Source organism: Phenylobacterium sp., from assembly GCF_030698145.1.
Classification (GTDB): domain Bacteria; phylum Pseudomonadota; class Alphaproteobacteria; order Caulobacterales; family Caulobacteraceae; genus Phenylobacterium.
This window is the reverse complement of record NZ_JAUYNW010000080.1, coordinates 54415-149553: the sequence shown is the minus strand read 5'-3', so window position 1 is coordinate 149553 and position 95139 is coordinate 54415. Positions and strand designations below refer to the sequence as shown.

Sequence of the window (95139 nt, the reverse complement as noted above, 5' to 3'; positions counted from 1 at the left end):
AAAGCTCGCCCTCACCGCCTGCATGCGACGGCTCCTCGTCACCCTCAACGCCATGATCCGCGACAACACAGACTGGAGACATGCGCCAGCCTAACTACGGTTGCTCCCCCAAATCGCGCTGCGCGCTGGGGGAGGATCTGAACCCCTCGTTCCCTCATCGGAACGCCAACCCCTCGAAATCCCCCGAGCTGCGCCAGGCGTCGATGTACTTGAAGAAGGCCGTCGCCCCGGCCGGATAGCCGACGTTCAGCCGCGCCGCCGGGCCCGGGTCCTGGCCCTCGTTGTTGTAATAGCCAGGCGTGCAGTCGGGCGCGCCCAGCATGCGGCCCATGCTGGTCAGCAGTAGCTCGACCCACTTCTCCTGGGCCTGCGGCGTGACCTCGACCTGGCGGTGGCCATGGTCCAGGGCATGCTTGACGGCCAAGGCGATGGTCTTGCCGGACTCGGTGAGGTTATGCGGCACGTTGGAGATCAGGTTCGCGCCCTGGGTCGGCTGCACGAAGAAGGCGTTTGGGAAGCCGTGCACGTGGATGCCGTGCTTGGAGCGCATGCCCTCCCCCCAGGCCTCCGACAGCTTCAGGCCGTCGCGGCCGGTCAGGTCGAAGCCGGCGCGGCGCCTGTACTCGGTGCCCACCTCGAAGCCGGAGGCGTAGATGATGCAGTCGACCTCGTATTCGACGCCGCCGACCACCAGGCCCTTCTCGGTGATCGCCTCGACGCCCTTGCCGTCGGTGTCGATCAGGCGCGTGCCCGGCGTGTTGAAGGCTTGCAGGTAGGCGTCGTGGAAGCAGGGTCGCTTGCAGAGCTGGCGATACCAGGCCTTGAGGTTCTGGGCGGTCTCGCGGTCGGCGACGATGGAATCCACCCGGGCGCGGATCTCCTCCATCTTCTCGAAGTCGCTGTCCTCGTAGGCGGCGAGCATCTTCATCGGCGCCCGGTCTTCCGGCGGAAGTTGCATGATCTTGCTTCGGATCCGCCGCGACAGGTCGGTCCAGCCGTCCATCACCAGGTCGACCTCGGCGTTGCCGCCGGCCTGGTTGGCGGTGAAGTTCTCCAGCCAGCGGGTCTGCCAGCCCGGGGTGGCGATGCCGGCGAACCATTCCGGATCGATCGGCTGGTTGGCGCGCACGTCGATGGACGAGGGCGTGCGCTGGATCACCAGCAGCTCCTTGCAGGCCCGGGCCAGGTGCGGCACGGCCTGGACCGAGGTGGCGCCGGTGCCGATGATGGCCACCCGCTTGTCGGCCAGCTTGGTCATCAAGCCGCCCTTGGGGTCGCCGCCGGTATAGTCGTAGTCCCAGCGGCTGGTGTGGAACGAGTGACCCTTGAAGCTCTCGATGCCGGGGATGCCCGGCAGCTTGGGCACGTGCAGCGGCCCAGTGCCCAGGCCGATGAAGTCGGCGGTGAAGCGGTCGCCGCGGTTGGTGGAGATCACCCAGCGGGACTTGGCCTCGTCCCAGGCCAGGTCCTCGACCTCGGTGTGGAACAGCGCGTTCTCATAGAGGTCGTACTGCTTGCCGATGCGCTGGCACTGCTCGAGGATCTCGGGCGCGTGGGCGTACTTCTCGGTGGGCATGTGCCCGGTCTCTTCGAGCAGCGGCATGTAGATCATCGAGGCCGTGTCGCACTGGGCGCCCGGATAGCGGTTCCAGTACCAGGTGCCGCCGAAGTCCCCGCCCTTCTCGACGATGCGCACGTCCTTGACGCCGGCCTCCACCAGCCGCGCCCCGGTCACCAGCCCCGCGAACCCGCCGCCGACGAAGGCGAAGGTGACGTGGTCGGTCTTGGGCTCGCGCTCGACCCGCGGCGTGTAGGGGTCTTCCAGATAGTGGGCGAGCCGGCCCTTGACCTCCAGGTACTGGGCGTTGCCGTCGGCGCGCAGCCGCTTGTCGCGTTCGGCGATGTACTTGGCGAGCAGCGCCTGCTTGTCGATCGGCGGCTTGGCGCCGTCCTGCGTCGTCGTCATGAAGTAGACCTCGATCGAAAATCGTAGACTTGGAATGCCTGTCCCGTGGTGCGTCCCAGGGGTGATCTATCTTCGAAGATAGAGTACGGAATGAGGGTGCGCCACTGCTCTCTGGACCCCGTCTCATCGGAGGCCAGCCATGACCCGGACAGACCTGCCGAAGCTCGCCAAGCCGGCCCAGCGCGCCCTGGCCGGCGCCGGTGTCGTCCATCTCGAAGACCTCACCGAACGGACCGAGGCGCAGATCGCGGCCCTGCACGGCATGGGCCCCAACGCCCTGGGCGCGCTCAGGAACGCGCTGGCCTCCAAGGGTTTGGCCTTCAAGCCCTGAGCTCACTTTTCCTCACCCGTTTACGGGGGCGGGGGACCGCCGAAGGTGGTGGTGGGGGCGGCCTCAAGCTCAGCACCCAGTTTCGCCCCCTCCACCATCCTTGCGGATGGTCCCCCTCCCCCATTCGCTTCGCGATGTGGGAGGAAGAGATGAACTTGACACGCGCTCCTCGAACCCCGACGTGTGAGCATATGCTCACAGACACTCTCAGCACCAAGGATCGCCTTCTGCGCGCGGCGCTGAAGATCGTGGCCCGGGACGGCATGGGCGCGGCCACCACCGCGGCGATCGCCGCGGAGACCGGGGTCGCCGAGGGCACGCTCTACCGTCACTTCCCCAGCAAGGACGACCTGCTGATCGAGGCCTATCGCCGGCTGAAGGGCGAGGTGTTCACCGCCATCTCCGAGGCCGGGGACGGCGACGGGCCGCCCACCGAGCGCCTGAAGCGGCTGTGGCTGACCCTGCTCAACGCCTATCGCTCCGACACCGAGGCCTTCACCTTCGGCCAGCGCTTCGCCGAGTCCGCCCTGTCGGAACGCGAAGGCGGAGCGGCCCACGAACGCATCGGCGCGGCCCTCACCCGCCTGCGCGACGCCGGCGTGGCGGCGGGCGTGTTCAAGAGCCTGCCGACCGACATCCTGTCGAACCTGTTCTTCGGCCCGGTCGGCTACATGGTCAAAAGCGAGATCAAGGGCCGGGCCTGGAGCGACGCCGAGCTGGACATGGCCGCCGACGCCGTCGTGGACGCCTGGCGCGCCTGAACATCGGTATTCCAGCTTGACGCCGGCCCGGGGCGGGGCCTATAAGACGATGTGAGTGAACGCTCACACACCTCCCCCATACCCCATCTCGACAGAACGGAGCTCCCCATGATCCGTCGTGAAATCGGCCGTACCGGCCGTCAAGTGAACGCCATCGGTCTCGGCTGCATGGGCATGTCCGTCGCCTATGGCGAGCCCATGGACAAGACCGAAGCCGTCAAGCTGCTGCACGCCGCCCTCGAGCGCGGCGTCGACCATTTCGACACCGCCGAGCTCTACGGCTTCGGCGCCAACGAGGAACTGCTGGGCGAGGCGTTCCACGACCGCCGCGACCAGGCCTTCATCGCCACCAAGTTCGGCCCGGTGGGCAACCTCGCCACCCGCACCGTGACCGGAGTTGACGGCTCGGAGGCCAATATGCGCCGGGCCATCGAGCAGTCCCTGCGCCTGCTGAAGACCGACCACGTCGACCTCTACTACCTGCACCGCAAGGACCCGGCCCTGCCGATCGAGGAGACCGTCGGGGCCATGGCCAAGCTGGTGGCCGAGGGCAAGATCGGCGCGATCGGCCTCTCCGAGGTCAACGCCGAGACCCTGCGCCGCGCCCAGGCGGTCCATCCCATCGCCGCGGTCCAGTGGGAGTATTCGATCTTCACCCGCGACATCGAGCGCGAGGTCCTGCCCCACTGCTGGGAGACCGGGGTGAGCGTGGTGGCCTATTCGCCGCTCGGCCGGGGCATGCTGACCGGCGCCTTCAGCCGTGAGGTGCGTCCGCAGGGCCAGGACTACCGCGCCGTGGTCTCACCGCGCTTCCAGGGCGACGCCTATGGCGCCAACATCGCCCTCGTCGACGAGATCGAGCGCCTGGCCAAGGCGCGGGGCGCCACCCCCTCGCAGATCGCGCTCGCCTGGGTGCTGGCCACCAAGCCCAACGTGGTGGTGATCCCCGGCACGACCAAGCTCGCCAACCTCGAGGGCAACCTCAAGGCCGCCGAGCTGCAGCTCACCCCCGCCGAGACCGCCAGCCTCGACGGCCTGGCCGACAAGGTCCAGGGAACCCGCTACGACGAACGCGGCATGACCCTGGTCGACGCGTAGCCATGACGCAGCGCCCCTTCTCCCCTCGCGGGAGGAGGAGGCCCTGCGCCCGGGCTGACCTATGACGCGACATCCGTCAGGGCGGCCAGCCGAACTTGTTGCGCCGGCCGTATCGATGTTCAGTATCCCCAGGTGCAACCTGGAGGCGCGGCGCACGTGGCGGCGCGGGAAGTGCGATGCGCGTTATCGCGATGCTGTTCGTGAGCTTGGTTGCAGGCTGCGCCACGCCGGGCGCGCCGGAGCCTGCGCTACGCCCGCAGGCTGATGGTTTGGCGCGGCAGGCGCCGAGTCACCTCGATGATCTCAAACGCCAACGCGCAGAGGTGGAGGATGCGCTCCGCCCCCTCGAAGCGGCGCATACGGCAAGCCTTTTTGCGATTGACCAAGAGCCCCCCAAGTCCGGGGCCGAAGATGCCGACGCTCACCTGGAGGACCTTCTGCGCGCCCATCGTGAGGGTCGCCGGCTGGTGCTTGAACCCCTGGCGGCTCGCGGCAGCAGCGAGGCCATGATGCGCCTGGCCTCCGATCTGCGCGACGGCTCGTCGCCTGACGACTGGGCGCGGTGGCTGAGCCTTGTGACCCGCGCGTCCCAGCTCGGCGATCCGCTCGCTCACGACGAACTTGTCCGATGGTATTGGCACCAGAGGGGCGATGGCTCGATCGAGCAGGTTCAGGCGAACCGGGCGATTGCGCTGGCGTTCGCCGGCAGGGCGGCCGAGGGGGGCAACATGTGGGGCATCATCAGCGTCGCGACCTACATCGCCGGCGACGTGCATCAGTACCCGGCCAACCTTCCCCTGGCGCGACGGCTGATGGAGCTCTGCGCGCGAACCGACTCCAGCTTCTGCCAGGAGGTGTTGGCGGGCGGGTCCTCATACGACTACGGCCAGAGCCCGACCGAGGTTCATCTGTGGCTCTCGCGCCTGGCGGCTCGGGCCCCTGTGAGGTTCGCGCCGCGGCGCGACCTCGCCTGGAGCAGGCTGACCGTCGAAGAGCGTGTAGCTGCGGAGCGCATTGAGGAAGCGTGGCGGCCTGCTCCATGGTCTGAGCTGAGACCGGAGTGGCGCGACATACAGAGGGATATCGCACGCCATGGAGAGACCTCCGCCGGAGTCCTTGACGACTGCACGACATCGAAGCCCTGGTGCCGTGGCCGGTCTACGCTCCCGCAATGACGGCTGCGCCGGTCTAGCGCAGCGCCAAACTCCATCGGCCTGATCACCGCCCATTTCCTGCGCAACCCCGCCGATTTATTGCGCTCGCCAACTGAACGGCGACAACCTAGCCTGCGGCCACAAGGGGGCGCGTCAGACGCCGCCGGGAGGACGCCATGAGATCGCTCGCCATCACGCTCGCCGCCGTGCTGGCGGCCGGCTCCGCCCAGGCCAAGACCCTCGCGGTCGGACCGGGGCCGAACGCCCAGGAGCGCGTCCAGACCGCCCTGCTCGACGCCAAGCCGGGCGACGTCGTCGACCTGGCCGCCGGGCGCTACGACTTCACCGACGGCCTCTCGCTGGACATCGACGGCGTCACCGTGAAGGGCGCGGGGCCGGGCGAGACGGTCCTCTCCTTCGCCGGCCAGAAGGGCGCGGGCGAAGGCCTGCTGATCACGTCCGACCGGGTCACGGTGCGCGACTTCTCCCTGCAGGACACCAAGGGCGACGGCATCAAGTCCAAGGGCTCCGACCAGATCAGTTTCCTCAATGTCGTGGTCGAATGGACCGGCGGGCCGAAGGAGACCAACGGCGCCTATGGGGTCTATCCGGTCTCCTCGACCAATGTGCTGATCGACAGGGTGACGGTGCGCGGCGCCTCCGACGCCGGCATCTATGTTGGCCAGTCGAAGAACATCATCGTCAAGAACTCGACCGCGGAGTTCAACGTCGCCGGGATCGAGATCGAGAACTCGATGAACGCCGACGTCTTCGACAATGTCGCGACCCACAACACCGGGGGCATCCTGGTGTTCGACCTGCCGAACCTGCCGCAGATGGGCGGTCATTCCACTCGCATCTTCCGCAACAAGGTGATCGACAACGACACGCCGAACTTCGCGCCCAAGGGCAATATCGTCGCCAATGTGCCGATGGGCACCGGTGTCATGCTGATGGCCAACAAGAACGTCCACGTCTTCGACAACGAGATCGACGGCAACGGCAGCGCCGCGGTGATCCTCATCGCCTATAGCCAGACGTTCGACGACAAGACCTACAACCCCCTGCCCCGCGACATCGTGGTGCGGAACAACCGGCTCGGCCGCAACGCCTGGGCGCCAGCCTTCCCTGGCGGGGCGATCCTGGCCAAGGCGCTGGGCGGGACCGTGCCGCCGGTGATCTGGGACGGGGTGGTGACCTGGCCCGGCAGCGAGGCGGTCCGGGTGCGGTTGACCGACGGCCCGGTGGTCAATCTCAATCTTCCGAAGCCGGGCGCCCTCATGGAGGCCAATCCCAAGATCTCGCCGACCCTTGGCGACGCGGTGATCGAGGAGCCCAAGGCCGTGGTCCTGCCCGCCGAGCAGGCCAAGCTGGTCCCTTGAGACCCCTGGCCGCCATCGCGGCGGCGGCCCTGTTGCTGGGGGCGGCGCCCCAGGCCCCGCCCGTCGCCCTGGACGCCCTGCTGGCCGAGGCGCCGGCCCAGACCCTCGACGCCTACCGGCTGTTCGTCGATGAGGGCGCGCGCGCGCCCAACGGTCGGGTGACGCCCTACGCCCTCAACACCCCGCTGTTCAGCGACTATGCCGAGAAGTTCCGCTTCGTGTTCCTGCCGCCGGGCAAGGCCGCGACCTACACGGCCGCCGGGGCGTTCGAGTTCCCGGTGGGCGCGACCCTGGTCAAGACCTTCGCCTACCCCGCCGACCTGCGCCGGCCGAAGGAAAAGATCCGCTTCCTCGAGACCCGGCTGCTGATCCGCAAGGCCGACGGCTGGGCGGCGCTGGCCTATGTCTGGAACGACGAACAGACCCTGGCCACGCTCAAGCGGGCCGGGGCCCGGCTGGACGTGGGCTTCATCGACACGGCAGGCCGGACCAGGCGGGTCGACTACGCCGTGCCCAATGTGAACCAGTGCAAGGAATGCCACGCGGTGGCCGGCGAGATCTCGCCGCTGGGCCCCAAGGCGCGCAACCTCAACGGCGCCTTCGCCTACGCCGCCGGGCGCGAGAACCAGCTGGCCCACTGGAGCCGGACCGGCATGCTGACCGGCGCCCCGGCCCCGGCCAAGGCGCCGCGCACCGCGGTCTGGGACGATGTGGCCGCGCCGCTGGCGGCGCGCGCCGAGGCCTATCTCGACGCCAACTGCGCCCACTGCCACAACGCCCGGGGCATGGCCTCCAATTCGGGCCTGTTCCTCGACGTCGAGGAGACCCGCCCCGCCGCCCGCGGCGTCGGCAAGCGGCCGGTGGCCGCCGGTCGCGGTTCGGGCGGGCTGGAGGTCTCCATCGCGCCGGGCGATCCGGCCGCCTCGATCCTGCTGCACCGGATGAAGTCGACCGAGCCCGGCGTCATGATGCCCGAGCTCAGCCGCTCCCTGGTCCATGACGAGGGCGTGGCCCTGATCGCGGCCTATATCGCCAGCCTGGAGCCCGCGCGCTGAACGCGTCTCGGGTTGTGGTAACCTATTGTCTATGTTGGCGATTTTTTTTGAAACCGCATGAAAGTCATACAGATTCCAAGCGTCAATACCGTAGCGGTCACTGTATGCTGCTAAGGCCTAGGCGGGGCTCTCGACCGCCGGCCGGAACGCCCTGGTCAGCCTGACCCGGAGCATCCAGAAGACCAGCAGGACCAGGGTCGCCAGGGGTGGCCCGAACAGGATCGGCGATTGCCGGATGGCCTCGGGAAAGACCTGCGGCTGTCCGAGGAACAGCGAACCCGCGGCGATGAACAGGGCGAAGCACATGCGCCAGAGATGCCGCGCGATACGCTGGGGTCCGGATACCCCGCCCCGCAGGATCACGCTGAGATCCGAGATTGCGGCGATCCCTCCGACGAAGGCGAAGATGTAGTTGGCCTGAGGCGGCTGGCCGTCGATCATGCCCGTCGGGCTGGCCGCCGCCTCGAAGATGAAGGCGACGCCGGCCACCGTGACGCCGATGACGGCGAGCAGCGCGCCGATCTCGAACAGGCCCGTCTCGCCTTCCTTGCGCCGGACCGCCATCCAGGCCGTCAGCACCAGGTAGAAGGTGAGCACGGCGGCGACGATGTTGACCCGGTCGCCCATCATGACGGACACCGGCCCGGCGATCCCGGACATGGTCAGCATGGAGACGAAGAACACGGTCCCCGCCGCCCGGTGCAGGCGCTCGCCCTTGCGGACGGTCACGGCCACCGCGCCGGAGACCAGGCCCAGGCCGCCGCCGCCGATGTGGAGGACCAGGGCCGAGGCGGCGGCCGCACGGGCGATCCAGGGCGCGTCGGCGGCTAGCTCAAGAACAGCCATGCGGCCCTGCCTCTCGGCGTTTCCCCAAGGGCGGTCGCCTCGGGCTTGAACGCGTTGGTGAACTTGACCCGCAGCATCCAGAAGGTGAACAGGCCGAGCGAGGCCACGATCGGGACGAACAGGATCGGTGAGCCCTGAAGGACCTCGGGCATGACCTTCTGCTGTCCGAGGAAGAACGACGTCGTGGCGATCAGCAGGGCGACGCACATGCGCCAGAGGTGCCGGGCGATGCGCGGCGCGCCGGTAACCCCGCCGCGCCGGATCATCCGCAGATCCGTGGCCGCGGCGATTGTGGCCACCGTCGCGAAGACGAAGATCACCTGATTGGGAATCTGATCCATTCGCCCCTTGGGGCTCTGGGTCGCCACCCATCCGGCGATGAACAGCGCCGCGGCCACGCCGATCACGGCCAGCGCCGCGCCGACCTCGAAGCGGCCGATGCGCCCCTCCTCGCGCCGGACCGTCGCCCAGGCCGTGGCCACCAGGTAGAAGGTGAGCAGGCCGATGAGGACGGTGGGCCGGTTGGGCAGGAAGACGGCCAGGATCGCGCCCAGCCCCGACATGAACAGCATGGCGCCGAAGAACAGGGTCCCGACCGCCCGGTGCAGGGGCTCGCCCTTGCGGAAGGCGAGTGCGCCGAAGCCCGACAGCAGGCCCAGGCCGCCGGCGGTGATATGGATCATCATCAGTGGCGACATGGTGCGCTTACCCCGGAAGCCCGACCGGCGCGCCCGACAGGATGCGCTGCGAGAAGATTGTGAAGCCCACCATTCCGACGCCCATGAGCGCGGTGAGCACGAAGAGGCCGCCGGCCATGGCGAAGCGCCCGCTCGGCCCGGCGCCGTCCTTGGCGCGCAGGTAGAGCTCCAGGACCGCGAGCGGCACGAGGTAGCAGCCGAAGGACCAGGCGATGAAGAAGGCGCCGTCCAGGCCCTTCACCGCCAGCGGACGGCTGACCATGAACCAGGCGAAGAAGCCGACCCGCATGAACCATTGGGCGTTCGACACCAGGTAGAGGCGCATCGCCCAGCGGCGATGGACGGCGAAGGCCCGCGCCCGTGCCGCGCGCCAGGCCAGGGCCGCGAAGCCCAGAATGAGCAGGCCGTTGATGCTGATGGCGATCGAGCTGACCAGGCCGCTGCCCGTGCCGCGGACCCAGACCAGGTAGAACCCCGCCAGGCTGAGGCCGCTGGCGGTCAGCAGGAACACCCGGCCGTTCCAGCGGTGGAATGCGGGCGCGCGGGCCCGGACCTGAGGCACGAGCTGCAGGGCCCCGCCGAAGGCGATGATCCCCGCCAGCAGGGCGTGGGCGGCGAAGGTCAGGTTGCCCACCGTGTCGCCGGGCCTGTAGCCCCCGGAGAGCAGGGTGTTCTTTCCCCAGGCCTGGAAATCACCGGAGAATGTCGAGGGTCCGTAGAAGGCGGCGATATAGTAGAGGAACGCCCACTGGCCGATCACGGCCGTCACGAACCAGAACGCCGCCGAAGCCTGCAAGGCCTTGTCCGCGGCGGAACTCGCCCCCAACCCGCCCGTCGCAACAACCGCCGTCATGCATCACCCACCAAACGCTGAACCGAGCCTAGCCATGGGAGCGGTGATGGCCATGACGGCTCGTATCAAAAACCTGACCGCAAGTTGCAGGGGGGCTTGCATCCAAAACAGGGGTCAGCGGCCTCTAAGGATGAGAGCGGGATCGGAAACCATGAGGCGCCGAAACCATGGCTGAGCTGACCGTCGGGGCGGGCTTCGCGCGCGGCCTGCTGGACCTGGCCGTGTCGAAGGGCGCCAGCCGCAGGGCGCTGGCCGAGCGGTCGTGCATCGACCTGAAGGACCTCGAGGACCAGGAAAACCGCATTCCGTTCGTGAAGTACGTGGCCCTGATGCGCGCGGCCAAGGAACTCAGCAACGACCCGGCCCTGGCGCTCCACTACGGCGAGGCGGTGGACATCGCCAAGATCTCGATCATCGGCCTGATCGGCCAGGCTTCCGAGACCATGATCGAGGCCTTCAAGCAGCTGAACCGCTTCGTGCGCCTGATCGTGGAGACCGACAATGTGGGGTCCGGCGATCGCTTCGCCGTCACGCAGGAGCGGGGCGTCTACTGGCTGATAGACAACCGCGCGAACCCCAACGATTTTCCCGAACTCACCGAGTCGGCCTTCGCCCAGATGATCTGCGCGCCGCGACGGCTGCTCGACGCGCCCTATGTGCGGGAGGTGCATGTCACCCATGCCGATCCGGGCTATGGCGCGGAGTACGAACGCATCTTCCAGGCGCCGGTGGTGTTCGGGAGCACCCAGAACGCCATCCTGATCGACGAGGCCTGGGCAACTCACAGGGTCGAGCGCCTGCCGCGCTACGTCTTCGGGATCCTGAACGAGCATGCCGATGCGCAACTCAAGAGCCTGGAGAGCTCGAAGTCGATCCAGGGCAAGGTCGAGAGCCTGTTGATGATGGTGCTGCACACCGGCGACGCCGGCATGGACAGGGTCGCCAGCAAGATGGGGGTCAGCCGCCAGACCCTCTTCCGCAAGCTGAAGGCCGAGGGCGTGACCTACGAGCAGGTGCTGGATGACCTGCGCCACAAGCTGGCCCTGCACTATCTCAGCGGCCGCCGGGTCTCGGTGAACGAGACGGCCTATCTCGTGGGCTTTTCAGATCCGGCCGCCTTCTCGCGCGCCTTCAAGCGCTGGACCGGGTCCAGCCCGCGCGCGCTGAGGGCCGCGAAGGACCAGGACCCGCCCGACGAGGCGTCCTAGGCCGAGTAGAGCGCCCAGGCGGTGGCCAGGTCCTGGACCACGTGGCCCAGGGACTTGTAGGCCGTGATCTCATCTGCGGAGCGTCGGCCCGCGACCTTGCCCGACAGCACCTCGCCGATCTCGGCCGCTATATGGTCGTCGCCGATCAGGCCGGCGGCCTTGGCGCGCAGGAACTCGGCGCCCTGGCGCAGCACGCCCTCGCGGCTGTCGGCGATGAAGCGGGCGCGGACCACCAGGTCGCTGTCGACCTCGACGGGGCCGGCGTAGCTGGAGCCGACCAGGTTCAGGTGCGTCCCCGGCGCCACCCAGGCGCCCTTGAGAATGGGCTCGGCGGAAGGGGTCAGGGTGCAGATGATGTCAGCCTGGGCGACGGCGGCCTCGACCTCGGCATGGGCCGTCGCCGGCAGGCCAAGCTCGGCGCCCATCTTGGCGGCGAAGGCCTCGCGACGGCCGGCGTCGCGGCCCCAGACATGGATGGCGCTCAAGGCGCGGACCTTGGCGATGGCCCGGGCATGGGTGGCGGCCTGTTCTCCATAGCCCAGCAGGGTCAGGCGCGAGGCCTCGGGTCTGGCGAGCGCGTCGGTGGCCACGGCGCTGGCTGCGGCGGTGCGGATGGCGGTGATCTCGCCGGCATGGACCACGCAGACCGGCGCGCCGCTGTCGGGATCGAACAGCACCACCACGCCCTGGTGGGACTGGACGCCCTTGGCGAAATTGTCGGGAAACACGCTGATCAGCTTGGCGCCGAACGGCGCGGTCTCGCCCATGGCGCCGGGCATGATCCCGAACATCCGCCCCTGCGCCAGCGGGATGATCGAGCGAAGGTGCTGGCGCGTGGTCCCCGCCGAGAGCGCGATCATCGCCTCGCGCACGATGGGGATGGCGACCTCGTAGGTGAGCCGGGCGGCCACCTCTTCGCGGTCGATCAGGCGCATTAGGCGAAAGTCTCGGCATAAGTGTCGCGCAGCAGGTTCTTCTGCACCTTGCCCATGGCGTTGCGGGGCAGCTCGGCGACGAAGAACACCCGCTTGGGCGCCTTGAAGGCGGCGAGCTTCTCGCGCGCCGTGGCGATCATCGCCGCCTCGTCCCCCTGCCCCATCACCACGGCCACCACCGCCTCGCCGAAGTCGGGGTGGGGCACGCCCACCACCGCGCTCTCGATGACGCCGGGCAGCTCGTCGAAGACCAGCTCGATCTCCTTGGGATAGACGTTGAAGCCGCCCGAGATGATCAGGTCCTTCGCCCGGCCGGAGATCCAGACCCGGCCGTCGGGGTCCTGCCGGCCCACGTCGCCGGTGAGGAAATAACCATCGGCGGTGAACTCCTCGGCGGTCTTTTCCGGCATCCGCCAATAGGCGGCGAAGACGCTGGGGCCCCTGATCTCGATGACGCCGGTCGCCTCGCCGCCGCCGATTCGCAGGTCGACGCCCGGCAGCGGATAGCCGACGCTGCCGGCGATGCGATCGCCGTGCAGCGGGTTGGAGGTGATGATCACCGCCTCGCTCATGCCGTAGCGCTCGAGGATGCGCTTGCCCGTCCGGGCCTCGAACTCGGCGAAGGTCGATTCCAGCAGCGGCGCGGAGCCGCAGACGAACAGGCGCATGTGCTGGGCGCGCTGGCGGGTGAAGGCGGGATTGGCCAGCAGCCGGGTGTAGAAGGTCGGCACCCCCATCATCACGGTGGACGTTTCCAGCCCCGACAGCACTTGGACGTCATCGAACTTCGGCAGCCAGACCATGGGCGCGCCCGACAGGAAGGCGCAGTGCAGGGCCACGAACAGGCCGTGGACGTGGAAGATCGGCAGGGCGTGCAGCAGGACGTCGTCCGGCGTGAAGCCCCAGATCTCGTGCAGGGCCAGGGCGTTGGCCGCCAGGTTCCCATGGCTGAGCATGGCCCCCTTCGAACGGCCCGTGGTGCCGGAGGTGTAAATGATCGAGGCCAGGTCGGCGTCCTCGCGGGCCACGGTCTCGTTCAATGGCTCGCGTGAGCGGGCGTCGGCGACGAAGGCCTCGGCGTCCTCGACGAACAGCACCGGCTCGGCGTCGTCGAGGAAGTAGTCGACCTCGGTCTCGGTATAGGCGGTGTTGAGCGGGAGGAAGACCGCGCCGACCTTGAGGGTCGCCAGATAGACGGCCACCGCCGCGACGCTCTTTTCCGACTGCAGGGCGATGCGGTCGCCGGGCTCGACCTCATGCTCGATCAGCAGGGCCGCCGTGCGCGCGACGTCGTCCTCGAAGGCGCCGTAAGAGATGGCGGTTCCGTCGGCCAGCAGGAAGGCGGGCTTGGTCCGGTCGTCGGGAAAGCGGGCGGCGAGCAGGTCGTAGAGGTTCATCATCCCTCAGAGCGGCAGGGCGGTGGTGAACTTGATCTGCTCCATGGCGAAGGCGGAGGAGACGTCGTTCAGCGGCGCGGTGGCGATCAGGCGTTTGTAAAAGCGGTCATAGGCGGCGATGTCGGAGACCACCACCTTCAGCAGATAATCGGTTTCGCCGGCCATGCGGTAGAACTCCACCACCTCGGGCAGGGCCGCGGCCCCCTTGCCGAAGGCCGCGATCCAGGCCTCGTCGTGATGGCTGGTCTTGATCGATACGAAGACCACCAGTCCGAGGTCCAGCTTCTCGCGCGCCAGCAGAGCGACGCGGCGCTCGATCACCCCCTCGTCGGTCAGCCGCTTGACCCGTTTCCAGCAGGGCGTCTGGGACAGCCCCACCCGCTCGGCCAGCTCGGCGACGGGGATGGTGGCGTCGGCCTGGAGCTCGCGGAGGATTCGCCGATCTATCGGATCAAGGAGAACGTCTGACACGTCATGGGCCGCCTGATGAGAATGATGTTCTCCATTCTGCCGCCTGGGCGGCGAACGAGACAATGTCTTTCTCGCCGGCTCGCGGCAATCTTCGGTCGATAATCCAGGAGGGCGAGATGCTGGACGCGTTCAATCGGCACCCAAGCGAGGTGGGCGAGACCTATGTCGAGCACCTGGGCCACGCCGGGGGCTTTGGGGCGGAGATGGTCGCGGCCGGGCTGGCGTGCCTGATCCACGCCGTCTTCCCCTTCTGGTTCGAGAAGACCGCGAGCCTGTGCATCCAGCGCCTGCACGCCCAGATGACCGCGCGTCGCCGCATCACGCCCCAGGACGACATCCGCGGCCAGGCCGAGACCTGGTCGTATTCGATCTAGACGCCAATGGCCTGCTCGAGCGCGGCGTGGGCCGCGCGGGCCTGAGCCCATAGGGCCGGATCGGTGAGGTCCTTAGGCGCGATAGCCTCGGGCCAATGGGCCTCCACCGTGTGGGCCAGCCGTTCCCAGCGCGCCTCGTCCAGCAGGAAACCCGGATCGATCCCGGCCCGGGCCGCCTCGTCCACCGGAACGCGCAGCCGCAGGCAGGCCGGGCCGCCACCGTTGCGCATGCTTTCACGCACATCGACCACCACCGCCCGCGAGATTGGATTGTTGGCGGCGACGATCCGCTCGACCTCGGCCCAGACCCGTGCGTTCTCGCGAGCCTCGACAGGCAGGATGAGCGCCATGGCGCCGTCCGGCAGGGTCACGAGTTGGGAGTTGAACAGGTAGGAGCCGATGGCGTCCTCCAGGCTGACGCCCTGGGTCTCCACCACGTGCAGGCTGGGCAGGCGGGCCTGCAGGGCGGCGTAGAGACCCTGGGCGTCGTCTAAGGCCTGGGGATGGGTCAGCAGCACCGTCTCGTTGGCGACCGCGACCACGTCGTTGTGGAAGGCGCCGGCCTGGACGGCGGCGGCGTTCTGCAGGGCGTAGATCGGCGCTTCAAGCCCGCCCAACCTGGCCACAGCCTCGCTGGCGCGGCGGCTCTGGCGTTCGGGGAACGCGCCGCCACGGTGTTCCCCGTGGGCGAAGACGTTGACGCCGGCCACGCCATGGCCGTCAGCCAAGCGCATGTGGTTGGCCGCGCCCTCGTCGCCAAAATGGCGAGCTGACGGCAGCGGCCCGTGGACGGCGAAGCACGCCTCGTCCCGGAACACCCTGCGCAGCAGCGCGTGGGTCTCGGGCCCCTCGAAGCTCCGGTGCAGCATCCCGGCAAGGTTGGCGGTCACCAGGTGGACGCGGCCGTCGGCGGTGTCGGGCGCGGCCAGAACGGTGGCGGCGTTGGCGCGCCACATGCTGGACGCCGAGCAGACCGCGCGGAACAGGGCCAGGTCGTCGCGGGCGGCGGCCGCCAGGACCTCGTCGTCCGAACCATCGAAGCCGAACGGCCGCAAGGCCTCGGCGGCGGGCCGCAGCGGCGGGGGCAGGAAGCCCTGGGTGAGGCCCAGGTCCATGACCGCGCGCATCTTGGCCAGGCCCTGCAGGGCCGCGGCGCGGGGAAAGGCCGTCTCGCCGAAATTGCTCTGCGAGGCGACATTGCCCGGCGAGAGGCCCGCATAGTTGTGGGTCGGCCCGACCAGGCCGTCGAAATTGACCTCGACCGTCGTCGCGGGATCGCGGGTCACGCCGCCAGGCCCGTGCCGATCCGGAACTGGGTGGTGTCGGCCTCCAGGCTGGCCACCGGATAGGCGCAGTAGTCGGCGGCGTAGTAGGCGCTGGGGCGATGGTTGCCCGAGAGCCCCGGCCCGCCAAACGGCGCGGTGGCGGCGGCCCCGGTGGTCGGCCGGTTCCAGTTGACGATCCCGGCGCGGGCCTCGCTCCAGAACCTGCGATAGAGGCCCTCGTCGTCGCTGAGCAGACCCGCGGCCAGGCCAAAGCGGGTGGCGTTGGCCGTGGCGATGGCGGCGTCGAAATCGGGCGCGCGGATGAGCTGCAGCAGGGGTCCGAAGTTCTCGCTGTCGGGAACCTCGAGGCCGGTGACATCAACCAGGCCCGGGGTCAGGTAGGACCGGTCGGGGGTGGTGGGCGCCAGTTCACGGATCACGGTCCCGCCCAGGCGTTGCTGGGCCAGCAGCAGGCTCTTGGCCGAGGCCAGGTCGATCACCGGGCCCATGAAGGGCTGCGGGTCCTCGAACGGCGCGCCGACCTTGATGCGGTCGATGAGCGCGGTCAGCGCCTCGACGACGGCGTCGCCCGCCGCGCCCTGGGGCACGATCAGCCGCCGGGCGCAGGAACAGCGCTGGCCGGCCGAGACATAGGCCGACTGGACGATCAGGTGGGCGGCGCTCTCGGCGTCGGCCACGTCCCAGGCGACCAGCGGATTGTTGCCGCCCAGCTCCAGGGCCACGATCTTCTGCGGCTGGTCGGCCAGCGCCATGTGGATCGCCTTGCCGGCGCCGACCCCGCCGGTGAACAGCACGCCGTCCACCGCCTCGTGGCTGACCAGCGCCTTGGCGGTCTCCGCCGCCCCGGTCAGCACCTGCAGGACGTCGGCTGGCACGCCGGCCTCGCGCCACAGTTCGACCAGCATCAGGCCGCTGGCGGGGGTCTTCTCGCTTGGTTTGAAGATGACGGCGTTGCCGGCCAGCAGGGCCGGCGCCATGTGGCCGTTGGGCAGGTGCATGGGGAAGTTGAACGGCCCGACCACCGCCAGCACGCCGTGCGGCCTGTGGGCCAGGCGCGCGCGCGCGCCGGCCGCCTCCCCCGTCCGTTCCCCAGCCCGCTCGGCCTGGGCGCGGATGGAGACCTCGATCTTGGCCGAGACGGTGTCGGCCTCGGTCAGGGTCTCCCAGAACGGCTTGCCGGTCTCGCGGCTGATCAGGCGGGCGATGTCCTCGCGCCGGTTGCGGGCCAGGTCGGCGAAGGCGCGCGCAATGCGGCAGCGCTCCTCCAGCGGCGTCGCCGACCAGGCCGCGAAGCCCTTGCGCGCACGGGCCACCGCCGCGTCGACCTCGGAGGCGGAGGCCGCCGGGCCGCGCCAAACCACTTCGCCGGCGCAGGGATCGGTGGAGACGATCTCAGAATTCGACATGACGCACGCGGTCTCCGACTTGAACATTGAGCATCTGGGCCAGCTCCGGCGGCAGGGTGACGCCGTCGTCGCTCGCCCAAATCCGGCCGCGCGAGGCTCGAAACCCGGCGGCGTGGCCGGACGCGACCAGCATCTCGGGGCCATCCTCGCAGGGGCCGATGGTGCGGACCGTCGAGACCCGGCTCTCGCGCACGGCCTTCAGGGCGTCGATATCGGCCACCATGGTCGGGCCGCCGTCGAAGATGTCGACGCAGCCTTCGAAACGGAAGCCTTCCTCCATCAGCAGGGCCTGGGCGCGCAGGCCGTCGGGATGGCACTGGCCGACGCTGGCGGCGGCCTCCGGCGACAGCAGGTTGAGATAGATCGGATATTTTGGGCCCAGGTCGGCGATGACCTGCTTGCCCGGCCCGACGCTGATCTTGTCGGCCTCGGAGAACTCCAGGCCGTAGAAGCGCTTGCCCACGGCTTCCCAGAACGGCGAGGTCCCGTCCTCGTCCTGATAGCCGCGCAACTCGGAGACCACGCGGTCGCCGAACCAGTCGCGATGGTCGGCCATGAACAGATAGCGGCTGCGCGCCATCAGCCGTCCGCCGGCCACACCGCGCAGGCCGGGGCGTACGAACAGGCCGCCCACCTCGGCCGAGCCGTCATAGTCGTTAACCGGGGTCAGCAGGGTGTTCTCGACGGTCTTGCCGAGAGCTTGAGAGGCCTGCCGGATGCGGCCGATGCGGTAGGAATAGAACGGCCAGTCGCCGCCGACGCTGGGGAAGATGCAGCCGGTGCCAACCACTTCGCCGCCATGCTCCAAGACCAGCAGCATCTGGCTGTGGCCGCGCGCGCCAGCGAAGGCCGCGGCGCTGCCGGCCAGCAGGGCGGCCAGCTTGTCGCGGCAGGGTGGCAGGTTGGTCATGCCCAGGCCGGCCGTCTTGGCGAGCGCCAGCAGGGCTTCCAGGTCTTGGGATACCGCGGCACGGATGACGACGCCGGTGGCGACCATGTTGTCCTCCGCAGAATGATCGAAGCTCAAGCGGCTTATTGTGCTAGGGTTTGCGCGAAATGGGCGGCGGAAGACCGGGGGTCGTGCCGCAGATCATGCGGTGAAACACGACCTTGGACGGATATTCTGCTCTCGACCGACTGGACCTGAAAATCCTGGCGATTCTGCAGGCCGACGGCCGCATCACCAACCAGGCCCTGGCCCAGCAGGTGGCGCTGTCGGCGAGCGCCTGCCTGGCGCGGGTCCGGCGGCTGGAAGCCGACGGCCTGATCCAGGGCTATCACGCTCGCCTGGACATCGAGCGGATACGTCCGACGGTGACGGTCTATGGGGAGGTGACGCTGAAGAGCCACCGTCCCGCCGATCTGCTAGCCTTCGAGGCGGTGTTGGCCGAGATCCCCGAGGTGGTGGAAGCCGCCCAGGTCTCGGGGTCCTTCGACTACCTGATCAAGGTGGTGGCGCCTGACGTGCGCGCTTGGGGCGAACTGGCCGACCGTCTACTGCAGGAAGGCCTGGGGGTCGACAAGATCGCCAGCCACATCCTGATGAAGGACGCCAAGCCCTATCGCGGGACGCCGGTCACCCCTGCCCCATCGCGGCCTTGATCTGGGCGGCCGGGATGTCGCCTGTGGCCAGCTTGGCGAGGATCAGGGCGGAGAGTTGGGCGCGTTCGACGAAGCTCTCGGGCCAGGCGTGCTCGGCCTCGCTGTGGATGTCGCCGCCCCGGACGCCCAGGGTGTCGACATTGGGCAGGCCGGCGGCGAACAGGTTGTTGCCCTCGCAGACCCCGCCGGACGAGGCCCAGGTGATCTCCTGACCGAGCAGGGCGCCGGCCTCCTTCACCGCTCCGAACAGCTGCTGCTGGGCGGGTGTGAAGGGCTTGGCGGGCCGAGTGAAGCCGCCGTGCAGCTGCGCCTCGATGCCGTCAGAGGCGGTGGCGGCGACGCAGTCCTGCACGAACTTGAGCGCCCAATCCCCGGCCTCGCGGTCGGGCAGGCGGACGTTGAAGCGCACCACGGCCCGATCGGGCACCATGTTCAGCGGCCCACCGCCGTCGATGCGTGCGACATTGAGGGTCACGCCCTCACGCCGGCCATTGGCGGCGACCAGGCGTGTGGCGAGGTCGGCGGCCGCCGCGATGGCGTTGCGGCCCTTGTCGAAGTCGCGTCCGGCATGGGCGGCGCGGCCCTTCACCACCACGTGGAAGTTGCCGGAGCCCTTGCGCTGGGCGGCGAGCGCTCCGCCCCCCATGGCCGGTTCGTAGGTCAGGCCCACATGACCCCCCCGGGCGAGTTCAGCCAGGTGCGGCGCAGAGGCCAGGGAGCCGATCTCCTCGTCGGGCGAAAGCAGGACGCGGTAACCGAGGCTTTCGCGGGCCGGGTGGCGCTCAAAGGCCGCCAGCGCCGCCAGCATGACGCTGATGCCGCCCTTCATGTCGGCGATGCCCGGGCCGTTCAGCGCCCCGTCGGCGCGAGTGACCACCTTGGTGAAGCCGCTCTCGGCCGGATAGACCGTGTCGTAGTGGCCGGTGAGCACCACCTGGACCGGAGCCTCGGGGCGCACGGTCAGCCGCAAGGCGGGGGTGTGACGCTGGGCCTTGAGCTCGCCGTCGGCGGCGACCTCGTGGCTGTCGGCCAGGGCCAGGGGCTCGACCTGGCCCGGCAGGTCGGCGAGCACGCCCTGGAACACGGCGCATTGGGCCTCGAGGCCTGGAAGATTGCGGCTGCCCGAGCCGATCGCGCACCAGTCGATGGCGCGGCCGATCAGGTCGGCCTCCTGGCCGGCGAGAGCGTCAAGGATGGCGGCGTCGGAAGAATCCAGTTTCATGCGCGCGAGCCTCGCGCCGAACGGCGTCTCCGCGCAAGGCTGGAGGAGAGTCGATGACGATCCCTTTCCTGTCGCGCCTTGACCCCGACGCGACCGAACTGTGGCGCGACCTGCTGGAGCAGGCGCTGGGCGAACCGGTCACCTTGGGTCCGCCGGACGATCCCGGCGCGGCCGATATCGCCGTGGTCGCCAATCCGCCGCAGGGCCAGCTCGCGACCCTGCCGAACCTGAGGTTCATCCAGTCGGCCTGGGCCGGGATCGACGGCCTGATGGCCGATCCCGCCCTGCCCCGCCACGTGCCCCTCGCCCGGCTGATCGATCCGACCCTCGCCGCCCAGATGGCCGAGGCGGTGGCCGGCCATGTTCTGGCCCTCCACCGCCAGGCGCCGGCCTATGCCGCACAGCAGGCGCTGGGCGTCTGGAGGAAGCTGCCGCAACCGCCGACCACCGCGCGGAAGGTCGGACTTCTGGGTTATGGAGAGATGGGAAGATACTGTGGCAAGATTTTGGTTAATCTAGGTTTTCTGGTCTCGCGCTGGACGCGCCGAAGCGGCGACCTGGACACGCTGTTGGCCGAGAGTGAGATCGTCGTGAACCTGCTGCCGCTGACCCAGGAAACGCGCGGGATCCTGTCTCAGGCCACCTTCGCCCGGATGCGTCCCGGCGCGGCGATCATCAATGTCGGACGCGGCGGGCACCTGGTTGAGGCCGAACTGATCCCGGCCCTGGACTCCGGCCAGCTCAGCCATGCCGTCCTCGACGTGTTCGCGCTGGAGCCCCTGCCCGCCGAGCATCCCTTCTGGCGTCACCCGAAGATCACCCTCACGCCCCACGCCGCGGCGATCACCGACCCGGCCAGCGGCGCCCTACGGATCGCCGAGAACATCGCCCGCTTCCGGGCCGGCGAGCCGGTCCTCGGGCTGGTGTCATACCAATCCGGGTACTGACCCTAAGGCTCGTCGAGATGCAGCCAGGCGGCTTGAGTCGCCAATCGGTAGTCCTCGCTCCACGGCGGGCCGAGCGACGCCCCGATCTCCTTGAGGCGCGCCTCAAGCGCGGGCTCATCGACGCCCACTAGGTCGCAGACCAGGCGAGGCAGGTCGCGCTCAACGACCCGGTGGACCTGCAGCCCCAGGGCCGTGCACCCCGCCGCGACGACATCGCGATAGAAGACCCCCTCGGCGGCATGCATGCGCGCATGCGCCCGCAGAATGTCCTCGAGCGTCTCGGGAAGCCTTGCAGTTCCGGTCGGCGCCACCGCTCGGCGAACGTTGACGCCGTCGCGCTGCAGGTCGGCGATCAGGTTTCCGATCTCATGCGCCACGTTCGCCGCCGTCGCTGTCCGGATGCCTTCGATGAAGGCCTCGGCCTTGGCCGCATCGACCTCCGCGGCCTGGTGATAGGCGAAGCGTTCGTGGCCGTTGGCGAAGACGATCCGCCGCCGCTCGATCACCTGTGGCGCACTCGGATCGCCCGCGAGAGCGACGACCGCGGTCCAGTAGGTGTGGGGACGAAATCCCAAGACGGCGAGGGTTGGCCTGCGTTGCATGACGTGCTCCGGGGCGGCGCCCGTCTCCACAATCTACAGCCTAGCGCACCGTTGGGCCGTCGGAACCTCAGACCGGCAGTTCGGTGACCGACTTCACCTCTTCCAGCACGGCGTAGGTCCGGGTCTCCCGCACGCCAGGCATCCGCACCAGGACGTCGCCCAGGAAGCTGCGATAGGCTTCCATGTCGCGCACCCGGGCCTTGATCAGATAGTCGAAGCCGCCCGCCACCATGTGGCATTCGAGGATTTCGGGACTACGCTGCGCGGCCTGGGCGAATTGGGTGAAAGTGTCGCCGGTCGTCCGGTCCAGCTGGACCTCGACGAAGATCAGCAGCGCCCGGTCGATGGCCTTGGGGTCCAGCAGGGCCGAGTATCGCAGGATGACGCCGCGGTCCTTGAGCCGGCGGACCCGGTCCGAGCAGGCCGACGGCGAAAGGTGGCATTGCTGAGCCAGGTCGAGGTTGCTGATCCGCCCGTCGCGCTGCAGGACCCGCAGCAGGCGGCGGTCGACATCGTCCAACTGTACGTCGTTCGGCATGTAGGCCCCGATTTATGAATTTGTGCGGCAATGTGACCATATCTCCGTAGGACATTCGATAACACAAGCGGTACGCCGGACAATAGAACCCACAAGGCTGAACCCATGACCTCCTGGACCGCGCTCGACGACCTTTCCGCCAAGTATCGCGACGAGACCGACGCGGTGACGGCCCTGCTGGCCGCACAACCTCTCTCGCGTGAACAGAGGGCGGCGGTGCGCGCCGAGGCCGAGGACCTGGTGCGCGCGGCGCGCAAGTCGGCCAACCGCCAGGGGGTGGTCGAGAGTTTCCTGCAGGAGTTCAGCCTCGGCACCCGCGAGGGCCTGGCGTTGATGTGCCTGGCCGAAGCCCTGCTGCGCACCCCCGATCAGGACACCCGCGACCGGCTGATCGCCGAGAAGATCGGTGGCGCCGACTGGGCCAGTCACCTGGGCCAATCCGACAGCCTGTTCGTCAACGCCTCCACCTGGGGCCTGATGCTGACCGGCAAGCTGGTCGAGGTGGACGACGAGGTCCGAAGCGACCTTCCCGGATTCCTCAAGCGCCTGGTGGAGCGGATCGGCGAGCCGGTGGTGCGCAAGGCCGTGGCCCAGGCCATCGGCATCATGGGCGAACAGTTCGTCCTGGGCCGGACCATCGAGGCGGCTCTCAAGCGGGCCGGCAAGGAGGGGCAGGTCTGCTCCTTCGACATGCTGGGCGAGGGCGCGCGCACGTCGGCGGACGCGGCGCGGTACGAGCAGGCCTATGCCGACGCCCTGGAGGCCGTGGGCAAGGCGTCCAAGGGCGCGGGGCCCGAGGCCGGCCACGGGGTCTCGGTGAAGCTCTCGGCGCTCTGCCCGCGCTATGAGGCCACCCATGAGCACCAAGTCTGGAGCGAGCTCTATCCGCGCGCCATGCGCCTGGCGCTGATCGCGGCTCGGCACGACATCAACTTCACCATCGACGCCGAGGAGGCCGACCGGCTGACCCTGTCGCTGAAGCTGCTGGACCGCCTGGCCCGCGAGCCGGAGCTGGGTGAATGGCAGGGTCTCGGCCTTGCCGTCCAGGCCTACCAGAAGCGCGCGCGGCTGGCCGTCGAGCGGGTGGCCGAGATCGCGCGCGGCAGCGGCCGTCGGCTGATGGTGCGGCTGGTCAAGGGCGCTTATTGGGACAGCGAGATCAAGCGCGCCCAGGTCGGTGGCCGGCCCGACTATCCGGTGTTCACCACCAAGGCGGCGACGGACCTCTCCTATCTGGTCTGCGCGCGCACCCTGATCGAGGCCGCGCCGAACCTCTACGCCCAGTTCGCCACCCACAACTCCCACACCCTGGCGGCGGTCCACGCCATGGCCGCGCAGGCCGGCGTCAAGATCGAATTCCAGCGCCTGCACGGCATGGGCGAGGCGCTCTACAAGGCCGCCGACGACCTGCATGCGGGCGCGGTGGTGCGTACCTATGCCCCGGTCGGAGGGCATGAGGACCTGCTGCCCTATCTGGTGCGACGCCTGTTGGAGAACGGCGCCAACACCTCCTTCGTCCATGCCCTGCTCGACGAGCGGGTGCCCGCCCAGGACGTGGTGGTCGATCCGATCGCCGCCGTGGAGAAGGCTGGGATCGGTCCGCATCCGAAGATCCCGCGTCCACTCGACATCTATGGGGCGGAACGCAAGAACTCCCTGGGGATCGACCTTTCGATCCCCGACGAAGCCGCGCGCCTCACCGCCACGGCCCGAGCGCTGGAGCCCCTATCGGCCGGGCCGCTGATCGGGGGCAAGCAGCGCGCCGGGATCGAGCCCCAGCCGCTACGCAGCCCCGCCGCCAACGCCGAAGTGGTCGGCAAGGCCAGCGAAGCCTCGGCGGCCGACATCGAAGCGGCCTTCGCGGCCGCTCGAGCCGCGCAGCCCGCGTGGGACGCGCTCGGCGGCTACCGCCGCGCCGAGGTCTTGCGAGCGATGGGCGACATCCTGGAAGCCAATCGCGACCGACTGATCGCCATCTGCGCCCGCGAGGCCGGCAAGACCCTGGCCGATGGCGTGGCGGAGGTGCGCGAGGCCGCCGACTTCTGCCGCTACTACGCCCATCTGGCCCAGACCCGGTTCGGCGGTCCCGAGACCCTGAAAGGGCCGGTCGGCGAGACCAATACGCTGGAGCTGCACGGCCGCGGCGTCTTCGTCTGCATCAGTCCCTGGAACTTCCCGCTGGCAATCTTCACCGGCCAGATCGCCGCGGCCCTGGCCGCCGGCAACGCCGTGGTGGCCAAGCCCGCCGAACAGACGCCGCTGATCGCCGCCGAAGCCGTGAAGCTGTTCCACGAGGCGCGCCTGCCGCAGGGGCTGCTGGCGCTCACGCCGGGACGGGGCGAAACCGTCGGCGTCGCGCTCACCAGCCATCCTAGCTGCGACGGCGTGGCCTTCACCGGCGGCACCGACACCGCGCGGCGGATCAACCAGGCCCTGGCCGGCCGTGAAGGCCCGATCGTGCCGTTCATCGCCGAGACCGGGGGCCTGAACGGCATGTTCGTCGACACCACCGCGCTCAAGGAGCAGGTGGTGGACGACGTGATCGCCTCGGCCTTCGGCTCGGCCGGCCAGCGCTGCTCGGCCCTGCGGATCCTGTTCCTCCCCACCGACACCGCCGACATGCTGATCGAGGGGATCAGGGGGGCCATGGACGCCCTGGTGCTGGGCGACCCGACCGACGCGGCCACCGACGTCGGCCCGGTGATCGACGCCGAGGCCCACGGGGCGCTCACCGCCCACCTGGCGCGCCTGCAGCGTGAGGCCAAGGTCCTGCACCAGTTGGAGGCGCCCCAGGGCGGGACCTTCTTCGGGCCGGTCCTGGCCGAGATCCCGTCCGCAGGCTTCCTGGAGCGCGAGGTGTTCGGACCGGTGCTGCACGTGGTGCGCTACCACCCGGCCGACCTCGCCAAGGTCGCGGGCGAGCTGGCGGCCTCGCGCTATGGCCTGACCCTGGGGGTCCACTCGCGGATCGACGCCTTCGCCGCCCAGGTCCGCAACCTGGTCCCGTCCGGCAACGCCTATGTGAATCGCTCGATCATCGGGGCGGTGGTGGGCGTCCAGCCCTTCGGCGGGGAAGGCCTGTCGGGCACCGGCCCCAAGGCGGGCGGGCCCAATGCGCTGACCCGCTACGCGATCGAGCGCGCGGTCAGTGTCAACATCACCGCCCAGGGCGGTGACCCGGCGCTGCTCAATCTGAGCCTCTAGGGATGTTGGGAACCCGGCATTCCGGGGGCGCCGCGATGGTACCACCTCTCGGGCTCGAACCGAGGACCTCTAGATCCACAATCTAGCGCTCTAACCAACTGAGCTAAGGCGGCGCATCGCGAGGCGCCGTTCTAGTCGCGCGGGGCGGATCGATCAAGCGCCGAGCCGGCCATGAGGCTGTCCAGACAAAGAAAAAACCCCGGAGGCTCGCGCCGCCGGGGTTTGTTCTTTGGTCGAGGTCGACGCCGTCCCCTACTTGGGAAGGTTGAACCGGATCGGGATCCGGACCGTGCCGCCTTCGACAGGCGCGCCGTCCTGAGTTTTCGGGCGCATCTTGAAGAGCTTGGTCAACCGCATCGCGGAGTCACCGAAGCCCATGTCGGCCGGATCCTCGGAAACCACCGAGCAGCCTTCAAGCGTGCCTTTCGCCGTGACGGAGCACGACAGGGTCGCGCGACCTTCAACAGACATCCGCGTGGCGCGGTCCGGGTAGTACCGGGCCATGTCTTCGCCGCTGGGACGACGCAGCCAGTCGGGGTTCGTGATGACCGACGGGCGCGGCGGGGTCGGAGGCGCAGCCCGCGGGGGCTCCGGAGCTTCGATCCGCTTCTCGACCGGCGGGACCGGCAGAGGGGGGATCGTCGGGATGTCGGCCGGCACGTTCACCGGAGGCCGCGGTTGCAGCTTCGGCGGCGGCGGCGGCGGCGTGTTCGGAGGCGGAGGCGGAGGCGGCGGAGGCGGCGGCGGCGCGGGCTTGATCAGCGCCACGTCCGTCACGTCATCCGAGTACTCCTTGTACTTCGGCTCGAACTTCGACTTGTAGAGATAGGCGATGAGACCCGTGTGGACGATCACGGAGAGGACAATGGCGATGGTGACGCCAGTGTTCCGCTTCTTGACCGGCTCATCAAAGACGCTGCGGTGATGGGTCGTGTCGGTGGTTTCAGCCATTCGTCACGCCCCTCACTCTTCAAGGCCAATGAGGGCCACGCTGTAGAACCCGTTGTCCTGAAGCATGTTCATCACGCCCATGAAGTCCCCGTAGAGGACGTTCTTGTCGGCGCGGATGAAGATGCGTTCCTTCTCCGGGTTGCGCTTTCCGATGTTGGTCCGCAGATCGTCGCCCAGAGCCGACAGATCGGTCTTGCTGTCCCCGAGGTAGATGCTGCCGCCCGGCTGGATACTGATGTAGACCGGCTTGGGAGGGTTGGTCGATGGCTTGGCGGTAGCGGGCGGAAGAGTAACCTCCACAGTCACGGCGGCCATGGGCGCCGCGACCATGAAGATAATCAGGAGCACCAACATGACGTCCACGAAGGGCGTCACGTTGATTTCGCTCATCGCATCTACCGAGTGCCGTCCACCCCCAGAACCTGAGAGTTTGGCGCCCATGGCGGTTAGGCTCCTTTGTCGAGCTGCCGGGAAATGGCGTTCATCAGTTCAGCCACAAACCCGTCCGTCCGCGCGCCGTAAGCCGAGATGCGGGTCTGGAAGTAGTTGTAGAAGATAACCGCCGGGATGGCGGCGAACAGGCCGATACCGGTGGCCAGCAGCGCCTCGGCGATGCCGGGGGCGACGACGGCCAGGTTGGTCGTGTTGGTGTTCGCGATCCCGATGAACGAGTTCATGATCCCGTAGACGGTGCCGAACAGACCGATGAACGGACCGGACGAACCGACCGAGGCCAGGAACTGCATGCCGCTGGACAGGCGCTTGGAGAGGTTGGACTGGACCGCGCTGACTGCGGCTTCCGCCCGGTGGATCGTGGTTTCACGGTGCGCGCCGGTGACGGCGAGACCCGCTTGACGCGAGAGTTCGACTTCTTGGGCGGCCGCGGCGGCCATGTCGGCCAGCGGGTTGCCTTCGAATTCGTCGGACATCGCGATCCGGCCCATGTCGTTGATCGATTTGGCGCCGCGGAAGGCTTCAACGAAGGCGTCCGAGGCTTTGTTCAGCGAGCTGAACTCGATCATCTTCGTGACCAAGAGAGTCCACGAGAGGATGGAGGCCAGGATCAGGCCGATCATCACGACCTTCACGACGGGTTGGGCGTCGAGGAACATCTGCACGACGGTCAACGAACCGGCATGCTCGATGGTCGGGGGGGCGACGTCGGCGGCGGGAGCCGCAGCGTCCGCGGCGGGAGCCGCGGCGGCATCAGCGGCCGGAGCCGCGGCGGCGGCGTCAGCAGCGGGAGCGGCCGGGGCGGCTTCCTGCGCGAACGCCGGCACGCTCGCCATCAGCGCAACCGCGCCAATGAGAGCGATGAAAGGGGTCAGTCGTTTGTTGTCGAGCATCTGTCGCCAGTTCCTGATTGGTCTAGCACGTTTGGACCGAGGGTCGTCGCGCGAGAGCGTCTCCACCCTAGTTAAAGCCCGCCGCCCGTCCGGTAACCGCCGGACAAAACGCCAGAGCCGCTTTCGCTGCGCCCGACCCGTTACGCCAACTCTTCAACGAACCCGTGAAGCGTGACGTTCCGAAGGCGGGAGCGACACCAGTTTCCCCGAAGGCAATCTGAAGTCTTAACCGCCATGTTAGACGTGCGGCAGGGGTCCTTTGGCAACCCCTATTCGGGGCGTCAAGGGGTGATGCTCAGGGGTGCGACGGGGCGGATACCTCGTTACTCGATACTATGCTGCAATGCACAATCGACGTAGCAAGTAATACCGGGCGTTTTTCTACTTCTAGATGGCGCCATATGCTGCATTGCAGCACGAATGATAGAACGCGGGTTTCGAAATAACCCGCGGCCCGATCCGATTCAGCGGCGCGGCGCCCGAATTTCGGTCGCGCCCTGCTCATGGATCGCAGATGGGCGCCGCTCCGGGCCAAGTCAACCCGCGTTCACCGACTCGCTGGCGCGTCCCGGCCAGGCGTGTCCCGCGGGACATACCTCAACCGTGAGGCCCGCGAACCGCTCTGCAGTCACTCAGGCGTTACAGAACAAGCTCTAGCGGTCGTCGGTCGTCCGGGTGCTCATAGGCGCCTCCGGGTCGGGCGGCGGAGCGAGGATGACGGGGCCGGACGGCGGAACGACGGGGACCGGGGCAACCGGTTCGGCCCCCACTGGCGGCGGCGTCAGGGGCGGCGGGACTATCGGGATCGGCGGGGGCGAGCGTGGCCCGACGGCGGCGCGGACGCGCGTAGCTGTGGCGGCTCGCGCCGGGGGTTGGCGCATGGGCGCCGGGAGCGTCGCGATGGCGGGCGTGGGAGCGGCGGCGGCCGGGGCCACCACGGGCGCAGGCGCGGCCACGCGGACCGCCGCCACGGAGCCCTGGCGGGCCGCCAGCATCACCACGGCCGTCGCGGCGGCGATCGCCAGCCCGCCCGCCCCCACGGCCAGCCACGCCCGCCTGTTTGACGCGACCCTAGCCTGCTCTCGGATGGCGCGCGGCGGCGTAGATGCGAGGGCGGCTGGTTCGACGGCTTCCACCGGGGCAGCTGGCGCACGCGGCGCAGGCTCGGGCGCCGCGGGCCTCGTCGGCGTGGGGACGAGCGATCCGGCAAGGATCCCCGGGCGTCCGGAAGGCGACGGCATCGGCGCGACATAAGCCGGGGCCGGCGGCAATGTCCGAGGCTCGGGCGGGCGGGCGGGCGTTTTCGGTAGGGGGCCAATGCGGAAAACCGGCTGGGGCTGGCGACCCCAGGGGTTGTTGGCGGGCGCGTAGGGGCTGGGCGGATCGTCCGGCGGCATCGTGGTCTCCGGGGCCACGAGACGCCGCGCCCTTAGTGTTTGGTTTGGCCCCCGCCTTGGATCGGCATCCTCGCTGCAGACTTCGTCTCTTCTGTGACACGTCGGGCGTGGACAGGCTCCAGCCGCCCACCCACACTCCCTGCGCCCGGGACGGGCGCGTGAACGGTGGGGCCCTGCGCCCGGGGACGGGCGCGTGAACGGTGGGGCCCTGCGCCCGGGGACGGGCGCGGGAACGGTGGGGCCCAGCACCTGGGACGGGTGCGTGAACGGTGGGGATGGTGATGACCTACGGAAAACTCCTGGGCGCGGGGCTCTGCGCCGCGGCTCTGCTCGGCGCCTCGGCCCGGGCCCAGACCCCGCCGGCGGCGAACCTAACCCTGGCCCGCGAGATCCTGGGTGAGCTCATCGCCATCAACACGGTGCACGACCAAGGCACCCTCCCCGCGGCCGAAGCGATCCAGAAGCGGATGCTGGCGGCGGGATTCGCCTCCACAGACGTCACGGTGCTGACGATTCCCGGCCATCCGACCCAGGGACAGGTGCTGGTGCGGCTTCGGGCCAAGGCGGCCAAGGCCAAGCCCGTGCTGTGGATCAGCCACCTGGACGTGGTCGAGGCCAAGCGCGAGGACTGGACGGTCGAGCCCTTCGCCCTCACCGAGAAGGACGGCTGGCTTTACGGCCGCGGCGTGCAGGACATGAAGGGCGAGATCGCCGCCCTGCTGGCCGGCCTGATCCGCGCCAAGCGGGAGGGCTTCATCCCAGCCCGCGACATGATCTTCGCCTTCACCAGCGACGAGGAGAGCGGCGACGCCAACGGCGTCGAGTGGTTGTTGAAGGCCCAGCGCCCACTGGTGGACGCGGCCCTGGTGATCAACAGCGACGGGGGCGGCGGATCGCTGCGCGGCGACCAGCGGCTGTCCTACGGGGTCCAGACCAGCGAGAAGGTCTATGTCACCTTCCAGCTCGAGGCGACCAACAAGGGCGGCCACTCCTCGATCCCGGAGCCCGACAACGCGATCTACAGGCTGGCCAAGGGCCTGGCCCGCATCGAGGGCTTCAAGTTCCCCGTGGTGACCACCCCCACGACGCGAGGCTATTTCGCCACCGCCGCGGCGCTCGAGAGCGGCCAGGCGACCGCCGACATGCTGGCCGTATCCAAGCAGCCGACCGACCTGGCCGCCGCCGAGCGCCTGAGCGCCACTCCGGCGCGCAATGCGCGGCTGCGGACCACATGCGTGGCTACGGGCCTGTCGGGCGGCCACGCGGAGAACGCCCTGCCCCAGCGCGCCCGGGCCGTCATCCAGTGTCGGATGATGCCGACCGACAGCGAGGCTGAGGTGCGCGCCAAGCTGGTCGAGGTGCTGGCCGATCAGCGGATCGCCGTGAGCGTCATTTCTCCGGCCGCCCCGGCGCGGGATTCGCCCTACGACGCGGCTCTGATGGCGCGCTTCACCAAGGTGGTCCAGGGCATGTGGCCCAGCGTACCGGTCGCGCCGCACATGGACCTGGGCGCCACCGACAGCCTCTATACCCGCGCCGTGGGCATGCCGAGCTACGCGGTCGGCGCGATCTGGGGCGACATAGATGACAACCGCGCCCACGGCCGGGACGAGCGGATCTCCACCAAGGCCTTCAGCGAGGCGGTGGAGTTCGACTACCGGCTGATCAAGAGCGTGGCGGCGGCGCGCTAGGGCTTGCGGCCATCGCCAGTTGCTCGCCCATCAGGCGGTGCAGCAGGTTGATCGCCTTGAGCGGGCGCACCATCACCTTGAAATGGGTGATCAGGTTTCCGTCGTCGTTGAAGGTGATGATGTCGACGCCATTGATCGTGATCCCCTCGACCTCGTTCACGAACTCCAGCACCGCGCCGTTGTCGCTGCGCCACTCGCCGACATACCTGAAGCCGGGACCGCCCAGCACGTTGCTGGCCCCAGCCAAGTACTTGAGCGTGATCTCACGCCCGCGCTGCGGCGTGTGCACGACGGGGCTTTCGAACACGACTTCGGGATGCAGCAGCGCCCGCAGCGCCGCGTGATCATGGGTCTTCATATAGTCATGCCAGCCTTCGAGGGCGGTCATCGGCATCGGACGTCTCCTATGTTGGCGGTCGACGCCGAGCGCCGACCGCATGAGGGCCATGTCCGGCTCTCGCCACTCTATAGTGAGGCCACGATCATCCAGACACAGAAGGCCGCCGCGCCGAGACCGACGGCGCGGGTGGCCCAGCGGCGCGCAGGGTTCTCGATACCCGAGGCGAACCGCGCGAGCGCCAGGGCGCAGAGGATGTAGACGAGTAGGATCAGCAGCACCGAGGCGTTGATCAGGTCGTTGAACTGTTTGGTGAGGGTCGGCGACAGGGTGGCCAGCGCCGCCAGCGACATCAGCGCGCCCACCAGCAGGATGTCGCGCACCGGCGTGACGCGCACGCCCCGGGTGGAGAGGGCCTTGGGCAGGTAGCCGCTGGCGGCCCCGGTGCGGCCGGCCTCGGCGGCGACCAGCACCCAGCCACCCAGGGTGCCCAGGGTCTTTGCGAGCGCGCACGCGGCCACGACCGCGCCCGCGACGGGGCCCGCGGCGATGGCGACCATGTCGGCGAAGGGCGCGGTGGAGGCGGCCAGCCGCTCGGCCGGGATCACCCCCATCACCGCGGCGGTGGCGGTGGTGTAGACCAGCGAGGCCAGGGCCACGCCGCCTAGGGCGGCGATCGGCAGATTGCGCTTGGGATTGTCGACGGCTGCGGCGGCCACGCTGGCGCTCTCCAGGCCCATGAAGGCCCAGAAGATCATCACCAGGGATCCGGGCACCACGCGGCTGAGCGGCTCGCCGCTGACGTTCCACGAACCCCAGAAGATTTCAGGATCGAAGTTGAGGATTCCCAGGGCGATGGCGGCCAGGATCGGGATAAGCCCGATCATCAGGGTCGAGGCCGCGAGCCAGACGACGATCCGCGGGCCCCAGAGATTGGCCGCCACCATCACCCAGATGATGACGAGCGTGGTCGCCAGGGTCGCCAACGGCCCGATCAGGCCCGGCAGGAACACCGCCAGATACCCCACCGCGGCGATGGCGATGGCGACATTGCCCACCCAGGCGGCGACCCAGTAGGCGCTCCAGGAGACGAAGCCGAATACGCGGTGCAGTCCGTCGGCGGGGTAGCGGACCAGGCCGTTCACGTCCGGCCGCATGATCCCCAGCAGGGCGAAGACCAGGGCCAGGACCAGGCCGCCCACCGAGGCCGCCGCCCAGCCGATGACACTGGCGCTGCCGATGGCCGCCAGCGAGGCCGGCAGCAGGAAGACGCCGGAACCGATCATGTTGCCGGCCACCAGGAAGGTCGCCGCGAAGGGGCCCAGGCCCCGGGCCGCGCTGTCGCGCCCCTGGCTCATGCGGCGCGGAGCCGGCCCCGGCGGGCGTCCTTGATGATCTCGCGGGCGGCGTTGTGGCCCGGCGCGCCGGTGACGCCGCCGCCGGGATGGGTCCCTGCCCCGCATTGATAGAGGCCGGCGATCGGCGTGCGGTAGTCGCCCGCGCCCAGCACGGGACGCGCGGAGAACATCTGATCCAGGCTGAGATTGCCGTGCATGATGTCGCCCCCGCTCAGGCCGAAGGTGCGCTCTAGATCGAGCGGCGACAAGACCTGGCGGCCGACCACCGAGGCGGCGAAGCCCGGCGCCTGGGCGTCGACCGTGGCGATCATCAGGTCGGCGACCTCTTCGCGATGGTCGTCCCACGAACGGCCGCCGGAGAGGGTCGGCGAGACGTGCTGGCAGAACAGGCTGGCCACGTGCTGGCCGGGCGGCGCCAGGCTGTCGTCGAGGGTGGACGGAATCAGCATCTCGACGATCGGCGCCTTGGACCAGCCATGGGCGCGGGCGTCGGCATAGGCCTGCTCCATATAGGCGAGGCTCGGCGCGATGATGATGCCGGCGGTGAGGTGATCGCCAGGGCCCGGCAGGCAGGTGAAGTCCGGCAGCTTCGACAGCGCCACGTTCATGCGGAAGGTGCCCGAACCGCTGCGGTAGCGGTCGATGCGCTCGGCGAAGTCGGCCGGCTGGAAGGACCGGTCGACCAACTTGCCGAACAGGAGCTTGGGATTGAGGTTGGAGACCACGGCGCGGCCGCGGAGGGTCTCGCCCTTCTCGGTGACCACGCCCACGGCGCGGCCCTTCTCGACCAGGATCTCGGCGACAGCCACATCGGTGCGGATCTCGACGCCGCGCTCGCGGCAGCAGGCGGCCATGGCCTGGGTGATGGCGCCCATGCCGCCGATGGCGTGACCCCAGGCGCCCTTCTTGCCGTTCACCTCGCCGAACACGTGGTGCAGCAGGACATAGGCGGAGCCCGGCGTGTAGGGGCTGGCGTAGTTCCCGACCACCCCGTCGAAGCCGTAGACCGCCTTGATCGGATCGCTCTCGAACCAGCCGTCCAGCCAGTCGCCGGCGGATTGGGCGAACAGGGCCAGCAGATCGCGCTTGGCGGTCATGTCCAGGTGGCTGAGCTTGCGGCCCAGACTGGCGCTCTTCAGCAACTCCGGGATGGCCTGGGCCAGGCCGCCCTCGACGAGGTTGGGCGGGGTCTGCAGGACCAGATCGCGCAGAACGTCGGCGATGGCCTCCAGGCGGTCGCCATAGGCGTCGAGGCGATCGGCGTCCTTTTGCGAGAACTTGGCGACCTCGGACTTGGTGCGGCCCTCGCCGGTGGCCAGGTAGCCGCCCGGCACGGGTAGGAAGTTCGAGACCTTGCGCTCGACGATCTTCAGACCGTGGCGATGGAGCTCCAGGTCGGCGATGACCTTCGGATTGAGCAGGGAGACGGTGTAGCTGGCCACCGAGTTGCGGAAGCCGGGATGGAACTCCTCGGTCACCGCCGCGCCGCCGACCACGTGCCGCCGCTCCAGCACCGTGACCTTGAGGCCGGCCTTGGCCAGATAGGCCGCGCAGACCAGGCCGTTGTGGCCGCCGCCGACGATCAGGATGTCGCGTTCGCTCGCCATGTCAGGCCGCCTTGGCAGGAGGGTGCGGCAGGGCCGCTTCGGGGATGTCGGCCTTCAGCCGGCGCGCGAAGCTCGCCAGGCAGACCTCGTCGGGCGACAGTGGGCCGCTGACATAGGACGAGGAGCCCATGCCGTCCTGGACCCGCTGAATCAGCACCGTGTCCTCGGCGTTGACCTGGCGGTTGATGCGCCAGTTGAGGTATCGCGCGGCCTTGGCCTCGCGGCGCGCGTCGGGCCGGGCGTAGGAGATCTCGCGGATCAGGGTCTCCTTCGGCGAGACCGGGATGAACTGCATGAAGTCGACCTGGTCGGGATAGACGTCGAAGGCGAGGTTCGGCCACAGCTTGTAATAGCTCCAGCGGCGTCGCTGCCCGGCCGGCAGGTGGTCGAAGGACGCCAGCAGGGCCTGGTAGCCCCGCTCGGACCAGTTGGACGACGGCGCCTCGGTCACCTCGCCCCACAGCTTGTCGACCCAGGGCTGGGCCTCCATGGCGTAGGTGGGGCCAAACAGCCGGGTGAGGCCCGGATGGGCGACCGGGATATGCATGCCGTCGGCATAGTTGTCGGCCACGTTCTTCCAGTTGACTGAGCGCGGCCTCAGGGTGACCCGGCCCTGGGGGACGAGGCTCTCGAAGCTATGAGGCGCCAGTTCGTCCAGATACGGCGCCATCATCTGCGCGACGCTGGGCAGACCGGGCGCGAAGCGGACGAAGACGAAGCCCAGGAAGATCTCCTGTTCCACCGGCGCCAGACCGTGCTGAGAGAGATCGAGGTCGCTGAAGCCCTGCCAGGGCGGGGTGCGCAGCAGCCGGCCGTCGAGGCCGTAGCTCCAGGCATGATAGGGGCAGACCAGCCGGTGGCCGCAATTGCCGTGCGAGCCGTCGGCAAGCCGCGCCGCGCGATGGCGGCAGGCGTTGTGGAAGCCGCGCACCACACCGTCGTTTCCCCGCAGGACCAGCACCTGCTCGCCCAGGAAGTCGAGGGTCTGGTAGTCGCCGGGGTTGGGCACGTCGTTGACGTGGCACACCACCTGCCAAGCCGTGCGAAAGAGGGTGTCGCGCTCGCGCTCGAAGAAACCGGGATCGCTGTAGATCCAGGCTGGGAGGCTGTGGGCCTCTGGACTCATCGCAGCGTCCCCACGTTTGCGTTGCTATACACTCGTATAACAAAGTCGACCACGCAAGGGCTAGTCCGCGCCTGCGCCCTCCAGGAAGCGGGCGGTCCAGTCGCCGGCCAGGCGCGTGGCCTCGGCCGGGGTGAAGGTCGCGGGATCGAGGCAAAGCTCGAGCCAGAGCCCGTCCAGCATGGCCGAGAGGCCGAGGCCCCCGGCGCGGACGTCGAGCGCCCTGTCCCGCGCCCGGCCCGCGGCCGCCAGCAGGCCTTCGATCCGGCCGCGATAGGCGGCGTAGGTTTCGGCATGCAGCGCGGCGGCTTCGGGGTCGCTGCGCACCAGGCCCCAGAAGCCGAGCCAGGCCGACAGCAGGTCGCGATCGACAATGGCCGGCGAGAAGCTGGCCGCGATGAAGGCCGCCAGCCGGGCGTCGGGGTCGTCCCCCGCCCCGGCCAGGGCGACGTCTATGTGATCGTCCACGCGTTGGACCACATGGCGATAGGCTTCGACGAGCAGGGCGCCGAAGCTGCCGAAATGATGGCGAACGAGACCGGGCGAGACCCCGGCGCGGGCGGCGACGTCGCGCACCGACACCGCGCCAAGGCCCCGCTCGGCGAGGCTGGCCAGCACGGCCTCGACCAGCGCCCGTCGCCGGACGTCGGCGGCCTCCCGCGAAAACTGTGGTGTCCTGGCCAAGGGCTTCATCCTCCCCGCGGCGCGCAACGGGCGCGCCGCGGGGAGGCTATAGCGTCTCTCAACGGCTAGAACTTCTGTCCGAACCGGATACCAAAGGTCCTTGGCCGGTTGGGCACGATATAAGTCTGTGCGCCGCAGACCGAGGTGGCGCACTGAGCGAAGCGGCTGACATTGCCGCGCTCGTCCGTGACGTTCTTCATATAGCCCTCGATGGTCCAGCCATCGCCCTCGACCCCGGCCGTGAAGTCGAAGGTGGCGTAGGACGGAAGCGCACCGACGATGGCCCGCTCGGCGACCCGCAGATCGGTCCAGGCGCGGCTCTGATAGACCGCCGAGCCCTGCACATGGGCGCGCATGTCGCCGACATCCCACTCGTAGCGGGCGCTAAGATTGGCCTTCAGCTTCGGCGTGATCGGTAGCTGGGTCCCGTCCGGCGCCTGCGGGACGGCGCAGTTGGTGATCGCCTTGCCAGAAGCGTCGACCGTGCCGCAGTAGTTCTCGTCGAGCTTGGCGTCGATATAGGCGGCCGAGCCGAAGATCGTCAGGCCATCGCCCACCAGCCAGTTGATGTCGGATTCCACCCCGGTCATCTTCGCCTGGCCGGCGTTCTTGATCTCGGTCAGGCCGTTGGCGCCCAGGAACGAGAACTGGAAGTCTTCCCAGGTCTCGTAGAACACCGCCCCGTTCCAGCGCAGCCGGTTGTTGAGCCAGGTGGTCTTCCAGCCCGCCTCGTAGTTGGTGAGGAAGTCCGACTCGTAGGGGGCCAGGGTGCCGCGCCGGTTGATCCCGCCAGGACGGAAGCCGGTGGAGACGATGCCGTAGACCATGCGGTCTTCATCGATCTTGTAGGTCAGGTTGACCTTGTAGGTGTAGCCGGTCTCCTCGGTGGTCTTGTTGAGGTTGGTGCAGGGGCCGCCGGACACTACCGGAGGTCCGAAGCAGCCGCCGACCCCAGTGCCAGAGCTGTAGCCCAGGCCGAACCCGAAGAAGCCCTTGAGCGAGTTCTCCGACTTGAAGCCGCGCACGCCGACGGTGCCGGTCAGCTTGTCGGTGACGTCGTATGTCAGCTCGCCGAAGACCGCCGAATCGACATCCTCCCGAAGCTGCTTGGTCAGCCACAGGGTGTCGGACCAGCCAGGCACCTCGGTGGCGGCGGCCAGGTTGTCGATCTTGTAGCGCTGCTCGATGTTGTGGGTCTGGCGCTGGTAGAACAGGCCCCCGACCAGCCGAACCCGCGCGCCGGCCGGGGTGGAAAGCCGGAACTCGTGGCTTTCCTTGGTGAAGCGGTCCTTGCCCTGGATGTACTGGGACGGGTTGATGAAGGCGCCGGCGTCGTCGGTGATGTAGGCGCCGTAGCCGAACAGGGTGTCGTAGAAGAACGAGTAGTCGGAATAGTCCGACTGGGTGTCGATGTTCCGCTTCATGTAGGCGCCGGCATAGACCAGATCGAGATTGGCCACCGTGCCTTGGATCGCCAGGGCCGCCTGATACCAGCGGTCCTTGATCGATTCCGGATAGAAGTGCGTGACCTTCAGGTCGCCGACCGCCGGATCGTAGGCGAACAGGCCGTTGGCCTTGGTCTCCTGGGCCATGATCGTTGGGCTGATTGTCCAGTTGTCGTCCAGGTCGATCCGTAGGGCCGCGCGAGCGCCGGTGGTGTCGGCGTCGTTGTAGTCCTCCTCGGCCTGGGCGGCGTTGTTGATGGTGACGCCAGAGGTCGGGAAGGTGCGGGTCCCCGCGACATTGTCCACATAGCCGCCGTCATGCTGGTGCCAGCCGACCAGGCGCACGGCCATCTTGTCGGACACCGGGATGTTGACGAAGCCTTCGACCCCGAACCCCGGGCCGCCGTCGTCGACCTGGTTGACCTCGACGTCGTAGCCGCCCTCCCAATGGCCGATTTCCGGCTTGTTGGTGATGTAGCGGATGGTGCCGGCCTGGGAGCTGGCGCCGTAGAGCGTGCCCTGAGGCCCGGCCAGGGCCTCGATGCGGGCCATGTCATAGACGTGGATGTCCAGCGGGCCGGTGATGGTCGTCACCGGCTGCTCATCCAGATAGACGCCGACGCTGGGCAGGGGCCCGGAGTGGTTGCTGTTCTCGCCGCTGGCGACGCCGCGCATATAGATGTTGGTGAAGCCCGGCCCCCCGGTCCGGAAAGCGACGCTGGGCAGGAACTTCACGAAGTCGGTGAAGTCGGCGACCTGCAGTTCGTCCAACTTCTGCTCGCCGATGGCCTGAATGCTGACCGGAATGCTCTGCAGATTCTCTTCCCGCTTCTGCGCGGTGACCACGACCTCCTCCAGCTCCTGGGCCACGGCCCCGCTCGCGCCCATGGCGGTGAGCATGGTGGTGGCCAGCAGCAGGCGTGGCCAGGCCCGCCTCGCGTGCGTTGTCGTTCGACTCATCTCGGTCTCCCCTCATTTGGGCCATGGCCTCTCAGGGCCAGGTCCTCGTCAACGTCTCCCCGCCCCGCGGCGCGTCTGGCGACCTCGCCGCCCGTTTCGCGGGCGGCCGGCGCTCAAGGCGCGGGCGCGGCGGGATAGGCTTCCAGAACCGCGCCCAACTCGGCCTTCAGCGGGCCCAGCCAGGGTTCGTAATTGCGCCAGTGATCGGTGGCGTCGGCGAAGATCGGCCGGCGCACTTGCTCGGAACTAGCGGTGCGCACGGCGCGGTCGTTCTCATAGAAGCGCAGGCAGCCGTCCTCGAACGGCAGGCCGCAATAGTCGAGCAGGCGGCGGACCTGGGCCTCCGGATCGGCGACCATCTCCTCATAGATGACCCGATGGATCCGGCCCGGCAGTATGGCGTCGAAATGGGCCATCAGGGCCACATAGTCGGCATAGTAGCGGCCGATGTCGGAGAGGCTGTAGCTGAAGGCCTGGCCGCGAGCGAAGTGCTGCTTGAAGCCCGAGAAGCAGCAGCCCAGCGGATGGCGGCGCGCGTCGATGATCCTGGCGTTCGGCAGGATCAGGGCGATCAGCCCGGCGTGGGCGAAGTTGTTCGGCATCTTGTCGATGAAGAACGGCCGGCCGAGCTTGCGATGCACCTGGGTGCGGGCCAGGAACTCCTCGCCCAGTTCCCGCACCTGGGCCGCGTCGAGATCGGCGAGGTTCTCGGGATAGGCCTTGTCCGGGCCGCCGAGACGGCGGGCCATGGCGATGATGTCGGGCAGTTCCTGGGTGCCTTCCACCGCCGAATGGCTGGCCAGGATCTGCTCGATCAGGGTGGAGCCCGAGCGCGGCAGACCAACGATGAAGATCGGGTCCGGCGCCGGACTGCCCCGCCCCGCGCGCTCGGCGAAGAACTCGCCGGTGAAGGCCACCTTGGAGCGGGCCACGTGGCGCGAGGTCTCCTCGGCGTCGTAGTCCAGCCCCGCCCGGCGCAGCGCCGCGCCCTGGTCGTAGTGGCCGAAGGATTCCTCGTAGCGCTCCGCGTCCTCCAGCGCCTTGCCCAGGGCGAAATGCAGGTGGAAGCGGTCGTCGTCCGAGAGATCGAGCCGCTGGAGCTGGCTCTCCATCGCCGCCACGTCGGCGTCGGTGAACTTCACGGTCTTGAGATTGGCCAGGCTCCAATAGGCCTCGCCCAGGCCTGGCTCGATGGCGAGGCTGCGGCGGTAGGCCTCGACCGCCTCGGCCTGGCGCCCCACCGTCTTCAGGGAATGGCCGTAGCTCATCCAGACCTTGGGTTGGCCGGGATAGTCCGCCAGCACCCCGCCATAGCATTCGATGGCGGCGTCATACTCGCCGATGCGCCCCAGGGCGGCGGCCTTCAGATTGCGGTGGCCGGGATTGCGCGGGTCGTCGGCCAGCAGCAGGTCGACCTGGACGATGGCCTGGGCGGCCTTGTTCTGGCGATAGAGGACCGTGGCGTAGTTCTGGCGCGCGGCGGCGAAGCTGGGGGCCAGTTCGAGGGCGCGGGCCAGCAGGGCCTCGGCGTCGTCGTAGCGTCCGAGCCGCAGGCCGGCCTCCGCCAGCATGCGGATCGCGCCGACGTCGGTCGGATGGGCCTTGAGGAAGGTGCGCAGCAGGCGTTCGGCCACCGCGAGCCTGTTGTCGCACAGGGCGGTGGCGGCCTCGATCAGCCGCGGGTCGCGGGTGGAGGCCTTGATGTGGCGGGCATAGGCCGCGTCGGCCTCTTCATGCCGGTCGGCCAGGGTGAGCTGGTCGCCCAGCGCGCGCCAGGCCTGGGCGTGGTCGGGGGCGAGGGCCACGACGCGGTTCAGGGCGATGATGGCCGCGGGCCCATCGCCCAGCGCCATCCGCGCCAGGGCGGTCTCGAACTGGAGCTGGGCGAGGTCCGGGCGCGCCTCGGCCGCAGGCCCCAGCACCTCCAGCGCCGCGCCCGACCGGCCCTGGCGGCGCAGAGCCGCGGCCAGCAGGGTCACCGCGTCGGGGTGTTGCGGCGCGACCTTGAGGATCTCGCGCGATTGCGCCTCGGCGAGGTCCGGATTCGAAGGCAGGAGACGCGCGGCGTGGGCCAGGGCGGTGGCCAGTGTTCCGACGGGCTCAGCGGGGCGGCTCGTCACCAGAAACCCATTTCCTGACGCGTGAAACCGCGATGAAAGGGTGTGTTGTGAAGCCTTGTCAATCGGCAGTGACCGGCTTGCTGCACGACCGTATCAGAACGGCCACAGGGTCGGTCGCCGCGATTTCAGGAAGGCAACCAGTTCGTCGGTGACCGGATGGACCGCGACGATGCGGAGGCCGTTCGCGCCTTTTGGCGAAATGACGGAGTGAGTGGTGCCTGGGGGCGGATTCGAACCACCGACACGCGGATTTTCAATCCGCTGCTCTACCAACTGAGCTACCCAGGCCTAGTCCCGCCGACGCGGGAGCAGCGTCTATAGAAGAGGCTTTCGCGGCTGTCCAGCGAGGTCGCTAGTCTTCCGGGTCTTCGCTGTCGGGGCCTTCGTCGTCGTCCACGACCGGGATGGCGTAACCGCCCTTCAACCAGCGATGCAGGTCAACGTCGGCGCAGCGTTTCGAGCAGAAGGGGCGATAGTCCGGCTGGGCCGGCTTGCCGCAGACGGGACAGGCGCTCATCGGCCGCTCACGTCAAAGCGTTCGCGAGGATGCGCCGCGTCGGGGCGAATCTCGAAGCGCGCACCGATGCGGCCCGCCAGGCCCGCGGCCAGCGGCTGGGCCGCGGCGGCGATCTCAGGCGCGCAGAGCGCAGTGAGTCGGGCGCCCGGCTGGGCCGCCCCCTCGTTCTCGATGGCGCGGATCAGGCGTAGGGCCAAGGTGAGATCGGTGAGCCGGCCCTTGGCGTCGCAAAGCAGCTCGGCGATCGGCGGGGCCCGGCGCGGCACGGTCAGCTCCATGGTGCCGAACCGGCCCACCGGGCCGATAGCGACACCGGGATTGTCGGGGGCGAAGGCGGCGCGAGCGGCGGTCATCAGGGCGTTTCCATCGTGGCCACGGCCGACGAGGTCGATCACCACGATGCCGCCGAGGCTCTTCAGGCGCAACAGCCGTCCGGCGACGGCGAGGGCTGTGAGATTGGCCTGGCGGGTGACGCGCTTGGCGTCCTGGCCCTTGCGCTCGCCGATATCGACGTCGATGGCGACCAGGGCCCGGGTCGGCTCGATGGCCAGGGTCCCGCCGCCCGGCAGCGGATGGACGATCTCCAGCGCGTCGGCTTCGGCCTCGTCGGCCGCACGGCGGGCCTCGCGGCCCTCGACGAGCTGGACATTGCGGGCGAAGGCGGCGAGCTGTTCGGCGAGCCCGGGCGCCTGGGTCAGCAGGCGGGGCGCGCCCTCCCCCGCGCCGATGGCGCGCACGGTGGCGAGCTTGCCGGCGCGCGGCTCGGTCCGGACATCGACCTCGAGGGACTGGCCTTCCACGGGCCGCGCTTCCGGCTTGAAGGACAACAGGGCCTCGACCCCGCCCAGGTCGACGAAAGCCGAAGCGAAGGCGGCCTCCACCTTGCGCACCCGCCCGACGTAGCGCGCGCCCAGCTTGACCGCGGACGTATCGCCGTCGCGGGCGATCAGCAGCCGCTCAGGCCGCCCGTCGAGCGTCACCACGCCCCTCGTTTCGCCGACGCCACGATCCAGGTAGAGACGCCGTTCGCTCATCGCCGCCCAAATCCCAGACCTGTCAGCAGGTTTACGGTCTCGTAGAGCGGCAGTCCAACCACCGCGGGATAGGAGCCCTGGATCGCCATGACGAAGGCGCCCGCCCGGCCCTGGATCGCGTAGCCGCCGGCCTTGCCGACGCCCTCCCCGCTCTTCAGATAGTCGTCGATCTCGGTCGGGGTTAGCCGCTTGAAGTGCAGGCGGCTCTCGACCAGGCGGCTGACAAGACGGCCGTCCGGAGCCTGGACCGCGACGCCGGTCAACACCCGGTGGGCGCGGCCCGACAACAACTCCAGGCACCTTCGCCCCTCGGCCTCGGTCTCGACCTTGGGCAGGATGCGGCTGCCGACCGCCACCACGGTGTCGGCGGCCAGGACGAATGCGCCGGGCTGCTTGGCGGCCACGGCCGCGGCCTTGGCGCAAGCCAGGCGCAGGGCCGTCAGGCGCGGCGTCTCGGACTTGAGGGGGGTTTCATCGATCTCGGCGGCGTCGACCGCGTCGGGCGCCAGATCGATCTGGCGCAGGAGATCAAGCCGCCTAGGACTTGCGGAGGCGAGCACCAGGCGCTGCATTTTCATGTGTGACAATCGTCGTCCTAGCGGACGCGGAACGTGATGCGGCCCTTGGTGAGGTCATAGGGCGTCATCTCGATAAGGACCTTGTCGCCGGCCGAGACGCGGATGCGGTTCTTGCGCATCTTGCCCGCGGTGTGGGCGATGATCTCGTGGTCGTTCTCAAGTTTCACCCGGAATGTGGCGTTGGGCAGGACTTCACTCACCGTACCCGGAAACTCCAAAAGCTCTTCTTTCGCCATGCAGGCTCCCAAACTGACCGACGACCAAGCGGGTGGCGCGCGCGATGAGTCGGGCGAGCCGTAGCGCCAATTATGATGCGCTTTACGCGCTCGGCCAATCGAAGGCTAGCCTGAGTTCGGAGGGATTCTAGCGGCCGAAACGCTCCGCGATCCTGGCGGCCAGGGCGTCGCGAACCTCGCGATAGGCGGCCATCCGGGTCGCCCACGAGCCGTCGGACAGGGTTGGATCGAAGGTCGGCCAGTACTCGATCTCGGCCGCCCGACCGCGCGTCATCTCAACCGCGCGGTGCTGGGCCTCCGGGGTCAGCGAGACGACCAGGTCGAAGCTGTCGTCCTCGAGATCGTCGAAGGTCTTGGAGCTGTGGGCGACGAGATCGCAGGAGATCTCCGCCATCACCGCCTGGACGAAGGGATCGACGCGTTCTCCAGTCTCGGTCGCTTCCCGCCGCAGGCCGCAGCTGTCCACGTAGATCCGGTCGCCCAGGGCGCGTTTCAGCAGGGCTTCTGCCATGGGGGAGCGGACGCGGTTGAAATTGCAGGCGAACAGCACAGCCCCGGGCAGAGGCGCGCGTACGGCGTCATCGACCATCCGCCCTAGCCCCGCCAGTGCAGGGCGCAGATCAGGGTGAAAAGCCGGCGCGCCGTGTCGAGATCGGTCTCGATCTTGCCCGACAGCCGGGTGCGCAGCAGCTCGGAGGCCTCGTTGTGGAGACCGCGCCGGCCCATGTCCAAGGCCTCGATCTGCTGGGGCGTCGAGTTGCGGATGGCCTGGTAGTAGCTCTCGCAGATCATGAAGTAGTCCTTGATCAGACTACGGAACGGCGAGAGCGACAGGATGTGGCGCTTTTCGTAGGCGGGGCCGGTGACGTCGAGGACCAGGCGGTTCTCGATCAGGCCCATGCGCAGGTCATAGGGACCGCTCTCCGCGCCCTCGGGGAAGAAGTGGTTCTCCTCCAGCAGGTCGAAGATCGCGATCTGGCGTTCCTGCTCCTGGTCGCGCGAGACCGCGGCGAGGGATTCCTCGTCGATCTCTACGGACTGCAGGCGCTGATGGGTGCGATCGTCGGCGGCCATGGGCTCGGTTGGTGAAGGCTTGCGTCGAGGTTTATTGCAAACCAACCCCTAACGTCATCCTGCTCAATGCCGCCAACCGGGTTCAGGGCCAAGAAAAAAGCCCCCGGCGCGGTTGCGCCGAGGGCTCAAGCCTGTCTCCGATGAAGGCAGACCTGGGTCTTAGTAGCCGTAGCTCGCCTGCTGATAGCCGGCCGGCTGGACATAGGCGCCGTGGACATAGCCCACGCCGACGCCCCCGCGACCCACCAGGATCCACTCGCTGCCGCGCACCCGGGCCAGGGCCTGGAAGCTCTCGCCAGCCCGCAGGCTGCCGACCCGGGCCGAGCCCGTGGTCGGCGCCGCACGCAGGTTCAGCGTCGAGGTGGCGACGAAGCCGCCGCCGTCACGGACATATCGGGCCGGAGCCAGGTTGCGGTTCAGGCGATAGCCGTTCTGAACATAGGTCGCCGGCTGAGCGTAGGGTTGGCCGTAGGCGGTCTGGGTCTGGGCGTCGCGCTGCATCTTGCAGCCGACATAGGAGCCCGTCGCCGCGCCGGCGACGGCGCCGATGGCGGTGCCCGTGCCGCGGTCGTTCTTGGCCAGGTTCGAGCCCGCGGCCGCACCCAGCAACGCGCCGATCAGAGCGCCGCCAGCTTGCTTGCCGCCCGGCGCGTCGCAGCTCACGATGGAGCCGACACCGCCGCCGGTCGGGGCGCGATACTGCTGAGCGTTGGCGCTCGAGACGGCGCCGGCCGCCAGCACGCCCGCGAGGCTCGCCACAATGGCGCCGCGCATCAGCTTCGAGGTGTTGGAAGTAGGCATGGGGTGGTCTCCGTCTTTCTTTGAGTGTCTTTCCCAAGGCCCTGCGGCCCCGATGAGAGGCACCCTAGACGGGCTTTCCTGAACGGGCGCCGGAACGCCGCTGACAGGAACTGTTCAGCTTCGGCGACCGACCTCAGCCGCGGCCCAGGCGAATCGCGGCCGAGCGCGCGTGGGCGGGAAGACCCTCGGCGTCGGCCAGGGCCACAGTCGCGGGTCCGAGCGCCGCGAACGCCACCTCATCGCATTTGACGATCGAGGTGCGCTTGATGAAGTCGTAGAGCGACAGGCCCGAGGAAAATCGCGCCGCGCGGCTGGTCGGCAGCACGTGGTTGGAGCCTGCCACATAGTCGCCGATCGCTTCCGGCGCGTGGCGGCCGAGGAAGATCGCGCCGGCGTGGCGCACGCGATCGGCCAGGCGCTCGGGGGTGTCCAGGGCGAATTCCACGTGCTCTGGGGCGATGAGATCGACCAGCGCCGGCGCCTCATCCAGCGGCGCGATCACCACCGCGCCATGGTCGCGCCAAGACGCGGCGGCATCCTCGCCTGTCGTCAGGCTCGCCAGCTGTCGCTGGAGAGCGGCGACAACTTGGTCTGCGAAGGCGGCGTCATCGGTGATCAGGATGGCTTGGGCGGCCGGATCGTGTTCGGCCTGGGAGAGCAGGTCGGCGGCGATCCACTCGGGATTGTTCGCGGCGTCCGCCACCACGACGATCTCGGACGGGCCGGCCAGGGCGTCAATGCCCACCGTGCCATAGACCCGGCGCTTGGCGGCGGTCACGTAGGCGTTGCCTGGGCCGACGATCTTGTCCACCGGGCGGATCGGCCCGGCGCCGTAGGCCAGGGCCGCGACCGCCTGGGCGCCGCCGACGCGCCAGATCTCGGTGATTCCGGCCTCCTTCGCCGCCGCCAGCACGGCGGGCTGCAGCCGACCGGGCGGCGTGACCATGGCGATGCGGTCGACGCCGGCCACGAAGGCCGGAACGGCGTTCATGAGCACGGTGGAGGGATAGGCGGCGCGGCCGCCGGGGACATAGACGCCCACCGCCTCGATGGGCGTCCAGCGCCAGCCGAGTTGGACGCCCGCATCATCGGTGAACCACGCGTCGGCCGGCCGCTGACGTTCGTGGTAGCTGCGGATGCGCCCCGCGGCGAAGGCGATGGCGTCGCGCACCTCCTGAGGACACTTGGCCGCGCCCTCCTCGATCTCGTCGATCGTCACCCGGATGTTGGTCTCGTCGACCTCGGCGCGATCGAACAGCCGCCCATAGCGCAACACCGCGGTCAGGCCCTCGGCCCGAACGGCTGACAAGACGTCGCGGACCGCGACATCCACGTCCTCGGGCGTTTCTCGGCGCTCTTCGACGAAGGCGGCGAAGGCGGTTTCGAAGTTGGGATCGGAGAATTGGAAACGGCGCATGGCGCGCTCTATTAGCGGCCTTGCCCGCGCAAGGCTATGGCGTGTCAGGCTTCATGCGTCGGGGTGCGCGGGGTCGGCCAGGGGGCGGAGACGTCGGCCAGCACCGCGTCGACGCATTCGACCGTGGCCCGCAGGTCTCCGCCGCCCGCAAACGTCAGGCTCAAGACGCCGCCAGGCGCGTCCCCGGCCTCGAACCCAAGCGTGAGCAACTCCACCACCGCGGCCTTGGCGGTTCGACGCAGTTTGCGGGTTTGAACGGTGAGCACCGAACCGATCTGCAGACCGCTGCGCACGCGCTCGCCCCCGGGTCCTTCCCAGCGGTAGCGGTTGACGCCCAGGGTCAGGCGACGAGCCTTGGCGTCGTAGGCGATATCGCCGATCTTGCAGACGGCGTCCTGCAGCGCCGCGGCGATCACCGTCAGGTCATCGGCGTCTTCGGCCAACAGGCGCAGGCGCGGGGCTTCAGCGGTGCGCATCATCAATCCTCCGGTTCGCCGTCGCCGGCGATGCGGCGAATCTGGGCGCCGCAGGCGCTGAGTTTCTCCTCCAGACGCTCGAAGCCGCGATCCAGGTGGTAGACGCGATTGACCATGGTCTCGCCGCTTGCGGCCAGGGCGGCGATCACCAGGCTGACCGAAGCCCGCAGATCGGTCGCCATCACCGGCGCGCCCTCCAGCATCGCGACTCCGCGAACCCGCGCCTCGCCGCCCGACACCGAAATGTCGGCGCCCAGGCGCGCCAGCTCGGGCGCGTGCATGAAGCGGTTCTCGAAGATGGTCTCGCGGATCACGCTCTCGCCGTCGGCCACGGTCATCAGGGCCATGAACTGGGCCTGCAGGTCGGTGGCGAAGCCGGGATAGGGGTCTGTTTCGATCTCGACGGCCTGCAACCGCCCGCCGCCACGCTTGATCGTGGCGCCGTCCTCATGGCGGGTCACGCCGACGCCAGCCTCTTCCATCTTGTCCAGCAGGGTGTCGATGAAGTCGCTGCGGGTGCGTGTCAGGCGCACTTCTCCGCCGGCCATGGCCGCGGCCAGGGCGAACGTCCCGGTCTCGATCCGGTCGGGAATGACGGAATGCGTCGCCCCGGTCAGGCGCGCGACGCCCTCGATGCGGATCCTCGAGGTTCCGGCGCCGGAGACCTTGGCCCCCATCTTGTTCAGGCAATCGGCCAGGTCGACAAGCTCCGGCTCGCACGCCGCGTTGGTCAACACGGTCTCGCCCCGCGCCAGCACCGCCGCCAGCATCGCGTGTTCCGTCGCGCCGACCGAAACGAAAGGGAAAACGATCTCGGCGCCGATCAGGCCGCGCGGCGCCTGCGCGTAGACATACCCTTCATGCAGATCGATGGTCGCACCCAGACTTCGCAGCGCTTCGAGGTGAAGGTCCACAGGCCGCGCGCCGATCGTGCAGCCGCCGGGCAGCGAAACCTTCGCCTGCCCTGTCCGGGCGATCAGCGGGCCCAGCACGTTGAACGACGCCCGCATCTGGCGGACCAGCTCATAGGGCGCGATTCCGCTGACGATCTCGCGGGTGTGCAACACGGTCTCGGCGCCGTCAGCGCCGTCGCGTTCCTCGACCTGGGCGCCGAGCCGCTCCAGCAGACGACCCAGGAAGCGAGTGTCGGCCAGTCGCGGCATGTTGGTCAGCCGCAGCGGCTCGTCGGTGAGCAAGCTGGCCGCCATCAGCTTGATTGCGGAATTCTTGGCGCCGCTGATGGGGATCTCACCCTCCAGCCGCGCGCCGCCGACAATGGCGATGCGATCCAATCTCGTCCCTCAACCGTGGTCGGCGCGCCGCGCGCGCCAGAGCCGTCGCCGCTATCTAGCCTGCGCGGCGGGCGGCGCAAAGCCGGGCGCGCTACGAGGCCGCATCCGGTTCAGACGGCTTCGGTGGCGCTGCGACTCGCCCACCTCCCTTGCGTCGGCGCAGATTTGCGCGAAGCGCCGCGGCGAGTTTGGCCTCGCGTTCCTCGACGACCGTTTTTCCAGGTTTTTCCATGCAAAACTGGGGTGCGACGAGGCCGCCGCCGCGTCAAGACGCCTTTCGACGCTTTTAGGCTTCACGCGGGCCCAGGCTTTGGCTATAGCCCGCGCCTCGTCTTTTCGCCGCCGTAGCTCAGTGGTAGAGCGCATCCTTGGTAAGGCTGAGGTCCAGGGTTCGAGTCCCTGCGGTGGCACCACTCTTTCCCCGCCAAAGGGAGAGAGCGCGAGATCCTTCGACATCGTCCGTCGATATGCGCCTCTCGGCGTGATGGGTCTTGCGTGCTTGATCAAATTATATCCGGGTATTATTTAAGGCCACATGACGGCAGGGTAGCCGTCGTTCGGCTGGAGCGCACATGGCCCGTCTCGGACCCTTTACCGCCTTCGTCGGGAAGCTGCGGGTGGCGTCGGGTTCGCTCGCCGACGTCGCCCCTGCCGTCAAGGCGGCCTTCGATGCTGACGCCACCCACCTGCTGGTCTTCGAGGATGCGACGGGCCATACGGCCGAACTCGACCTGCGCGGCGAGCTGGCCGACGTCCTGGCGCGGCTGGCGGCGCAGGAGGCGCCCGAACCCGCCAAGCCGACAAGCCGCGGACGTCCCAAGCTTGGCGTCATCGCCCGCGAGGTCACCCTCCTCCCCCGGCACTGGGAATGGCTGGCCGCGCAGCCAGGCGGCGCCTCGGCGGCCTTGCGGCGCCTCGTCGAAGACGCGCGGCGGGCGGCGCCCGCCGATAGCCGACAGGCTCAGGAGGCGGTTCACCGCGTGATGTTTGCCCTGGCTGGCGACTTGCCGGATTTCGAGGAAGCCAGTCGCGCATTCTACGCCAAGGACTATGCGCGCTTCGACGATCTGACCGCGTCCTGGCCCCAGGATGTCGGCGACTACGTACGGACCCTGGTCCGTCGGGTCGGCGTTGCAGGTGACCAGCGATAAGCTAGGATCGCTCAAGCGTGCGTGGTCCGTCAGAGGCCCGGCGTCGGAGGATCACGACCCAAACCTGCCCGATAGCCGCCGTTTTTGCGCTTGGTCAGCACCTGGCGTCGCCCTCGAGGATCAGCGCTCAAATGGACCCAACGACCTTCCTCGATTAGCTGGTCGAAGGTGATGCTGGATCGTGCGATCGCCTCGCAGACCTCGGCCGGCGAGCCAAAAGCGTGGCAGTTGAAGTCGACCGCCAGCCCCGACAAATGCGCGCTAGTTTTCGCGCCGCCGACCGCACGGTTGACCGCGGGTGAACGATAGCCGCTCGACACGGTGATCACCCGGTCTCCCAGCAGGCTGCGTACCTGTTCCATCCGCTCCGCCGTACGGCGCAGATTTTCAAGCACCGCTGGCGACGGCGTATTGTCCAACCGGCGATGTTGCGTCGCGGTGAGCTCCTCCACCGTGAAATGCGGCGAAAGCCTTGTCGGCATGTCTGACCTCCTTGCTTCTTGCGCTTGTCAGGATCTCTGGCCGGTCACCGGCCACCACCAGCGCGCCAACCCATGCCGGCGAGAAAAGCCGCGGCGCCCGCGGCTAGCCACGGCCCGCTGCGTACAAGCCACGCCCAGAACGCGGCCACCCCGACCACTCGGTCCCGCTGAGACTCCAGGGTGTCGATCCGCGCCAGCGCCGCCTTGAGATCGCCGCGCAGGCCCTCAACCAGCTTTCCGGCTTCCTGGGCTTCCAGGCGAACCAGCCGCTCGCGCACGTCATCCACCTTGGCGGTCAACCCCTCCAGCCGCTGGGTCTGGGCCGCGACGTTGTCGCCGATCTGGCGCAGGGTCAGGATCTGGGCCTGATGCAGGGAGTCCAGGGATGTGGACGCGGTCACAGGCCATAGCGCGCCCGAACGCGCGCAAGAACGTCGGAAGCGCCTGAGCTTCCGCCCCGTCCCGTCAGTGTGGGCGTGGCCGGCGGCGAGAGGTCGACCGACGGGGCGGGAATGTAGTGTTCGTCTCGGTCTCTCAGGAGCGATCCGATCTCGCCAAGGTGCTCGGCCCGAGTCTTACCGGTTCGCTCCAGCGGCGTGCCCCAATAGGCTTCGAACTTCGAGGGCGGCTTGTAGCTGAGGCCCGGGTTGAACACCGGCCGATCCGGCGTCCACGCGGCGGGCGTCTCCGACATGATGCTGAGAGGAGCCGCCTGGGCGACTCTTTGGCCGAACTCGGCGTTCGGAAACATGCTCTGGCGAAACGCCTTGAACCCAAAGGTCATGTCAGGCTCCCAGCTTGCTGTAATCGACCATCAGGAATCCGCTCGGATGGCGCACGACGGCTGCCGGAGTGACCTTCAACACCTCTTGCGCCATCACCCCGATCTGCCAGAGCGGCGACCAGAGATAGCGGTAGAGATAGACGCTCAGCCCGTCGGCGCGGTGGCCAAGACGATGGATGTCTCGCTTCAACCGCCGATCCGAAGCCTTCAAAGCCGCGGCGGCTTGGGCGATCTGAGCGAGCTGACCCACGGTGTCCAAGACGCTGCCGGTCTGCGTCGACTTCGAGCTCCCGGTCCCCGACGAGCTCGTGGTCTGGCCCTGGAACAGCGACAGCGGCAGGCCCGAGAACATGTCGATCTGTGAGCCCAGCAGCGACAGCGGCGCGTTGCGGGTCGCCTGGTCGACGCCCCGCAGCTGGGCGCCCAGGGCCGCCTGGGCCGCGACGTTGGAGCGCGCGCCATCGTCCCGCGCCAGGGCGGTCTGGCTGCGCCACTGATTGTCGGCCTGCGCCAGTTGCGCATTGGCGATCGACGCGTCCTGGCGGCGTTGGGCGTCCTGCCCAGCCAGGCCCGCGCTGGTGCTGAACATCTCCGAGAGCAGCCTGGAAAGCTGGCTGCTGCGCGCTCGCGCCAGTTCGCCCTCGGTCATCGACTGCGTCAACGCCGCGCCCGAACCGCCGAACGCCGAGGCGCCGGCCAGCGCCAGGTCCTGCGCCGCTCTGGTCCGCCCGGCGTCCGCGTCAAAGTCGGCCATGGCCGCGCCGGTGACCTGGTCCTTGAAGGGGTTGTAGTAGGCCCGAAGATTGTCCAGCAGGCTGGCGGACGAGGCGGCGGGCGTTGGCCCTGACAGCAGCTTCGCGAACCAGGCGTCGCCGCCGACGGCGTCCGTTCCACCGCCGCCGAAGCCCCTGCCAAGACTGGACGCCCCCTGGGCGGCCTGTGTCTCGAGGCCCGTCACCGGGGCGACCAGCGAATAGGGGTCGAGGCCGCCGATGCGCTGCACACCCTGATTCAGGCTCTGAGCCGTATGCTGGACCCAGTCTGGATTGATTGGCGTCGTGGTAGACAGGTTGGATTGAGACGACTGTGTCGTCGACTTTCTCTTGCTCATCGGAGCGTCCTTCTCAGTTCACCGCCGGCGCGCACGTAGCCGTGGCCACGCAACACCCGGCTCCATCCCGGTCGTCCATCGATCGTCACGCTGCGGCAGCCCAGGCCCCGCGCGTAGGCCTCCAAGCCGGGCCGCAGCGCCAGGATGCCCTGTAGATCACCGCCGCCGAGCCAGATGTGCAGGCAGGTCCCGTCGCCCTCCGACGCCAGCTCGGTGGCCAGGGCGCAGGCTTCTCCGACCCAGAGCCGCACCCGGCCGGCCGCGATCTCGGCGACCAGCTCAGCCTCTCCTCCGTCTTCCGGCAGCAATGCAGGCAGCAGCCATCCTCGGCAGAGCATCCAGAGGTCGATCATGATCAAAGCTCGCGAAGACGCCCTATCGCCGGCCGGCGACGGCGATATCGAACACCGGCTTGCCGATCCGGCAGGCGGTCGGCGACGACCCACCCGAGAGCCGCATCCGGAAGAGCCTGCCGGTTGCGCGGATATCGATCCGGTCTTCGCCGGGCGCCATCAGATAGGGACCGTAGACGCGCTCCTCCCCCTGCGGCTGGAAGCGGCTGATGACCGTCACGGCCACCGGGCCCTGCTGGTCCTTGATGTCGGGCCACAGGCCGCGAACCATGGCCGTGACGTCCTCGTCCAGGTGCTGGTCCGCCGTCTCGACGAACCAGGAGAATGGACCGCCGTCGGCGCTGGCGCCGCGCTCGTGCCAATAGACCTGGCCCACAGGATCCACCCCGATGGGATGCTGCGCCGGGCCCGCGTCGACCATCGCCGTTCGCGCCATGACCCCCCTCGACCAGGCGCCGTCAGCCAGCGACAGCGACAGGTAGCGGCTGTTCTCAGACCCGTCTCGGGCGTCGGGATAGTCGAACCGGATCTCGCTGAACGCCGAGATGGACGACGCCACGACCTTGTCGCCCTGCGATGGCGCCAGGTTGTCGGCGAAGTCCTGGTGGATTGGGCAGGCGAGCGGTTCCGGGGCGCCCCCCAGGAGGTAGCGATAGAATTGTAGGTCCGGACCGAGCCAGTAGGCCCCCTGCCCCACGACCACTGCGCCGTTCGGCCCGATCAAGCCGCACTTCTCGCCCACGCGATCGAACCGCCAGGGCTGCCCCAACGCGCCCACGAAGGTTCCCAGGAACAGCGCGTGGGTCGTCCAGACCAGCAGGTACGGGCCGACCACCCGTCCGGCCACGATCCTTCCGCCCCCAGGCAGGATGTACTCGCGGGCGGTGGTGTTCGCCGCGGTGTTCCAGACCGTGCTGTTCCGCACGGAGGAATGACGGATGCAGAGTGGGTTGAAGGCGCCGGAGACCTCTTCGTTGCACCCCAGGGCGAACACCTGGTCCTGGGGCGCGACCAGCATGTGGGTGACCTGGCGCGGCGAATTGGCCAGCGGCGCGGCCATGACCATGGTGTCGTTGGTCCAGGCGTGGATCGCCCCGCCGCGCGGATTGGCCAACAGGTTCTCCCCCCAGGCCGCCAGCGCCCAGGTGCGGGGGAAGTAGTCGGCCGTGGAGGGCTCGGAATAGTCGCCGGTGGAGTAGGACCCGGTGCCATAGCCGGCGCCGCCGGCGCCATCGACTGACCCCATCGAGAAGGTGTTCTGCGGCGCGCTGACGACGGCGGATCCGCCGCCCACGGCGGTCGAGGTCGCCGCGGACCCATGGGTGATGGCGTAGGCGTGGGGGCCGGTCACCGTAAGAGAGTAGAGCCCTGAGGGCGTGACCCCGCCGACCAGGGACGATCCCGAAATCATGACGCTGTCACCCGTGGCCAGACCGTGAGCGACGTGCGCGACGGTGATCACCGTCGATGCGTTGGACACGGACAGCGGATTTGCACCCAGCCGCGCCGAGGCGCGGGCCAGGCCCGGCGTGATGTCATGGAGCCCGCCGCCGACCCAGACCTGCAGGTTCGAGTGGGTGCCAAAGGCGATATCCAGGCTGGACGTGCGATCCGTCCAGGCCAGGGCCGCCCGGCACAGGCCAGTCAACGGATCGCTGGCGAGACTTTCCCACCCACCGATGACCTGGGGCCTCCCTCGGTGAAAGCGCACATTCGAGGCGTCGGCCCACCGACCGGTTGCCGCGAAAGTGGTGTCGTCGCCGTTGAGGCCGACTGGAAATTCGATCGGTATCCGCAAGATGCCTCCTTGGCGACCGGCGATCGGCCATGCAAATAGGGCGAATGCAGCTAGTGCGCGTGCCGACCAGCAACGGTGTGGTTCACTTCCATGCGGGGGAGCTGCGAGGCGATCGCCCACTCGTGGTCATCCTTCACGGCGCCACACGTGCGCTGGCGCAACTTCAACCACTTACGGCGCTGCTGACCGACTTTGATGTGATTTTGGCGTGCCTCCCAAAGCACAACAATGCTCCGGCTCTATCCGAGGTGTCAGTGGAGGTGTTCGCGGCTGCGTATTCCGAAGCGCTCCAGGCCACGCTTGTTGGAAGGAGAGTGCTTTTCGTGGGGGAGTCGCTCGGGGGCGTCGTTGGACTAGCCATGGGGCGCAAGCCGCCGACATGCCTCGCTGGCGTCGTTGCTCTCGACCCCTTTCTAGAGGGCGACATCTGGCCGCTTCGGCACATTGTGGACAACAATCTCGCCGCGGCCGTGAACGCCACCTTCCGTGGTTCGTACCAGTATCTTCTCGAAGATCAGCTTGTTCCGGTTCACATAGTTGCTGGCGACAGCCTCTTAGACGTCCGAGCGCCTAAGTCCCTTCCAAGCCTTCTACGGCAGGAGGATCGGCCGATGGTTGTTGATCGGGCAAGCTTGACGGTAGTACGCGGCGGACATCACCTGATAGCTGAGAATCCCGAAGGGTGCTCGGACGCGATTAGAGCCTCGGCAGCGGCTATCTGGCGTAGATGATTGCAATTGCACCGTTCGCGCCAGTTGCCCCAGGACCGCCACCACTCACGACTCCGTATCCCCCTCCGCCGGGCGCAGACATAGGATAGTCGCCGTAACCAGACCCGCCGTCGCCAACTAGGCTTGGCAACATGTCCCGGAAGCCCGCGCCTCCCCCCCCGCCCCCGCCGGCATATGCGCCAACACCTGCGCCAGAGGGGCCGACTCCGCCTGAGCCACCCAATTCGCCCGCCGTCGGCAGGACACCAATCCCATCCTCTGTGCTGGGATCACCGTCGGGGTTCATTGTGCCCTCGCCAGCACCTCCTGAGCGATTAACGTCGCCGCCGAGTCCAAGACCGCCCGCTCCACCGAGTACAAATCCTGTTGCGCCTGCCCCTCCACTGGTAGCTGAGAACGCAAATCGTCCCGCAACGGCAGCGGTGGTTGAAGCGCCCGAGACAGCGACGGTGTAGGTCACGACTTCGCCAGCCCTAAGCCAGATGCGCTTTAGAGCCGCGCCACCGCCACCGCCTCCAGATGCCGCCGTGCCGGCCGACGATCCGCCCATCCCGCCAGGACCGTAGAGAAGTACGTCGTACCAACCTGATGCTGGGGCCGCAAAATTGGCGTCGCCGGGTAGTGCGATAATGTGCGCGTTTCTCTGCTTGGCCCCCTTCAGGACTTGTCCGCGGCGGACAAGTGCGTGTGCATGGAGGCCGCTGAGACCGGGGCGCGACTCCAGCCCGCGTACCCCCCGCATCAGTAGTCCGCCCACTCGGCGTTGAAGGTGATGTTCTTCGTCTGGCCGATGGCTGCATAGACCTTTTCCCCAGACGCCAGGAACAGCGGACTGAGATCGGAATAGGCGAACTCCGTCGGCGTCGCGGCGGTGGTCTGGGCCATCGTGTAGGCCAGCATCTTCGCGCTGTTGAAGAACCGCTTGGCGGCTCCAGTCCCGTCGCCGTCTCGAAACAACTGAAGCTGCGTGTCGCCGACGTTCTCCAGGGGAATGGCGGATATCCGCGTCACGCGGGCGCCATTGGCGCCGGCCGTGATCAGCACCTGGGTGTTGGTCGGCGAAGACGAGTATGTGGTGTTCGCAGTGGTGCACGCGGCGGTCGCGCTCTTGATGGCCTGGGGCGTGATGATGGAGTTCGGCGTCGTGGGCATGAGATCCTCAGAGAGCTGCTGCGAAAGCGATGGCGAGCGCCTTTGAGGACGCTTCGGCCGCCGCCTGCGTGGCCGCATGGCGAACGGCTTGATCGGCGGCGTAGCCGTCGATGTCGGAGATCAGGGGCGCGGCCCAACCAGCGTTCGTTCCGTCCGACTTGACGTAGTGTCCGGCGGTTCCCGGACCCTGGCCCGGCAGGGCGACATCGTTGAACGCCAGCGCATCCGCATAGGCCTTCGTCGCCGCGTCCTGCGCGTCGGTGGGGTCGCCCAGATTGATCAACCTGGCGCCGCCGAAGTCAGTGGCCTTCACCGCCTTCACATTGCTCCCATCGCAGATCACCAGCGCCGCTTCGCCGCTGGCCACCTCCACCGTCGCGCCCGCCCCGGTCGTCAGGGTCAGGGCCCCGGCGGAGGCGTTCCACACCTGGTAGACCTTGCTCACCGAGGGGATGGTCACCGTGAAACCGCCCGTCCCGGTGAACTTCAGGATCGCGGAGCGCGCCTCGTCATCGGCGGTGTTCGAGCTGGTCAGGACGTGGTCCCCGGTGAGCGCGATGCTCGCCAGGCCCGCGATCGAATAGTCGATCCGGTTGATCACCGTGTTGAGCTTGGGCGCGCCCCAGGTGTTCAGGTTCTCGCCGGCCGCCTGCATCTCCAGGCGAAGGCGCGGGGTGTAGGACGATGGCATCTAGATCGCGGCTCCCGTGTCTTGGCGGATCCAGCTTGATCCGTCCGAATGGGCGAGGATGTTGAGGTCGGAGACCAGCACCAGGCCGTTGGGCCAGTCGCCCGCGTCCGGCAGTTGGTCGGCGTCGCAGGCGTAGAGAGAGCTCGGGGCGCCGGGCGCGCGCCAGGCGCGCACCACCTCGGCCAGCTCCGCCAGCAGGGCGCGCAGCGCCGGTGGCGTCTCGGGACTGATCGGGGTCATGGCTCAGGCGCCGATCGCGGCGAGCGCGGGCTCCACCGACAGCCGGGCGAGCGAACGGTGGCGCGACTCCTTTGCCCGCACCTCGACCAGCGCCGCCTCGAACCGCGCCGCGAACAGCGACAGCAGCTCGGCGTCGCGCAGATAGGGCGCGGCCTCCATCAGCGAACCGAACAGATAGAGGTCGGGATAGTCGCGCAACACGGCGTTGGTGGGTGTCGTCTCGGAGAGCGCCAGGCGCCCCAGCATCCTCAGCGTGAGGTCGCACGCCTGGGCCCACGGGCGATCGAACGCCAGGTGGTCCCCGTCGATGGTCCAGGCCCGCGGCTCGCCGGATGCGTGCGTCACGGCCAGCACCGCCGCGTCGACAAAGCGCATCGGTTCGCGCCCGCCTGGCCGATCGATCCACAGCGCCACCGGCTCGCGAAAGCCTTCCGGCAAGGCCAGGGTTCGCGCGCCGCCTGGGACGGCGAGCGCGTGATCGGCCTCCATGTGGCGCAGGCGCAGCACGCGATCCAGGCGCGACTCCGCCAGCCGGATGAAGTCGGCGGTCCGCTCGAGCAGATCCGATCGCTCGAGCCAGTCGGCGATGGCGCCGCGCAGCTCCGAATAGGTTGAGATGGCCATCGTGGGCGCCTCCAGGAGAGATGGACTTGGCTGTCTGGGTGGCTGGAGGTCAGCCCCGGAAGACGATGACGGACGAGGCGGTCGTGCCGGTGAGCTTCACCTTGCTGATCGCCTGCGGGAAAACCACGCCGGCGAAGGCGGCGGGGATGACCACGGTCCGGCCACGCCCGGTCTCGATCGCGCAGTCGCCCCCGGTGAAGACGAAGCCCACCGCGTGGCACGCGGCGGCGTCGCTGGGGGTGACGACCTCCATGTCGCTGGAAACCTGGCTGGCGTCCATTGGACCTCCTTGAGTTGTCGGGGATGGGTGGGAGCCGGCGAACCGGCTCCCGGGGGATGAGGCCTAGTTGTTGGCCAGCCGGCAGGCGAGCTGCGGGCGCAGGGTCTTGAAGCCGTAGAGGACATCCAGCCGGCACGGGAACTTGTCGCTGTTGATGTCGTACTGGCGCACGATCCGCATCGAGACGCCGTCGAAGACCTCACGCGCAGCGAAGTCGACCCCGCGCGGCATCACCATGTCGGCGGTGGCGAAGGCGAAGGCGCTCTTGTGGTAGGCGAGCGACGTGCCTGTCGCCGCCGAGGCGGTCCCGGCGAAGGCGATTGGCGCGTTGTCGGCCGGGGCGGCGCTCACGTTCTGGCCCGCTCCGGTGGTGACGATGGCCGGGCTGATCGCCAGGCTGGTCGCCCCCGAACCGTGCACGCCGGTCAGCACGAACTGCTGCAGCACCCCCGTCGACAGCTTGGTCTCGGGATGCACGCGGAAGACGCCGCTGATGGTGAAGACGTCGCCGATCCCACCCGCGCCCGTCCCGGTGTCCACGATCAGCGACGCGCCGCTCTGGCCGGCGCCATTGACCAGATAGCCCGCCTGGGCGCCGCGGGTGTGCGACGGCCACAGCGTGTTCTCCATGAAGTCGAACCCGGCGGTCCGGCCCATGAAGCCCTCGCGGTGCTGCTTGGAGATCGTCGCGCGGTCGTTGAACAGGCCCTTCAGCGCATCGACCAGGTCGACATTGTCCTGGGTGTTCAGGTTGCAGGTCCGGCCGGCCAGCGGCGCCAGGTTGTCCACCAGGATCTTGCGGCCATCGAGGATCTTCTTGAAGTTCGCCGGGGCCCCGTGGTTGTTCGCCTGGTTCCAGACGTCCTTGTACATGCCCATGGCGTCGGCCTCGATATTGGCCGCCAGCACCGACATGGCCGGCTCCAGGACGCGCTCGGAGAAGTCGTCCAGGGACAGGGTCAGGTCCACCGAGGTGAAGTTCAGGTCCACCCCCTTCTGGGTCTGGACCTTCAGGTCCACGGCGGTCTCGGTCGTGTCCTGCGCGGCCAGCGTCGAGCCGCTGCGCACCGTGTACTGGTTGGGCAGGCGCACCTTCAGGGTGTCGCCGACCTTGGCGCCCTGGCGGGCGAAGCTGTCGTCGTATTCGCGGGTGATGGAGCCCACGAAGTTCAGTTTCTGATGCAGCACGCGCAGCGCCTCGCGGGTCACCGACGTGGGGGAGAGAAGCGTATTGGGCATGAGGTCCTTCGAGATTGGCCGCGCGAGGGCTTCCGGGCTCGCTCGAGCCTCGGGAAAGCCGCGCGGAATGGGAGGGAGACCGGCTCGGCGCCGTCCTGGCGCTGGGCCAGAGCGACGAGCTGCCCGCGCGGGGCGGGCGAAGGCGCGTCGACGTCCAAGCGGGTTGGTCGTGCGCCGTGAGATGGGAGGGCCTTGTCGGCCGTGGGGTCAGCGCCCCTTCAGAACATGCTCGTTGCGGCGCCGCATCCACTCCCCGGCGCCCAGCTCGTCACGAACGCCGCCGGCGGCCGCGCCGCCGCCGCTCACCTGGATCGCCGGACGGACCGATTGCAGCTGCTCGGCCTGCTTGGCGGTCTGGTGCTGCTTGGCCAGTTCGTCGCCCGCATGGGCCCGATGCAGGATCTTCCACAGTCGCGGGTCGGCCACCTCGCGCAGTTCGTCCAGGGTCACGCCGAACGCGCCGGCGTATTCCACCAGCTTGGACGCCACGTCCGGAGACCAGCCCTCGATTTCCGCGGACAGCACCCGGCCGGTCTCGGCCAGTTGCTCGGCCACCTCCCGTTCGGCCTGGGCGCGGCCGTGGTGCTCGCGCTGCGACAGCGACCAGACATAGCGGTCACGGGCGTGGCCGAAGTCCTCATAGCGCGACCACAGCGCCTGGGCGGTCTGGGGATCCTCTTCGCCGAGCGTCTCCCAGTCGATGGCCGCGAAATCGGCCATCTGGTCTTCGATGGCCGTCAGCCGCGCGCGTTCCTCCACGGTGGCGTGGGCCGTCTCCAGGCGCTGGGCCAGGCCCTGCCGGTCGCGCTCCAGCGCCCGGCGATGCTCCGCCAGCTCCTGGGTCTTGCGCGTGTAGTCCGCGTTCATCAGGAACGCGCCCTTCAGCGCGCGCGGGATCCTGTAGGCTTGGCCCTCGTGTTCGATCTCCTCGGCGTCGTCCTCAAGGTCCGCGGTAGGGTCAGGGGCGAGCTCGAGCTCCGCCGTCGAGTTGATCGCGTCTTCCGTTTGCATGCTGTCCTCAGGGTTGGGCGGCCGCCCGACGGCGGTGCGGCGGCGGTTCAAGGGCGTCGGCTCAGCGTCGGCGGCGTTCTCGAATCCCGGCGGGGCCGAAGCTCCGTCGGCAGGACCGTGTCCGCTCCCCAGAGCTGGGAATCGGCGAAACGGCGCCCCGTCATCATCCGATAGCCGCCCTGAGCGACGCTGTTGGAGTTCGACAACGGCCCGTATCGGGGGGCGGCCTTGGCGTAGGCGTCGGTGAGCGCCTCCCCGCGACGGAACAGGTCTTGCCCGTCGGCCTGCGGCAGCCAAGTCTTGGCCAGGGTGGTCACCGCCTTCCCGCGGTCCAGCACCGCCCGTTCGCGGCTTTGCGACCAAGGCCGCATCTCGGCGGTGACGCGAGGCAGGCCGCGTGAGAACTCCGGCCCGCCCCGAAGCACCCTCTGCTCGCCGGTGCGATGGTCTGTGACGACCAGGAAGGCGTGGTCGGGACCCCTTCCGTCCTTCGATAGGAAGGCGTCGTAGGTTCGAACCTCGACCGTCGCGCCGTGTGGCGGCGCGGCCGCACTTCTCTCCAATGACGCAATCCTCGCAAAATCCCGTGCGAAAGTCAAGAACAAACCACGAACATTTGGCCCTCAGCCACGCCGTGTCTCCGCCTGGCCCAAGGCGCGCATCCGGTTGGTCTCGGCCTCGAAGGCCTCGATCTCCAGCTTCCGGGCTTCGTGGCCGCGATCCTGCTCCAGGGCCGCGATCTTGGCGCCGGCGGCCTGCAGGGCCTGGGCGAGCTTGGCGATCTGGCCCTTGGCGGCCTCGGCCTCGGGCGAGCTCCCCTTCATCTGCGCGGGCAGCATGGCGCCCAGCCGCTCGGCGATCTCATCGGCGCCGGGCCAGTCGAGGTTTCGCGCCAGCAGGTCGCCGATCATCGGCGCCGCCGGCGGATAGGCGCGGATCAACTCGATCATCTGGGTCGCCGCCTCTTCCCGACGGCTGGTGAAGCTCGGCCCCGCGCGGACGGTCAGGTCGTACTTGCCCGCCCCCAGGTCGTAGATCTTCTCGATCTTCTTCACCTGGCCAGCCGCGTCGGCGGCGTCGGCCGAGAACTGCTGGTTCACCGGCGCCAGCCTCGCCTCCCCGCCTGGGCCCAGCACCCGCAGCACCCGCGGCGTCGAATAGACCTTGGGGATCAGGTCGATCAGGATCCGCCCCGCGTGCCGGATCGCCCGGCTCAGATTGTCGATATAGTGGAAGGTCGAGACATCCCCTTCCCTTTGCCGCGCCATGATCGCGCGGCCGGACGTCTCGTTGCTCCGCGCGCCCAGGCTGGCGTCGTGCAGCCCCATGATCGACTTCATGTCGTCGCTGGCGTTCAGCGCCTCCTGCAGCGCCCCAGCCGGCACGCCGGAGAACGGCTGGCGCATCGGCGGCTCGGGCCCGTCATATTCGATATAGGCGTGGGTCTGGACGTTGGCCGTGGCCCATTTCACCGCGTCGGTCTCGAACGCCCCCTTGCGCCCGATGAACGGCGCCTTGGGCGCCAGAGCCACCAGCTCGGTCGAGGTCGTGCGCCAGTAGTTGAACATCCGCTGCGGGTCCTTGGCGTCGCGCACCAGGCTGCGCAGCACGCGCCGCCCGTCCACGTGCAGCTCCTCGCCATAGACCGGCACGATGGGGATGTACTTGCCCGCCCAGTCGACGGTCTCCAGCACCTCGCCGCCGGTCATGATCCGCTGGATCACCTTGTGGCCGGCCACCGACCGCGGCCGCCCGACCACCTTCACCCCAAGCGTGTCGAACAGGCCCTTCTGGGCCTCATAGGCGCTGAGCTCCATCACCTGTCCGTCCGACAGCGCCACGATCGAGCGGGTCACCGCCTCGCGCCGCCAGTATTCGGCGATCATCACCCGGTCGCCCTCGATCCAGGGCCCGCCCAGCCCGCCATAGGCGTCGGTGGTCCAGTCCATCGGATCGGCGCCCTTCCACCGCGCCTCGAACTCGGCCTTCGAAAGGGTGTCGACCACGAAGGCCGTGTTCCAGTCGGCCGAGTCCGCCGCGCTCGAGGCCGGGTCGCCATAGATCGAGAACGGGTTGCTCACCCGCTCGATGACCAGGTCCTGGTCGAAGGCGTCGTCCCGGGCGTAGCGGGTGTTGATGCGGAAATAGCCGAACCCGCCGGTCACCGCGAAGTCGAGGGCGGTGTCGTAGGCCACCTCGGCGTCCGAGCTTTGCTCGATATTGCGGATCAGGCCGTTGAAGATCTCGGCGGTCTCCGGATCGGCGCCGCTGTCCACCGGATGGCAGACGATGGACGGCTTGTTCTGCCGCGCGTCGTTGACCACCTGGCGGATGAAGGCCGGCAGCCGGTTGATGGTCAGGCAGGGCCGCCCGTCCAACTCCCGGTCGCGGCGCACCTTGTCGGGCCACTGCTGGCCCAGCCGGGCGAAGCGGATATCGTCCAGCGCCTCGCGCCGGTTCTCCGCCTCGTGCTCGCGCGCGAGATCGAACGCCGCGCGGGCGTCTTTCAGGATGTCTTCGGACATGGGGTCTCCGGCTCCGCGGCAGGCGCGGAGGTTTCGGGTTATACGGATGTTCGGTCGCACTAGTCGCGGCGGTCAAGCTTCACGAGACGCCGCAAACATCGAATGGGCGACGGTTTAGGCAACCCCCCCGGGCAGGCAGTCTAGACTTGAATGCTCTGCTCCATCGAGATCAACCGCCCCGCACGGTCGAACTTGAAGGTGGTATACATGGAATCGCTCTGTGGGCTGCCGCACGTGCTGGTGGAGATTGTGTCGCTATCCTCGTGCGACCAGCCGGGCCGCTGAATAACCTTCAGCCGCCGCTTCACGGTCGCCCGGCTGTCTGTCCACAGCACGCCGAAGGGAAGCTGTGCGGCTTGCGCCCGCAGCGCGACCTTGCTGAGCAGAACGCGCTCCTCCACGCCATCCGCGTCGTTGGAGCCGAAATGGTTCGTGTAGCCATGCTTGTCTCGGAACGCGCACACCACGCGGCGAGGGTCATAACACCCGGACGATTTCGGCACTCGGCCCGTCATCGTCCCGAGTAGGTCTCCGATCTCCAGGCCCGGCGTCCGGCCTGCTGGCCAATAGGGCGGCGGACAGAAGTAGGGCGTCTCCGCCGCTAACGCCGAGGCTCCGATCGCGCTGATGGCCAAGGCTAGAATCAAATGCCGCCGCACGCTCGCCTCCGCTCGATGGTCAAACTATGGTTGGTCGAACAAATAGCGAACGTCAAGGCTTGGAGCGATAGTTTGGCGAGGCTTCGCCATAGCGGAACAACCGGTACGGATCCACGAGCCGCCCGTCCATGAACCGCTCATAGTGGAGGTGCGACGCAGCTTCCGCGTCAAGGTTCCCCGATCGGCCGCTGCGGCCGATCACCTCACCCTTTTTCACCTGTTGACCAGGTTTCACAAACGACTGCGAGAGGTGGGCATAGCGACTCTTCCCGGCGGAGTCCGGGCCAGCGTCGATCATCAGGCCGTAGTCCTTTACGTCACCAGAATAGAGTACCCGCCCATCCCGATCCGCGTAGACGGGCGTCCCCTCAGGCATGGTGATGTCCACCCCATCATGACGTCGCGGGATGCCATTCTTGAAGCGAAACCCCTTCCCGAAACGCCCATCGCCCTGCCCCGGCGCCTTCCGGTTCCACTCATAGTAGGACCCGCCGGGAAAGGCCCAGGTCTCGTTGCCAGCGAAATCCTCCGCGCGGGCGCCGAAATAGGGATCGGGCGTCGCCTTCGGGCGCGGGTCCACCGGCCCCCGCAGTGGGATCTCCGATGGTCGATCCTTCCGCGGCGCGCCCACCATCGCCCGCCGCTCGTCCAGGCTCAGACGCGGAATGTCGAGCTTCGCGACGATCTGCGCGCGCATCTCCTCCTGGGCCGCCAGCTCCGTCCGCCGCATGCCGGCGTCAGCCGCCACGAACCCGTTCCACTGGTTGCGAAGCCACGCCTTGGCTCTCATCGCCGGGTCGGCCATCCACATCTCCTCTTCAATCGTTGGTCGGGGGCGCCTCATCCCATCCAACTCAGGCCTTCGCCGCGCGGCGGCCGGGGTCGCGGCGTCGCCACCCCCCGCCGGTTGACCGCGAACTCGCCGAACGCGTCCGCCCCATGGCTCGCCGCGTCGTGCAGCGGCCCCGCATAGCTCGAGGTCGCCCGGCTCCAGCGCTTGCGGTAGGCCCGCAGCCGCTCCAACCCGACCGCGCACTTCTCCGCGTCGAACCAGGTCATCGGGATCATCTGGCGCGAGGCGTTGATCCGGTCCTCCGGGTCGCCCGCCACCCCCGCGCTGATCGGCGAGACCCCCAGCCCGCCCAGGGTCTCGAACCGCGAACGGCCCCCCGCCCCCAGTTCGCGCACCATCACGTCATGCGGCAGGTAGTGGGTTCCATAGACATAGGGCTTGGCCGCGATCGCCTCGCGCACGATGGACTGCAGCCCCTCGCCCGAAGTCTCGAAATAGTCGATGGCGCGGACCTCGCGTCCCACCTGCTGGAAGAACCAGATGGCCGTGTAGTCGTCGATCCCAAGGTCCCAGGCCGTGTCCACCCGCAACGCGGGGTCGTAGGGCACGCGGGCGATCCGCCCGGCCTCCGCGGCCTCGCGCAGCACCGATCCGTAATAGGCGCCCGGAGCCGCGGCGTCGAAGTCCACCAGGTATTCGCTGGCGTACCGCGCCGCGCCCTCCTCCCTCGATCCGGCCTCGGCGACCAGCTCGGTGCGCTCCCGGGCCAGTTGCTCGGGTGTGAACACATCGGTCTCCGTCGCGGGAGATTTGAGCGTGTACCAGTTGACCGGATCGGCGTGGCGCGCCTCGAAGGACTGGGTCGCGTGGTTTCGTCCGCGCGGGGTCCACAGGAACAGCGCCCAGCCCTCGTTCTCCGCCAGGATCGGCCGCAGGTAGGTCCAGGCGTCCGGCTTGGCCAGCGCCCATTCCGAGAACACCACCCCGGCCGGCGGCGCCCCCACCAGGCTGTCGAAATTGTCCGACCCCAGCACCTGCCAGACCGCGCCGCTCAGGAACTCGATCTTCATGTCGCCGTCGCGGGTCTGGCGGCGCATATCCAGCGGAAAGGCCTCGTCGATCCGCTTGCGCCCAGTGTGCGGATTGACCGCGTCCCAGACCGCGCGCCGCCCCTGCCCGACCTCCGGCAGCAGGTGCCAATAGAGGCCCGGCCGCATCACCGTCGCGCGCGCGGCCCAGTGCAGCGCCACCTCGTCCTTGCCCCAGCGCCGGTGGGCCGCCACATCGGCCCGCTTGCCCTCGCCCTGCAGATACCGCCAGAGCGGCATCTGGTAGTCGCGCGGCGCCCAGACCTCAGGAACCTGCAGTTCGATCGTCGTCGCCAAAATTCACCACCCTGATGTTCAGGATCACCCGCCCGTCGTCGGCGTCGCTCTTTGCGCTCTTGGCGCACTCCGCCGCCTTTGCGGCCGCCTCGGCGGCGCGCCGCCCGACCTGCCAGCGCAGGGCGTCGATCTTCAGCTTGGTCTGCGGCACGCCTTCGCCCGGCGTCGCCTGCGCGATGTCCCAGACCTGGTCGAATTTCCAGTCCGCCCCGGCCAGCTTGGCGGCCTCCACCTGCGCGCCGAACGCGGGGTATTTCTTCCGCCAGACATAGAGCGTCGCGTAGCTGGGCATCCCCGGCTCACCCGACATCCTCGACCAGCTCTCGCCCTGGGCGATCCGATCGCAGATCCTCTGGGCCAGCTCCCGATTGAGCCGCACATACTTCTGCGGGCCGACCGGCGAAGCCGGCGGCGGCTTTGGTTTTCTCATGGTAGGATTTCCTTGCGTTGTCGCATCGCGGATCGCCCCGGCCGGACGCCTCCGTTCATGCCGCCTTAAGTGCAACCTGCGCGGGATATGCGCGTCTCCTCCGCCACCATCAGGACTGCGCGATGACGCCGCTATACGACCGGATGAACCGCTTCCTGATCGCGAGCCGCGACCTCTTCAACACCCAGTTCAGGATGGAAGCGCCATACTCCGAGCTGAACGCCGCCTTCGACCTGAACGACGACTGCCTGCTGGTTGAATAAGCCCTGTTCAAGGTGATCGTCGGCGCCCCCTCGGACGGGGACGCGCCGCCGTATGGCGAGGCCCAGCACTGGATTCGCGTCCTTCCGTCTGGAGCGCCATCGCTGCGGATCATGCTCAATCGCGAACTGTCGTCCGGCTATTGGGACTATCCGCTCGACAGGTTCGACGCGACCGACGACCTCCGATTTGTCAGATACTTCGACTGGTCGGATATCGAGCGTCGCGACCATCGTTACGTCATGGTCCTCGTCGCGGGCTCCGCTTCCCATCCAGAGATCGTCGGCAAGCTGGGCCTGATCGAAAGCCACCACGTCACCTACGAGGCCATCCCTCCGGAAGACGATCCAGTGAGCCCCCAGCGCTTCAAGATCTCGTTCCGCGTCACCCATCCAGCCTGGGTGGCCGAGCAAATCATCGAAACGCTTCAGCTCGTGCCGAGCCGCGCCTGGACCGTAGATGAGCGGCGCTCGACACCCGCCGATACGCCGCTCGACGGCCGATGGGACAGAACCTATTGCTGTTTTCCGATGTCGGCCGGCGATGACGACCTTGAGCCAGGGATCGAGGCGGCGCTGGACATCCTCGAGGCTCACGGCGACTTCATCCGAGAACTCACGAGCTCCGGCGGTACCGCGGAGTTCTTCGTCGGCCTTTTCGTCGAGGTCAGCGGCGCCTGCGTCCTGCCGCCCGACATGCTCCGGCGGATGACCGCCCTGAACATTTCGCTGTCCTTAGATGTCTACGGTGGCCCCCACTGACCGCTGAGAGTTCGCTAGATCCCGAGCGCCTTCCTGGCGTCGGACAGCGTGACCATCAGTGTCATCGGGTCGATCGGGCTTTCCGACAGCCCGCATCTTTCGACATAGAACCGCCGAGCCTCGTCTGACTTGGCGTGGATGAGGATCGCCCTCACACCGATCACCTCGGCGGCGGCGAGCGTCCGGATGACGGAGTCCCGGATCAGACCCCTGCCGATCCCCTGCCGCTCGAATGTCTCGTCGACCCCCATCCGACCGACGATGACCGCGGGAATCGGGTCGGGCATATTGCGCCGCGCCTTTCCGGTGGCCTGGGCATGAGCCACGGCGCCGGTGGCGAGACAGTAGAATCCGATGACCCGCTCCCCATCGGTCGTGACATAGGTTCGGCAGCCGCCGGAGGTCTCATTGGATAGCGCTTTCCGGCGCAGCCATTCGTCGAGTTGCGGCTGCCGGGACTTGAAGTCCGCTATGTCGTGAGCCTCCGTTAGACGCTCCGGAGCGGTTATTTTTCCCACGGCGCCTTCGTGTTCAGAAGCTCGACGAGCTTCGCCGACGGCGCGGGCGCATCAAGGCGCGCGAGAAAAGCCTGAAACTGCGCCTCGTCGAGCGTGAAGTACCTGCGATCGAGAAGGACGGATTCAGCCTCCTTGCAGGCGGTTTCCAGCATGAACTCCGAGCGTGACTTTCCAAGGGCCTCCGCGGCGCGATCGATGAGATCGCGGCGCCTTGGATCGGCGCGGATGTTGAGGGTGACGCCGTGCGTGGCGTCCTGCCGTTCACGGGCTGTAGTGGCCATGACACGCCTCCTGTACGGACAACGTATACACACGATGTACGTACATTGTCCATACAAGCCCAATTGAAGCGCGCGCGGTGGGCGCTGGAAAGCTTCGCCGCGCGTCCTATTCCTGCCTGCTACGACGGCGGCGCGCTCGCGGGCTGGCTCTCGGGCCCGGGCTGCAGGCCGGCTTGCGCGCACAAGAATTCCACCTCGGCTTTCGAACCCCGCACCAGGACCTCGCAAACCCCCCGCTCATTCGATCCGCCTCGATCCAGACAACTGTCTTCCTGCATGAACAAGACACCGGAGCGCGTCAGAAAGGCTGTGCAAACAATCGTCGCAATGAGGGTGATCGCCGTCGCCAATCTCGGTTTCATGCCGCCCGCCGCACTGGAACATATGGAGAACTTCGAGTTGTGCATCGGCTAATAGCGGCTGTCGAGTCCTGGCGGTCGAAATCTCTCGCAGGTGGTGCTGCACACCCGCTCCGGATGAGCGGATCCGCCGTGTCGACCATGTCGATTGGCGGCTTGGTCCTCTAGCACGTCATCCAACTCATCACCCTTGACGCGCTGGCCGTAGATCTCGCGAAGGTTGCTGAGTTTCTCCGCCATCAGGGCGCCTGGCCCCCCGCGCGATGCCGCTTGGCAATTCGCTTTGCAGTGAAAGTACTTGTCGGTGTTCTTTCGGTCCTCCACGCGCATGTCGCGATAGTTCCGGCCGAAGTCGCCGACCGCGCCCGTTCGCGCCCCAAAGCCCGAAGCCAGGCTCGCGGTCTGACGCCGCTGAGCCTCGTCCAACTGGAGTTGCGCGCGGCCCAGGGCCTCCAACTCCGCGGTCGTCCGGGCCAGGACCGACCGCCCCGAACCGATCGCCGCGTTCCATACGCGCCGGCCCGCATCCTCTGCCTGTCGCCGAGCCGCTTCGATCTCCGAGGCGCTCCGCTGGAAGTAAGCGTCCCGTGCGGCGTCAGCGCCTCCGCGCTCCCTCAACCACATCCGGTCCATGGGACTTCCTTCTTCTGGCGCTCGAAAGCGCGGATCACCCCCGCGCCCGCTCCGCCCGTCCCGCGGGACGCGGCTCGGAGGCGGGGCGCGGGGGCTCCTCGGCGCGCGACGCGGTTTCCAGGGGACCCGCGCCCTCGTGGGAGGGAGGCGCAAGGGCGCTCGGCTCGCGACGGGGCGGCCGGACACGCGAAGCCGCGCATCCGCTTCCAGCGCCGTTCCCGGCGCCGCGCTCCATCGTCAAACCCTGGAAGATCGTGCTCCGACCCCGCCGCAGGAGCGGTCCGGCCGGAACCCCGAAGCGCGTCGCGCGCCTCAGACACAGTCATCACCGATGCCCAGATAGTGCGGCAATCGTGTGCGAAAGTCAAGAACAAACCACGAACATCTCCACCTAGGCTCCCGCCAGGATGTCCAGCGCCACGGCCAGCACCGCTTCCAGGCGCGAGGCCTCGCGTTCGGCGGCGGCGGCTTCGCGCGGGGTCAGCTCCTCGCCGCAGATCTTGTCGCAGGCCGCCACCAGGGCCGACTGGTCCCACAGCCGGCGGCGATAGGCCGCCAGCCGGGCGCGGGCCTGGGCGTTGGCCTCCGCCTTGGCCAGCACCTCGGAGAGCGGCGCCCCGGTCCCGCCGCTGAGGCCGGGCTTGACGTCCAGGGTCGAGGCGATGGCGATCTCGCCGCGGGCCCGGCGATAGCAGGCGCCGTAGCGCTCGCCCGCCGCCCGCTGCGCCGGGCTCAACCGGCCCTTGGCGGCCAGCCAGTCCAGCCCGGCCTGCCGACGATACGGCTTGCCGCGCCTGGCGTCGGCCGGGACCTCGAAGGCGCCGCCCCGGGCGATCGAGAGCGCCACCGTCTCGGCCACGCCCTCGGCCACCGCCTGGGCCTCGGCCTTCGCCTGGGCGCGCCGCGCCCCGCTCAGCAGCCGCTGGCGTTCCAGGCCCGCGAGATAGGCCGCCCGGCTCATGGCCAGACCAGCGGCAGGCAGACCGCCACGCCGTCCCGCCCGATCCGGCGCTCGGAAAAGGCGCAGAACCCGCCTTGAGCCAGGACCGCCGCCACATGGGCGTCGTGCCGGGCGAACTTCGGAAGCTGCCGATCGCCGGCGCCCCGCGCCTGGACCTTGCGGAACACCCGCTCCAGGCGCCGCGCCGTGCCGGCTTCGAGCTGCAATTCGGTCATCGCGCGGCGAGGTGGCGTCCCCGTTTGTCGTAGGGCGGCGTAATCCTGAGGTGAGCGAGGTGGTGTTTCATGTCCCATGGGTTGCACTGTATAGAACATACTGTGAACGGCCAAACATTTTCGTATTTTTTATACACATTTTCGACTATGGTTCGTCGTCATGGAGGAACGATTCCAACGCCTGCGCCTGGCGCGCACCCACAAGGGTTTCGAGACGGCCGCCGCGGCCGCCGAGGCCTTCGACTGGAACCGCAACACCTATACGTCCAACGAGAACGGCAACGCGCCCTTCTCCTACCGCAAGGCCAAGGAGTACGCCTTGGCCTTCGGCGTGCGCCCGGAGTGGCTCTACGACGCCTCCGGGACCATGAGTGCGACCCGCGTCGAGGGACTGGCGCCGATCATGGGTAAGGTGGGCGCAAACCCCGAGGGCGACGTGCTGTTCGCCACCGGCGACGACGCCGGAGACCTGGCGCCAATCCCGCCGGGAGGAACGGATAGGGCTGTAGCCCTGCTGGTCGCCGGGCACTCCATGCGCGGCCTGGCCGACGACGGCGCCCTGATCTATTTCGAGGACCAGCGCAGCGCGCCGGGCCTCGACATGCTGGGCGAGGTGGTCGTGCTGGAGACCGACACCGACGAGGTGCTGGTCAAGCGCCTGCTGCGCGGCAGCGGGCCGGGGCTCTTCGACCTGGAAAGCATCGCCGGCCCCACCCGGCGCGACGCCAGGCTCCGCTGGGCGGCTCATATCACTGCGATCATCCCGCCCTACCAGGCCCGCCGGATCATCATCCGCGACCGCTGAGGGGGAACGTCGAATTTCTACGAATCGATTTTGCCAGTCGTCGTATGTAAGATACGATTTACCTCATGCCCACATCGGACTCACCCGAATTCGCCGCATGGCTGGCCGCCGAGATCCAGGCGGAGCAGTGGCGCCAGGCGCGCGCCGATCGGGCCGCGGCGAGGCATCGGGGTGTCTGCTGGTCGGGGCTGGGCCAGGGGCCGTACGAACCACAGGGCGCCGAGGCGCTGCTGGCTGAGGCGCGCGCCAAGTTCGCCAGGCGCCGCGCCTGGCGCGACAGCCCAGCCGGCGGCTTCATGCGCGCCGTGACGGAAAGTCAGGTCGCCGCCTGCGCCGCCCATGAAGCCGCCGAGCAGGCGCGGGCCGCGTGCTCGCGCGACGCCAATGGTGAGGCCGGGGCCTGCGCGGCGGCCGCCAGCGAACTCGAAGCCCAGGCCAGGGCGTTACTGGCCAGCGCCAAGGCCGCCCGCCGCGCCGCAATCAAGCTTGGCGGGCCGCCGGTCCAGAGTGCGAACTGAGGCGGCGGCGCCAGGACATCTGCTCGAACTGCCGCTCGCGGATTAGGTCATGCAGCAGGTCGGCGAGATCCAACACCTGGTCGCGTGACATGCGCCGGGTCATGGCGCGGACTTCGGCGGTCACTTGCGCCATCGCTTCGGAGGGCAGGACATCTTCGTAAAGGGCCATTGCTGCGGTCCTCTCGCCCGCTACTCGCCTAAACGGAGAAGTCTCGCAGGCGGTTCCCGCAGACCGCGTACTCGGCGCCCCAGCCGCTTGACGCCCCGTGCGGCGCGGCGCAGTTAGATAGTTCGGTGACCTAACTATCTCGACGGCCTGATGACGCTCCAGCTCGACAATCCTGACCCGATCGCCTTGGCCGAGGCGCTGCGCCCGGCCCTGCTGCGGGTCTCGCGCCGGCTGCGACAGGAGGCCCAGCGCGTCGGGATGTCGGCCCAGGACGCCCTCATCCTCAACCAGATCATGCGCCGCCCCGGCGTCGGGGTCTGCGACCTGGCGGAGGTCGAGCAGATCTCCCGTCCCACGATGAGCGTCCACGTGAAGCGCCTGGAGGCCGCCGGCTGGGTAGCCCGCGCCGGCCACGCTGAGGACGGCCGCCGCTCAGGGTTGGCCGTGACCCCGGAGGGCGCGCGGCGCCTCGAGGCCATCCGCCAGCAGCGCAATGACTGGCTCGCCGCGCGGATCGCCAAGCTCGAGCCAGATGCGGCCAACAGCCTGCACGCCGCCGTCGGGCCCCTCCTCCAGCTCCTGGCGCTCGAACCATGAGCCCGGTCGACGATCGCCTCGAAGCCACGCCGACGACTCGCGGCTGGATGGTCCCGGCGATCATCGGTTCGGCCATGCTGATGCAGACCATGAACGCTACGGTGCTCTCTAACGCCTTGCCGACCATGGCCGTGGCGCTGGACGAGGACCCGCTGCGGCTCAACCTCGCCATCACAATGTTCCTGCTGGCCTCGGCGGTCTTCCTGCCGGTCAGCGGCTGGGTGGCTGACAAGTTCGGCGCCAAACGGATCTTCATGGCCGCCATGGTGCTTTTCGCCTTGTCGTCGGCCGCCTGCGGCCTGGCCCAGGACCTGACCCAGTTGGTCATCGCCCGCATCTTCCAGGGCATGGCCGGCGCCATGATGGGGCCCGTCGGCCGCCTGGTGCTGCTGCGCACGACACCCAAGTCCGAACTGATCGGGGCCATGTCGGTCATGACCATGCCGGCCCTGCTGGGTCCGGTGATCGGTCCGGTGGTCGGCGGCGCCATCGTGACCTTCGCCGACTGGCGCTGGATCTTCTTCATGAACCTGCCCATCGCCGTGGTCGGCGTGCTGCTGGTTTTCCGCCATGTGCCAAACGTGACGGAGCAGGAGGTCTCTCCCATCGATTGGACGGGCATCCTGCTCACCGGCCTCGGCCTGGCGGGACTCATCTTCGGCTTCGAGAACCTGGGCCGCGGCATGGCCCCCGACGGCCTCGTCGCGGGCCTGTTCCTGGGCGGCTTCGCGGCCCTGGCCCTCTATTGGCGCCACGCCAGAGGCAATCCGCACGCGATCATCGACCTCTCGGTGTTCCGCATCCAGACCTTCACGGCCTCGGTCGTGGGTGGGGCCTTCATGCGGATCGCCATGGGCGCGACGCCGTTCATGCTGGCCATGCTGCTGCAGATCGGCTTCGGCATGTCGCCGTTCCGGGCCGGCCTGATGACCTTCATCTCGGCCGCGGGCGCCCTGGTCATGAAGACCACCGCCCCGCCGATCCTGCGCCGCTTCGGCTTCCGCACGGTGCTGGTGGTCAACGCCGTCATCGTCGGGCTGAGCTTCATGGCCTACGGCCTCTTCACGCCCACAACGCCCCACTGGCTGATCATGGCGGTCCTGGCCGTCGGCGGGTTCTTCCGCTCCCTGCACTTCACCAGCCTGAACGGCATGGCCTATGCCGACATCGACCAGGACCGGATGAGCCGCGCCTCCACCACCTCGTCGATGATGCAGCAGCTGGTCCAGTCCATCGGCATCGGCCTGGCCGCCACCTTGATGCATTTCTTCATGGTCGCCCGCGGCGAGAGCCAGCTCAGCGCCGGCGCCATATCGCCGGCCTTCGTGGTGATCGGCCTGATCACCTTCGTCTCGCTGTTCTTCTTCGTGCCCCTGCCGAAGGACGCCGGCGACGAGATGAACGGGCGCGGCAAGGCCTGATCAGTCGCCGAGCGGCGTGACCATCTCGCAGACCAGGCCATCGGCGGCGAAGTCCAGGCTCGCCGCACCCCCGAACGAGATCAGCGCCGTGCGGATCAGACGCGATCCGAAGCCCTGACGGCTGGGCGGTGTCACGCGCGGGCCTCCGGCCTCACGCCAGATGATCCGCAGGCCATCGGGGTCAAGCCGCCAATCGAGGATCACCTCGCCACCCGCCTCCGACAAGGCCCCATATTTCACCGCGTTGGTGGCCAGCTCGTGCAGTAGCATCACCAGGCTGACCGCCAGGTCTGGCTTCACGCGAACCACCCCGGGCTCACCGCCCAACCGGACGCTCGCCTGCTCAAACGGAGCGAGCGCCGCGGTGAAGACGTCGGTCAGTTCCGCAGTCTCCCAGGCGTTCCGGGTCAGCAGATCGTGCCCTCGCGCCAGAGATTGCAATCGCTGCTCGAAAGCGGTTCGGAACGCGGCCGGATCGTCGCCTACGCTCCGGAACGCGTGGGCGGCGATAGCCTGAACGGTCGCCAGGTTGTTCTTCACCCGATGGTTCAGCTCGGCCAGCAGTAGGTCCTGACGCTCCTGGGCCGTGACCTCAGCCGTGATGTCTTGGACCGTCCCGATCACCCTGCGAGCGCGGCCATCCATGCCGAAGACCACGCGCGCCGCGCCGCGGACCCAAGCCGCCGAGCCCCGTTCGCCGCCCGCGGCGGTGCGGTGCGCCACCACATAGGCGCCGCCGTTCTCCCCAGCCAAGGCGCCCCCATAGGCGGCCTCGACCAAGTGAAAGTCATCCGGGTGGACGGCCGCGGCATAGGCGGCGAAGTCGATCGCCATCTCGGCGTCGACGCCGAACAGGCCGCGTGTGCGCCGGTCCCAGTCGATCTGATCGGACTCCAGGTCGTACTCCCAGAGACCGAGCTCCGTGGCGTCCAAGGCCAGGGCCAGCCGGGCCTTCTGGTGTTCGACCTCCCTTTCGGCCTGGTGGCGCGCCGTGACGTCGAGGACGACGAACGCCACCTGGGGGCGATCCCCTGGCATGGGCGAGAAGGTGCCGAAGAACCAGCCCCGCTTTCCGCCTTCCAGGCGGAAAGGATATTCCACCGTGCGCGACTCATGGGCCTCCCAACAGGCCCAAAGCATCACGAGCCGAGCCTGTATCAGTTCCTGGCTCAGGCCCAGATCGCGGCCGGTCAGGCCGTCAAGGCCTCCCTCGCCCCGACCATAGAAGGCCGCCGCGTTACGGTTGGCCGTCACGTAGCGGTAGTCGTCGTCCAGAAGTTCGAACACTCCGGCGATCACATCGGCGGCGTCGAACATCGCCCTTAGCATCGCCCCGCCGCCGATGTCGGCGCCTGGCCAGCGGCGGCTGCGCTCCTCGTCGGCCATCTGCACTCGCCTCCCGCCGTCAAGGTCGCGGCGATGTTAGCGGCGCGGGCCGCCCGGGCCTAGGCCGGCTGATCCTCGATCACCGGCTCCAGTCCCGCGGAGTCGTAGGCAGCCTGGTCGAGTATGCCCTGGCGTTTGGCCACCAGGGTCGGGACCAGGGCCTGGCCGGCGACATTGGTCGCGGTTCGGCCCATGTCGAGGATGGGATCGATGGCCAGCAGCAGGCCGACGCCCTCCAGAGGCAGGCCGAGGGTCGAGAGCGTCAGGGTCAGCATCACCACCGCCCCGGTCAGGCCCGCCGTCGCGGCCGAGCCGATCACGGAGACGAAGACGATCAGCAGGTAGTCGGTCAGACCCAGCGATATTCCGTAGAACTGAGCCACGAAGATCGCCGCCACCGCTGGATAGATCGCCGCGCAGCCGTCCATCTTGGTGGTCGCGCCCAGAGGCACGGCGAAGGCGGCATAGGCGCGCGGCACGCCGAGGCCGGACTCGGTCACCGTCTGGGTCACCGGCAGCGTGCCGATGGACGAGCGCGACACGAACCCGAGTTGGATCGCCGGCCAGGCGGCCAGATAGAACTTCACCGGGTTCAACCCGTTGAGCAGGAGCAGGCCGGGATAGACCACCAGGAGCACCAGGCCGAGACCGATATAGATCGCCGCGGCGAAGGCGCCGAGCTGCGCCAGGGCGTCCCAGCCGTAATGACCCACGGCGTTCCCGAACAGGCCGATGGTGCCGATCGGCGTCAGCCGGATCACCCACCACAGGATCTTGCGTACAACGGCCAGGGCCGAGGCGTTAAAGGTCAGGAAGGGCTCGGCCGCCGCGCCGCTGCGCAGGGCCGCGATCCCGGTCACCAGCGCGATCACGACGATCTGCAGCACATTGAACGACAGGGCGGTGGTCGGCGAGCCGTCCGTGATCTTGGTGGAGGCCGAGAGCCCCAGCATGTTCGACGGTACGAGTCCTTTGAGGAAATCGAGCCAGGACCCTTGTGTGTGCGACGCCTCCGCAGCGGCCACGGCGACGGTGGTGTTGACTCCAGGCTGCAGGACCAGGCCCAGCGCGATGCCGATGCTGACGGCGATCAGGGCGGTGACCGCGAACCAGAACAGCGTGCGCCAGACCAGGGCCGCGGCGTTCTGCAATTCCCGTAGATTGGCGATGCTGGCCACGATGGCCGTGAACACCAGCGGCGGCACCAGCACCCGCAGCAGCTGAACGAAGGTCGAGCCCATCAGCTTCAACGTTTCGGAGAGTGCGTAGCCCTGCTGGCCTTCCTCGGTTCCGAGATTGCGCGCGATCAGCCCCAGGACCAGCCCGATGACCATGGCCGCCAGGACCTGGAACCCGAAGGAACCCAGCAGTCCCCGCCGTTTCACTTCCGCCTGCGCCATGACAACTCCTCATCGTGCTCGGAGGCGAGCATGGCCGTCCGTCCGTTTCCACGCCAGCGGTTTGCTGTCGAAGCGATGATTAGAAATGCTGCGGGCGCCGCGTCGTGACTGGACGTTTAGCCGGTCGGGGCGGTGCGTTCGGCGACCATGATCTCGCCGGCGCAGGCGCGCGAGAGGGAGGCTTGATCGGCGATCCTGTCGCGCAGGACCGGCACGCCCAACTTCGTGCCTCTCAACTCGAGGGTATCCAAGGCGCCGGTCGCCACAGCCTCTCGAGCATGCGCGGCCCGCGCGCAGGGGTCCTTCAGCCGCCCCCAGATCTGCATCGAGGAGATCTGCGCCGTCGCGCCGCCGCAGATCAGTTGCGCCCGCTCAATGACGTCGCGTCCCTGGATGGTGGCCCGTCCGCCCGCGGCCAGGCGCGCGATCGCATCGGCCGCGTCGTCCATCGCCGCTTCGCAGGGGGTGAGCGCGCCGCGTAAAGCGACCAGGGCTACATCGCTGGGCGGCGAGGGCGTGGCGGGCTCGAAGGTCTTCGGCAAATAGTCGGCGGGGTCGTCGCACCCGGCCAGCAACAGCGCGGCTAAGGCGAGGCCGCAGATCGTCCTGAACATGGCCGGCTCCGTGTGGTCAGCGCCTCCCTAAAGCCGCCAGCCGCGATTTGGATGCGGTAAGGCCAAGCTCGGCGATTGACCGGCGCTAAAGCCCCGCCTAGCGTTCGCGCCCTTCTCTTTGACATTCCGGCGGTGATCCCATGCCCCAGATCCTGGTTCAGGACCTGGCGAAGACCTATCGCGTCGCGGAGCGCGATCCCGGCGTGCTGGGCGCGCTCAAGGGGCTGGTCCATCGTCGCTGGCGCACGGTCGAGGCGCTGAAGAACGTCTCGTTCTCGCTGGAGGCCGGCGAGTTGCTAGGCTTCATCGGCCCGAACGGGGCCGGCAAGTCGACCACCATCAAGATCCTCTCGGGCATCCTGCGTCCGGACAGCGGCCGCGTGGAGGTGGGCGGGCTCGTCCCCTACCAGGAGCGGATCAAGCACGTGGCGCGGATCGGCGTGGTGTTCGGTCAGCGCACCCAACTCTGGTGGGACCTACCGGTGATCGACGGCTTCGACCTGCTGCGCGACATCTATCGCGTCGATCCCGTGCGCTACGCCAGAACCCGCGACGAACTGGTGACCCTGCTGCGGCTGGAACGCCTGCTCGATCAGCCGGTGCGCCAGCTGTCCCTGGGCCAGCGGATGCGCGCCGAGATCGCCGCGGCTATGCTGCACGAACCCCAGGTGCTGTTCCTGGACGAGCCGACCATCGGCCTGGACGCGCCCTCGAAGCTGGCGGTGCGCGAGTTCGTCAAACGCCTGAACCGGGAGCGGGGCGTCACCGTCCTGCTCACCACCCACGACATGCACGACATTGAGGCGCTCGCCGAGCGGGTCATCGTCATCGGCCATGGACAGGTGCTGGCCGACAGCCCCTTCGAGGCCCTGCGGCGCGACGTCCTGCGCGAGCGCCGCATGTTCATCGACTTCGCCGAGGAGGCCCCGGAGATCGACCTGCCGGGCGTCGAGGTGCGTGCTCGTGACGGCCGCTCACTGGAGCTGGCCTTTGACCCGGCCATGGTTCCGGCCGCGCGGTTGATCGCCGCCATCTCCGCCGACTTCGCGGTGGAGGATGTCCACGTCGAGCAGCCGGCCATCGAGGAAGTGATCGCCAAGTTCTACGACCTGCACGGCGCGGCGGAGGCCTGAGCGGTGACCGACGCCCTGCGCCCCTACGCGGCCGCCTTCGCCGCCCGGTTCCAGTTGATGCTGCAGTACCGCGCCGCGGCCGTGGCCGGCTTCGCCACCCAGTGCTGGTGGGGCGGGATCAAGGTCATGGTCTATGCCGCCTTCTTCGCGGGCGCGTCCGCCGCGGACACGCCGATCACGCTCTCGCAGGTCATCACCTACACCTGGCTCGCCCAGGCCTTCCTGGTGCTGTCCCCCTGGGGCGGTGATCCCGAGATCAGCCAGGCCGTGCGGACCGGGGCGATCGGCTATGAGCGCCTGCGTCCGATCGACACCTACGCCTGGTGGTACGTGCGCGCCGCGGCCTGGGCGACCGCGAGGGCCCTGCCCCGCGCCCTGCTGATGCTGGCGGTGGCCGGGGTCGCCTTGCCGCTGCTGGGACTTGAGGAATGGTCCTGGCGACCGCCGGCCGACGCCCTGGCGTTCGGCCTCTTCACCCTGTCCATGATGCTGGTGGTGCTGGTCTCGGCGGCCTTCGTCATGCTGCTGAATATCGCGGCGGTGACCACGATGGACGAGCGGGGGATCAACACCCTGGTCGCCGCCTTGATCATCGCGTTTTCGGGCAATCTCCTGCCGCTCGCCCTCTATCCGGACTGGATGCAGACCTTCCTGTTCATCCAGCCCTTCGCCAGCTTCCTGGACATCCCGTTCCGAATCTACTTCGGCGGCCTGACCGGATGGAGCGCGGCCGCCGGCCTGGCGCTGCAGGCGTTCTGGACCGTGGTCATGGTGGTCGTCGGCCGCGCCTGGATGGTCCGGGTCATGGCCAAACTCCAGATGCAGGGGGGTTGAGGTCATGACCGCGCTGTTCCTGCTGACCCGCTATTTCTCGGCCTCAATCCGCGGCCAGCTCCAGTACCCGACCTCGACCATCCTGCTGGCGGCGGGCCAGTTCTTCTCGACCATCATCGACATCGCCGCGGCCTGGGCGTTGTTCGCCCGCTTCGGCCCCGTCCAGGGCTGGACCTTCGGCGACATCGCCATGTTCTTCGGCATGATCAGCGTGTCGTTCGCCATCGCCGACTTCTTGAGCCGCGGCTTCGACATGTTCGGCGCCCATTTCATCAAGACCGGCGATTTCGACCGCATCCTCCTGCGCCCCCGCTCGGCCGCGCTCCAGCTCGTCGGCTACGACTTCCGCCTGGCTCGGATCGGCCGGCTTCTCCAGGGGCTGATCGTCATCGGTCTGGCCACGGCCAGTCTGTCGCTGGAATGGGACGCGGCCAAGGTGGCCCTGGCCCTCTGGACCGTCGCCGGCGGGGTGGCGCTGTTCGTGGGCCTGATGGTCTTCCAGGCGGTGCTGGCCTTCTGGACCGTCGAGAGCCTGGAGGTGATGAACGTGCTGACCTATGGCGGCGTCCAGGCCGCCCAGTTCCCGCTCAGCCTCTACGCCCCGTGGTTCCGCAACCTGCTGATCTTCATCGTGCCGCTGGGCTGCGTCGCCTATTTCCCGGTCCTGGCGATCCTGGACAAGCCAGACCCGCTGGGTGCGCCGGCCTGGCTCCTGCCGCTGACTCCAGCGGCAGGACTGCTCTTCCTGGCCATCTCGTTCCTGGCCTGGAAGTTCGGCGTGTCGAAATACACCTCGACGGGGAGCTGAGCCCTACTCCGCCGCCATGGCCAGCGCGCTGCCGCGGGTGAGCGAGGTCTTGCGGGCGAGCGAGGCCTTGGCCGCCTCATACTCTGCCGCCAGGCGGTCGACCAATTGGCCGGCGGTTGGGATGTCCTTGACCGCCCCGATGCCCTGGCCGCAGCCCCAGATGTCCTTCCAGGCCTTGGCCTTCTGGTTGCCGCCCGAGCCGAAGTTCATCTTCGAAGGGTCGGCCACCGGCAGGTTGTCCGGGTCCAGGCCCGCGGCCTCGATGGACGGGCGCAGATAGTTGCCATGCACGCCGGTGAACAGGTTCGAATAGACGATGTCGTCGCCGCGCGAGGCCACGATCATGTCCTTGTAACCCTCCATGGCGCGGGCTTCCTGGGTGGCGATGAAGGCCGAGCCGATATAGGCGAGATCGGCGCCCATGGCCTGGGCGCCCAGCACCGCGGCGCCGTTGGCGATGGAGCCCGACAGCGCGATCGGCCCGTCGAACCACTCGCGCAGCTCCTGGATCAGGGCGAAGGGCGACAGGTGTCCGGCGTGGCCGCCGGCGCCGGCCGCCACGGGGATCAGGCCGTCGGCGCCTTTCTCCACCGCCTTGCGGGCGAAGCGGTCGTTGATCACGTCGTGCAGGACGATGCCCCCGTAGGAGTGGATCGCGTTGTTCACGTCTTCCCGAGCGCCCAGGGAGGTGATGGTGATCGGCGCCTTGTATTTGACCGCCAGCTCCACGTCCTGCTCGAGCCGGTCATTGGTCTTGTGGACGATCTGGTTCACGGCGAAGGGGGCCGAGGGGCGGTCGGGGTTCTTGCGGTCCCAGTCGGCCAGCTCCTCGGTGATCTGGGCCAGCCATTCGTCGAGCTGGCTGACCGGCCGCGCGTTCAGCGCCGGGAACGAGCCCACGACGCCGGCCTTGCACTGGGCGATGACCAGTTCAGGGCCCGAGATGATGAACAGGGGCGAACCGATGACCGGAATACGCAGGCGGTCGGCGAGGACGGGAGGCAGGGCCATGGGAATCGCATCCTTGGTTGAATGGGCGTCGATCTAATTTTTACAACGTATATACAAGAATAGCCGACGCGCAAGCCGCCGTCATCGCTCACGCCGCGTGAACTTGACGCGCGGGACCCACGCGGCCCAATGGCGCGCGATGACGCAAGCTTCGACCATTGCCGACGCCCGCCCGCCCGCCAGCGACGCCGACTGGCGCGCCCTGGTGGCCAAGACCCTCAAGGACGCCCCCTTCGAGACCCTGCGCCGGACCACGGCCGAGGGCCTGGCCATCGAACCGCTCTATCCGGCGGCCCTGGCCCAGGCGGCCTTCACGCCGCGCGCCCACGATCCCGAACAGCCGTGGGACGTGCGCGCCGCCATCGCCTGTCCCGACCCGGCCCAGGCCAACACCGACCTGCTGGCCGACCTCCAGGGCGGGGCGACATCAGCGGTCGTCGCCCTCGATCCGACCGGCCAGGCCGGCGTGGCGATCGGATCGGCCGGGGACCTCGCTCGGCTGCTCGACGGCGTTCTGCTGGAGATGGCTCCCATCGCCCTCGACGCCGGCTTCCTGGGTCCCAAGGCCGCCGACTGGCTGGCTGCCGCGGCCAAGGGATCGCCGACCGCCCTGCTCGGCTTGCATCTCGACCCGCTGAGCGCCTTCGCCCGGACCGGCGCGAGCCCCGGCCCGCCGGAGGCCCACCTGATCTTGGCCGCCACCGTGGCCGCACGGCTGGCGCAGGCCCATCCCAAGGCGAGCCTGTTCCTGGCCTCCGGCCGCGTCGTCCACGAGGCCGGCGGCGGCGAGGCGGGCGAACTGGCTTTCGCCCTGGCCTCCGCGGTCGCCTACGCCAAGGCCCTGGTCCGCGCCGGAATGCCGATGGCCGAGGCCTTCGCTGGCGTCGTCCTGGGGCTGTCGGCCGACACTGACTATTTCGCCACCCTGGCCAAGCACCGCGCCGCCCGCGTCCTCTGGACGCGCCTGACCGGCGCCTGCGGCGTCGCCGTTCCCGCCCGCATCGAAAGCCGCTCCTCGGGCCGCATGCTCACCGTACAGGATCCGTGGACCAACATGCTGCGCCTGGCCGCAGCCGCCTTCGGGGCCAGTGTCGGGGGCGCCGACGCGGTGGTGCTCGGGACCTTCACCGACGCCATCGGCCTGCCCATCGCTTTCGCAAGGCGCCAGAGCCGCAACACCCAGTTCGTGCTGATGGAGGAGGCCCACCTTGGCCGGGTCGCCGATCCCGCCGCCGGCTCCGGCTACGTGGAGGCCCTGACCGACGAGATGGCCCGCGCCGCCTGGGCGCAGTTCCAGACCATCGAGGCCCAGGGGGGCCTGATCGCGGCGCTCGCCCACGGCCATGTCGCCGCCCAGGTCGCCAAGGTCCGCGCGGCTCGCGACGACGCCGGCCCGCCCAAGATCGTCGGCGTCACCGCCTTCCCGCCGACCCAGGTCGCGCCCGTCGAAGTCGCGCAGGTCGCGCCGATCGCGGTCGAGGCGCCCTCGACCCGGCTGCCGGGCCCCGACGGAGCTTGTCCGCCGATGGCGCCCATCCGTCTCGCCGAGCCCCATGAGGCCGCCCGATGAGCTCGTTCCCCGACTTCGCCGCCCTGCCCTTCGAAGGCGCCGCGGCTCCGGCGGCCTCGCCGGCCGGCCCGCTCTGGGAAACCCCCGAGGGCATCGCGGTGAAGACCGCATACGGACCGGCGGACATCGAAGACGTCGCCCCCGGCTTCCCCGGCCTCGCCCCCTTCGTGCGCGGTCCCTATCCGACCATGTACCTGACCAATCCGTGGACCATCCGGCAGTATGCGGGCTTCTCCACGGCCGAGGATTCCAACGCCTTCTACCGGCGTAACCTGGCGGCGGGTCAGATGGGCCTGTCGGTGGCCTTCGACCTGGCCACCCACCGCGGCTATGACAGCGACCATCCGCGCGTGAAGGGCGACGTCGGGATGGCCGGCGTGGCCATCGACTCCATCCTGGACATGCGGACCCTGTTCGACGGCATCCCGCTCGACAAGATGAGCGTCTCGATGACCATGAACGGCGCGGTCCTGCCGGTCCTGGCGCTCTACATCGTCGCCGCCGAGGAGCAGGGCGTCCCCCACGAGAAGCTGTCGGGCACGATCCAGAACGACATCCTCAAGGAGTTCCTGGTCCGCAACACCTACATCTATCCCCCTCTGCCCTCGATGCGGATCATTTCGGACATCTTTTCATATACTTCGCGCGAGATGCCGAAGTTCAACTCGATCTCGATCAGCGGCTATCACATCCAGGAAGCCGGGGCGACGCTCGACCTGGAGCTGGCCTACACCCTGGCTGACGGCATCGAATATGTTCGCGCCGGCGTCGCTGCCGGGATGACCGTCGACCAGTTCGCGCCACGCCTATCGTTCTTCTGGAACGCGGGCATGAACGCCTTCATGGAGATCGCCAAGCAGCGCGCCGCCCGCCTGCTTTGGGCTCAGCTCATGAGGGCCGAGTTCGATCCCAAGGATTCCCGCTCGCTGGCCCTGCGCGCCCACACACAAACCAGCGGCTGGAGCCTCGCGGCGCACGACGTCTACAACAACGTGCCCCGCACCCTCATCGAGGCCATGGCCGCGGTCGGCGGCCAGACCCAGAGCCTGCACACCAACTCGCTCGATGAAGCCCTGGCCCTGCCCACCGACTTCTCGGCCCGGATCGCGCGCAACACCCAGCTCTTCCTGCAGCTCGAGAGCGGCCAGACCCGGGTCATCGACCCCTGGGGCGGCTCCTACTATGTCGAGCGCCTGACCGCCGATCTCGCCGCGCGCGCCCTTGAGCACATCGCCGAGGTCGAGGCCCTTGGTGGCATGGCCAAGGCCATCGAGGACGGCCTGCCCAAGCGCCGCATCGAGGAGGCCAGCGCCCGCACCCAGGCCCGCATCGATAGCGGCCGTCAGAGCGTGGTGGGGGTGAACCGCTACCGGCCCGACGGCGCCGAGGTCATCCCGATGCTGAAGGTCGACAACAGCGCCGTGCGCGAGCGCCAGCTCGAAAAGCTCACCCGCCTGCGGGCCGAGCGCGACCCCGTCGCGGTCGAGGCCGCCCTGACAGCCTTGACCAACGGCGCGCGTGGGAACGGCAATCTACTGGAGCTCTCGGTCAACGCCGCGCGCGCCAAGGCGACGGTGGGCGAGATCAGCCTGGCGCTGGAAGTGGTCTTCGATCGGCATTCGGCGGAGGCCTCGGCCGTCACCGGCGTCTATCTGCGCGAAGCCGGCGCCACGCCCCAGGCCGACCGCGCCATGGCCATGACCGAGGCCTTCGCCCAGGCCGACGGCCGCAAACCTCGGGTCCTGATCGCCAAGATGGGTCAGGACGGCCACGACCGCGGCCAGAAGGTGATCGCCTCGGGCTTCGCCGATCTCGGCTTCGAGGTGGACATCGGCAACCTGTTCCAGACCCCGGCCGAGGCCGCCGCCCAGGCGGTGGCCGAGGGCGCGCACGTGGTCGGCGCCAGCTCGCTGGCCGCCGGCCACCTGACCCTGGTCCCTGAACTCAAGGACGAGCTGGCCAAGCTGGGCCGCGCCGACATCCTGGTGGTGGTTGGCGGGGTCATCCCGCCCGAGGACTTCCAGGCCCTGAAGGACGCCGGCGTGGCGGCCATCTTCACCCCCGGCACGGTGGTGCCCGAGGCCGCCATCGAGGTCATGGAGCGGCTCAACGAGCAGATGGGCTACGCCCAGCTGGAAAAGGCCTAGGTGTCGTTGCCAAGGAGGTTGTTCACCCTCTGCCATGGGGTGAGGCCTTTGATGCCGGAGTGGGGTCGGGTGAGGTTGTAGGCGTCTGTCCAGGGTCCGAGGTCTTTCCGGCTCTCAGCAGATCACGGTCGAAGGTCAGCGCTTCGGCAACAGCACGCCCTTGCGGGCCCTGGGGCGGCGCAGCCAGTCATCGGTCAGCTCCGAAGGACCGTGACGGGCCTCGATGTCCTTCTGCAGGGCGTTGGCCGCCATCAGGTGGCCGGGGAACAGGGTGTCGACCAGCCAGCCGATCACCGGCGGTACCGAGCTTGCCGAGTCGAGCGCTATATAGGCCGCCATCCGCATCAGGGTCGGAGCGGAGGCTCCGACCGCGATCCCTTCCGAGATCAACAGGGCGCCGGCGCCCAGGCTGTAGACCGTTCCCGCCACGGGCACCCAGGCCAGTACGCCGTCCAGGCCGACGCCGATCGGCCCGACGCCCACCAGCCGATCCGACAGGCGCTTGATCCGTTCGGCCGATCGCCAGGCCCGATGGGCCCTATCCTTCGAGACTTCCATGGTCGCAGAACGCTGAGCTCCGCCTGTGGCTCCACCCTATCCCCAGAGGGCCCGGGAGGGCGGCGCGATCTCCGACCCCGAGAACACCAGTCCAGGATCCCGGTCGCGCGCCAACAGCAGCGGCCCGTCCAGGTCCACAAACGCAGCGCCCTGCGCCAGGATCATGGCAGGCGCCATGGACAGGGAGGTCGCCACCATGCAGCCGGCCATCACCTGCAACCCCAACCCCCGCGCCTCGGCCGCCAGGGCCAGGGCCTCGGTCAGCCCGCCGCACTTGTCGAGCTTGAGGTTCACCGCCCCGTAGCGCCGGGCGCAGTCGGCCAGTTCGGCGCGGGTATGCAGGCTCTCGTCGGCGCACAGCAGGATGGGGCAGTCGTAGCCCTCCAGGGCCTCGTCCTCGCCGGCCTTCAGCGGTTGCTCGATCAACTCGACCCCGAGGTCCGCCAGCTCCGGCGCAAGCCGCCGCAGCTCGTCGAAATCCAGCCCCTCATTGGCGTCGACCACCAGCCGGCTGGCGGGCGCAGCCGCGCGCACCGCCGCCACGCGGTCCAGGTCGCCCGACCCACCGATCTTGAGTTTCAGCAGCGGCCGATCCGCGGACGCCCGCGCCGCCGCCGCCATGGCCGCCGGCTCGTCCAGGCTGATAGTGAAGCAGGTGGTGACCGGATGCATCGCGGGAAGGCCCGCCAGGGCCCACGCCGGTGTTCCCGAAAGCTTGGCCTCCAGGTCCCAGAGAGCGCAGTCCAGGGCGCTGCGCGCGGCCCCGGCCGGGGCGAGGTCCTGCAGCTCCGCCCGGCTCGCGCCGTGCTCCACCGCCTCGCGCAGGGCCTCGATGCGAGCCAGCTCCCCGACCATGGTCTGGCCGTATCGAGCGTAGGGCACCGCTTCTCCCCGACCCACCGAGCCGACCTGTTCGATCTCGACGAGGATCACGTGGGCTTCGGTCTTGGCCCCGCGGGCGATGACGAAGGCGTCGCGGGTCGGCCAACGCTCGTCGCGAAGGCGGAGCCGTCGCCTCAAGCCAGGTCGCCGACCGCGGCGTCGAACAGAAGGTAGGTCCGTCCGGCCTCGGAGCTGAGCAGGGTCGCCACCAGGAAGCCCTCGTGGTCGCGGGTGGCGGCGTCATCGAGCAGGTGGTGATAGCGCGCCAGATAGGTCATGACCTGGCCCTTCAGCGCTTCGTCGGTGGCCAACCGCCGCGCCAGGCGGCGGGAGGCGGCGGGCGCCAGTCGGCGCACGACCTCGCGCGCGCCGTCCAGGTCGCGAGCCTGGATGGCGGCGGCCAGTTCGTCGATCCGGCTGCGCGGTAGCAGCGCCGCCGGGTCGATGCCCATGGCGCCGATCTCACCGGCCAGGGTGTCCTCCAGCGGCGCGTGATGGTGCGGAGTGTCGCCATCGGTTTCGTCGATGGCCGAGAGCAGGTCCTTCCAGGTCCAACCCTCGCCGCCCTGTCCGTCCTCGGTCCGCCCCCCGGCCTGTCCGAAGACCTGGCTGAACTCCGAGTCGGTGGCGGTGGGGGTCAGGCGTAGGCGCTGGCGCAGGTTGGGCTTGGCGTCCGAGGCCTTCACCGGTTCGGTCAGCTCGAGCTCAGGCTCGACCTCCGCCACGGACTCGACGATCTGCGCGGCCTCCACCACGGGCTCGGGCGCGGCGACGGCCACGGGCGGCGGCGGCGTGGATTCAGGCGCGGGCTGCGGTTCCGTTTTGGGCGCAGGCCTGGCCTCGGGCCGCGCGATCCGTTCGCGGACAGCCGACACCGGCGGCGGCATGGCGCTCGTGCTGGCCACCGCGCCCATCATGCGGACGGCCTCGCTCAGCATCTCGTAGTTGCGCCGCACGCGTTCCTGGAACACCTCGTCAATAGCCTGGGTCTCGTCGGCCGTGCGCCGGGCGTGGTCCATCATGTCGTCGATGCTGTCGGCGACAGCCTTGCGGACCTGCTCGGCCTGACCGCGGGCGGTCGCCGGCAGCTGTGCGGCGCGGGTCTCGATGTCGCCCAGCATCGCGGCCAGCTCGTCCAGGGTGGCGCGCGCGGTCCTGGCGCCCTCTTCCAGCTTGCCGGCCGTCGCCGCGCCCGCCTGCTCGACCATCTGGGTCGAGTGTTCGATCAGGGCGCGGGCCTCGGCCAGACGACTTTCGAAGACCTTGTTGGCCTGCTGGCCGGCGGTGAAGGCGGCTTCCGAAAGCTGGTCGACCTGGTTGCGGGCGGTCTCGGCATGGCGTTCGGCCGCCTGTCGGGTTTCTTCAGCCGCGCGGCCTAGGGCCTCGATGGTGGCGCGGGTCTGGTCTTCCAGCCGTGCGCGCTCGGCGGCGGCGGCCTGGGACACCGCCTCCATGGCGTTCAGGGTCGACTGACCGAACTCGTCGCGCTCGGCCCGGGCCTGCTCGGCGAGGTCGCGGAACTGCTCGGCGGCCTGGACGATCATCTGCCGCAGGGCCTCTCCCCCCTTCACGGCGCGATCACCCATCTCCACGGTCGACAGCCGCGCTTGGCTGATGAACTCGGCGAGCTGCGCCGCGTGGGACTCCGCCTGGACGGCGAAGTTCTCGTGGTCGCCCCGCAGGGCGTGGGCGGCGGTCACCAGGCCCGCCCGATGCTCGGTCAGGCCCTTCTCCACGGCGATGATCTGCTCGGCCACGCCCAGGCCGGCGGTTTCCAGCCGGGCGATGTGGCGGGTCAGGTCCTCGGCGGCGGTGCGCGCCGCGTCGCTGGTCTCTCCTGCGGCGGCGGCCATGTCGGCGGCGCGGGCGGCGAGCGCGGCCTCGGCTTCGCGCAGCTGGGTCTCGGCCAGGTCGGAGGCCTCGGCCACCATGCGCGCCTGCTGGGTGATGGTGTCGGAGACCGCTGTGGCCTGGGCGTCGAGCGTCTTGGAGAGACCACCCATCTCGTCGCGTTCCCGACCCAGGGTCTCCACCAAGCCGGTTGCGGTGCGCACCGAGTTGGCGGTCGCCTCGACCAGCCGGTCGCTCTCGGCGGCCAGCGCCTCGCGCAGGGCCATCAGGCCCTCGCACGCCTCAAGGGCCGCAGCCGTAGCCCGGGAGATCTCCTCGCGGACCTCAACCACCACGTTATAGGTTTGGGCGCCGGCGGCGAGGGCGGGCGTCACCATCTCGTCAGCCAGACCCTTGGCCCGGCGGGTCTCGGCCCCCAGCTTCTGCGCCTGACGGACCATGTAAGCGGCCAGCCAGACGAATAGCGCGGGTCCCACGGCCATCAGCCCGAAGACGGTCAGGGCGAATGGGTCGTAGTCGAACGGCGCGACCGCCCGCCGATAGCCCCAGGCGAAGGCGATGGGCGCGGCCGCCCACAGCACCGACACCACGAAGGCGGCGAGATAGATGGGCCATCCCGACGATGTCTCGCCGGGGGCCTCCTCAGCGGGTTGAGGTCGGCGCGTGAGGGCCTGGGGCGTGGCGGTCGTCACCTCGGTCAGCGGCGGTATTGGCGACAGCGGCGCTGCGGCGCTGGGTTCAGCTTCGCGCGGCGGCGGCAGGGGTGGCAGGGCGAACAGCTCCTCTTCCGCCGACGTTTCAACATAGCGCGACGACAGCTCCAGTTCGGCCGGATCGACGGGCGGCGGCGCATGGGCGAGCCCCTCGTCACCTAATGTTTGGAAATCAACAGGTTGGTGCCGCTTCTTGATCTTCATGATACGACTTGCGCGGCTTTCCCACACTGCGCGTCACCCCGAGTTCGCGCCCCGCCAAAAGGATTACCGGCGAACGTCGGCCACGCAAAGCTGCATCGACGCGAATCTTGATCGTAAGGCGGATTGGTCGCGCCGCGGCGCGGACCTAGGTCTTGACCAGCAGGGCTCGCTGCTCGGGGCATTCGGCCAGGACACCCGCCGCGGTCTTGGAGGGTTTCGCCGACAGCTTGGCGGAGGTCCTGGCGACCGGCTTAGGCGTCGCGGTGCGCGCGATAGTCCGCTCGGCGGGGACGGGCTTCTCGACCTGATGGGCCTCCAGCGGAAGCCCGAAATGCGCATAGGCGGCGGCGGAGGAGTGCACCACCACGGCGGCGACGATCTCGGTCAAGGTCTGCATCGGAACTCTCCCCGGACGTCCGACACGATTCCGGCTAGCGGCGTTATACGACAAGCGCCGCCGTTGGACGATGCGGCGTAACATGAAATTTCAGTCATGTAGCGCCGAGGCCACACCGCCGGCCCTCGAAGCCATGCGGGATCACCGCCTGCGGCAGAAAACATCGCGCAGGACGTCTGTTTCACCCACGTAACGTCCCTCGCCGTCCAAGGCCCGTCGGGCTCGTTCGTTGGAGTCGTAATAGGCTGACGAGCCCAGTCCCACCGACCGACAGAAGGCGTTGGCCGACGCGCTGCCTGCCGCAATGTCGTAGCCAACCAGGTTGGGATAGGGGAACAGCACTCCCGTCGCGCCCTCGAAGGGCCGGTCCCCGCCCCAGCCGCCCCGATTCCAGACCCCTTCGAAATAGCCTTGAAGGGAGGAAATTTTCAGAGCCATGCCCACCTGGTTCAGGTCGGCGACGTCGCCGCTCACGTCCTGACAGCGGCCGCGATAGCGCGAGTCATCGCAAACGCGCCATCGGCCCTCGAACCTGGCGCTCTGGGCGACGTCATTGAAGCCCGTGTCCTTCAGGTTGTCGCCGTAGGCCTGGACGGTGATCTGGCGCCCCTGGAAGTTGGGGCCCTCGAACAGCGTCGCCGAAGGCCCCCGCCCGCCGCCGGGACGATAGGGCTGGGCCTCAGCCACACCGGCCAGGGCCGCGGCCAGAGCCGCGAGGGCCAGCATCTTCGTGATCCGCGCCATTTCGGCCTCCCGGGGTGGTTGTCTCCGGGGCACTAAGCTTGGCCGTGGCTGAACGGTCGGTGAATGCGCCTTCAGGCCGCCAGGTCGCGGAAGGCGGCCCCCTCGTGCCCCAGCAGCCAGCGCTTGCGATCCAGCCCGCCGCCGTAGCCGGTCAGGCTGCCGTCGCTGCCGATCACCCGGTGGCAGGGCATGACGATTCCGATCGGATTGGCCCCGTTGGCCAGGCCGACAGCGCGCACAGCGGCCGGCTTGCCGATCCGCTCAGCCAGGGTCTTGTAGCTTACCGTCTCCCCGGCCGGGATCGCGCGCAGGGCGGCCCAGACGCTCTTCTGGAACGCCGTGCCGCCGGTGCGGCAGCCCAGCTGGTCGATCGCCCCCAGATCCCCGCCGAAATAGGCCGCGAAGGCTTCCGTGATCAGCTTGGGCGCGGAGCGATCCGCAAGGGTCACCGGGCCGTTCTGGCGGCCCAGCAGGAGGTGCATCCGCGCCTCGTGGCTGACCCAGTCGAAGACGCGAAGCGCGCCGTCGGCGTCGAACACCACCAGGCCGACGCCGACCGGCGTGTCGATGCGGTCGAGGAACAGGGTTTCAAGCGGCTTGGGCATGCTTGATCTCCGAAGGGTTTTTGGGGTCGGCCGCCCACAGGTGCGAGGCCGCATAGGCTCGCCAGGGCCGCCACCGCTCGGCGCGGGCCAGTAGCTCGACCGGCGTGGGCCGCACGCCGTCAGGGGTTTCCAGCGCCCGCATCAGGCCGATATCGGTGCTGGGGAAGGCGTCGGGTTCGCGCAGCGCGCGCATGGCGATGTACTGGGCGGTCCACTCGCCGATGCCCGGCAGTGCGCGGAGCGCCGCCACCGCCTCGTCAAGGCTGCGGCGGGTCCCGAACAGGTCCGGGTCGGCCGCGGCCGCGGCCGCCAATCCCACCAGGGCCCGGCCCCGCGCGCGGGGCATGGCGAGGGTCTCCACATCGACCATTGCCAGCCGCTCGGGCGTCGGGAAGAACTGGGTGAGGCCCATCTTGTTGGCCGCCTCGTCCAGCAGCGGCTCGCCATAGGCCGCGGAGATCTTGCCCGCGAGCTGGCGCGCCGCATGAACGGTGATCTGCTGGCCCAACACCGCTCGGACCGACAGCTCGAACCCATCCCAGGCGCCGGGCGCGCGCAGGCCGGGGCGGGCGGCCACCAGCGGGGCGAGGTCGGGGTCTTCGGAAAGGTGGGCCTCGATGATCGCGGGATCGGCGGCCAGGTCGAACACCCGGCGCACCTTGGCGATGATGGCGGGCCAGGCCTGGACCTTGGGAAACCGCAGGGTGACCTTCAGATAGGCCCCCTCGCCCGGCTCGACCATGACCACGCCGCGCGCGTCGCCCACCGTCAGGGTGCGGGCGTAGCGGCCGTTGGCGACCACCTCGACCCCGGGGATGGCCCGCGCGGTCAGAAAGGCCAACATGGCCTGCCAGTCGTAGGGCGCGCGATAGGGCAGCTTGATCGTCGCGGCTCCGCCCTCCCCGGCGGCGATCTCGGCTCCGCCCAGCCGTCGCAGGGCGCCGGGCGGACGCCGGAAGAGCTGCTGGAAGGTCTCGTTGAACCGCCGCACGCTGCCGAAGCCGGCGGCCAGGGCCACCTCGGCCATGGGCAGGCGGGTCTCATGCAGGAGTTGCTTGGCCAGCAGCACCCGTCGGGTCTGGGCCACCGCCACGGGCGAGGCGCCCACGTGCTGCTGGAACAGCCGGCGAAGCTGTCGCTCGCCCACTCCCAACCGTCCGGCAAGGGCGTCGACATCCCCGGTGTCCATGGCCCCGGCCTCGATCAGCACCAGGGCCCGCGAAACCGTGTTGGAGGTGCCGCGCCACGATCCCAGGTCCGGCGAGGTCTCCGGCCGGCATCGCAGGCAGGGCCGGAAACCCGCGTCTTGCGCCGCGGCGGCGGAGCGGTGGAAGGTCATGTTCTCGCGCTTGGGGGTCCGCGCCGGGCAGATCGGCCGGCAATAGATGCCCGTGGTCTTCACCCCGCAGAATATCCGTCCGTCGAACCGGGCGTCGCGAGTCTGAAAGGCGCGGTAGCAGGCGTCGTCATCCATATCCATGCCGGGAAGATGGGTCCGGAGCAGACGAATGTCTCGCGGTTTTCGGACATTGCCTGTCAGGACTTGGCGGTTTTCGGACACCACCGCCGCGGCGGGTATTGTGTCGGCTCCGCAGCAATTTCCTTGGGACGCTGTCAGTAAATCTCTATCGTCACGGTGGGTCGGGTCCCCTAATCCACCGCCAGGGCCAATCCGAGCGCCAGGTGGCGCGCGGACGTTTCGCGATTAGCGGCGGATACCCGCCCGAGGTTCATGTGCAAGGTTCAGCCCTGATGCAGGCGCAGGCGCCGGCGATCTCCACCGAGACCCTGACGCATCTCCAGCGCCTGGAGGCCGAGAGCATCCACATCATGCGCGAGGTGGCGGCTGAGGCCGAGCGCCCGGTGATGCTCTATTCCATCGGCAAGGACTCGGCCGTGATGCTGCATCTGGCGGCCAAGGCCTTCTATCCGTCCAAGCCGCCCTTCCCGCTGCTGCACGTGGACACGACCTGGAAGTTCCGGGCCATGTACGAGATGCGCGAGCGAATGGCCCAAGAGCTCGGCTTCGAACTGCTGGTCCACAAGAACCCTGAGGCCGTCGAGCGGAACATCAATCCCTTCGACCACGGCAGCGCCCTGCACACCGACATCTGGAAGACAGAGGGCCTGAAGCAGGCCCTGGACCAGTATGGTTTCGACGCGGCCTTCGGCGGCGCGCGGCGCGACGAGGAGAAGTCCCGCGCCAAGGAGCGCATCTTCTCGTTCCGCTCGGCCCAGCACCGCTGGGACCCCAAGAACCAGCGGCCCGAGCTGTGGAAGCTCTACAACGCCCGCAAGAACCCCGGCGAGAGCGTGCGGGTGTTTCCGATCTCCAACTGGACCGAGCTGGACATCTGGCAATACATCCACCTGGAGAACATCCCCATCGTGCCGCTCTACTTCTCCGAAGTCCGACCGGTGGTGGAGCGCGACGGCGCCCTGATCATGGTCGATGACGAGCGTATGCCCCTGCGTCCCGGCGAGACCCCCGACATGAAGTCGGTGCGGTTCCGCACCCTGGGTTGCTACCCGCTCACCGGCGCGGTCGAGAGCACCGCCGCCACCCTGCCCGAGATCATCCAGGAGATGCTGCTCACCACCACCTCCGAGCGCCAGGGCCGCATGATCGACCACGACCAGGCCGCCTCGATGGAGAAGAAGAAGCAGGAGGGCTATTTCTGATGGCCCACCAGTCCGATCTTATCGCCGAGGATATCGAGGCCTATCTGCTGGCCCACCAGCACAAGAGCCTGCTGCGTTTCCTCACCTGCGGCTCGGTGGACGACGGCAAGTCGACCCTGATCGGCCGCCTGCTCTACGATTCGAAGATGATCTTCGAGGACCAGCTCGCGGCGCTGGAGGCCGACAGCAAGAAGGTCGGCACCCAGGGTGGCGAGATCGACTTCGCCCTGCTGGTCGACGGCCTGGCCGCCGAGCGCGAGCAAGGCATCACCATCGACGTCGCCTACCGCTTCTTCTCCACCGACAAGCGCAAGTTCATCGTCGCCGACACCCCCGGCCACGAGCAGTACACGCGCAACATGGTCACCGGCGCCTCGACCGCCGACGCCGCCGTGATCCTGATCGACGCTCGCCGCGGCGTGCTCACCCAGACCCGCCGCCACTCCTACCTCGTCAGCCTGCTGGGCATCCGCCACGTGGTCCTGGCGATCAACAAGATGGATCTGGTGGGCTGGAGCCAGGAGACCTTCGACACCATCCTGGCCGACTACCGCGCCTTCGCCGCCCAGATCGGCATCAAGGACTTCATCGCCATCCCGATGTCGGCGCTCAAGGGCGACAACATCACCGCCCATAGCGACGCCGCGCCCTGGTACGACGGCCCCGCCCTGCTGCCGCTGCTGGAAAGCCTGCCGGTCGAGGATGACCAGCGCGAAAAGCCCTTCCGCATGCCGGTCCAGTGGGTGAACCGGCCCAATCTCGACTTCCGCGGCTTCTCGGGCTTCGTCTCGGCTGGTGTCATCCGGCCGGGGGACAAGATCAAGGCCCTGCCCTCCGGCCGGGAAAGCCGGATCGACCGCATCGTCACCAAGGGCGGCGACCTGCCCGAGGCCGTGGCCGGCCAGTCGGTGACGCTGACCCTCACCGACGAGATCGACATCTCCCGCGGCGACGTCATCGCCGCCGCCGCCTCACCGCCCCCGGTCGCCGACCAGTTCGAGGCCACGGTGGTGTGGATGGACGACGAGGCCATGCTTCCAGGCCGTCCGTATCTCATGAAGCTGGGCGCCCGCACGGTGGCCGCCCAGATCACCGAGCCCAAGTACAAGGTCAATGTGAACACCCTGGAGCACCTGGCCGCCAAGCGCTTGGAGCTCAACGAGATCGGGGTCTGCAACCTCTCCCTCGACGCGCCGATCGCCTTCGACGCCTATGCCGACAACCACGACCTGGGCGGCTTCATCCTGGTCGACCGGATCTCCAACCGCACAGTCGGGGCGGGCATGCTGCACTTCGCCCTGCGCCGTAGCCAGAACATCCACTGGCAGGCACTGGACGTCGACAAGACCTCGCGCGCGGCGTTGAAGGGCCAACGCGGCCGAGTGGTCTGGCTGACCGGTCTCTCGGGCTCGGGCAAGTCCACTATCGCCAACCTGGTCGAGAAACGCCTGCACGCCAACGGCCGCCACACCTACCTGCTGGACGGCGACAATGTCCGCCACGGGCTCAACAAGGACCTGGGCTTCACCGACGAGGACCGCGTCGAAAACATCCGCCGGGTGGCCGAGGTCTCCAAGCTGATGGTCGACGCCGGTCTGATCGTGCTGGTCTCGTTCATCTCGCCCTTCCGCGCTGAACGGCGCATGGCGCGCGAGCTTCAGGCCGCCGACGACTTCGTCGAGGTCTATGTGAACACCCCGCTGGAGGTCGCCGAGCAACGCGACGTCAAGGGCCTCTACAAGAAAGCCCGCGCCGGGGAGCTGAAGAACTTCACCGGCATCGACAGCCCCTACGAGGCCCCGGAGCACCCGGAGATCGTGGTCGACACCACCGCCATGTCCCCGACCGAAGCCGCCGAACGGATCGTCGCCTGGCTGGAAGGCGAGCTCGACTACTCGATCTAGCCCTTCGGGAAGAACGGCATGAAATACGCTGCCTCTTCGACCACCCGGGCGAAGGACGGCCGGGCCTTGAGCCGCGCCAGATAGGCGCTGGCGACCGATCGCCCCTCGCCGAACGGTTCGACCAGGTCTGCATAGAACAGGGCCGGCGCGGCCGCGCAGTCGGCCAGACTGAAGGCCTCGCCCATCGCCCAGGTCTTGCCGGCCATGTCCTGTTCGATCCACCCGTAGGCGGTGCGAAGCTGCATGCGGGCGGCCTCGACGCCGAACGGATCCTTGCTGTCGGCCGGCCGCAGCCGGTCGGCGACGATCTTCTGCATCGGTTCTTGCACGTGGAGGTCATAGAACCGGTCGCGCAGGCGGACGCGCCAGGCCTGGTCGGGATCGTCAGGCAGGAACCGCACCGCGCCGCGATAGCGCTGGTCCAGGTACTCGATCATGATGGTGGCCTCGGGAATGGTCAGATCCCGCGCCTCGTCGCGCAGCACCGGCATCTTGCCCATCGGCCAGATGGCCTGGAACGCCGCCCGGCCTGCCTCATCGCCGAGATCCACCAGGTGGGCCTCGAACGGCGTGGCGTTCTCGTAAAGCGCGACCAGGGCCTTCTGGCAGAAGGAGGCGAACGGATGGGAATAGAGGTGGAGCGACATCTGACGACCCGTATCTGTTAAGTCCTGACTTAACTATCAACCGAAGACGCCCGTCGCAAGCTGCTCAGAACTCCAGGACGATCTTCCCGAAGTGCTCCCCGCCGGCCATGGCGGCGAAGGCCGCGCGGGCCTCGGTCCATGGGAACACCTTGTCGACCACCGGAGAGATCCTGTGCAGCTCGATCGACCGGCACATGGCCTCGAACATCTCCCGCGAGCCAACCGACACGCCTTGGAGCCGCGCCGAGTTGCCGATCAGGACGGCCGGATTGATGTCCCCCGCGCCGGCCACCACACCGATGATGGCGATGTGACCGCCGATGCGAATGGC

Annotated in this window: 99 protein-coding genes and 3 tRNA genes (1 of these 102 only partly in view); 29 read left to right on the top strand and 73 right to left on the bottom strand. The window is 68.7% G+C overall.

Annotation, left to right across the window (positions count from 1 at the left end; translation table 11 throughout):
* Positions 1-154: 154 nt before the first annotated feature.
* Complete coding sequence (locus tag Q8Q77_RS12095; RefSeq protein ID WP_305583832.1) at positions 155-1966, bottom strand: NAD(P)/FAD-dependent oxidoreductase; 1812 nt, start codon at positions 1964-1966, stop codon at positions 155-157.
* 139 nt (positions 1967-2105) lie between these two features.
* On the opposite strand from Q8Q77_RS12095, the gene Q8Q77_RS12090 reads away from it, so the two are divergent.
* From Q8Q77_RS12090 to Q8Q77_RS12065, 6 genes are all read left to right on the top strand, one after another.
* Positions 2106-2297: a hypothetical protein gene (locus Q8Q77_RS12090; RefSeq protein WP_305583831.1), complete on the top strand. Its 192-nt coding sequence runs from the start codon at positions 2106-2108 to the stop codon at positions 2295-2297.
* Between the two features lie 191 nt (positions 2298-2488).
* Positions 2489-3058 carry a TetR/AcrR family transcriptional regulator gene (locus tag Q8Q77_RS12085; RefSeq protein ID WP_305583830.1) on the top strand — a complete coding sequence of 190 codons (570 nt, stop codon included), beginning with the start codon at positions 2489-2491 and terminating at the stop codon, positions 3056-3058.
* A 108-nt stretch (positions 3059-3166) separates the two neighbouring features.
* Positions 3167-4156 carry an aldo/keto reductase gene (locus Q8Q77_RS12080; RefSeq protein ID WP_305583829.1) on the top strand — a complete coding sequence of 330 codons (990 nt, stop codon included), beginning with the start codon at positions 3167-3169 and terminating at the stop codon, positions 4154-4156.
* Positions 4157-4332: 176 nt separating this feature from the next.
* Entirely contained in the window at positions 4333-5331 is a 999-nt protein-coding gene (locus tag Q8Q77_RS12075) for a hypothetical protein (RefSeq protein WP_305583828.1), read from the top strand.
* Between the two features lie 155 nt (positions 5332-5486).
* Positions 5487-6692 (top strand): parallel beta-helix domain-containing protein, encoded by a 1206-nt coding sequence (locus tag Q8Q77_RS12070; RefSeq protein ID WP_305583826.1) that lies wholly within the window; start codon positions 5487-5489, stop codon positions 6690-6692.
* Positions 6689-7747 (top strand): SO2930 family diheme c-type cytochrome, encoded by a 1059-nt coding sequence (locus Q8Q77_RS12065; RefSeq protein WP_305583825.1) that lies wholly within the window; start codon positions 6689-6691, stop codon positions 7745-7747. Before Q8Q77_RS12070 ends, Q8Q77_RS12065 begins: the two co-directional genes overlap by 4 nt.
* A 117-nt stretch (positions 7748-7864) precedes the next feature.
* Here Q8Q77_RS12065 and Q8Q77_RS12060 read toward each other — a convergent pair whose 3' ends face one another.
* The 3 genes from Q8Q77_RS12060 to Q8Q77_RS12050 are packed head-to-tail and all read right to left on the bottom strand — an operon-like array spanning position 7865 to position 10144.
* Positions 7865-8593, bottom strand: a complete 729-nt coding sequence (locus Q8Q77_RS12060; RefSeq protein ID WP_305583824.1) for a hypothetical protein — start codon at positions 8591-8593, stop codon at positions 7865-7867.
* Entirely contained in the window at positions 8575-9291 is a 717-nt protein-coding gene (locus Q8Q77_RS12055; RefSeq protein WP_305583823.1) for a hypothetical protein, read from the bottom strand. Before Q8Q77_RS12055 ends, Q8Q77_RS12060 begins: the two co-directional genes overlap by 19 nt.
* 7 nt (positions 9292-9298) lie before the next feature.
* Positions 9299-10144, bottom strand: coding sequence for a DUF2306 domain-containing protein (locus tag Q8Q77_RS12050; RefSeq protein ID WP_305583822.1), 846 nt, complete (start codon positions 10142-10144; stop codon positions 9299-9301).
* A 167-nt stretch (positions 10145-10311) separates the two neighbouring features.
* On the opposite strand from Q8Q77_RS12050, the gene Q8Q77_RS12045 reads away from it, so the two are divergent.
* Positions 10312-11352, top strand: a complete 1041-nt coding sequence (locus Q8Q77_RS12045) for an AraC family transcriptional regulator (protein WP_305583821.1) — start codon at positions 10312-10314, stop codon at positions 11350-11352.
* On the opposite strand, the gene Q8Q77_RS12040 is transcribed toward Q8Q77_RS12045, so the two are convergent.
* Genes Q8Q77_RS12040 through Q8Q77_RS12030 form a run of 3 tightly spaced genes read right to left on the bottom strand, consistent with a single transcriptional unit; the run spans position 11349 to position 14155 of the window.
* Positions 11349-12287, bottom strand: a complete 939-nt coding sequence (locus tag Q8Q77_RS12040; protein WP_305583820.1) for an ornithine cyclodeaminase family protein — start codon at positions 12285-12287, stop codon at positions 11349-11351. The genes Q8Q77_RS12045 and Q8Q77_RS12040 overlap by 4 nt on opposite strands.
* Entirely contained in the window at positions 12287-13684 is a 1398-nt protein-coding gene (locus Q8Q77_RS12035) for an AMP-binding protein (RefSeq protein WP_305583819.1), read from the bottom strand. Before Q8Q77_RS12035 ends, Q8Q77_RS12040 begins: the two co-directional genes overlap by 1 nt.
* Before the next feature lie 6 nt (positions 13685-13690).
* Positions 13691-14155, bottom strand: a complete 465-nt coding sequence (locus tag Q8Q77_RS12030) for an Lrp/AsnC family transcriptional regulator (protein ID WP_305583818.1) — start codon at positions 14153-14155, stop codon at positions 13691-13693.
* Between the two features lie 116 nt (positions 14156-14271).
* Here Q8Q77_RS12030 and Q8Q77_RS12025 point away from each other — a divergent pair, with 116 nt between their 5' ends.
* The gene (locus Q8Q77_RS12025) at positions 14272-14529 is read left to right on the top strand and encodes a DUF6356 family protein (RefSeq protein WP_305583817.1); all 258 of its coding nucleotides are present in this window, start codon (positions 14272-14274) and stop codon (positions 14527-14529) included.
* Here the strand turns inward: Q8Q77_RS12025 and Q8Q77_RS12020 are convergent.
* Genes Q8Q77_RS12020 through Q8Q77_RS12010 form a run of 3 tightly spaced genes read right to left on the bottom strand, consistent with a single transcriptional unit; the run spans position 14526 to position 18218 of the window.
* Positions 14526-15815 carry an N-succinylarginine dihydrolase gene (locus tag Q8Q77_RS12020; RefSeq protein ID WP_305583816.1) on the bottom strand — a complete coding sequence of 430 codons (1290 nt, stop codon included), beginning with the start codon at positions 15813-15815 and terminating at the stop codon, positions 14526-14528. The two genes, Q8Q77_RS12025 and Q8Q77_RS12020, sit on opposite strands and share 4 nt — an antisense overlap.
* Entirely contained in the window at positions 15812-17221 is a 1410-nt protein-coding gene (astD, locus tag Q8Q77_RS12015) for a succinylglutamate-semialdehyde dehydrogenase (RefSeq protein ID WP_305583815.1), read from the bottom strand. The genes Q8Q77_RS12020 and astD overlap by 4 nt, the downstream gene beginning before the upstream one ends.
* A complete protein-coding gene (locus Q8Q77_RS12010) occupies positions 17208-18218 on the bottom strand; it encodes an arginine N-succinyltransferase (RefSeq protein WP_305583814.1) in 1011 nt (336 codons plus the stop codon). The genes astD and Q8Q77_RS12010 overlap by 14 nt, the downstream gene beginning before the upstream one ends.
* 113 nt (positions 18219-18331) lie before the next feature.
* Here Q8Q77_RS12010 and Q8Q77_RS12005 point away from each other — a divergent pair, with 113 nt between their 5' ends.
* Positions 18332-18823 carry an Lrp/AsnC family transcriptional regulator gene (locus Q8Q77_RS12005; RefSeq protein WP_305583812.1) on the top strand — a complete coding sequence of 164 codons (492 nt, stop codon included), beginning with the start codon at positions 18332-18334 and terminating at the stop codon, positions 18821-18823.
* On the opposite strand, the gene Q8Q77_RS12000 is transcribed toward Q8Q77_RS12005, so the two are convergent.
* Entirely contained in the window at positions 18798-20045 is a 1248-nt protein-coding gene (locus Q8Q77_RS12000; RefSeq protein ID WP_305583811.1) for a hydrolase, read from the bottom strand. The genes Q8Q77_RS12005 and Q8Q77_RS12000 overlap by 26 nt on opposite strands.
* A 53-nt stretch (positions 20046-20098) precedes the next feature.
* Here Q8Q77_RS12000 and Q8Q77_RS11995 point away from each other — a divergent pair, with 53 nt between their 5' ends.
* Positions 20099-20992: a glyoxylate/hydroxypyruvate reductase A gene (locus Q8Q77_RS11995; RefSeq protein WP_305583810.1), complete on the top strand. Its 894-nt coding sequence runs from the start codon at positions 20099-20101 to the stop codon at positions 20990-20992.
* Between the two features lie 2 nt (positions 20993-20994).
* On the opposite strand, the gene Q8Q77_RS11990 is transcribed toward Q8Q77_RS11995, so the two are convergent.
* Both Q8Q77_RS11990 and Q8Q77_RS11985 read right to left on the bottom strand, forming a co-directional pair.
* Complete coding sequence (locus Q8Q77_RS11990) at positions 20995-21594, bottom strand: hypothetical protein (RefSeq protein WP_305583809.1); 600 nt, start codon at positions 21592-21594, stop codon at positions 20995-20997.
* Positions 21595-21661: 67 nt separating this feature from the next.
* Complete coding sequence (locus Q8Q77_RS11985) at positions 21662-22132, bottom strand: Lrp/AsnC ligand binding domain-containing protein (protein ID WP_305583808.1); 471 nt, start codon at positions 22130-22132, stop codon at positions 21662-21664.
* Positions 22133-22237: 105 nt separating this feature from the next.
* On the opposite strand from Q8Q77_RS11985, the gene putA reads away from it, so the two are divergent.
* Positions 22238-25336, top strand: coding sequence for a bifunctional proline dehydrogenase/L-glutamate gamma-semialdehyde dehydrogenase PutA (putA, locus tag Q8Q77_RS11980; protein WP_305583807.1), 3099 nt, complete (start codon positions 22238-22240; stop codon positions 25334-25336).
* Positions 25337-25372: 36 nt separating this feature from the next.
* On the opposite strand, the gene Q8Q77_RS11975 is transcribed toward putA, so the two are convergent.
* The 4 genes from Q8Q77_RS11975 to Q8Q77_RS11960 all read right to left on the bottom strand — a co-directional run bounded on the left by Q8Q77_RS11975 (position 25373) and on the right by Q8Q77_RS11960 (position 27633).
* A tRNA-His gene (locus tag Q8Q77_RS11975) sits at positions 25373-25449 on the bottom strand.
* Between the two features lie 139 nt (positions 25450-25588).
* Positions 25589-26287, bottom strand: coding sequence for an energy transducer TonB (locus Q8Q77_RS11970; protein WP_305583806.1), 699 nt, complete (start codon positions 26285-26287; stop codon positions 25589-25591).
* A 12-nt stretch (positions 26288-26299) separates the two neighbouring features.
* The gene (locus Q8Q77_RS11965; RefSeq protein ID WP_305583805.1) at positions 26300-26728 is read right to left on the bottom strand and encodes a biopolymer transporter ExbD; all 429 of its coding nucleotides are present in this window, start codon (positions 26726-26728) and stop codon (positions 26300-26302) included.
* Positions 26729-26733: 5 nt separating this feature from the next.
* On the bottom strand, positions 26734-27633 hold the full coding sequence (locus Q8Q77_RS11960; RefSeq protein WP_305583804.1) for a MotA/TolQ/ExbB proton channel family protein: 900 nt from the start codon (positions 27631-27633) through the stop codon (positions 26734-26736).
* A 900-nt stretch (positions 27634-28533) separates the two neighbouring features.
* On the opposite strand from Q8Q77_RS11960, the gene Q8Q77_RS11955 reads away from it, so the two are divergent.
* Both Q8Q77_RS11955 and Q8Q77_RS11950 read left to right on the top strand, forming a co-directional pair.
* A complete protein-coding gene (locus tag Q8Q77_RS11955) occupies positions 28534-28887 on the top strand; it encodes a hypothetical protein (protein WP_305583803.1) in 354 nt (117 codons plus the stop codon).
* Between the two features lie 424 nt (positions 28888-29311).
* Entirely contained in the window at positions 29312-30721 is a 1410-nt protein-coding gene (locus Q8Q77_RS11950; protein ID WP_305583802.1) for a M20/M25/M40 family metallo-hydrolase, read from the top strand.
* On the opposite strand, the gene Q8Q77_RS11945 is transcribed toward Q8Q77_RS11950, so the two are convergent.
* From Q8Q77_RS11945 to murA, 18 genes are all read right to left on the bottom strand, one after another.
* On the bottom strand, positions 30696-31115 hold the full coding sequence (locus Q8Q77_RS11945; protein WP_305583801.1) for a nuclear transport factor 2 family protein: 420 nt from the start codon (positions 31113-31115) through the stop codon (positions 30696-30698). The genes Q8Q77_RS11950 and Q8Q77_RS11945 overlap by 26 nt on opposite strands.
* Before the next feature lie 71 nt (positions 31116-31186).
* On the bottom strand, positions 31187-32416 hold the full coding sequence (locus Q8Q77_RS11940) for an amino acid permease (protein WP_305583800.1): 1230 nt from the start codon (positions 32414-32416) through the stop codon (positions 31187-31189).
* Positions 32413-34023 (bottom strand): NAD(P)/FAD-dependent oxidoreductase, encoded by a 1611-nt coding sequence (locus Q8Q77_RS11935; protein ID WP_305583799.1) that lies wholly within the window; start codon positions 34021-34023, stop codon positions 32413-32415. Before Q8Q77_RS11935 ends, Q8Q77_RS11940 begins: the two co-directional genes overlap by 4 nt.
* Position 34024: 1 nt before the next feature.
* On the bottom strand, positions 34025-35149 hold the full coding sequence (locus tag Q8Q77_RS11930; RefSeq protein WP_305583798.1) for an aromatic ring-hydroxylating dioxygenase subunit alpha: 1125 nt from the start codon (positions 35147-35149) through the stop codon (positions 34025-34027).
* Between the two features lie 60 nt (positions 35150-35209).
* A complete protein-coding gene (locus Q8Q77_RS11925) occupies positions 35210-35830 on the bottom strand; it encodes a TetR family transcriptional regulator C-terminal domain-containing protein (RefSeq protein WP_305583797.1) in 621 nt (206 codons plus the stop codon).
* A gap of 65 nt (positions 35831-35895) precedes the next feature.
* Positions 35896-38235 (bottom strand): TonB-dependent receptor, encoded by a 2340-nt coding sequence (locus Q8Q77_RS11920; RefSeq protein ID WP_305583796.1) that lies wholly within the window; start codon positions 38233-38235, stop codon positions 35896-35898.
* 113 nt (positions 38236-38348) lie between these two features.
* On the bottom strand, positions 38349-40355 hold the full coding sequence (locus tag Q8Q77_RS11915) for a tetratricopeptide repeat-containing sulfotransferase family protein (protein ID WP_305583795.1): 2007 nt from the start codon (positions 40353-40355) through the stop codon (positions 38349-38351).
* A 212-nt stretch (positions 40356-40567) separates the two neighbouring features.
* Positions 40568-40643: transfer RNA gene (locus Q8Q77_RS11910), tRNA-Phe, on the bottom strand.
* A 64-nt stretch (positions 40644-40707) separates the two neighbouring features.
* Positions 40708-40872, bottom strand: a complete 165-nt coding sequence (locus Q8Q77_RS11905; protein ID WP_305583794.1) for a DNA gyrase inhibitor YacG — start codon at positions 40870-40872, stop codon at positions 40708-40710.
* Positions 40869-41906 (bottom strand): ribonuclease E/G, encoded by a 1038-nt coding sequence (locus tag Q8Q77_RS11900; protein ID WP_305583793.1) that lies wholly within the window; start codon positions 41904-41906, stop codon positions 40869-40871. Before Q8Q77_RS11900 ends, Q8Q77_RS11905 begins: the two co-directional genes overlap by 4 nt.
* The gene (locus Q8Q77_RS11895) at positions 41903-42484 is read right to left on the bottom strand and encodes a nucleoside triphosphate pyrophosphatase (protein ID WP_305583792.1); all 582 of its coding nucleotides are present in this window, start codon (positions 42482-42484) and stop codon (positions 41903-41905) included. Before Q8Q77_RS11895 ends, Q8Q77_RS11900 begins: the two co-directional genes overlap by 4 nt.
* A gap of 17 nt (positions 42485-42501) precedes the next feature.
* Entirely contained in the window at positions 42502-42720 is a 219-nt protein-coding gene (gene infA, locus Q8Q77_RS11890) for a translation initiation factor IF-1 (RefSeq protein ID WP_254836714.1), read from the bottom strand.
* A 127-nt stretch (positions 42721-42847) separates the two neighbouring features.
* Positions 42848-43309 carry a low molecular weight phosphatase family protein gene (locus Q8Q77_RS11885; protein ID WP_305583791.1) on the bottom strand — a complete coding sequence of 154 codons (462 nt, stop codon included), beginning with the start codon at positions 43307-43309 and terminating at the stop codon, positions 42848-42850.
* Positions 43310-43314: 5 nt separating this feature from the next.
* On the bottom strand, positions 43315-43794 hold the full coding sequence (locus tag Q8Q77_RS11880) for a UPF0262 family protein (protein WP_305583790.1): 480 nt from the start codon (positions 43792-43794) through the stop codon (positions 43315-43317).
* 159 nt (positions 43795-43953) lie between these two features.
* Positions 43954-44595 carry an SH3 domain-containing protein gene (locus Q8Q77_RS11875; protein WP_305583789.1) on the bottom strand — a complete coding sequence of 214 codons (642 nt, stop codon included), beginning with the start codon at positions 44593-44595 and terminating at the stop codon, positions 43954-43956.
* A gap of 133 nt (positions 44596-44728) precedes the next feature.
* The gene (gene hisD, locus Q8Q77_RS11870; protein ID WP_305583788.1) at positions 44729-46012 is read right to left on the bottom strand and encodes a histidinol dehydrogenase; all 1284 of its coding nucleotides are present in this window, start codon (positions 46010-46012) and stop codon (positions 44729-44731) included.
* Between the two features lie 44 nt (positions 46013-46056).
* Positions 46057-46488, bottom strand: coding sequence for a DUF2948 family protein (locus Q8Q77_RS11865; protein WP_371130449.1), 432 nt, complete (start codon positions 46486-46488; stop codon positions 46057-46059).
* Positions 46489-46490: 2 nt separating this feature from the next.
* Entirely contained in the window at positions 46491-47780 is a 1290-nt protein-coding gene (gene murA / locus Q8Q77_RS11860; protein WP_305583786.1) for a UDP-N-acetylglucosamine 1-carboxyvinyltransferase, read from the bottom strand.
* Between the two features lie 338 nt (positions 47781-48118).
* Between murA and Q8Q77_RS11855 the strand changes: the two genes are divergently transcribed.
* Positions 48119-48193, top strand: a tRNA-Thr gene (locus Q8Q77_RS11855).
* A gap of 159 nt (positions 48194-48352) precedes the next feature.
* Positions 48353-48931, top strand: coding sequence for a DUF2239 family protein (locus Q8Q77_RS11850; RefSeq protein WP_305583785.1), 579 nt, complete (start codon positions 48353-48355; stop codon positions 48929-48931).
* A gap of 29 nt (positions 48932-48960) precedes the next feature.
* Here Q8Q77_RS11850 and Q8Q77_RS11845 read toward each other — a convergent pair whose 3' ends face one another.
* The 6 genes from Q8Q77_RS11845 to Q8Q77_RS11820 form a co-directional block, all read right to left on the bottom strand.
* On the bottom strand, positions 48961-49413 hold the full coding sequence (locus tag Q8Q77_RS11845) for a D-Ala-D-Ala carboxypeptidase family metallohydrolase (protein ID WP_305583784.1): 453 nt from the start codon (positions 49411-49413) through the stop codon (positions 48961-48963).
* A 44-nt stretch (positions 49414-49457) separates the two neighbouring features.
* Complete coding sequence (locus Q8Q77_RS11840) at positions 49458-49814, bottom strand: hypothetical protein (protein ID WP_305583783.1); 357 nt, start codon at positions 49812-49814, stop codon at positions 49458-49460.
* A complete protein-coding gene (locus Q8Q77_RS11835) occupies positions 49811-50197 on the bottom strand; it encodes a hypothetical protein (protein ID WP_305583782.1) in 387 nt (128 codons plus the stop codon). Before Q8Q77_RS11835 ends, Q8Q77_RS11840 begins: the two co-directional genes overlap by 4 nt.
* Position 50198: 1 nt before the next feature.
* On the bottom strand, positions 50199-51200 hold the full coding sequence (locus Q8Q77_RS11830) for a tail fiber domain-containing protein (protein WP_305583781.1): 1002 nt from the start codon (positions 51198-51200) through the stop codon (positions 50199-50201).
* Between the two features lie 104 nt (positions 51201-51304).
* Positions 51305-51661, bottom strand: a complete 357-nt coding sequence (locus Q8Q77_RS11825) for a hypothetical protein (protein ID WP_305583780.1) — start codon at positions 51659-51661, stop codon at positions 51305-51307.
* Positions 51662-51683: 22 nt separating this feature from the next.
* A complete protein-coding gene (locus Q8Q77_RS11820) occupies positions 51684-53309 on the bottom strand; it encodes a hypothetical protein (RefSeq protein WP_305583779.1) in 1626 nt (541 codons plus the stop codon).
* 272 nt (positions 53310-53581) lie between these two features.
* Between Q8Q77_RS11820 and Q8Q77_RS11815 the strand changes: the two genes are divergently transcribed.
* Complete coding sequence (locus Q8Q77_RS11815; RefSeq protein ID WP_305583778.1) at positions 53582-54190, top strand: alpha/beta fold hydrolase; 609 nt, start codon at positions 53582-53584, stop codon at positions 54188-54190.
* Positions 54191-54931: 741 nt separating this feature from the next.
* Here Q8Q77_RS11815 and Q8Q77_RS11810 read toward each other — a convergent pair.
* The 13 genes from Q8Q77_RS11810 to Q8Q77_RS11750 form a co-directional block, all read right to left on the bottom strand.
* Positions 54932-55342: a hypothetical protein gene (locus Q8Q77_RS11810; protein WP_305583777.1), complete on the bottom strand. Its 411-nt coding sequence runs from the start codon at positions 55340-55342 to the stop codon at positions 54932-54934.
* Positions 55343-55349: 7 nt separating this feature from the next.
* Complete coding sequence (locus Q8Q77_RS11805; RefSeq protein WP_305583776.1) at positions 55350-56033, bottom strand: hypothetical protein; 684 nt, start codon at positions 56031-56033, stop codon at positions 55350-55352.
* Positions 56034-56273 (bottom strand): hypothetical protein, encoded by a 240-nt coding sequence (locus Q8Q77_RS11800; protein ID WP_305583775.1) that lies wholly within the window; start codon positions 56271-56273, stop codon positions 56034-56036.
* Positions 56274-56276: 3 nt separating this feature from the next.
* On the bottom strand, positions 56277-56897 hold the full coding sequence (locus Q8Q77_RS11795; protein WP_305583774.1) for a hypothetical protein: 621 nt from the start codon (positions 56895-56897) through the stop codon (positions 56277-56279).
* 49 nt (positions 56898-56946) lie between these two features.
* Entirely contained in the window at positions 56947-57177 is a 231-nt protein-coding gene (locus tag Q8Q77_RS11790) for a hypothetical protein (protein WP_305583773.1), read from the bottom strand.
* A 63-nt stretch (positions 57178-57240) separates the two neighbouring features.
* Positions 57241-58416, bottom strand: coding sequence for a P22 phage major capsid protein family protein (locus Q8Q77_RS11785; protein ID WP_305583772.1), 1176 nt, complete (start codon positions 58414-58416; stop codon positions 57241-57243).
* A gap of 207 nt (positions 58417-58623) precedes the next feature.
* A complete protein-coding gene (locus Q8Q77_RS11780; RefSeq protein WP_305583771.1) occupies positions 58624-59427 on the bottom strand; it encodes a hypothetical protein in 804 nt (267 codons plus the stop codon).
* Between the two features lie 47 nt (positions 59428-59474).
* A complete protein-coding gene (locus Q8Q77_RS11775) occupies positions 59475-59990 on the bottom strand; it encodes a hypothetical protein (RefSeq protein WP_305583770.1) in 516 nt (171 codons plus the stop codon).
* Between the two features lie 60 nt (positions 59991-60050).
* Positions 60051-61952, bottom strand: coding sequence for a portal protein (locus Q8Q77_RS11770; RefSeq protein ID WP_305583769.1), 1902 nt, complete (start codon positions 61950-61952; stop codon positions 60051-60053).
* Positions 61953-62092: 140 nt separating this feature from the next.
* Positions 62093-62587 carry a hypothetical protein gene (locus Q8Q77_RS11765; protein ID WP_305583768.1) on the bottom strand — a complete coding sequence of 165 codons (495 nt, stop codon included), beginning with the start codon at positions 62585-62587 and terminating at the stop codon, positions 62093-62095.
* Positions 62588-62663: 76 nt separating this feature from the next.
* Positions 62664-63416 (bottom strand): M23 family metallopeptidase, encoded by a 753-nt coding sequence (locus Q8Q77_RS11760; RefSeq protein ID WP_305583767.1) that lies wholly within the window; start codon positions 63414-63416, stop codon positions 62664-62666.
* Positions 63417-63451: 35 nt separating this feature from the next.
* Entirely contained in the window at positions 63452-64789 is a 1338-nt protein-coding gene (locus tag Q8Q77_RS11755; protein ID WP_305583766.1) for a hypothetical protein, read from the bottom strand.
* Positions 64758-65219 carry a hypothetical protein gene (locus tag Q8Q77_RS11750; protein WP_305583765.1) on the bottom strand — a complete coding sequence of 154 codons (462 nt, stop codon included), beginning with the start codon at positions 65217-65219 and terminating at the stop codon, positions 64758-64760. The genes Q8Q77_RS11755 and Q8Q77_RS11750 overlap by 32 nt, the downstream gene beginning before the upstream one ends.
* A gap of 122 nt (positions 65220-65341) precedes the next feature.
* Between Q8Q77_RS11750 and Q8Q77_RS11745 the strand changes: the two genes are divergently transcribed.
* Positions 65342-65482 (top strand): hypothetical protein, encoded by a 141-nt coding sequence (locus Q8Q77_RS11745; RefSeq protein ID WP_305583764.1) that lies wholly within the window; start codon positions 65342-65344, stop codon positions 65480-65482.
* Positions 65483-65494: 12 nt separating this feature from the next.
* Positions 65495-66241, top strand: coding sequence for a DUF4279 domain-containing protein (locus tag Q8Q77_RS11740; RefSeq protein ID WP_305583763.1), 747 nt, complete (start codon positions 65495-65497; stop codon positions 66239-66241).
* A gap of 14 nt (positions 66242-66255) precedes the next feature.
* Here the strand turns inward: Q8Q77_RS11740 and Q8Q77_RS11735 are convergent, their stop codons facing one another.
* The 5 genes from Q8Q77_RS11735 to Q8Q77_RS11715 form a co-directional block, all read right to left on the bottom strand.
* Complete coding sequence (locus Q8Q77_RS11735) at positions 66256-66759, bottom strand: GNAT family N-acetyltransferase (RefSeq protein ID WP_305583762.1); 504 nt, start codon at positions 66757-66759, stop codon at positions 66256-66258.
* Positions 66747-67040, bottom strand: a complete 294-nt coding sequence (locus tag Q8Q77_RS11730; protein ID WP_305583761.1) for a DUF1778 domain-containing protein — start codon at positions 67038-67040, stop codon at positions 66747-66749. Before Q8Q77_RS11730 ends, Q8Q77_RS11735 begins: the two co-directional genes overlap by 13 nt.
* Before the next feature lie 410 nt (positions 67041-67450).
* Positions 67451-68032 (bottom strand): hypothetical protein, encoded by a 582-nt coding sequence (locus Q8Q77_RS11725; protein WP_305583760.1) that lies wholly within the window; start codon positions 68030-68032, stop codon positions 67451-67453.
* A gap of 391 nt (positions 68033-68423) precedes the next feature.
* Positions 68424-68993 carry a hypothetical protein gene (locus Q8Q77_RS11720; protein WP_305583759.1) on the bottom strand — a complete coding sequence of 190 codons (570 nt, stop codon included), beginning with the start codon at positions 68991-68993 and terminating at the stop codon, positions 68424-68426.
* Complete coding sequence (locus Q8Q77_RS11715) at positions 68990-69199, bottom strand: hypothetical protein (RefSeq protein ID WP_305583758.1); 210 nt, start codon at positions 69197-69199, stop codon at positions 68990-68992. Before Q8Q77_RS11715 ends, Q8Q77_RS11720 begins: the two co-directional genes overlap by 4 nt.
* 169 nt (positions 69200-69368) lie before the next feature.
* Here Q8Q77_RS11715 and Q8Q77_RS11710 point away from each other — a divergent pair, with 169 nt between their 5' ends.
* Together Q8Q77_RS11710 and Q8Q77_RS11705 are read left to right on the top strand one after the other, a co-directional pair.
* Positions 69369-70013 carry a S24/S26 family peptidase gene (locus tag Q8Q77_RS11710; RefSeq protein WP_305583757.1) on the top strand — a complete coding sequence of 215 codons (645 nt, stop codon included), beginning with the start codon at positions 69369-69371 and terminating at the stop codon, positions 70011-70013.
* Positions 70014-70078: 65 nt separating this feature from the next.
* Positions 70079-70531, top strand: a complete 453-nt coding sequence (locus tag Q8Q77_RS11705; protein WP_305583756.1) for a hypothetical protein — start codon at positions 70079-70081, stop codon at positions 70529-70531.
* On the opposite strand, the gene Q8Q77_RS11700 is transcribed toward Q8Q77_RS11705, so the two are convergent.
* Complete coding sequence (locus tag Q8Q77_RS11700) at positions 70494-70700, bottom strand: hypothetical protein (protein WP_305583755.1); 207 nt, start codon at positions 70698-70700, stop codon at positions 70494-70496. The two genes, Q8Q77_RS11705 and Q8Q77_RS11700, sit on opposite strands and share 38 nt — an antisense overlap.
* Before the next feature lie 150 nt (positions 70701-70850).
* On the opposite strand from Q8Q77_RS11700, the gene Q8Q77_RS11695 reads away from it, so the two are divergent.
* Together Q8Q77_RS11695 and Q8Q77_RS11690 are read left to right on the top strand one after the other, a co-directional pair.
* Complete coding sequence (locus Q8Q77_RS11695) at positions 70851-71297, top strand: MarR family winged helix-turn-helix transcriptional regulator (RefSeq protein WP_305583754.1); 447 nt, start codon at positions 70851-70853, stop codon at positions 71295-71297.
* The gene (locus Q8Q77_RS11690) at positions 71294-72718 is read left to right on the top strand and encodes an MFS transporter (RefSeq protein WP_305583753.1); all 1425 of its coding nucleotides are present in this window, start codon (positions 71294-71296) and stop codon (positions 72716-72718) included. The genes Q8Q77_RS11695 and Q8Q77_RS11690 overlap by 4 nt, the downstream gene beginning before the upstream one ends.
* Here the strand turns inward: Q8Q77_RS11690 and Q8Q77_RS11685 are convergent, their stop codons facing one another.
* From Q8Q77_RS11685 to Q8Q77_RS11675, 3 genes are all read right to left on the bottom strand, one after another.
* Positions 72719-74104, bottom strand: coding sequence for a sensor histidine kinase (locus Q8Q77_RS11685; RefSeq protein WP_305583752.1), 1386 nt, complete (start codon positions 74102-74104; stop codon positions 72719-72721). It abuts the gene before it with no gap.
* 59 nt (positions 74105-74163) lie between these two features.
* On the bottom strand, positions 74164-75504 hold the full coding sequence (locus Q8Q77_RS11680) for a dicarboxylate/amino acid:cation symporter (RefSeq protein WP_305583751.1): 1341 nt from the start codon (positions 75502-75504) through the stop codon (positions 74164-74166).
* A 116-nt stretch (positions 75505-75620) separates the two neighbouring features.
* Positions 75621-76118, bottom strand: a complete 498-nt coding sequence (locus tag Q8Q77_RS11675; RefSeq protein ID WP_305583750.1) for a hypothetical protein — start codon at positions 76116-76118, stop codon at positions 75621-75623.
* 140 nt (positions 76119-76258) lie between these two features.
* Between Q8Q77_RS11675 and Q8Q77_RS11670 the strand changes: the two genes are divergently transcribed.
* The 3 genes from Q8Q77_RS11670 to Q8Q77_RS11660 are packed head-to-tail and all read left to right on the top strand — an operon-like array spanning position 76259 to position 78893.
* On the top strand, positions 76259-77251 hold the full coding sequence (locus Q8Q77_RS11670) for an ATP-binding cassette domain-containing protein (RefSeq protein WP_305583749.1): 993 nt from the start codon (positions 76259-76261) through the stop codon (positions 77249-77251).
* 3 nt (positions 77252-77254) lie between these two features.
* A complete protein-coding gene (locus tag Q8Q77_RS11665; protein WP_305583748.1) occupies positions 77255-78085 on the top strand; it encodes an ABC-2 family transporter protein in 831 nt (276 codons plus the stop codon).
* Between the two features lie 4 nt (positions 78086-78089).
* Positions 78090-78893, top strand: a complete 804-nt coding sequence (locus tag Q8Q77_RS11660) for an ABC transporter permease (protein WP_305583747.1) — start codon at positions 78090-78092, stop codon at positions 78891-78893.
* A 3-nt stretch (positions 78894-78896) separates the two neighbouring features.
* On the opposite strand, the gene Q8Q77_RS11655 is transcribed toward Q8Q77_RS11660, so the two are convergent.
* Positions 78897-79904 carry a nitronate monooxygenase family protein gene (locus tag Q8Q77_RS11655; protein ID WP_305583746.1) on the bottom strand — a complete coding sequence of 336 codons (1008 nt, stop codon included), beginning with the start codon at positions 79902-79904 and terminating at the stop codon, positions 78897-78899.
* A 139-nt stretch (positions 79905-80043) separates the two neighbouring features.
* Here Q8Q77_RS11655 and Q8Q77_RS11650 point away from each other — a divergent pair, with 139 nt between their 5' ends.
* On the top strand, positions 80044-81474 hold the full coding sequence (locus Q8Q77_RS11650) for a methylmalonyl-CoA mutase family protein (RefSeq protein ID WP_305583745.1): 1431 nt from the start codon (positions 80044-80046) through the stop codon (positions 81472-81474).
* Complete coding sequence (gene scpA / locus Q8Q77_RS11645; protein ID WP_305583744.1) at positions 81471-83621, top strand: methylmalonyl-CoA mutase; 2151 nt, start codon at positions 81471-81473, stop codon at positions 83619-83621. The genes Q8Q77_RS11650 and scpA overlap by 4 nt, the downstream gene beginning before the upstream one ends.
* 135 nt (positions 83622-83756) lie before the next feature.
* Here the strand turns inward: scpA and Q8Q77_RS11640 are convergent, their stop codons facing one another.
* The 7 genes from Q8Q77_RS11640 to Q8Q77_RS11610 all read right to left on the bottom strand — a co-directional run bounded on the left by Q8Q77_RS11640 (position 83757) and on the right by Q8Q77_RS11610 (position 91055).
* Positions 83757-84179, bottom strand: coding sequence for a DUF4112 domain-containing protein (locus Q8Q77_RS11640; protein ID WP_305583743.1), 423 nt, complete (start codon positions 84177-84179; stop codon positions 83757-83759).
* A 36-nt stretch (positions 84180-84215) separates the two neighbouring features.
* Positions 84216-85199, bottom strand: a complete 984-nt coding sequence (gene dgcA / locus Q8Q77_RS11635; protein WP_305583742.1) for an N-acetyl-D-Glu racemase DgcA — start codon at positions 85197-85199, stop codon at positions 84216-84218.
* Positions 85196-87829, bottom strand: coding sequence for a polar localization protein TipN (locus Q8Q77_RS11630; RefSeq protein ID WP_305583741.1), 2634 nt, complete (start codon positions 87827-87829; stop codon positions 85196-85198). The genes dgcA and Q8Q77_RS11630 overlap by 4 nt, the downstream gene beginning before the upstream one ends.
* Before the next feature lie 145 nt (positions 87830-87974).
* On the bottom strand, positions 87975-88226 hold the full coding sequence (locus Q8Q77_RS11625) for a hypothetical protein (RefSeq protein ID WP_305583740.1): 252 nt from the start codon (positions 88224-88226) through the stop codon (positions 87975-87977).
* A gap of 141 nt (positions 88227-88367) precedes the next feature.
* Complete coding sequence (locus Q8Q77_RS11620) at positions 88368-88970, bottom strand: beta/gamma crystallin-related protein (RefSeq protein WP_305583739.1); 603 nt, start codon at positions 88968-88970, stop codon at positions 88368-88370.
* A 71-nt stretch (positions 88971-89041) separates the two neighbouring features.
* Complete coding sequence (locus Q8Q77_RS11615; protein ID WP_305583738.1) at positions 89042-89575, bottom strand: methylated-DNA--[protein]-cysteine S-methyltransferase; 534 nt, start codon at positions 89573-89575, stop codon at positions 89042-89044.
* The gene (locus Q8Q77_RS11610) at positions 89559-91055 is read right to left on the bottom strand and encodes an AlkA N-terminal domain-containing protein (RefSeq protein ID WP_305583737.1); all 1497 of its coding nucleotides are present in this window, start codon (positions 91053-91055) and stop codon (positions 89559-89561) included. Before Q8Q77_RS11610 ends, Q8Q77_RS11615 begins: the two co-directional genes overlap by 17 nt.
* A gap of 272 nt (positions 91056-91327) precedes the next feature.
* Here Q8Q77_RS11610 and cysD point away from each other — a divergent pair, with 272 nt between their 5' ends.
* Positions 91328-92257 (top strand): sulfate adenylyltransferase subunit CysD, encoded by a 930-nt coding sequence (cysD, locus tag Q8Q77_RS11605; protein WP_305583833.1) that lies wholly within the window; start codon positions 91328-91330, stop codon positions 92255-92257.
* Complete coding sequence (cysN, locus tag Q8Q77_RS11600) at positions 92257-94161, top strand: sulfate adenylyltransferase subunit CysN (protein ID WP_305583736.1); 1905 nt, start codon at positions 92257-92259, stop codon at positions 94159-94161. The genes cysD and cysN overlap by 1 nt, the downstream gene beginning before the upstream one ends.
* On the opposite strand, the gene Q8Q77_RS11595 is transcribed toward cysN, so the two are convergent.
* Positions 94158-94808 (bottom strand): glutathione S-transferase family protein, encoded by a 651-nt coding sequence (locus Q8Q77_RS11595; RefSeq protein ID WP_305583735.1) that lies wholly within the window; start codon positions 94806-94808, stop codon positions 94158-94160. The two genes, cysN and Q8Q77_RS11595, sit on opposite strands and share 4 nt — an antisense overlap.
* Before the next feature lie 64 nt (positions 94809-94872).
* Positions 94873-95139, bottom strand: the final stretch of a protein-coding gene (locus Q8Q77_RS11590) for an NAD(P)-dependent alcohol dehydrogenase (protein WP_305583734.1). It continues 747 nt past the right edge of the window; 267 of the gene's 1014 nt are visible here — the last part of the coding sequence; its start codon lies beyond the right edge, outside the window; it ends in the stop codon at positions 94873-94875.

What these genes read in the sequence shown, in the direction of transcription:
- Q8Q77_RS12000 (WP_305583811.1), bottom strand. Translation starts at nt 20,045, where the DNA reads ATGAAACTGGATTCTTCCGACGCCGCCATCCTTGACGCTCTCGCCGGC.
- Q8Q77_RS11675 (WP_305583750.1), bottom strand. Translation starts at nt 76,118, where the DNA reads ATGTTCAGGACGATCTGCGGCCTCGCCTTAGCCGCGCTGTTGCTGGCC.
- Q8Q77_RS12080 (WP_305583829.1), top strand. Translation starts at nt 3,167, where the DNA reads ATGATCCGTCGTGAAATCGGCCGTACCGGCCGTCAAGTGAACGCCATC.
- Q8Q77_RS11970 (WP_305583806.1), bottom strand. Translation starts at nt 26,287, where the DNA reads ATGGCTGAAACCACCGACACGACCCATCACCGCAGCGTCTTTGATGAG.
- cysD (WP_305583833.1), top strand. Translation starts at nt 91,328, where the DNA reads ATGCAGGCGCAGGCGCCGGCGATCTCCACCGAGACCCTGACGCATCTC.
- Q8Q77_RS11795 (WP_305583774.1), bottom strand. Translation starts at nt 56,897, where the DNA reads ATGGCCATCTCAACCTATTCGGAGCTGCGCGGCGCCATCGCCGACTGG.
- Q8Q77_RS12075 (WP_305583828.1), top strand. Translation starts at nt 4,333, where the DNA reads ATGCGCGTTATCGCGATGCTGTTCGTGAGCTTGGTTGCAGGCTGCGCC.
- Q8Q77_RS12010 (WP_305583814.1), bottom strand. Translation starts at nt 18,218, where the DNA reads ATGGTCGCCACCGGCGTCGTCATCCGTGCCGCGGTATCCCAAGACCTG.
- Q8Q77_RS11960 (WP_305583804.1), bottom strand. Translation starts at nt 27,633, where the DNA reads ATGCTCGACAACAAACGACTGACCCCTTTCATCGCTCTCATTGGCGCG.
- Q8Q77_RS11615 (WP_305583738.1), bottom strand. Translation starts at nt 89,575, where the DNA reads ATGCCCAAGCCGCTTGAAACCCTGTTCCTCGACCGCATCGACACGCCG.
- Q8Q77_RS11655 (WP_305583746.1), bottom strand. Translation starts at nt 79,904, where the DNA reads ATGGCCCTGCCTCCCGTCCTCGCCGACCGCCTGCGTATTCCGGTCATC.
- Q8Q77_RS11865 (WP_371130449.1), bottom strand. Translation starts at nt 46,488, where the DNA reads ATGCGCACCGCTGAAGCCCCGCGCCTGCGCCTGTTGGCCGAAGACGCC.
- Q8Q77_RS12045 (WP_305583821.1), top strand. Translation starts at nt 10,312, where the DNA reads ATGGCTGAGCTGACCGTCGGGGCGGGCTTCGCGCGCGGCCTGCTGGAC.
- Q8Q77_RS11805 (WP_305583776.1), bottom strand. Translation starts at nt 56,033, where the DNA reads ATGCCATCGTCCTACACCCCGCGCCTTCGCCTGGAGATGCAGGCGGCC.
- Q8Q77_RS11750 (WP_305583765.1), bottom strand. Translation starts at nt 65,219, where the DNA reads ATGAGAAAACCAAAGCCGCCGCCGGCTTCGCCGGTCGGCCCGCAGAAG.
- Q8Q77_RS11660 (WP_305583747.1), top strand. Translation starts at nt 78,090, where the DNA reads ATGACCGCGCTGTTCCTGCTGACCCGCTATTTCTCGGCCTCAATCCGC.
- Q8Q77_RS11920 (WP_305583796.1), bottom strand. Translation starts at nt 38,235, where the DNA reads ATGAGTCGAACGACAACGCACGCGAGGCGGGCCTGGCCACGCCTGCTG.
- Q8Q77_RS11720 (WP_305583759.1), bottom strand. Translation starts at nt 68,993, where the DNA reads ATGAGCCGGGCGGCCTATCTCGCGGGCCTGGAACGCCAGCGGCTGCTG.
- Q8Q77_RS11810 (WP_305583777.1), bottom strand. Translation starts at nt 55,342, where the DNA reads ATGCCCACGACGCCGAACTCCATCATCACGCCCCAGGCCATCAAGAGC.
- Q8Q77_RS11785 (WP_305583772.1), bottom strand. Translation starts at nt 58,416, where the DNA reads ATGCCCAATACGCTTCTCTCCCCCACGTCGGTGACCCGCGAGGCGCTG.
- Q8Q77_RS11965 (WP_305583805.1), bottom strand. Translation starts at nt 26,728, where the DNA reads ATGGGCGCCAAACTCTCAGGTTCTGGGGGTGGACGGCACTCGGTAGAT.
- Q8Q77_RS11610 (WP_305583737.1), bottom strand. Translation starts at nt 91,055, where the DNA reads ATGGATATGGATGACGACGCCTGCTACCGCGCCTTTCAGACTCGCGAC.
- Q8Q77_RS11595 (WP_305583735.1), bottom strand. Translation starts at nt 94,808, where the DNA reads ATGTCGCTCCACCTCTATTCCCATCCGTTCGCCTCCTTCTGCCAGAAG.
- scpA (WP_305583744.1), top strand. Translation starts at nt 81,471, where the DNA reads ATGAGCTCGTTCCCCGACTTCGCCGCCCTGCCCTTCGAAGGCGCCGCG.
- Q8Q77_RS11895 (WP_305583792.1), bottom strand. Translation starts at nt 42,484, where the DNA reads ATGAAAATGCAGCGCCTGGTGCTCGCCTCCGCAAGTCCTAGGCGGCTT.
- Q8Q77_RS11690 (WP_305583753.1), top strand. Translation starts at nt 71,294, where the DNA reads ATGAGCCCGGTCGACGATCGCCTCGAAGCCACGCCGACGACTCGCGGC.
- Q8Q77_RS11985 (WP_305583808.1), bottom strand. Translation starts at nt 22,132, where the DNA reads ATGCCGAACGACGTACAGTTGGACGATGTCGACCGCCGCCTGCTGCGG.
- Q8Q77_RS12070 (WP_305583826.1), top strand. Translation starts at nt 5,487, where the DNA reads ATGAGATCGCTCGCCATCACGCTCGCCGCCGTGCTGGCGGCCGGCTCC.
- Q8Q77_RS12085 (WP_305583830.1), top strand. Translation starts at nt 2,489, where the DNA reads ATGCTCACAGACACTCTCAGCACCAAGGATCGCCTTCTGCGCGCGGCG.
- Q8Q77_RS11650 (WP_305583745.1), top strand. Translation starts at nt 80,044, where the DNA reads ATGACGCAAGCTTCGACCATTGCCGACGCCCGCCCGCCCGCCAGCGAC.
- Q8Q77_RS12025 (WP_305583817.1), top strand. Translation starts at nt 14,272, where the DNA reads ATGCTGGACGCGTTCAATCGGCACCCAAGCGAGGTGGGCGAGACCTAT.
- Q8Q77_RS11845 (WP_305583784.1), bottom strand. Translation starts at nt 49,413, where the DNA reads ATGCCGACAAGGCTTTCGCCGCATTTCACGGTGGAGGAGCTCACCGCG.
- Q8Q77_RS11935 (WP_305583799.1), bottom strand. Translation starts at nt 34,023, where the DNA reads ATGGCGAGCGAACGCGACATCCTGATCGTCGGCGGCGGCCACAACGGC.
- Q8Q77_RS11710 (WP_305583757.1), top strand. Translation starts at nt 69,369, where the DNA reads ATGGAGGAACGATTCCAACGCCTGCGCCTGGCGCGCACCCACAAGGGT.
- Q8Q77_RS11885 (WP_305583791.1), bottom strand. Translation starts at nt 43,309, where the DNA reads ATGGTCGATGACGCCGTACGCGCGCCTCTGCCCGGGGCTGTGCTGTTC.
- Q8Q77_RS11730 (WP_305583761.1), bottom strand. Translation starts at nt 67,040, where the DNA reads ATGGCCACTACAGCCCGTGAACGGCAGGACGCCACGCACGGCGTCACC.
- putA (WP_305583807.1), top strand. Translation starts at nt 22,238, where the DNA reads ATGACCTCCTGGACCGCGCTCGACGACCTTTCCGCCAAGTATCGCGAC.
- Q8Q77_RS11620 (WP_305583739.1), bottom strand. Translation starts at nt 88,970, where the DNA reads ATGGCGCGGATCACGAAGATGCTGGCCCTCGCGGCTCTGGCCGCGGCC.
- Q8Q77_RS12060 (WP_305583824.1), bottom strand. Translation starts at nt 8,593, where the DNA reads ATGGCTGTTCTTGAGCTAGCCGCCGACGCGCCCTGGATCGCCCGTGCG.
- Q8Q77_RS11930 (WP_305583798.1), bottom strand. Translation starts at nt 35,149, where the DNA reads ATGAGTCCAGAGGCCCACAGCCTCCCAGCCTGGATCTACAGCGATCCC.
- Q8Q77_RS11685 (WP_305583752.1), bottom strand. Translation starts at nt 74,104, where the DNA reads ATGGCCGACGAGGAGCGCAGCCGCCGCTGGCCAGGCGCCGACATCGGC.
- Q8Q77_RS11725 (WP_305583760.1), bottom strand. Translation starts at nt 68,032, where the DNA reads ATGGACCGGATGTGGTTGAGGGAGCGCGGAGGCGCTGACGCCGCACGG.
- Q8Q77_RS11670 (WP_305583749.1), top strand. Translation starts at nt 76,259, where the DNA reads ATGCCCCAGATCCTGGTTCAGGACCTGGCGAAGACCTATCGCGTCGCG.
- Q8Q77_RS11990 (WP_305583809.1), bottom strand. Translation starts at nt 21,594, where the DNA reads ATGCAACGCAGGCCAACCCTCGCCGTCTTGGGATTTCGTCCCCACACC.
- astD (WP_305583815.1), bottom strand. Translation starts at nt 17,221, where the DNA reads ATGTCGAATTCTGAGATCGTCTCCACCGATCCCTGCGCCGGCGAAGTG.
- Q8Q77_RS12035 (WP_305583819.1), bottom strand. Translation starts at nt 13,684, where the DNA reads ATGAACCTCTACGACCTGCTCGCCGCCCGCTTTCCCGACGACCGGACC.
- Q8Q77_RS11875 (WP_305583789.1), bottom strand. Translation starts at nt 44,595, where the DNA reads ATGCCTACTTCCAACACCTCGAAGCTGATGCGCGGCGCCATTGTGGCG.
- Q8Q77_RS11705 (WP_305583756.1), top strand. Translation starts at nt 70,079, where the DNA reads ATGCCCACATCGGACTCACCCGAATTCGCCGCATGGCTGGCCGCCGAG.
- Q8Q77_RS11900 (WP_305583793.1), bottom strand. Translation starts at nt 41,906, where the DNA reads ATGAGCGAACGGCGTCTCTACCTGGATCGTGGCGTCGGCGAAACGAGG.
- Q8Q77_RS11680 (WP_305583751.1), bottom strand. Translation starts at nt 75,504, where the DNA reads ATGGCGCAGGCGGAAGTGAAACGGCGGGGACTGCTGGGTTCCTTCGGG.
- cysN (WP_305583736.1), top strand. Translation starts at nt 92,257, where the DNA reads ATGGCCCACCAGTCCGATCTTATCGCCGAGGATATCGAGGCCTATCTG.
- Q8Q77_RS11945 (WP_305583801.1), bottom strand. Translation starts at nt 31,115, where the DNA reads ATGCCGATGACCGCCCTCGAAGGCTGGCATGACTATATGAAGACCCAT.
- Q8Q77_RS11640 (WP_305583743.1), bottom strand. Translation starts at nt 84,179, where the DNA reads ATGGAAGTCTCGAAGGATAGGGCCCATCGGGCCTGGCGATCGGCCGAA.
- infA (WP_254836714.1), bottom strand. Translation starts at nt 42,720, where the DNA reads ATGGCGAAAGAAGAGCTTTTGGAGTTTCCGGGTACGGTGAGTGAAGTC.
- Q8Q77_RS11770 (WP_305583769.1), bottom strand. Translation starts at nt 61,952, where the DNA reads ATGTCCGAAGACATCCTGAAAGACGCCCGCGCGGCGTTCGATCTCGCG.
- Q8Q77_RS11850 (WP_305583785.1), top strand. Translation starts at nt 48,353, where the DNA reads ATGGCCCGTCTCGGACCCTTTACCGCCTTCGTCGGGAAGCTGCGGGTG.
- Q8Q77_RS11995 (WP_305583810.1), top strand. Translation starts at nt 20,099, where the DNA reads ATGACGATCCCTTTCCTGTCGCGCCTTGACCCCGACGCGACCGAACTG.
- Q8Q77_RS12050 (WP_305583822.1), bottom strand. Translation starts at nt 10,144, where the DNA reads ATGACGGCGGTTGTTGCGACGGGCGGGTTGGGGGCGAGTTCCGCCGCG.
- Q8Q77_RS12090 (WP_305583831.1), top strand. Translation starts at nt 2,106, where the DNA reads ATGACCCGGACAGACCTGCCGAAGCTCGCCAAGCCGGCCCAGCGCGCC.
- Q8Q77_RS11800 (WP_305583775.1), bottom strand. Translation starts at nt 56,273, where the DNA reads ATGACCCCGATCAGTCCCGAGACGCCACCGGCGCTGCGCGCCCTGCTG.
- Q8Q77_RS12055 (WP_305583823.1), bottom strand. Translation starts at nt 9,291, where the DNA reads ATGTCGCCACTGATGATGATCCATATCACCGCCGGCGGCCTGGGCCTG.
- Q8Q77_RS11700 (WP_305583755.1), bottom strand. Translation starts at nt 70,700, where the DNA reads ATGGCCCTTTACGAAGATGTCCTGCCCTCCGAAGCGATGGCGCAAGTG.
- Q8Q77_RS12040 (WP_305583820.1), bottom strand. Translation starts at nt 12,287, where the DNA reads ATGCGCCTGATCGACCGCGAAGAGGTGGCCGCCCGGCTCACCTACGAG.
- hisD (WP_305583788.1), bottom strand. Translation starts at nt 46,012, where the DNA reads ATGCGCCGTTTCCAATTCTCCGATCCCAACTTCGAAACCGCCTTCGCC.
- Q8Q77_RS11835 (WP_305583782.1), bottom strand. Translation starts at nt 50,197, where the DNA reads ATGACCTTTGGGTTCAAGGCGTTTCGCCAGAGCATGTTTCCGAACGCC.
- Q8Q77_RS11625 (WP_305583740.1), bottom strand. Translation starts at nt 88,226, where the DNA reads ATGCAGACCTTGACCGAGATCGTCGCCGCCGTGGTGGTGCACTCCTCC.
- Q8Q77_RS11790 (WP_305583773.1), bottom strand. Translation starts at nt 57,177, where the DNA reads ATGGACGCCAGCCAGGTTTCCAGCGACATGGAGGTCGTCACCCCCAGC.
- Q8Q77_RS11880 (WP_305583790.1), bottom strand. Translation starts at nt 43,794, where the DNA reads ATGGCCGCCGACGATCGCACCCATCAGCGCCTGCAGTCCGTAGAGATC.
- Q8Q77_RS11630 (WP_305583741.1), bottom strand. Translation starts at nt 87,829, where the DNA reads ATGAAGATCAAGAAGCGGCACCAACCTGTTGATTTCCAAACATTAGGT.
- Q8Q77_RS11905 (WP_305583794.1), bottom strand. Translation starts at nt 40,872, where the DNA reads ATGAGCGCCTGTCCCGTCTGCGGCAAGCCGGCCCAGCCGGACTATCGC.
- Q8Q77_RS11695 (WP_305583754.1), top strand. Translation starts at nt 70,851, where the DNA reads ATGACGCTCCAGCTCGACAATCCTGACCCGATCGCCTTGGCCGAGGCG.
- Q8Q77_RS11940 (WP_305583800.1), bottom strand. Translation starts at nt 32,416, where the DNA reads ATGAGCCAGGGGCGCGACAGCGCGGCCCGGGGCCTGGGCCCCTTCGCG.
- Q8Q77_RS11955 (WP_305583803.1), top strand. Translation starts at nt 28,534, where the DNA reads ATGGCGGGCGTGGGAGCGGCGGCGGCCGGGGCCACCACGGGCGCAGGC.
- Q8Q77_RS11760 (WP_305583767.1), bottom strand. Translation starts at nt 63,416, where the DNA reads ATGGCCGACCCGGCGATGAGAGCCAAGGCGTGGCTTCGCAACCAGTGG.
- Q8Q77_RS11950 (WP_305583802.1), top strand. Translation starts at nt 29,312, where the DNA reads ATGACCTACGGAAAACTCCTGGGCGCGGGGCTCTGCGCCGCGGCTCTG.
- Q8Q77_RS12095 (WP_305583832.1), bottom strand. Translation starts at nt 1,966, where the DNA reads ATGACGACGACGCAGGACGGCGCCAAGCCGCCGATCGACAAGCAGGCG.
- Q8Q77_RS11780 (WP_305583771.1), bottom strand. Translation starts at nt 59,427, where the DNA reads ATGCAAACGGAAGACGCGATCAACTCGACGGCGGAGCTCGAGCTCGCC.
- Q8Q77_RS11825 (WP_305583780.1), bottom strand. Translation starts at nt 51,661, where the DNA reads ATGATCGACCTCTGGATGCTCTGCCGAGGATGGCTGCTGCCTGCATTG.
- Q8Q77_RS11745 (WP_305583764.1), top strand. Translation starts at nt 65,342, where the DNA reads ATGACGCCGCTATACGACCGGATGAACCGCTTCCTGATCGCGAGCCGC.